Here is a 110,463-nt window from a genome sequence, read left to right on the forward strand (position 1 = left end):
GAGGATAACCTGCAGCCTCTCCTTGCTCCGGCGAAGGAGTTCTTCGGCGCGTTGGTGGGCTTCCTGAGCACGTCTGCTTTCAATGCTGAACCCGAGCTGGCGAGCGATTGTAAGTGATAGGATTGCCTCGTCCTGGGTGAAAACATGCGGCTGTTCGCGATAGGTCATGAATTTTCCAATGACGCGGCCATTGGCGGTCAACGGAATGAAGGCCAGTGCGTGAATACCTTCGGCCTTTATCGTTTGCTTGAGAGCTTCCGATTCATCCGAGGCTTCAATCTCGCCAATGAAAATCGGGACGGCTTCACAGTCGCCTGGCTTCCAGGGCGAATGTCCGTCGACAGCCTCGCGATACGCTTCTGAAAGGCCGCGCCAGGCGACAAAGCGCATCACACCCGTCTGATCGAAGAGCAGAATCGAGGCGCGCTCGCAGCGCAAGGCCGCGCCGATGGCGTCGAACGTCGCGTTATACACGTCCGCCAATGAATTTGCCCTGTAGAGGGCGTCGGTGAACTGAAAAAGGGCCCCCAGTTCGTCGGCCTTCCTGCTCCTCAGCCGAGAGTCACGGAGATATTCCGTCATGCCCACCTCCGCTGCGTCAGAACGTCCGACGCCACCCGATACTCAACTACGCGTCGGGTTTCATCGGCCGGGTCGCGGCATGATATTGTCGGCGCGCCGTCAGACGCAGTCACTCCTGCTTCCAGGCAACGGCTGGGATCATCGTACTTGATTGAGTTGCGCACGTCTCGCAAAACTTCCCCCGCTGCCGCAACCCCTTTATGGGAGCCTGTTTTCGCCACTGGCTGCGCCGCAACAACCTGGCGCTGCTTACATTCCGCTGGGGAGGAAGCATTTGCGGCTTACTCGACAATGCCCGCCGCAGTGCAACGCAGGCATACTGGAACCAAAGTCACTGGCTCGCATTCATCATTCGCCCATCAACATGGCGGCAGCTTGCGGAACCACCATGCGAATGACCGAACACGACCCGATTGCCGGTGAAATCGTCCTGTGTATTCCTGCGAAACTCATTCTGTTCCCGCGCGCGGCTGGCGAAGCGAGAGTCGCCTGGTTTTAGTGCGGATTGCTGTGACTTGGCCACGGCTGCTCCGGCCAACCAGGAATGGCACATCCGCGGTCATGAGGATGCCATCAGCCGCCTTCGGAGGATGAAATGACAACACCTTCAACCTACTGCAGCCTCTTTGCGGGTCGCCGAATTTTGGTGGTTGAAGACGAATATCTACTTGCCGACGAGTGCCGGAAGAAACTCGAGAAATACGGTGCCACCGTCGTCGGCCCGACCGGGAGCGTACAACAAGCGCTGAGATTGATTGCCGACCAGGCCATCGATGCGGCAATACTGGACGTGCATCTCGGCGGCGAGTTGGTGTTTCCCGTCGCCGACCAGTTGATTGAGCGCGGCATCGCCTTTGTCTTCGCAACCGGATATGATCCCTCGATCGTTCCCGATCGTTTTCCCGGATTTGTGCTTTGCGACAAACCGCTGGCCCTGGAGAAAATCGCCAAGGCGCTTTTCGGTCCACCCCAGCGGAGCGGCCATTGACGAGTGCCTACAAGCGGGCCTTAGCCCGGTTTGCAGCATCCTCTATGATGCCCAATACCTCGCCATTTGTGCAGCTTTGCATTGCGAACGCCTCACCGGGGTCGATGCCGGGATCCTCTTCGTAATTTGCCAGGAACTTGTTTTCCTCGAGCATCGCTTTCAAGGCGCTATGGTGCTTTTTGTCACCGGATAACATGGCGAGCATCATGACCAGCAGGCGGCGATGCGCATTTAGTCTGGCTTCCAGGGTTGAGCGCGGTTCGGACATGGCACCCTCCGTGTTCACGCAAAGAGAACGATTTCGCTCGGTGTGCGTTCCCATCGCAGCACTCATGGATTTGGGGCTCGCCACCATGACAATCGGCCATGGAAAGTTGGGTCCGGCGTTGGAACAGGAGGGGGCGCGGGCGGCGACATTACCGAACCTCCGCGAACAGGTCTCCGGCTGCCATCGTTGCGACCTCTACAAAGCGGCAACGCAACTGGTGTTCGGGGAAGGCACACAGGGCGCGCCGGTTGTCCTCGTTGGTGAACAGCCGGGAGATCGTGAAGATATCGCCGGCAGGCCGTTTGTCGGCCCCGCTGGATTGCTGCTGAACGAGTGCCTTCACGAGGCAGGCGTCGACCGATCTCGTTGCTATGTTACCAATGCGGTCAAGCATTTCAAGTTTCAGCAACGCGGCAAGCGCAGGCTGCACGCCAAACCGAATGCGGGCGAGATCCAGCGCTGCGCCTGGTGGCTGGCGGCCGAGTTGGACCTCATCCATCCCCGGCTCGTCGTTGCATTGGGAGGCACGGCCCTCTACACGCTCTTTGGTCGCAGCGTCAGTGTTACGAAAGCGCGCGGACAGATCCTTCAAGTCCCAACCGGTCCACCGGTTCTGGTGACGGTTCATCCATCCTACTTGCTGAGAATCCAGAAGCGGCCGGATGCCAAGATGGTACGCCACCAATTCGTCGCTGATCTGCATCAGATCGTGCAGTTCTGCACCGAGGCCTGACGGCCTGACCGCAGCGACCCTGCCCGTCGGTTCCCTGAAAGCATCTGACCGGGACTCTTCTGCTTCTGCCCACTAACATATCCGGATCATGCTTTTCTTTGTCGCGAATCGGCAGAGCGCCAGGGTGGGCCGGCGCTAAGATGTCAGTCCGCGAGCCTGCACGGATACCGCGACAGTCGCTCAGTCGTCCACAGCCACCATAACGTCGGAGGCCTTTACAACCGCGTACGCATCCTTGCCTACAGCCAATCCCAACTCCTTCACGGCGTCGTTTGTAATCGAAGCTGTAATAATGGAGCCGCCAATGTCTATCCGGACATGGGCCGTGGTGGCCCCAAGGGTGACATCCACGACTTTTCCCTTCAGCCGATTGCGCGCACTGATTTTCATAACTGAACTCCTCAGTCCATCGCCAAAGATAGGTCTGCGTCATATAGGGCTGCAGGCGCGGGGGAGATCCATAGCAAAGAGAACCAGCAATGATCGTCCGCCCTTCTCCGACCTTTCTGCAACTTTTCTACATCATGCGGGGCTCGGTGGTTCCGAAGATTTTCCCGCAACTCGGCCTAACAGCCGCGTTTGCCACGATTGTCGTGCTCCTACACGGGCGCTACCCAGCATTCGTACCTTCAATCGCGGGTGTACCGTTTGCTCTTCTCGGTATCGCGCTCTCGGTCTTCCTAGGGTTCAGAAACAACGCTTGCTACGACCGATGGTGGGAAGCCCGGAAACAGTGGGGCGAGATGATTGCGGTGTGCCGGAACTTCGGCCGCCAGACGCTCGTCTTGGACGGAGCTGCGAAAGAGACAAAGGTGGTCCGACACGAACTTTTGGTTTCGGTTATCCAGTTCGTTTACGCGCTTGCCACCCATTTGCGACCAGATCGCCCTTCGGCTCCGTCCAGGCCCGAACTAGATCCTTGCCTGCGTGGAGACCTTTCCGATGCAGTCAACCGACCAGACGCGATCTTGAGGCACATATCGACAAGACTAGCCTCGCTTAATCGCGAGGGGGCGGTGAGCGATATCATGTTCCAGACGCTCGATCGTTCAGTCTCGCAACTCGGCGGCATCCAGGCCGCATGCGAGCGTATCCGAGGCACACCGCTCCCGTTCGCATACTCCCTGCTCCTGCACCGAACAGCCCACCTTTTCTGCTTTCTCTTCCCACTTGGCTTCGCAGACACGCTTGGTTGGCTTACGCCATTTTGCTCCGTACTCGTCGCCTATACCTTCTTCGGCCTGGATGCCTTGGGTGAGGAGCTTGAGAGCCCCTTCGGAAGCACCCAGCATGCAGTGCCCCTGAGCGCCATGGCAAGAACCATCGAAATTGGGCTCCTCGAAGCGATGGATGAGAAGAACGTTCCGCCGTCTCTCCAGCCGATTGAGTTTGTTCTCATGTAGACGGAACGCGGCGCGCCAGTAGAAGGCGTTGCGCCGCCCAGCGCCGCATCGATCGGAGGCCCGGAGGGCTACTGGAAACCTTTTAGCGGCAATGCCGCGTTGCTGGGATTGAGCGCCGCGATTTTGGGGGGACGCATGGTAGCGGAGGAGGGATTCGAACCCCCGACACAAGGATTATGATTCCTCTGCTCTAACCTACTGAGCTACTCCGCCGCCGGGCGAAACGGTCAACGATGGCTTCGTTTTCCGTTCGGGACGGGCGGCTTATAAGGTGCCCTTCCCCAGGGTGTCAAGCGCCGTTTCCGGCAAAAATGCGCGTTCGCGCAAAGGCTTGTGAATTCGTCCCGTCAGGCCGCCGCCGGCACAGCGAGAATGCGCTTCAGCGCCGCCTCCGCAGCAGCCTCACGCTCGGAGCGGGCGATGAAGCCGCCGCCATAGACGCGCGCGTCCTCGCCCTCGCCCGAGTAGAGGGCGCAGGCCTGACCGGGCGCCACACCCGCCTCTCCTTCGGAAAGCTCCACATAGAGACCGTTCTCGTCGGCGTGCAGCATCGCCGGGCGCGGCGGGCGCGTCGAACGCACCTTGGCAAAGCAGGAAAAACCCTTGGCTGCCGTCTCGTGGATATCGCCGTCGCCGAGCCAGTTAACGTCGCGCAGGTAGAGCCGGCGTGTCTCCAGCGCCTCCTTCGGCCCGACAATGACCCGGCGCGAGCGCGCGTCGAGATAGACGACGTAGAGCGGCTCGCCGGTGGCAACGCCGATGCCGCGCCGCTGGCCGATCGTGTAGTGGAGGATGCCCTCGTGCTGGCCCAGCACGCGACCGTCGATATGGACGATGTCTCCGGCCAGCGCCGCATTCGGCTTCAGCTTGGCCACGATGTCGGAATACTTGCCCTGCGGCACGAAGCAGATGTCCTGGCTGTCGGCCTTCTTGGCAACGACAAGCCCCATCTCCTCGGCCAGCGCCCGGGTCTCGGCCTTCGACAGGTGGCCGAGCGGAAAGCGCAGGTAGTCGATCTGCTCCTGGGTGGTGGCAAACAGGAAGTAGCTCTGGTCTCGCTCGGCGTCGACCGGTCGATACAACGCGCGCCGGCCGGGATCCGACGGCGTCGGGTTCGGTCGCGAGCGGATGTAGTGGCCGGTCGCAAGCGCATCGGCACCCAGCTCCTTTGCGGTCGCCAGCAGATCGGCAAACTTGACGGTCTGGTTGCAGGCAACGCACGGGATCGGCGTCTCACCGGCGATGTAGCTCTCGGCGAACGGATTGATCACCGTTTCGCGGAACCGCTTCTCGTAGTCGAGCACGTAGTGCGGAATGCCGAGTGTCTCGCAGACGCGGCGCGCATCGTCGATGTCCTGCCCGGCGCAGCAGGAACCGGCCCGGTGGACGGCGGCGCCATGGTCGTAAAGCTGCAACGTGATGCCGAGAACGTCGTAGCCTTCGCGTTTCAGCAACCCCGCGACCACCGACGAATCCACGCCGCCGGACATGGCGACGACAACGCGCGTATCTTCCGGCTTCCTGTCGAAATCAAGACTGTTCACGGCATCCATCCGTTGGTTTTTCCGGGGGGCCGGTCAGGCCCCGCTGCGTCACGGGCAGCGCGACGCGCATCATGCATCTGCTTGTCTGCATCTCGTCGCCGCCAAACCTGTGCACTCTATCGGGCACATGCATCGGCCAACGGCAATTCGCCCGTATCCAGTACGTCGCGGCGCTGCTGGCCCGACATATAGAAACTTGTGCCAGCCGGAGCAAGAGAAGAGGCGTTCTCCGTCATTCCTGTGGGGCGCCGCTGGGAGCCTAGATCAGTTTCAGCCGCATCGCCGAGGCAATGGCCTGCATCCGGTTCACCGCCCCCAGTTTCTTCGTCGCCGTCTTGAAGTAGCTGCTGACGGTATAAGCCGAAATGCCGAGGATGATGGCGATCTCGTCGCTGCTCTTGCCGGCCGCGGCCCAACGCAGACACTCGACCTCGCGGCTCGACAAGGTCCCGCGCGAAACGGGGCCGGGCGCGAAGATCGGCTCCAGGCACTCGAACAACTGCACCGCCGCGAAGTACAGTCCTGCCGTCTCGTCGATATCCAGCAGCCCGCGTTGGCCGGAAAACAGCATCATGAAGGGCTCGCCCGAGGTCGAATGCAACAGGAACGCGGTCGATCTCATGAGGCCATGACGTGCGGCAAGCTCCGCCGCCGCTTCTTCCGCTGTCCGCGCCGTGTCCTTCGGCGCGAGTAGCCGTTGATCGCCGTGCACCGGCCGCTTCGTCGCCGCCACCTCCGCGACGAGCCGGCTGATGTGAAATATGCCCAACGCATCATAGCTCCGCACGAGCTCGGACGACCAGTTGCTCATCAGGAGCCGCTCGGCGAAGCGGTGCCTTTCGGCGTCCGGAAAGCGCGCCACAAGGAAATGGTCAAGGTCGAAATGACGGGCGCAGCGCCGCATCAACTGCAGCACTTCGTACTCCGTCTGAACATCCTCCAGCGCCGCGCCGGTCAGGAATTCCGGCAACGGACCATTTTGCGCCGTCGCCTTATCGGGATCTCTCATCTTGCGTATCCAATGGGTCGGTCCTGGTCGTAACCATTCCACGCTGCCACAGCAAAAGCGAAACCAGCCGGTCCACAACGCCTCAGCCAACCGTCCGGAGGGAACATTTGAGAGGATTGCGGCCTATCCGACACACCGCCTTTGATCTGGCGCGGTCCTAACAGAAGCGAGCCGCCTGTGAAAATATTTAGATGTCATGGCTTCCATGCAACCTTAACCGACCGTGAAGAGGAACTACACAATCGCGGCGCCCACCGTTGGATGCAAAGATCTAATCTGCGGAAACTGCTCAATTTCTTAGCGAATTGTTACAGTCGGCTTAGCCAAATTTTAAATGTGGCAAACTACAGTGGGGCCACATGGTCTTGTGTGTAGTAGAGAGTCCTATGACCGAATTGATACGACCCCGCGTAAAATATGTCATCGGCCCCGATGGCAGCCCCTTGACGATCGCCGATCTGCCGCCAGCCAACACGCGGCGCTGGGTGATCCGCCGGAAGGCTGAAGTCGTGGCCGCGGTCCGCGGCGGCCTGTTGAGCCTGGAGGAAGCCTGCGAACGCTATACGCTGACGGTCGAGGAATTCCTGTCGTGGCAGTCCTCCATCAACGATCACGGCCTGGCCGGCCTGCGCACCACGCGCATCCAGCAATACAGGCACTGACACGCGACAGGCGTTCCGTCAGAAAGACCCGCGGCCGCCTCAGCGCGGCCGCAGTTGCATCTGCAGCAGGCTGGTCAGCACCGCCGACGCCGCGTAGAACCACAGGCCCGGCTGCGTGAAGGCACTTGCGATGCCGGTGGTCTTGGCTGCCACGATCACCAGCGCCACAAGCATCACATCCATCATCGACCAACGGGCAAGAAGCGGAAGCAGGCCGGCAAGCAGCCGATCGTGCTTTCCATCGCCCCGACTGGTCGCCTCGAAGGCAACGCCGATGAGCTTGATCACCGGGAAGACGATCGAAAGCAGACCGACGACCACGGCGAGCAGCTGGTTCTCCTGTGCCCATAACGAGGCAACGATACCGAGCAGCGACGGCGTCTCGGTGAAAAAGTAGAGCTTCTCGAACAGGACCAGCGGAAGCACCATGCCGAAGGCGAGCGACAGTGCCGAAAGAACAAGCAGGGCAGGAACGATCAGGGCCATTGCGCGCCTCATGGTGAATCGGGGCCGCATCCATAGCACTTTCGCCCAAGGAACGCCGATCCGCCCTGCCGCTGGATGACATCGGCGCCTGAACTGCTAGAACCGGCTATCGGCCCGAAGGAGAATTTGGAATGGATATTCACAGCACAGAAAACGGCTCGCACGGCCGTTATTCGGTCACCGTCGACGGACATGAGGCGGAAATGACCTATTCGCGGACGTCGGCGAAACTGATCATCATCGACCACACCGGCGTTCCCGACGCGCTTCGCGGCCGCGGCGTCGGCCAGGCGCTCGCCCTCCATGCCGTCGAGCAGGCACGCGCCGGGGGATGGAAGATCATGCCGCTCTGCCCGTTCTTCCGCGCGCAAGCGATGCGCCACCCTGAATGGAGCGACGTCGTCAATCGCTGACAGGCCGGCAGCGCCCGGGCAAGGCGGCTCGCGGGCGCCGTCCTGGGTTTCAAATCCGGAAAACGGGAAGGGCCCTCATGAGCGCGGTTTCACCGCTCATGAAGGTTCCCTTTACTGAGCGCTGCACAGCCGCAGCGACGAAGTGCGACGTTGTCAGGCGCGCAGGCGCACTGCGTTGTCGCGCTCTTCCAGCGCCGTTGCCTTGGCATATTCGGCTTCCACCTCCTCCAACGCGAGTTCGGCGGCATCCTGCTGCACTTTCAACTCACGAATGGAGACGAGCAGGTTGTCCGCGCGCTGGCGGGCAGCCTTTGCGAAGGTGGGGTAGGCAAAGTGGCTCGGATCAGAAATACCGGATTTCTTCTCCTCGATGGCAATCTGGCTCTCCAGTTCCTTAGACATCCGTTCGAACTCGGACATCATCATTTGCAACTGGCTCAACTGCCGCCTTTTTTCTTTCACCTGAAACTCCTTCAGGCGAACTAGGCTCTCACGTGGCTTCATACGCAATACTCCCGTGGATAGCGAGACCCCGGCACCTGGTGGGCGGCAAACGCCGCCAACCTTACACGCTTAAGGCCTGCCCCGCCTGTTGCACAGATCGAAGCAGGCCGACATTTTTGCCCGTGCGTCGGCTGAACAAGCCGACGTTCACAAAAAATTTCCGCGACATTAACGAAACCCTACCGCTGGTAACCTTTCGTTTACGGGCATCGTTAATCATAGGTGGCATGATTTAAGGGTCGGTAAATGCAACAGTCAAAATGCCGGGCACCCGATAATCATGAGTCGAAAGAGTCGGATAGCGTATTTTCCTCACAAAACAGGTGAGAAGCGCGACGCCAAATTTTGACGTAAATTCAGGGAGCTGCCGAAATTATTTAACAACTTCATACCATCTTGCCAGAGTGAATCAGAATTTGTTAACCATTCGGTGGCAGCCTCCAAATCAGGCAACAACTGGATCCGTATCGCGTAGAGGGGCCAGGACACCTTGAGCGGCGGAAAAGGGGACGGAAATGCGGGTACTACTTATTGAAGACGACAGCGCGACAGCGCAGAGCATCGAGTTGATGCTCAAATCCGAAAGTTTCAATGTCTACACGACGGATCTGGGCGAAGAGGGTGTCGATCTCGGCAAGCTCTACGACTACGACATCATCCTGCTGGACCTGAACCTGCCGGACATGTCGGGCTACGAAGTGCTGCGCACGCTGCGCCTGGCCAAGGTCAAGACGCCGATCCTGATCCTCTCCGGCATGGCCGGCATCGAGGACAAGGTGCGCGGCCTCGGCTTCGGCGCCGACGACTACATGACCAAACCCTTCCACAAGGACGAACTGGTTGCCCGCATCCACGCCATTGTTCGCCGCTCGAAGGGCCATGCACAGTCGGTGATCTCGACCGGTGAGTTGATCGTCAACCTCGACGCCAAGACCGTCGAAGTCGGCGGCCAGCGGGTCCATCTGACCGGCAAGGAATACCAGATGCTCGAGCTGCTCTCGCTGCGCAAGGGCACGACGCTGACGAAGGAAATGTTCCTCAATCACCTCTATGGTGGCATGGACGAGCCGGAACTGAAGATCATCGACGTCTTTATCTGCAAGCTGCGCAAGAAGCTCGCCAATGCCGCCGGCGGCGCGAATTACATCGAGACGGTCTGGGGCCGCGGCTACGTGCTGCGCGAGCCGGATGGGGACTATCTCGAGACCGCCTGATCCGGATCGGGCAAGACCTTCTTAAAAACCCGCCGTATGGCGGGTTTTTTGTTGTCAGCCGGAGCTCCAAAATCCAGCCCTTGCCCAGACCAGACCGGAAACAACAACGCGGCCGCCCCTTGCGAGGCGACCGCGTCTTCAAAGTCCGGGATTGCCGTCAGGCGGCGATAGAGAGATTGGCAAAGACCGTCGTGAGGATCTTTCGATCGAACGGCTTCAGCAGGAAGTCGTCCGCCCCGGCGCGCTTGCCCATCATCATCTTCTTCAGGTCGGCCTCGACCACGCAGTAGAAGATGCGCACCGTATCGCCCTTCGGCAGCATACGGAGGTTGGCGATCAGTTCGAGGGCGCCATCCATCGTCGAGTCGACGATAATGACGTTCGGCAAATCCGCCTCACAGCGGACAAGCGCCTCCAGCGAGTTGGACGCTTCGAGTACGAGGTAGTCGAGGCCCGATAGAATGCGTTTTCCAACCTTGCGAACGACATCGGAACCGTCGGCAATCATGATGCGCCGCATAGCCTACTCCAATTTCCCGCTCACACGAGCAGCCAATTATGAAGCAAGTGTAGCCATCGCTGGCAAACAAATGGTTACCGGCGGCGCGCTCCGCCGCCTCGACGTCAGGCTGCCGCAGGCACCTTGGCGACGAAAGTGATCTCTTCGGCTGACGGAACGATCTCCAGCTCCATGCCCGCTTCCTCGGCGAGGAGAACCGTGTAGTAGGGCTGGATCGTATGGGCATCCACCGCCTCTTCGAGTTGGCCGGACAGCATCTCGACAAACTTCGGCGGCACCCGCAGCATGCGCCCTTTCGCGGTCAGGCGAAACTCGGCGTCCAGCTCGGGACGCTCAAGCGTAATGTCGATCGAACCACCGCGCGGGATCGCGCCATAGGCGACGAGAAACAGGTTCAGCAGCAGCTTGACGCGGTTCTTGGCGACGATTGCCCGCGGTCCGCTCCAGGTGATTTCGGTCTTCTTTTCCGCCGTGGCAAAGTCGCGGGCGGCCTTTTCCGCCTCGCCCGTGTCGATCGAGGCGCCGACGGATCCCGAGGCACCGAAGGCGAGTCGGGCGAACTTCAGGCGCACCGAGGCGTTCATCGCGCTGGTGCGGATAAGGTCCATCGCGTCTTCGTCCGCCCCGCCCTCGTCGAGCAGTTCCAGTCCGTTATTGATGGCACCGACCGGGGAAATGACGTCGTGGCACACACGGCTGCACAGCAGCGCCGCGAGGTCGGGACCGCTCAGGGTGAGGTTCGGATTCTTCGCCATCATATTCTCCAGCAGGCCCTGACCGACAGTGGCGATCTGCAACCGTCGGGCGGGTAGATTTCATCAATTGACACCTAGCACGCGTAAATTGTGCCGAGCAGGCTCAATTAGAGGTCAGCCATAAAGACACCACATTTGGTAAACCGATTGTTAACACGATCCGGTCAAATTGCCATTCACGACAACGCCTGAACCAGCACGGGGGTAGTGACATGTGTGCGTCACATTTGACCAGGAGATCCGTCCTCCTCGCCGCAATCGGGGCGATGGCCGCGCCGGCAGCGGCGCACGCGCAGAGCACCGGCGGATCCCAATACACCGTCCAGGAGATCGTTGACGCAGGGCACGGCTTCTTCGGCTCCACCACCGGCGGTCTCGCCAAAGTGGTCGAACGGGCTTTCCAATCTTACGGCCTGCCGAACGGCTACATCCTCGGCCAGGAAGGATCGGGCGCCTTCGTTGCCGGTCTCACCTACGGCGAAGGCGAGATGAACACGAAGAACGTCGGCAGCCACCCCGTTTTCTGGCAGGGCCCGTCCCTTGGTCTCGACTGGGGCGGACAGGGCAGCCGCACGATGATGCTCGTTTACAACCTCCCGGACGTAAACGCGCTCTACACCCGCTTTGCCGGCGTCTCCGGCTCGGCCTATGTCGTTGCCGGCGTCAGCATGACGGTTCTGACCGAGCAGAACATGGTCATCGTCCCGATCCGCACCGGCATCGGTGCCCGCCTCGGCATCAATGCCGGCTATCTGAAGCTGACGCGGAACCCCACCTGGAACCCATTCTAGGTCGCCGTCCTGGTGCACGCGCAAGGTTACCGGCGTAACTGAAATTGTTCGCGAACCCCTGTGCAACAGGACTCCGTTCGCTATAGTGCGACAGGTCGACAGGGAAACAGGACAGACGTCGTCGTGATCGAATACGCCCTGCTATTTGCCTTGGGGTTCCTGGCGGCAACGCTGACGGGTCTGCTGGTCGCACCGGCCATCCAGCGTCGCATCGTCGCCTATACGGAGAACCGCATGAAGGCGACCATGCCACTCAGCCCCCAGGAGGTTAGAGCGCAGACGGACATGGCGCGTGCTGCCTTTGCCGCCGAGAACGCACGCGTTTCCCAACAGCTCGTACGCGAGCGTGAGAAGAGCACGCAGCTCTCGATCCGAATGGAGACGGTGAAGCGCGACATCAGCCGGCTCGCGGCCGACAATGCAGACCTGAAAGCGCAGATCGAGGAAATGAACGTCGAAGCCGGTGACCTGCGCTCGGCGCTGCGGCACGAGGACCAGCGATACGGACAGTTGAAGGCCCAACTGGAATCGGCAGAGCGCGAAATCCTGCACAAGAAGCGCGATATCGAAATCCTGAACGCCAACCGTGATCTCGTCCAGACCGACCTGAACGACAGCATGATCGTCGGTGCCGCGCGTGAGACCGAGTTGGAAAACCTCAACAGTCGGATAACGACCCTGCGGCACGAACGCGAGAAACTGCTTGAGGGTCTCCGCGCCGCCCAGGCTCAGTTGAAGGACGCCGGCGTGAAACTGTCGCGAGAAGAAGGACGGTCGCGCCAGTTCGAGGCAAAGCTGACGCGCGACAACGCAGAGATCGGACGCCTGCGCGAGAAGTTGAAGAACGTGGCGGTCTTCCCCAAAACGTCGACGAGACCCGCACGCACACAGGAGACGAAGGCTTTGCTCCCCCCCGTATCGCCATCCAGCGAATTCACCAACGGAACTACGGCAGCCAACGGCGCAAATGGCATCGACATCCCTTCGCTCGAGGCCGATGTCCGCGATCGCAGCGCCGCCATCACGCAGCACCTGGCCCAGCCGCCCTCACCCGAAGGGGATGCGGCACTGCGCGAGGAGATTGCTGATGTCGCGGCACGGATGATCGTTCTGACGGACGCGCGCGAAGGCGCCGCCTCGCCGATCCGCAGCCTGCTGAACCAGCCCGGCCCAGCCGCCGATCTCGGCCGCACCAGCCTGGCGGACCGCGCCAAGGACATGCTGCCGCCGCGCGAGTAGCACCCCCCCTTCGATTTTGTGCTATCGGACGCGACCGCCGAGGAGCGCCATCTGGTAGAGCGCGATGCCGCTTGCGGTGGCAACGTTCAGGCTATCGAGGCCAGGCCGTTGTGGAATGCGCGCGGTTTGGAAGCGGGACAGGATGCCTGGCGGAAGTCCCTCGCCTTCCGTGCCGGCAACCAGTGCCAGCCGGGGCGTCGCCTCGATGTGAGCGATGGATGTCTCACCGCGTGGTGACAGCGCCCAGATGCCGAAGCCGGCATCGGCAAGGTGGCCGAGGAGGGTGTTCGCATCCCCTCCCCTGGCGAAGGGAACGCTGAGGACGGCCCCAACCGATACGCGGATGGCCTTGCGATACAAGGGATCGCAGCAGGTTTCGTCCAGCAGCACCGCATCCGCGCCGAACGCAGCCGCATTGCGGAAAAGCGCCCCCATGTTGTCGTGGTTCGAGATGCCGCAGGCGGCGAGCACGAGACTGTCCGCCGGAAGCGTTTCAATCAGCGTGGCCGAATCCGCAGCCTGTTCGCGCCGGCCGATCGCCAGCACGCCGCGATGCATGTCGAAGCCGGCGATCGCATTGAAGACCCCCCGGTCGGCCACGTAGACGGGCACCTCGGTCGGGAAGCACGCCAGTATCTCCGCAAGCCCGCCGAGCCGGTTCTCGAGGATCAGGATCGCCTCGGCGCGAAAGCCGGAGGCTCCCGCATGGGCGGCCGCCAGCATGCGCAGCACCACCGTTCCTTCGGCAACGAACCGCCCCTCCCGTCCGACGAGGTCGCGTTCGCGGATCGAGCGGAAGACCGCGATCCGCGGATCGTCGCTGTCGCTGATCCGGATCGGCTCCGCGGCCATCGGCAGCGTCCTATCGGCCGGTGACGTCGATGTCAGCGACGATCCGGCCGGCAGCGATGTCGAACAGGATCGCCTTGCGCGCGCCGCTGGAAAGCGTTCCGAAGAACAGGATCTGGCCATTCGACTGGGAGACCGACGAGACGGTGAAGCCGTCCGGCAGCGCCACAGCGCCGGTGAGCGGCCCGTCGCTCGGCACCGAAAGCCCGGCAGAGATACGGCTTTCGGGCTTGCCATCCGTCCGCGTCACCTTATAGACAATGGCCGCGAGCACCGCCATGAACATGACGAGCATGATACCGCCCGAGACGAGCTGCAGCCGCACCATCTTGCGACGGACATTTTCCATGGCCGGATCGAGCGGCTTTTCTTCTTGTTCATCGATCTCGATATTCGACATGAGCGGTAGCGTCTCCGACAGGCAGGACAATCTTTGAATGAGCGACCCCTTTAAACAAGCCGACGACACAAGGAAAGTCCTGACCGCTGGTGAGGATGCCGCAGGCCGCCTCGATGCGTGGCTGGCCGATGCGCTCGGCGGCGAATATTCCCGCAGCCGCCTCAAGGCGCTGATCGAGCAAAGCGCCGTCCTCGTCAACGGCACGGCCGTCACCGAACCGAAGCGCAAGGTGCATCCCGGCGACGCGATCGAGATCACGCTTCCCGAGCCCGAAGACCCCGAGCCCAAAGGTGAGGATATTCCGCTGGAGGTCCTCTACGAAGACGACGATCTGATCGTCGTCGTCAAGCCCGCCGGACTCGTCGTCCATCCGGCGGCCGGCAACTGGACCGGGACGCTCGTCAACGCCCTGATACACCATTGCGGCACGAGCCTCTCAGGCATTGGCGGTGTCCGTCGCCCCGGCATCGTTCACCGGCTGGACAAGGAGACAAGCGGCGTCATGGTCGCCGCCAAGAACGACGCGGCCCACCGGCATCTCTCCGCGCAATTCGCCGACCACGGCCGCAGCGGCCCGCTGGAGCGCGCCTACCAGGCAGTCGTCTGGGGGCGCCCGAAACAGTTACGCGGCACGATCGACGCCGCCCTCGGCCGCGCCGGCGATCGCACCAAGCGCGCCGTGAAGCGCGAGGAAAGCGAAGACGCGCGCGAGGCGATCACCCATTACGAGGTGGTCGAGCGCTACGGCGAGAAGCCGGATGCGACCTGCCTCGCCTCATTGGTCGAGTGCGAACTGGAAACCGGCCGCACGCACCAGATCCGCGTGCACATGGCCCATATCGGCCACCCACTGATCGGCGATCCCGAATATGGCGCCGCCTTCAAGACGAAGGCGAACCTTCTTCCAGAACAGGCGCGGGCCGTCGTAAACGGCTTCCACCGCCAGGCGCTGCATGCCTTCATGCTGCAGTTCGAGCATCCGGCAACAGGCGAGGTGATGCGCTTCGAGGCGCACGCCCCGGACGATCTGGAGACGTTGCTGGAGGCGTTGCGGGCGATGAACTGATCCGCGTCGGACGGGCGCTACCCTTGAAAATCGGGCCCGACAGCACGAAATATTGTCTTGACCGCACAAGCCGCACAATCATTCCGGTTTTCACCGCATCGTGAAACGACCGGCGCTTGAACCATTGTTTCGCCACACCTATCTTACAGTCTGTCGGGGTCGCCAAGTCCCGTCCCGGAGCATGATCACAAACGGGAAACCGATCCGGATCAAGCTCCGCTGAAGGCTTGCCTACAGAGGAAGCCGTACCAAGGAAGGGGGGTGCTTTATGGCCCGCAATACATTGCCATCCATTACGGCCGGTGAAGGCGGTCTCAACCGCTATCTCGACGAAATCCGCAAGTTTCCCATGCTTGAGCCGCAGCAGGAATACATGCTCGCCAAGCGCTACCAGGAACATGACGACCGCAACGCCGCCCATCAGCTGGTGACAAGCCATCTGCGCCTCGTGGCGAAGATTGCAATGGGCTATCGCGGCTACGGCCTGCCGATCGGCGAAGTCATTTCCGAGGGCAATGTCGGCCTGATGCAGGCCGTGAAGAAGTTCGATCCCGAGCGCGGCTTCCGCCTGGCCACCTATGCGATGTGGTGGATCAAGGCGTCGATCCAGGAATACATCCTGCGCTCCTGGTCGCTGGTAAAGATGGGCACCACCGCCAACCAGAAGCGGCTGTTCTTCAACCTGCGCCGGATGAAGAGCAAGATCCAGGCGATCGACGACGGTGACCTGAGGCCCGACCAGGTGGCGGAAATCGCCAAGAAGCTGCAGGTTTCCGAAGAGGAAGTCGTGTCGATGAACCGTCGCCTGTCCGGCGATGCCTCGCTGAACGCGCCGATCAAGGCCAGCGAAGGCGATTCCGGCCAGTGGCAGGACTGGCTCGTCGACGACCGCGACAGCCAGGAAGAGACGCTGATCGAGCAGGACGAGCTGGAAACCCGCCGCGCCATGCTGGCGCGTGCCATGGCCGTGTTGAACGAACGCGAACGCCGGATCTTCGAAGCAAGGCGCCTTTCCGAGGATCCGGTGACGCTGGAACAGCTCTCGTCCGAGTTCGACATCAGCCGCGAGCGTGTTCGCCAGATCGAGGTCCGCGCCTTCGAGAAGGTGCAGGAAGCCGTCCAGAAGTTTGCCACCGAACAGGCCAAGTCCCTCCGCGTCATCGAGGATGCGTAGGCGGCGATAACCCGGCGGCACAACAGCAATGAACGAAGAGCCCGGCGTCACCGCCGGGCTCTTCGTATTTGGCATATGTCGTAAGTTATTGGCTGTTCGCCGTCGGCCCCAGCGCCGACCAGGCGTTCATCACCGAAGTGAACACTTCCGCCCCGGTCGTGCCCTTTTCCAGCGTGATCAGGGCGCGCCGGCCGTTGCGATAGGTGATCGGGATATCGATCCAGTCGCGGCTCTTGAGCAACTCGGTGTTGCGTGTGATCGCGTCCGGGAAGTCGTTGAGCGCGATCATATGGAAGTCCTCGGTGATCTTGGCGGGGACCGCGATCAGCGGGTCGCCGCGATCCTGCTCCGTCTGCTTCATCGCCACGCGCTGCACGCTGTCGATGCTGCCGCCGTCGAACTCCGCCGGCAGCGCGAAGACGATCTCGACGAGGTGGCTCGCCGGAAGCGACTTGTCGGCGTTGCGCCGAAGCGTCAGTTGTGCGGTCAGGCCGTTCGATGGGACATTGACCTGTGCATGGATTACCGGCTCCGGCTTGGCATCGCCACCCGGCGACTCCTCGCCCTTGGACCAGACCACGGTGCCGTCGATCGCCGTCGGCGCAGATTGGCCGAGACGTTCCTCATAGAGGAACATTTTCTGCGAAACCCCGACTGGCGGCTGTTGGGCCGTAGCGCCCGCAGTCGTTGCGTTCTGCGCCGTTGCAGGAGCAGTCGCTGGCGGAGTACTGGCTGCGCCCTGCCCGGCCGTGTCGGTCGCCGGCGCGGCACCGGCAGACGTGCCGGCATCCGGCGCACCGTCGGTCGCCGTGGCTGCTCCGTTGGTGCCGCCGGCCGAAGCGGCCGCTCCGGCAGATGCAACCTCGGTGGATTGCTCGGCTACTGACTTGCCTTCTTCCGTGGTGATCTCGCCCGCGACGACGGCCGGTCCCTCGTCGATCTCCGTGCCGTCCGCAAGCAGGCGCTGCGTGAACTTCGACTTGCCGGTCTCAACGGAGGCGACCTGCGTGCCCGCCGTCTCGCTCTGGCTCTGGTCGCCCGTAGCCGCACCGGATCCGCCATCGGCAACGCCCGTTTCACCCGACGGGGTCGCGGCCGGCACGACCAGATCGCCGATCATCTGGTCGACGGTGTCACGGTTGAGCCAATAGGCCGCTCCTGCGCCGCCGATCACCGCAATCGCCGCCACCGCGGCACCCATCACGGCGAAATTGATCTTGCGCTTGCGCGGTTCGGCCCGAAATGGCCGCTGTCCGTTGCGCACCGCCTCGGTGATGCCCGCAGGCCCCGGCGCATCAGGCTCGGTCGCGGCGCTGGCGCCCGCATTCTTGCCCGGCTGATAGCCGATCAGATCCTCAAGGTCGCCCCAGGCATTGTCCTTGGCGTTCGTCTGCTCGGGCTTCAAATCGCCGGTCGTCGCCTCGTCCGGCCAACTCCATTCCGTCGGCGGCTCGACTGGGACTTCCGTGGACGCAAAGTCCTGAGCGTGCTCCTCACGGGCGATCACCTCGTGGGCGGTCACTTCGTCCGGCTCGGCATCCGCCGGTTCGTCGTTCCATTCCCACGGCATTGGCGCCGCTGTACCGCCAGACGCCTCGGGCGCAGCCGAACCAACAGCATCGGGAGCGGCAGGCTCGTCGTGGACAAAGGTGGCAGGCGCGTCGTGGACAGACACGTCGGGGTGGGACGCAGCGGCCTGTTCGGCAAAGGCGGTATGATCATTGGCCGGATCTTCGACGGGCTGCAGGCCAATGAACGAGGGCCCCTGGTCCTCGGCCTCGACGGCCGCGTCGGGATGCGCCGTTTCGTCCCGCGCGGGAACGTCTTCCTGCGGCAGGCTTGCGGTCTCCTCCGCCCAGTGCTGGGCTGCCGGTTCGGGCTCGGCTGGCCGGAACGCAGGAGCCGGCTCGATGACCGGCGGTTCCGGCTCCTCGACCGGCTCTTGCGAGACGGTCGGCGGCTCTGCCATCACGGGCTGTTCTTGTGGAACAGCCTCGGTGATCGGCTCCGGTGGCGGCTCGGCAGTCTCGGGCGGCTCCGGCACCTCGGCCGTCTCGATCGCAGCCGGAGCGCTCTCTTCGATGGGCGCCTCTTCTGCCGGAAGAGCCTCGGCGTGCTCGCTCTCGACCTCCGTGATCGCCGTTTCGAGCTTGTCGAGCTGACGCTGGACGAGTTCGTCCGATGGGCGCGGGTTCATCGCCTCGAGTTGCCGGCGCACCGCACCCCGAGCCTTGTCGTAGACCTTGCCCCGCATGTCCGGAGAATTGTCCGTGAGGCCATCAACGGCCCTACGAATGACTGCTACAAAATCCGCCATAAGAACTTTCTCGTGATCTCCGGCCTTTCGTTACTGCGAATCCAGTCCGGAACGGGTGTCAAATCAAATCCTAGTCCTCGAAGGGATCGGTCACAAGTATGGTGTCGTCCCGCTCGGGGCTGGTCGAAAGCAGCGCCACCGGCGCTCCGATCAGTTCCTCGACCTGGCGGACATACTTGATCGCCTGCGCCGGCAGATCGGCCCACTTGCGCGCGCCGACTGTCGACTCTTTCCAACCTTCCAGCGTGATGTACTTCGGCACGACGCGTGCCTGTTGGCCCTGGCTCGCCGGCAGGTGGTCGATCTCCTCCCCGTCAAGCGTATAACCGACGCAGATCTTCAGTTCATCCAGGCCATCGAGAACGTCGAGCTTGGTCAGCGCGATGCCGGTGATGCCGTTGGTGGCAACCGACTGGCGCACGAGCGCGGCGTCGAACCAGCCGCAGCGGCGCTTGCGGCCGGTGACGGTGCCAAACTCACGGCCGCGCTCGCCGAGGAACTGGCCGATTTCGTCGGTCAGTTCGGTCGGGAACGGCCCCTCGCCGACGCGGGTCGTGTAGGCCTTGGTGATGCCGAGGATGTAACCGAGCGCGCCCGGGCCCATGCCGGAGCCGGCGGCGGCCTGTCCGGCGACGGTGTTGGAGGAGGTGACGAAGGGATAGGTGCCGTGGTCGATGTCGAGCAGCGACCCCTGCGCGCCTTCGAACAGGATGCGCGAGCCGGCCCGGCGCTCCTTGTCCAGCATCAGCCAGACCGTGTCGCGGAAAGGCAGCACGCGGTCGGCGACGGAGGTCAGTTCCTGCATGATCGCGTCATGGCTGATTTCCTGTTCGCCGAGGCCGCGGCGGAGGGCGTTGTGGTGCGTCAGCAGCCGTTCGACCTTGGCCGACAGCGTCTCGAGATCGGCGAGATCCATGACGCGGATGGCGCGGCGGCCGACCTTGTCTTCATAGGCCGGTCCGATGCCGCGGCGCGTGGTGCCGATCTTGACACCGCCGTTGCTGTTGGCCGCCGCATCCTCGCGGATGCCGTCGAGTTCACGGTGCAGCGAAAGGATCAGCGTCGCGTTGTCGGCGATGCGCAGATTGTCGGGGGTGATCGTGACGCCCTGACCCGCAAGCTTCTCGATCTCCGCGCAGAGCGCGTGCGGGTCGATGACGACACCGTTGCCGATCACCGCCATCTTGCCGGGGCGGACGACGCCCGAGGGCAGCAGCGAAAGCTTGTAGCTCGTGCCGTCGATGACCAGCGTGTGGCCGGCATTGTGGCCGCCCTGAAAGCGCACGACGATATCGGCGCGCTCCGAGAGCCAGTCGACAATCTTGCCCTTGCCTTCATCGCCCCACTGGGACCCGATCACCACGACATTGGTCATTTCGTCTTTCCTGCTTCTTGCGCGCTTGCTCGCGCACTCTTTACAAACCCGCGCATCTATACTGTGTAGTTTTTCCGAAAGCGACCCTGTTATAGGGATGCAACCCGCTTTTTGCGTGGCGGATTCGGCAAATACGACCTAACGCAGTGCCCGCTCCCTCGTTCGCAAACGCCCCGCCGATCGGAATATTGCCTTGAACAGCAAAGCCTATCTCTATCTCTGCGTCACTACCCTCTTCTGGGGCGGCAACTCCGTTGCCGGCAAACTGGCGGTCGGCCATGTCAGCCCGATGATGCTGACGACACTGCGCTGGTTAATCGCTCTTTGCGTCATTCTTGCGTTCATGCGGCCGCAGATCAAGCGCGACTGGCGGAAAATCAAGGCACACTTCCTGCAGCTTTTCCTCTACGGCGCATTCGGCTTCATGCTGTTCAACGCGCTTCTCTATTCCGCGTTGAAGCATACGAGCGCCATCAATGCGGTGATCGAGCAGGCGGGCATTCCCATGCTCATCTTCGTCTTCAATTTCCTCCTTTTTCGCATTCCCGCCTCTCCCGCCCAGATCGTCGGCTTCTCCGTGACCTTGATCGGCGTACTGACGACCGCGGCCCATGGGGACTTAAGCTCGCTGGTGGACTTGAGATTCAACTTCGGCGACATACTGATGCTGTTCGCCTGCATCGTCTACGCAGCCTATACGGTCTCGCTGCGCTGGAAACCGGCGATGCACTGGCAAAGCTTCATCGCCGTCCCCGTGTTTGGTGCACTGGTCAGCTCGCTGCCGCTTCTTTGGTGGGAGGCGGCACACGGCGGAATGATCGTGCCGGACACGACCGGCTGGATCGTCGTTCTCTACGCCGCGATCTTTCCCTCGCTGATGTCCCAGGTTCTCTGGGTGCGCGGAGTGGAAATGATCGGTCCTAACCGTGCCGGCCTTTTCATCAATGCCATTCCGGTTTTCGGCATGCTCCTGTCCGTCCTGCTCATCGGCGAGAGCCTGCAGGTCTTTCATATGTTCGCGATGTGCCTCGTGCTGGGCGGCATTGCCGTTGCCGAATGGGGCCGTCCGAAGCAGGACTGATCCAAGTCGCGGCTTCAGCGCCGGTGCCAGAGAACCGTCCCCCGATGCGCACGGCGGCGCCAGAACTGCATTTGCCGATCCTCAAATTAGGGAGGCGGCATTTAACATTGGTTAGGCTTTTGCTGGTCAGTTCAGAGCGTTCCTTGGAGTGCTATGCGTCGATGTAGACGTGCGAAGGCAGCTCTAAAATCCTGAAACTGCGCGGAATGCCTCCTCTCGAAAGCCAGTCGGCCTGCGGGAATGCATGCCTGCATCCCCCCGGAGGGCTGACACTTGAAAAATCTCAAAATATCGACACGCATCTACCTTCTGACCGCCTTGGCGCTTCTCTTCATGGCGGCGGCAATGACCTACAAGACGATCGACGCCAACGAGGAAATCGCGGCCGAGCGCCGCGCCATGCTCCAGAACGTCACCGCGACGGCGATCTCCGTCATCGCCGGCTACGAAGAACAGGAAAGAAAGGGCGAACTCTCCCGAGAGGAGGCCCAGAAATACGCACTCGAAAACGTCATGGCGATGCACTTCGGCGCCGACGGTTACTTCTTCGTCAATAGCTTCGACGGCAAGATGATCGGTCATCCGGTGAACAAGGAGCTGGTCGGAAAGGACGTGACGGGGCAGAAAGACATCAACGGCAAACTGTTCCAGGCCGAGCTCATCCGCCTTGCCCAGAACCCGGGCAGCGGCTACGTCAACTACCACTGGACTAAGCCTGGCCAGTCTGGAACCGTCGAGAAGTATGCCTATGTCGCCGGCTTCAAGCCTTGGGGCTGGGGCATCGGCACCGGCGTCTACGCCGACGATCTGGCCGCCCAGGCACAGACGACCCTGATCGTCACCGTCATCATCACCGGGCTTGCCGGACTGGCAACGCTCGCGGCTGCGCTTTCCATCGGCCGCTCGATCAGCCTGCCGATCGAGCGGCTCAAGGACGTGATGCTCGAGGTCTCCAAAAACGACACCCGGTCCGAAGTGCCAGACACCGGACGCAAGGACGAGATCGGCCACATGGCCGATGCGCTGGTGCTGCTGCGCGATTCAGTCATCGAACGCAACCAGCTCGAGATCAGCCAACGCCAGCAACAGCAGGTGATCGACAACGAACGCAATGCCTCTGCCGAGCATCAGGCGGCCGTATCCCGGAGCCAGGCCCATGTCGTCGACCAGATTGGCGCGGCGCTCGAAAAGCTCGCCAGCGGTGATCTGACCTTCCAGGTCGGCGACCTTGGGGCCGACTACGAAAAGCTCCGTCGCGACTTCAACGGTGCGGTTGCCGCATTGCGGTCCACCATCACCGCGATCGCCGACTCCACCAGTGTCGTCAACAGCAGCGCCGCCGAAATCAGCAAGGCCAGCAACGATCTTTCACAGCGCACCGAGCAACAGGCCGCTTCGCTTGAGGAAACCGCCGCGGCTCTCGACGAAATCACCTCGGCCGTGCAGAACTCGACGGTCCGCGCGGAAGAAGCCAAGCGCATGGTTGCCGAAGCCCGCAATGGCGCATCCGCCTCGAGCGAGGTCGTCCGCAATGCGATCGATGCGATGGGACGGATCGAGAGTTCATCCTCCAAGATCGGCGAGATCATCGGTGTGATCGACGACATCGCTTTCCAGACGAACCTGCTGGCGCTCAATGCAGGCGTAGAGGCGGCGCGCGCCGGCGAGGCCGGCAAGGGGTTCGCCGTTGTTGCCCAGGAAGTGCGCGAACTTGCCCAGCGCTCGGCCAATGCCGCCAAGGAGATCAAGGCGCTGATCAACAGCTCCACCACCGAAGTCTCCGCCGGCGTCGACCTCGTCGAAGCCACCGGAACTTCGCTGTCCGACATCGAGCGACGTGTCAACGAGATCAACGACCGCATCGTCGCGATCGCAACCGCAGCCCAGGAGCAATCCGTCGGCCTGCGTGAGATCAACACCGCGATCAACCAGATGGACCAGATGACGCAACAGAACGCGGCAATGGTTGAGGAAACCTCGGCCGCCAGCCAGACGCTTGCCGGCGAGAGCGCCCAGCTTGCAAGCCGCATTGCGCAGTTCCAGTTGCAACCCGGACAGCAGCAGCAGAGCTACGCGGTTCGCCGCGCGGCGTAAGCAGCACCGAATATACTGCCGACAAAGAGCCCGCCCCCACACACGGTGGCGGGCTCTTTCATTCCGGGCATCCGCCGGTCCATGCCATTGTCTCGTTACGCCAGGTGTGCGAACTTCTTTGAAGACGATGAAGGATGAAAACTGGGGCCCGCGCCAATTGATAGCCTGGACCGTTAGCGAACCGAAAATCGGAACCTTGTCGCAATGTGTCGCCGTTGCCCGCCACTTCGATCCCAGCCCGACGGAGAAAACATTCATCGCCGGGCGAGGTTTTCGCAGGATATTTGATCCACCGCTGTTTCGGCGCTCGGAACGCGCACCGGACCTCATCATCTCGTGTGGCTTTCGCGCCGAGAAGCGGGCAATGAGGATCAAGGCCGCCTATGGGGGCACCCCGTTGACGGTTCATCTTCAGCCGCCAAAGATCGACGGCTACGACATGGTTTTCGTGTCGCGCCATGGATGGAGGCCCGAATTCGAAGGCCGGCCTGGCTATTTCCAGATGCTCGGCGTGCCGCATCGTTTCTCCGCCCAGTTCTGGCAGGAGCGGCGTGCGGCTGCGCGGGAGATATACGCGCCCGAGGACGAGAAAGTGGCTGCAGTCTTTGTCGGCGGCCCGAACGACGCCTATGACTATGACGCGCCAGCGCATGAAGCCATTGCGTCAGCGGTGAACGGGCTGGTCGGACAGAACTGGAAGGTCCTGATATCAGTATCGCGTCGGTCCACCGACCAGACCTTGCAGGCGCTCCTCAAGCTTCGTTCGAAACAGGTGGTCGTGTGGGACCGGTCAAGTCAAAATCCCTACATCGAGTTCGTCGCCGCTGCTGATGCATTCCTGATCGCCAAGGACTCCATCACGATGCCATGCGAGGCGCTGTCCACGGGACGTCCGGTCTACGTGCTTGAGCTCACCCAGGTTCCCGGGGAACGGCTGGAGAAGTTCGAGTGGTATCATCGCGACCTGCAGGAAACCCTCAGGTTGACGCGGTCCTTCAACGGCGAGTTGGCACCGTACGACTACCTGCCCCCTCGCGAAACCGACAGGATTGCGGGTATCATCAAGGAGCGGCTGGCGGACGACGGGTAGAAAAGCCCTGTCGGTCAGGCAATCGGCGGCTGGCGATCGGCACCCCAAGACCCGAGTCAAAAGGCCCACCCGGTTTCCCGGGCGGGCCTCTCTTCTCGTCATGCTTGGGAGGAGACGATATCAGTCGACGTTGAAGACGAGCGGCTTGGCCTGGCGGATCGCCGGATGAGCCGTCAGCGTGTCGAGCACCTCCTGCTTCACCGGCTCATCGACATAGAGCAGTGCGATCGCATCACCGCCCTGCTTGTCGCGGCCGAGCTGGAAGTTGGCGATGTTTACGCCGCCTTCGCCCAGCGTCGTGCCGATGAAGCCGATCATGCCCGGCACGTCGGTGTTGGCGATGTAGATCATGTTGGCGCCGACGTCGGCATCCATGTTGATACCCTTGATCTGGATGAAGCGCGGCTTGCCGTCGGAGAAGACGGTGCCGGCGACCGAGCGCGTCTGGTTGGCGGTCTTGACGGTCAGCTTGATGTAGCCGTCGTAGACACCGGTCTTGTCGCGCTTAACCTCGGAGAGGATGATGCCCTTCTCCTTGATCATGATCGGCGCCGAAACCATGTTGACGTCGGCGACCTGCGGGCGGATCAGGCCGGCAAGCACCGCGCTCGTCAGCGCCTTGGTGTTCATCGTCGCCGTCTGGCCGTCGTAGAGGATCTCGATCTCCTTGATGGCGCTTTCGGTGACCTGGCCGACGAAGGCGCCGAGCACGTCGGCGAGCTTGATGAACGGCTTCAGGATCGGCGCTTCCTCGGCGGTGATCGAGGGCATGTTGATGGCGTTGGAGACGGCCCCCTTGACGAGGTAGTCCGACATCTGCTCGGCCACCTGGAGAGCGACGTTTTCCTGCGCTTCCGTCGTCGAGGCGCCGAGGTGCGGCGTGCAGACGACGTTCGGCAAGCCGAACAGCGGGCTCTCGGTGGCAGGCTCGACGGCGAACACGTCGAAGCCGGCGCCGGCGACATGACCGGACTTTATGGCTTCGGCGAGTGCTGCCTCGTCGACAAGGCCGCCGCGGGCGCAGTTGATGATGCGCACGCCCTTCTTGGTCTTCGCCAGGTTTTCCTTGCCGAGGATGCCGCGGGTCTTGTCGGTCATCGGCACGTGCAGCGTGATGAAGTCCGTCTTGGCGAGCAGTTCATCGAGCTCAACCTTGGTGACGCCCATTTCCTGGGCGCGCTCGGCCGACAGGAAGGGGTCATAGGCCAGCACGTGCATGCCGATGCCGATCGCCTTCTTGCAGACGATGCCGCCGATATTGCCGGCACCGATGACGCCGAGCGTCTTGCCGGTGATCTCGACGCCCATGAACTTCGACTTTTCCCATTTTCCCGCCTGGGTCGACAGGTCGGCGGCCGGCAGCTGGCGGGCGACGGCGAACATCAGCGCGATGGCGTGCTCGGCGGTGGTGATCGAGTTGCCGAACGGCGTGTTCATGACGATGATGCCGCGACGCGATGCAGCCGGAATGTCGACGTTGTCGACGCCGATGCCGGCGCGGCCGATGACCTTGAGGTTGGCCGCCGCCGCGATCAGCTTTTCCGTCGCCTTGGTGGCAGAACGGATGGCGAGGCCGTCATAATTGCCGATGATCTCGGCAAGCTTGTCCTTGTCCTTGCCGAGCTGCGGCTGGAAATCGACTTCGACGCCGCGGTCGCGAAAAATCTGGACGGCGGTTTCCGACAGTTCGTCGGATACGAGTACGCGAGGTGCCATGAAGGCCTCCTTCATTCGTGCGATAGGAATTTGAGATCGGGGTGGCCTCGCCCGAAGGCGGGGCCGGTCGCGCAATCAGGCCGCAGCCTTGGAAAGCGATGCCTTCTGGGTCTGATAAGCCCAGGTCAGCCAGGGCAGCAGCGCCTGGATGTCGGCGGTGTCGATCGTCGCACCCGCCCAGATGCGAAGGCCGGACGGCGCGTCGCGGTAGGCGCCAATGTCATAGGCAACGCCTTCCTTCTCGAGGAGGGCGACGATACCCTTGGCGAAGGTGGCCTGCGCGTCGGCTTCGAGCGCCAGCACGTCCTTGTCGGCAATCGTCAGGCAGACGGAGGTATTGGAACGGGTTTCCGGAACCTTGGCGAGGTTGGCGATCCAGTCGTTGTTCTCGACGAAGTCGAAGATCGCCTGGGCGTTGGCGTCGGCCCGCCCCCTCAGCGCCTTGAGGCCGCCGATCTGTTTGGCCCAAAGCAGCGCGTCGATATAGTCCTCGACGCAGAGCATCGACGGCGTGTTGATCGTCTCGCCCTGGAAGATGCCCTCGATCAGCTTGCCGCCCTTGGTCATGCGGAAGATCTTCGGCAGCGGCCAGGCCGGCGTGTAGCTTTCCAGCCGTTCGACGGCGCGCGGCGACAGGATGATGACGCCATGGGCGCCCTCGCCGCCGAGAACCTTCTGCCAGGAGAAAGTCACGACGTCGAGCTTGGCGAAGTCGAGGTTCTGCGCAAACGCGGCCGAAGTCGCGTCGCAGATCGTCAGGCCCTGGCGGTCGGCCGGGATGAAGGAGGCGTCTGCAACGCGCACGCCGGAGGTCGTGCCGTTCCAGGTGAAGACCACGTCGCGATCGAAATCGACGGCGGAAAGGTCGGGAAGCTCGCCATAGGCGGCTTCGAATTTGCGGACGTCGGCGAGCTTGAGCTGCTTGACCACGTCGGTGACCCAGCCGGCGCCGAAGCTTTCCCAGGCGAGCATGTCAACGCCGCGGGCGCCGAGCAGCGACCACAGCGCCATTTCGACGGCGCCGGTGTCGGAAGCGGGCACGATGCCGATGCGGTAGTCGGCCGGCACTTCCAGGACTTCGCGGGTGAGATCGATGGCCTGCTTGAGCTTGGTCTTGCCGATCTTGGCGCGGTGCGAGCGACCGAGCGGAGCATCAGCGAGGGCTTCGAGCGACCAGTTGGGGCGCTTCGAGCAGGGGCCAGAAGAGAAATGGGTATTGTTCGGACGCACGTCCGGCGGGGTGACGGTCTTCGTCATGATGGCTATCCTTCCAGATAGAAAGCCCTTCGTTGGGGAAGGGTGTCCCGCCGCCGCAAATATGGGAGCGGTCTCTCTGAGTCAAGCCGATTATGTCGCGAGGAGAAAAATTCCTGCCGCAAATGGAAGCAGCGCGGGAACCAGCCCGCGCCGCGCAATCATCGGTTTAGAACACTTTACCAGGTCGTGACGCGGATACCGGCGCGAATCTCGTGCCGCTGGAACCCGTCATCGCTGGCCTTCGTGCCGGATGCGCCCAATGACTTTTCAAGGCTGTTGTAGCCGAACATCTTGCCGCCATCGATGTCCGAATAGCGGTAGCCGACGTCGAGCTTGACGCGGTTCGTCAGATCATAGGAGGCGCCCGCCATGAGCGCATAGGTGAAGCGCCAGCTTTCCTCGCCGGGATTGGTCATCTTGCCCTGAGCGGTGCTGCTGCAGGCGCCGGCGCCATCGACGCAGGTCGCACGGGTCGTGAGGTCGTCCCACTGGATGTTGGTGGCACCGATACCGGCACCGAGATAGGGCGTAAAGCCGGCATAGGTCCCGAGATCGACATAGCCGTTCGCCATGACGCTGATCGCGTCGAACCCCGAATCGTGGCTGAAGTCGCAGCCCGTGCCCGCATTCTCGTCCGGGCACGGTTGATTGATCCCCGACTCGGCATCGAAGCTGGAGTTGAAGAAGTCTGTCGTCAGGTCGGCGCGCAGGAAATTGTTGAACTGGTAGCCCATGCCGAAACCATAGGAGAACGGCTTCGAGAATCGGCTGTCGTCGAAGCTTTCCCCGCTTGTGCTGCCGGTAAACGGATCGACATAGGTATAGGATGGATTGCCGCCACTTATCGATACGGAGTAGCCGAGGTCGCCGCGGATGTACCAGCCCTGTGCGGCGGCGATCGTTCCCATGTCGACTTCCGGCGCCTGGACCACCGGATAGAGCTCGCCGCCAGCTTGGGCGCCGGTTGCCGAGAGGCCGGCGATCAAAGCGGCACCGAGAATTGTCTTTCGAACGATCATGTTTCGCCCCCACGCGACGGCCATAGGTCGGGCCGGTTAAGTGAAGCGAGTATTTCAGGGAAGGGTTAAGGGTCGGTTAAGTATGTTTGTTAACCACGACCGGCGTTGCACCCTGCAACTGCGCAACGGAGTGCCCCTGCGATTGGCCGGCTTCGCCGAAAGACAGAACGCCTTGACCGCGCCGCAGGTGCTCGGCCAGTCGCAGCGCGAGAGCGACGATCATGAAGGTCGGGTTGGCATGACTGCTCGTTGGAAACACCGAGGACCCCGCCACGAACAGGTTTCCTATGCCGTGCACCCTGCAATTCTCGTCGACGACACCGGCCGCTGGTTCCTTCGACATTCTCGTGGTGCCGACATGATGGGCCATGCTGTCAAACATGCGAAGGCGCGCACGCACCTGCTGTTCCAGTGCCGTCTCGTCATAGACGAGTTCTCCGGTACCGCTGCGCCTGAACTGTTCCCTGACCAGCGCATGGGTGGCGATGATGGTCCGCACGTCGAGATCGGTGAAGGCGATCCTTGCCTCCGCACGGGGGACACCGAATGCGTCTCGCTCCGAGTGCAGAACGATGCGGCTGTCGGGATTTGGCAGATGCTCGGTCTGATAGACCAGACCGAAGCGGTTGTTCAGATCCTCCTTTCGTGGCAGGAGGATGGGCAGCCGGCGCTTGGCGAAAAATCGTTGCCTCGCCGCCTCGACGAGTTGCGGCACAAGTGCCGGGGCATCCTTCGCCATCCTCCCGATGTGCCTCAACAGCACCTTCCTGTTTCGCATGATTTCGGCAAGGTCGCGCTTTCGAGCGAGCGCGATCGAGAACTTGGCGACGAACACCGCCGACGAAAGCGCACCCTCCTGCATCGCGTCCTCGCCATAGGGCGTCAGAAAACTGGCAACGGCATTGCCAATGCGCCATCGACGTTGCGCCGTCGGCGTTATCCAGAACCTGCGGCGAACGTAAGTATCCCCGTGCCGCTCGAAGCCGAAGATGAAACTGTCCCCGGGATCCGTCAGGCGGCTCCAGGCATGCATGCCACTCGGATGGGACATATAGAACCTGCCCACCTTGTCGAAAGCATTGCCAAGACCCGCCGAAGCAACATCGTTCGAGGCAAGCAGCAGGCGAGCATTTTCGATGGCGCCGCAAGCCAGCACGATCCTGCGCGCCCGGACAATGAAGCGATGCTCGGGGCCTGACGCCACCTCAGCATACTCAACGCAGCCCGCTTCCGGATCGAACTTCAAGCCGACGACGGTGGCGTTGAGGACGGTCGTCAGATTGGCGTGCTTGTCGAGCAGTGGTCCATACCGCTTTGCGAAGTTCGTAGGCGGTCCCCAGCGTTCGAGCGGCGAGGAAACCACACCGCCACCGTCGAAGCCAGCGATCATCTCGGCCTGACGGTCGGCGAAGGCCGCGCTTGCATCGAACACCGGCTCGCCCACCTCGCAAAGAAAGGCGGCGCGGGCGAAATACGACTGCACGTCACGCCACTCGAGCGGCCATCCACTGTACGGGATCCAGGACCGGGGCTCGAAATCGATCGGATCGAACGGGATGCAGCGACCACCCCAGGCCGTCGAGGTGCCTCCAAAAGTCCGACGGCGATTGGTCTCCAGCGGCTCGTGGCTGCCCGCAGGATGAACGGCCCCCCGCAGCAGGTCGCGCGATTGCGCCGTTTCGCGCTGCCCGCCGCTCTCGAGCAAGATCGTGCGCAGCGACGATCCCGCCAGTTCCATGGCGATGGTGATTCCGGCCGGCCCGCTGCCTACGATCAGTACGTCGCACTCCAGGATGGTGCCTGCGGGCACAGTATTCAGCCGGGGCATCTCTCGGCCAACTCTTTGAAAGGAATGTTCCGCGTCGATTCCACGCTCGCAATATTCTCCCTCAGATGCCCGAGGTCGGTCGTCCCGGTGAGAATGGAGCTGACGAAAGGCTGTTGGGCGACATATCCCAGGATGGCCTGTCGGGGAGTGATGGCATGACGTCGGGCGAACTCGTCAAGGCGTTGTTCCTCGCCATGCGCAAAGACCCGATGCACCACAACCCCCTTGCCCGCCGCCGGCAGTGCAGACCGCGAGGCCGCCGGGCGCCATGGATGCACCTCGGTCTGGGCAACCCGGAGAAGCGGATCGCGCCGCACCCGCTCCACGGATTCGTCGTGGGCAGCCGCGATACCGAAGTGCCGCACCTTGCCGGCGCGCCGGATCTGCTCCATTGCCGCTCGCAATTCATCCGACAGGTCGAACAGCGCGGGTGGCTCGTGCAGGTAGAGAATGTCCAGATAGTCGGTGCGCAGTCGGCGCAGGCTGGCGTCAATGGCGGTGACGAGGTAGCCTGGAGAGAAATCCTGTGCAATGGCGTTGGTTGTCTCGGCGTTCGTCCGAACGGTGGCCACCCAGGTCCGTGCGTGTCTGAACGGGCGCAACACGCGCTTCAAGAACGGCTTTGCCATCTTGAGCATGCCGCCGGTCCTACCGAACCGGTAGCCGGCCTTCGTCGCCACGATGAAGTGGTCCCGACGGCCGCGAATGGCCTCACCGATCACGACTTCGCTGTCGCCCTGACCATAGATATCCGCTGTATCGATAAAGTTGATCCCGAGATCCGCAGCCGCCGAAACAAGGTCAAGCGCGGTCCGGCGGGAAAGCCCGGACGAAACGGAGGTCAGCCGTGACGTCCCCAGCCCGAGGAGCGATGGTCGAAGGTCCGTATCTCCAAGGGTCCGGTGCTCCAACCTGCATTCCCCTCCGCACCAGCGGTTCGATATCAGCCGAGAAGATCATGGCCGTGCAGCATTGTCCATTTGCCTATTGGGCAGTGACGCGTCAGGCGTTGGGCGTGGGATCACGTCGGCAGGGATCGGCCGGATGAGGTAAAACCGCCGCACCTTTCGTCCCGTCGCTTTCCGGAAACGACGAAAGCCGCCCGACGGTGCGGGCGGCTTTTGCTGGCATGCGTTGCGCGATCGTTATTTGTAGACGATAGGCTCCGCCGGCGGGACGTAAGGCACCTCGCAGCTGTTGAAAGTATAGCGCAGGCCGAGGCGAGCCTCGTGGATGTAGAAGCCGTCGTCATCGCCCGGGCCGCCGTTCATGGCATAGCCGAACATGTCGCCGCCGGCGACCTGGCGGAAGCGGTAACCGGCGTCGGCGGCCCAGTTGCAGGTCAGGTCGACGGATGCGCCCGCCATCAGCGCATAGGTGAAGCGCCAGCTGTCTTCGCCGCTGTGCTTGACCGAGCCGTCGCAGTTGCTGGGATCGTTTACGTCGCAGGACGTGTTGCGCAGGCTGCCCCAGTTGACCCGCGTCGCGCCGATACCGGCACCGACGTAAGGGGTCACACCGCCGAAGCCACCGGCAACGCCGCCATAGGTGCCGAGGTCGACATAGGCATTGACGAGCAGGCTTAGCGCGGACATCGAGGCGCGATCGGTGGACACGCAGTTGCCAGCGACGCCGCAGCTACCGCTCGTCGAGCCCTCGAAATCGGTGTCGAACATGTAGTCGAGCGTCACGTCGGTGCGGAAGTAATCGTTCCACTGGTAACCGACACCGCCGCCGATCACCCAGCTGTCATCGATATCGACGTCATCGAAGTCCGCATTGTAACCGCCGGGGCCGCCCTGCCAATAACTGGCTCCGCGCAGGTGATTCCAAGCGTAACCGACATCGCCGCGCAGATACCAGCCGCTGGTTGATACGACCGGTTCGATTGGTGCGATCGGGGCAGGCGTCGCCTGGTAGAGGTCAGCCGCAAACGCCGAAGAGCTCACAATCAGAGCTGCAAGGGCGGTACTCATTAACATTCTCATGGCCCAACTCCGTAACAAGATTGTCGGGCGCTGCGGACGGACGCAGGACCCAATTCATCGATCGTCATGGATAATGGCGGGGAAAAGTTAAGTTGCAATTAACTACAGGCATTTACCCTAGGTGTTAACCCTCGGGTAAGAAATGCGAGACCGACAGTGGTGGGCGACGAACCGCGACGACTGCTTCCGGCAAAACAAAAAGGCCGAGGTGAAGACCTCGGCCTTTGAATAATTCTTCCTGCCAGGCAGACCAGCCTCAGGCGGCGCTGCGCACCGAACCAATGACGCCGACGAGTTCGTCGACGATGCGCTCGACCTTCGACCGGTCGTCGCCTTCGGCCATCACGCGGATCAGCGGTTCGGTTCCGGACGGGCGGATCAGCAGGCGACCGCTCTTGGAAAGAGCGTTTTCGGCCTCCGCAATCGCCGCAAGCACGCCCGCGTCCTCGAGCGGCTTGCCGCCGGCGATGCGCACGTTTTTCAGGACTTGCGGCACCGGCTCGAAGCGATTGCAGACCTCGCTGACCGGCTTGCCGCTGCGCTTGACGCAGGCCAGCACCTGCAGCGCCGCCACAAGCCCGTCTCCGGTCGTGCCGAAGTCGGAAAGGACGATGTGGCCCGACTGCTCACCGCCCACATTGAAATCGTGCTGACGCATGTGCTCGACGACGTAGCGGTCGCCAACCTGCGTGCGGTGCAGTCCGATCTTTTTGCTCTTGAGGTAGCGCTCGAGCCCAAGGTTGGACATGACGGTCGCCACCAGGCCGCCGCCCTTCAACAAGCCGTCAGCCGCCCAGGTTTCGGCGATCACCGCCATCAGCTGGTCGCCGTCGATCAGCCTGCCGTTCTCGTCGACGATCTGCACACGGTCCGCATCGCCGTCCAGCGCGATGCCGATGTCGGCGCGGACCTCGTCCACCTTGCGCCGCAGCGTCTCGGGGTGCGTCGAGCCACAATCGAGATTGATGTTCGTGCCGTTCGGATCGGCGCCGATCGTGACCACGTCGGCGCCCAGTTCCCAGAGGGCTGCCGGCGCCACCCGATAGGCCGCGCCGTTCGCGCAGTCGATCACGACCCGAAGCCCATGCAAAGTCACATCGCGCGGCAGGGTGCGCTTGGCATATTCGATATAGCGGTCCTGAACACCGTCGATGCGCTTCGCCCGGCCGATCTCGCCGGCCTTGACGAGTTGCGGCACGGCATCGTTTTCCAGCAGCGCCTCGATCTGCATTTCCAACTCGTCGGAAAGCTTGTAGCCGTCGGGGCCGAAAAGCTTGATGCCGTTGTCCTCGAAGGGATTGTGCGAGGCGGAGATCATCACGCCGATATCGGCGCGGAGCGACCGCGTCAGCATCGCAACGGCCGGCGTCGGGATCGGTCCGAGGACGAAGGCATCGACGCCCGCCGCCGTAAAGCCCGCCACCATCGCGTTCTCGAGCATATAGCCGGACAGGCGCGTGTCCTTGCCGATGACGACGCGGTTGCGATGGGTGCCACGGCGAAAAATCGTACCGACGGCGATGCCAACCCGCATTGCGAGGTCTGGCGTCATTGGGAAAACGTTGGACTGGCCCCTGATGCCGTCCGTTCCAAAATAGCGACGCTTCATCTATGCTCCTGAATGTCGTGCCGAGCCGCCGACGGCTGCCCAAACGCTGGGCGCTGTTGATCGCGGCTCTTTTCGCCTCTTTGCCACAGATCGAAACCGAGAGCACTTGAAATTCCGTTACAGGCCGTTACCGGCCGATACGGTCGAGCAACAGTCCATTGCGACGCAGCATGGGCCTACCTAGAATGCGGCGCCAATAGCTGCAACCGGACAGCCGCCGACGGGCATGCGATGACCTGGATCGATACAGCCAAGACCTGGGCCTACGCGATCAAGCGCGACGTGATCGTCCTCTGGCTCGCCGCCCGCGACCGGCGCGTTGCCTGGCCCGCCAAGGCCGTTGCGGCAATGGTTGCCGCCTACGCGCTCTCGCCGGTCGACCTGATCCCCGACTTCATCCCCGTGCTTGGCTACCTCGACGACCTGATCATCGTCCCGCTCGGGACGCTTGCCGCCCTGAAGCTGATCCCGCCGGACATCCGCGCTGAACTGCGGGCACGGGCCGCCGAGCGGATCGCCCTGCCCGCCTCCCGCATCGGCATGGCGGTGATCGTGTTTGTCTGGATCGTGGTCGCGCTCGCGCTTCTGGAACGCATCCTGCCGATGCTGAAAGGCGCCGCGTGATCTTTCACGCGACGCCCTGAAACGTCAGTACTTGTCGTTGACCCGCCCAAACGGTGTCACTGCGGCTGCGGCTCCAGCCCGCCTTCCGCCTCGCCGCCCTTCTTCTGGCCGGCCTTCGGCACAGCCGAGCCGCGATGCGGCGGGCTGTCGTCTCCGAGGTCGCGGGCCGGCTTCTCGCCGCGGATCAGCGCCTTGATCTCATCGCCGGTCAGCGTCTCGTATTCGAGCAGGCCCTCGGCCAGCGCCACGAACTCGTGGTGCTTCTCGGTGATGATGCGCTTGGCTTCCGAATAGGCCTCGTCGATCAGGCGGCGGATCTCGTTGTCGATCTTCTGGGCGGTGGATTCGGACACGTTCTTCGACTGTGCCACCGAATGGCCGAGGAAGACCTCCTGCTGGTTCTCGCCATAGGCCACCTGGCCGAGCTGGTCGGAGAAGCCCCACTGCGTCACCATTGCGCGGGCCAGCTTCGTCGCCTGCTCGATGTCGGAGGAAGCACCAGAGGTGATGTTCTCCTTGCCGAATGTGATCTCCTCGGCGACGCGGCCGCCCATCATGATCGCCAGACGCGACACCATCCACTTGTAGCTCATCGAATAGCGATCGCCCTCGGGGAGCTGCATCACCATGCCGAGCGCTCGGCCGCGCGGGATAATCGTCGCCTTGTGCAGCGGATCGGCCATCGGCACGTTCAGCGCCAGGATCGCATGCCCCGCCTCGTGGTAGGCGGTCAGCTTCTTCTCGGCCTCGGTCATGGCGGACGAGCGGCGCTCCGCACCCATCATGATCTTGTCCTTGGCGTCCTCGAATTCCTGCATGGTGACGAGACGCTTGTTGCGCCGCGCCGCCATCAGCGCCGACTCGTTGACGAGGTTCATCAGATCCGCGCCGGAGAAGCCTGGCGTGCCGCGCGCCAGCACCTTGAGGTCGACGTTGGGGGCTAGAGGCACGTTGCGCACGTGAACCTTGAGGATACGCTCGCGGCCGACGATGTCCGGGTTCGGCACGACGACCTGGCGGTCGAAGCGGCCGGGACGCAGGAGCGCCGGGTCGAGCACGTCGGGGCGGTTAGTGGCGGCGATCAGGATGATGCCCTCGTTCGCCTCGAAGCCGTCCATCTCGACGAGCAGCTGGTTCAGCGTCTGTTCGCGCTCGTCGTTGCCGCCGCCCAGGCCCGCGCCGCGGTGACGGCCGACGGCGTCGATCTCGTCGATGAAGATGATGCAGGGCGCGTTCTTCTTCGCCTGCTCGAACATGTCGCGGACACGGCTTGCGCCGACGCCGACGAACATCTCGACGAAGTCGGAGCCGGAAATGGTGAAGAACGGCACATTGGCTTCGCCCGCGACCGAGCGCGCCAAGAGCGTCTTACCGGTACCCGGAGGACCGACCAGCAGCACGCCGCGCGGAATGCGTCCACCGAGGCGCTGGAATTTTTGCGGGTCGCGGAGGAACTCGACGATCTCCTCCAGGTCCTGCTTGGCCTCATCGACGCCGGCGACGTCGGCAAAGGTGACGCGGCCATGCGCTTCGGTCAGAAGCTTCGCCTTGGATTTGCCGAAACCCATCGCGCCGCGCGAGCCGCCCTGCATCTGGCGCATGAAGAAGAGCCAGACGCCGAGGATCAGAAGCATCGGCAGCAGCGTGCCGATATAGCTCAGGAAGCTGTTGGAGCCATCGCTCTCGGGACGGGCATTGACCACCACGTTCTTCGCTTCCAGCCGCTCCAGCAGCGCGTCATCGATGGCCGGCGCATAGGTCTGGAAGGTGGTGCCGGTCTCCACATAGCTGCCGACGACCTTGTTGCCCGTAATCACGACCTCCTTGACCCGGCTCGCATCGATCTCCTTGAGGAACTGCGAGTAGGGAACATCCCGCGAACCGGTCTGCGCCGGGCTCGTCTGGAACATGCTGAAGAGAGCGATCAGCAGGAGCGCTATGATGGCCCAGAGGGCGACATTGCGGAAATTTGGATTCATCGGGCTTTCCGGGCGTTTTCTCGGCTACAGGTGTTGTGCCGTCTCATTTGCACCTAACATAGGGTCGCAGTACCGCCTTGCCAAGGCAAACCGAACGGCCCTCGGCCATTTCCGGAATTATCGTTGACGGCTATGGCGGATTTGCGGTTTCGGCGAAATTTCGCGGCAACTATGCAGCCCTATGCACCATCCGGGCGAATTTCACCACGACGCGAGTCGTCGCACCCGATCCGAATTGGCGGGGCGGGATACGGTGCGCGCGCAAACAGTGCAGCAATCGCTTGCGCCAGCGGCAGTTCGAAGACCGGGAGATAGCGGTCGTAAGGTGAAAATATCGGCTCGATAGCGAAGCGGTCGGGCCCTGCCCGTTCATCGCCCACCAGTACGAGCGGACGGCTGCGCGCCACCCGCCTGACGACGCCCGATGGTACGTCGTCTGCGGCAATGCTGTGTTCGAGCACATCCGCCGCGGCCCGGACAGTCAACTCCCCGCTCGACCGATTGTGCACCCGCCAACGACTGTCCCAGATCGATCGATCGTGCGGCGCAACGGTGACAGGCGCAATCTCCCGATGCTCGCGGTAGAGAAACAGACCCTCGCGGCGGCGGTCGAACACCACCCTACCCGCGGTCATCCGCGACAACCTTGCGCTTCCGAGAAACACCCTGAGACGTTCGGATGCATCTGTTTCCAGTTGGTGCTCGCGGCCGCCGAGGACTGCGACCAGCGCCAGCAGAGCGCGCCATTCCGGCTGGCCACCCAGGAGCGCCGGCACCGCCGAAGCCGGCAGCCGTGCGAATGCGGCATCGAACACCCGGACCTGACCGGACAGGAACGCGGCACCCTGGTGTGAAGTCTGCATGCGTAGTTCCGACGCGCGCGCCGGGTCGCCTGCCTCCAACGCATCGGTGGACATGGCCGCTCCAGCACCACCGTCCATCCCGTCCAACCGGACACGAACGCGTTCGAAGGTGCGATTGAGGTTGCTCGGATCCTCGATCCAGTCCTGGCCGATCGCTTGCAGGTAGGCGCGAATATCGGCCCGCGGCACGTCGAGGAACGGTCGCAGCACCCATGTACTGCCGAACACAAGCGTCGCCGATGCAATGCCGGCAAGGCCGGCGCCCTCGCTCCGGCGCGCCTTGCGCATGGCGATCGTCTCGAGCTGGTCATCGCGACTGTGCGCTGTCAGGATCGCGTCGGCGTCATTGTCGCGCGCGACTTCCGACAGCAACGCGTGGCGCGCGTCCCGTGCCGCGGCCTGGATGCCGGCTGCAGGTTTGGGCCCGTCCCAGCGGCGCGACACGTGCGAAATACCCCGGCGCGCACAGAGCGCTGCCACCCAACGAGCTTCGTCGGCGGAATTGGCGCGCAGCGCATGGTCGATGGTGCAGGCAAGAAGGGAAAATCCGCCAAAGCGGCCTGTTTTCAGCCCATCATCGAGCGCGAGCAGCAAGCCGACGGAATCGCCGCCACCGGAAACGGCAACTAGCAACCGTGCGGGTTTGTGGAAACTTTTGAGAAATTGGGCGATCGTTTCGTCGATGCCCGGGCTCTTGCGACCGTTCACGACGTCGCTCCGTCGTATCAGCAGGCGAGCCGGCTCTGCTCGCTGGCGACCTTGGTCTTCACGGCCTTGGAGGCATTCGGATAGCGCTTGCCGACTTCGCGCAGCGTCGCACAGGCGGTTTCGCGGTTGTCGAGCGCGGCAAGCGACATGCCGAGCTTCAGGAGCATCTCGGGCGCCTTCTTGGACTTGTTGTAGGTCTGGTGCGCGTTCAGGAACGTCTTGGCGGACTCGTTGAAATTGCCCTGCGAATACTGTGCTTCGCCCAGCCAGAAGCTGGCATCCGCGGCCTTGTCGCCCTCGGGAAAGATGTCGAGATAGTCGCGGAACTCCTTCTCGGCCAGCGCGTAGTCGCCCGAGAGCACGTGGCCATAACCCGCCTTGTAAATCTCATCCGGATTGTCGAGCGAACCGCTTGCCTGTCCGCCGGCCGTCGGCAGACCGCTATCGATGTCCGGAAGCGACCCGCTGCCGACCGAAGCGCTCTCGTTCTTTTCGGCACCGATCTGGTTACCCTGCTCGTCGAAGCGGATCGTGCCGAGGTTCTGCTCCTGCGGCGCCAGACCGCCGGCGGAGGCCGTGTCGGTCGTGCCCGCGGCGGAAGGATCCGCCGGGAGCTCCGTTGCTGCCGTCTGGCTGGTGTCAGAACTCTGGCCGAGCGGCTTGTCCAGCGCGCCGCTCTTGCCACCGCCCTTGCCGCTCTCCAGGTCCTGGAAGCGGTATTCGTTGTCTTCCTGCGTCTTGCGCAATTGCTCCTGCATCTGCAGCAGCTGGAAGCTCATCTCCTCGATCCGGCCGTTGAGCGAGCGGATCTGCTCTTCGAGCTGGCCGATGCGCATCGCATCGTTGGCCTGGGCCAGCACGACCCCGTTGTCCGCCTTGCCGGTAGCCGGCATCAAGCGGTTCGCCAGCGCCGAGAGCGGAGACGCGTGCAGCGCGTCCACTGGCCCGGCGAGAGCTGCCAAGCCGATCAGGCTTGCCGCGACGATTTTCTTCATATCTTTGTCCCGTTCGTCCGATTTGCGCATTGTCGCGCGCGCCGCAGGTTTTTCCAAATGCTCCCAAAAAGCAACGGAGTTCGGCCAAAGTGTGATAAAAAACTGCGCGCGCCGGAGCAACCTTCGTTTTGGCCGTACCCCTTCAATGCAAAAGGCCCGCCATCGCTGGCAGGCCTCGTCGGTAGCTGTCTTCAGCCGACCGGCGCTGCTTACATTCCGGCGCCGCCGAGAACGGTAACGGCGCGGCGGTTCTGCGACCAGCAGGAGATGTCGTCGCAGACGGCGACCGGCTTTTCCTTGCCGTAGGAGATCGTCCGAATGCGGTTGGCTGGAACGCCGCGGCTGACGAGGTATTGCTTGGTGGACGTCGCACGGCGGGCGCCGAGCGCGAGGTTGTATTCACGCGTGCCGCGCTCGTCGGCATGGCCTTCGACCGTGATCGCGTAGTTCGAATACTTCTGCAGCCACTGAGCCTGCTTGTCGAGGGTCGCAGCCGCATCGGCGCGGATCGAGGTCGAGTCGGTGTCGAAGAAGATGCGGTCGCCGACGTTGACGGTGAAGTCCTGCGTCGAGCCCGGGGTGGCATTGTTCAGGCCGAGTTCGCCGGCGCTGTTGGGCATGTTCTTCTTGTTGGCGCAGCCGGCAAGTGCGAGCCCCATGAACAGGGCGATCATGGCGGGGTTGCGAGCGAGATTCTGCATGCGGCCAGCGGCCGGGATTTCAATGCGGCTCATCAGCCGGTCTCCTTGCATCAGTTCGATGGGGCTTGGGTTTCAATCAGGGTTGCCAGACTGTAACCGCACGCGGTTAACCGGCTTTCAACGACTATGGTTAACAAACGCTTTCGCAATGATCCCCATTCCCCGGCATAAACGACAGACGCCGCCGAATCCCTCGCCGTTCGATGCCTGGTTTACAGGACTTTGAGGCGAGAAAGCGGCGGCGCCGTCACAATTTGCGGGACAACTACTCCAGAAGCGGCGACCAGGCGGGATCGGAAGCAAAGCCATTCGTTGGGATCTGCTGCTCGTTGTAGCCGGTCAAGTCGATCGAAAAGAGCTGCGGACCGCCCGCACCGGCGTTCTGACGGAAGAACATCAGCACGCGGCCGTTCGGTGCCCAGGTCGGGCCCTCATTGTGGAAACCCGACGTCAGGATCCGCTCGCCCGAACCGTCGGCTTTCATCACGCCGATCGAGAACTTGCCACCCGACTGCTTCGTAAACGCGATCAGGTCGCCGCGCGGCGACCAGACCGGCGTCGAATACGAGCCGTCACCGAACGAGATCCGGTTCTGTGCAGAACCGTCGGCGCTCATCACATAGAGTTGCTGGCGCCCACCACGGTCGCTTTCGAAGACGATTTGCGTGCCGTCCGGAGAGTAGGAGGGACCGGTGTCAATGGCCGCTGTCGAGGTCAGGCGCGTCGTCGTGCGCGAGCGCAGGTCCATCGTGTAGATGTTGGCGTTGCCTTCCTGCTGTAGGCTCATGATCACCCGCTGACCGTCCGGCGAGAAGCGCGGCGCGAAGGTCATGCCGGGGAAGTTGCCGACCACCTCGCGCTGCCCGGTCTCGAGCTGCAGCAGGTAGACCCGCGGCTGCTGGCCCTCGAAGGACATGTAGGTGATTTCCTGCCGGCTCGGCGAGAAGCGCGGGGTCAGCACCAGCTCGTTGGAGTTCGTCAGCGCGCGCGCATTGGCGCCGTCCTGGTCCATGATGGCAAGCTGCCGCTTGCGGGCAGTCTTCGGGCCGCTCTCGGCGACATAGACGACGCGGGTGTCGAAGTAGCCCTTCTCGCCGGTGATGCGCTCATAGATCGCATCGGCGATGATGTGGGCGACGCGGCGCCAGTTCTCCGGCTGGGTGTAGAACTGCTGGCCGGTCATCTGCTGGCCGGCAAACGTGTCCCACAGGCGGAACTCGGCGCGAAGGCGGCCGCCGTCCTGCACCACCCGGCCCGTCACCAGCGCCTGCGCGTTGATGACCTTCCAGTCTTCGAAGCGCGGCGGCTGGTCCGGATTGGAGATCTTCTCGATGAAGGCCTGCTTGTTGACCGGGGCGAACAGTCCGGAGCGCTTCAGGTCGGCCGCGATCACATCGGTGATCTTCTGGCCGAGGTCGCCGCCGGCGATGAAATCCGTCACCGCGATCGGCAGTGGTTCGACATTGCCCTTGTTGATGTTGATCTCGACCAGCGCCATGGCCGGCGACACGGTCGCCGCAAGGCCGGTCAACCCGGCGGCAGAATGGAGAAAAGTGCGTCTCAACATGCGTTCTAGGCCTTCCTAGGGTTCATGCCACTTGGCATCACATCATTTCGCTCGGATCGAAGTTCACCACGACTTCGCTCCAGGCATCGTATTTGTCTTTCGGCAGCTTATCGAAGGGCGCCGATTTCAGGATCGCGCGGCGTGCACCGCCGGCCAGCGCCCGGCGCGCCGCTTCCGAGCCACCGGTCGCCACGACTTCCGGTTCGCCGACAATGTTGCCGTCCGGATCGAGCTGCATCGACACCTTGATGCGCACGTCGCTCGCATCCGCCATGCCGGGGATGATCGACCAGTTGTTCTGGATCAGGCCGCGCAGCGCATCCATCTCGCTCATCGACAGCTTGGAGCCGCCGGTCGTCTTCTTGCCGCCGAGCGAGGCCGTCTCCGTCGAGCGCTTGGCGCCGCCACCTTTGCTCTCGGTCTTGTTCAGGAGCGCCGTCACCTCGTCGGCGTTGAAGTCGCTTTCCTTGGCGGAAGCCGACTTCTTCTGCTCCTTCTTCTTGTCCTCGTTCTTGCGGTCCTCGGTCTTGGCGGTCTGCGCCTGCGCCGGCTTCGGCTTCACCTCGGGAACGGGTCCTGTTTCCGGAAGCGCTTCGGCTTCGGCGACCTCGGCCGGAGCTTCTTCGGTCGGCTTCTCTTCCGGCTTGGCGTCGGGTTTGACGTCCTGCTTCGGCTCGGTTTCCTTCGCCACCTCGGTGGCCGGCGTCGTCGCAGGCTCGGTCTTCTGCACCTCTTCGACCGGCTCCTTTGCCGGCTCGGGCGTGGGGATGGCCTTTTCAGATTTTGGGGGTGCGGCAGCCGTCTCAGTGCTCTGCGGCTTCTTGTCCGGTGTCGGCGGCGTCTTCATGTCGATGTCGTTGTCGCCGGCATTCTCGGCATTCTCGACGACATCCTGGCGCTTGGTCGGCACGGGCGCGGATTTTTCCGCCATCGGCGCCTTCTTGTCACCCTGCTGGATCTGCGTCAGTTCCTCGATCGGCACGATGTCGACCGGCATCGCCTCGACATCGGCGACATCGAAGCTTTCCGGACTGCCGATCGACACCAGTGCCATGGTGAGCACCAGGATATGCAATGCGGCGGATGTGGCGAGGCTGCCCTTCATCGCGGTCTGATCAATTGTCCGGTTTCTGCTCGGTGACGAGGCCGATATTGGTGAAGCCCGCCTGCTGGATGCGCGACATGACGTCGGCGATCACGCCGTAGGGGGCTGCGCCGTCACCGCGCACGAAGATCCGCTCGGTGTAGCCGGTGGTGGCGACGGCCTCGAGCTTGGCCGCGATCTCCTCGACCGGGATCGCCGTTTCCTGCAGGAACACGGCACCGTCGGCCTTCACCGAAACGGTGATCGGCTGGGTCTCGGCGTTGAGCGCCTTCGCAGAGGTCTTCGGCAGATCGAGCGGCACGCCGACGGTCATCATCGGAGCGGCGACCATGAAGATGATCAGCAGCACGAGCATGACGTCGACGAACGGCGTCACGTTGATTTCGCTCATGACGGCCTTTCGACCGCCGCGCCTGCGGCGACCGCCGCCGCCCTTGGCTCCCCCGACTGACATGCCCATGGCTTCGTCTCCTGCTTAACGTCGGCCGGTCACTGCGCCGCCTGGCGCGGCTGCAGCTTCTCGTCGATCTGGCGCGAAAGGATGGCGGAGAACTCGTCGGCGAAACCTTCCATGCGCGCCGTCAGCTTGCCGGCGTCGGCGGTGAACTTGTTGTAGGCGATAACGGCCGGGATAGCGGCCAGCAGGCCGATGGCGGTGGCAAGCAGCGCCTCGGCGATACCGGGCGCCACGACGGCGAGGTTGGTCGACTTCGAGCCGGCGATTGCCTGGAACGACGTCATGATGCCGACGACGGTGCCGAACAAGCCGATGAACGGAGCAGCCGAACCGATCGTCGCCAGCGAGCCGAGGCGAGCTTCGAGGGTTTCGGATTCACGCGCGAGCGTCACGTCCATTGCGCGGTCGATGCGCATCTGCAGGCCGATCGGCGAGCGGGCGCCACGCTCAAAGCTCTTCTTCCATTCGCGCATGGCGGAGACGAACATGGCGCTCATGCCGGACGTCTGCCGGTCCGACAGCGTGCGGTAGAGCTCCTCCAGCGACTGCCCGGACCAGAACACCTGCTCGAAGCTGTCGAGGGCACGACGCGCCTTGCCGTAGGCGAGCGTCTTGTCGACGACGATCGCCCAGGTCCAAACCGACGCCGCGATCAGCCCGAGCATGACCAGCTTGACGACCAAGCCGGCCTGCATGAAGAGCGACCAGAGGCTCACATCGGTCGTTGCTGCCAAACCTACCTGTTCCATAGACTTCTGTCCCCGAATCCAAACACCCGGCACGGACCATGGCCATCGCACCGGGTCTTCATCCTTGCCGGACCGACATCCGATGGGAGTTTCGGATTTGCCGAGCCGGCTTTTCGCAAACCTCTGGAGCTGGCGGTTCGAATGTGTCCGCAACCGCTCCGCGTTTCCGTCAAGAATGTCCGGTTGATGTCGCCGGCTGCCACGCCGATCTAACGCTTTCAACTGCCTTCTTGCCGTCAATTTTGGTTAAAGGATGACGTGCAGCGCACATAATCCAGTGGTTCGAGTAAGACATCATTATGGTTAAGGGAGTATTACCGGGCGGGGTCGAATATCATCTCGCGGCGATTTCCGCCCGACGGAACCAATTCGCCGGTCGCACATTTGCCAAGCGCTGCCAGCAGTCCATCCCTCTGCCCACCGCTTGAGGAAATGCATAACGGTCCTATACTTTGTCTGGAATGCCTGGCTGCAAGCAGCAGGAGGTTGCGCCCAATTTGAGCGACCTCCCCATTGGGAGACGATGACAATGGTGTCTCGGGCAATGTGGAAAGGACAACTTCGATTGTCGCTCGTCTCGATCCCCGTCGAGCTCTTCAGCGCAACGAAATCTGGTGGTCGCACCTCCTTCCGGCAGATCCACAAACCGACCGGCAAGCCGATCCACTACGAGAAGATCGTCGAGGGCGTCGGCGCGGTGAAGGAGGACGACATCGTCAAGGGCTACGAACTTGACGATGGCAAGTATGTGCTGCTGCAGCCGAAGGAGATCGACGCGGTCAAGCGCGAGACCAAGAAGACTCTTGAACTGGTCCAGTTCGTCGGCGCCGACGAAATCTCCCCCGGAGAACGTCGTGCCGCCACCGGCGGCAACGTCGTGGACCTGATGGCGGCGCTGAAGAAGAGCCTCGAGGGCAGCGGTGGCCCGGCAAAGAGATCCAAGCCGGCCGCCAGCCGCCGGCCGAAATCGGCGTGAGGTCACAATGGCGACGCCTCAGCAGAACCTCAAGGAATACAACCGCAAGCGCGATTTTTCGAAGACGAGCGAACCGAAGGGCGAGGTTGCACGCAGGTCGAAGAGCGGCCTCACCTATCTGATCCAAAAACACGCCGCCGCCCGCCTGCACTACGACTTCCGCCTCGAATGGGACGGTGTGCTGAAAAGCTGGGCCGTGACGCGCGGGCCGAGCCTCGATCCGGACGACAAGCGCCTCGCCGTGCACACCGAGGATCATCCGATGGCCTATGGTGACTTCGAGGGAACGATCCCGAAGGGTGAGTATGGTGGCGGCACGGTGATGCTCTGGGATGTCGGCCATTGGGAGCCGTTGGAAGACCCGGAGGAGGGCTTGAAGGAGGGCAAGCTGAAATTCCGCCTCTATGGCCGCCGCCTCACCGGCAGCTGGGCGCTCGTGCGCATGAAGCCCCGCCCAGGCGAGAAGCACGAGAACTGGCTGCTCATCAAGGAGCGCGATGCGGAGGCGTCCGATGACGGCGAGAGCGTCTTGAGGGAAAACGACACAAGCGTCGTCACCGGGCGCACGATGGCGGAAATCGCCACAGGCAAGGGCGAGACCAAGCCCCATGTCTGGCATTCGGACGAACCCGTCTCGGAGAACCTTCGCAAGGGAGCGCTCGCGCCCCTGCCCGGCCGCGTAAAAAAAAAGCCAACACCAAAGCGGCCGGCCAGCCCGCCTTTCGCGCCCCGCAACTCGCCACCCTCAGCACCTCCGCACCGGAAGGCGACGACTGGTTGAACGAAGTGAAGTTCGATGGTTACCGGCTGCTGGCCGCGATCGGCGATGGACGGGTCACCTGCTATACCCGCACCGGTCTCGACTGGACGGAAAAGTTTCCCGACATCGCCACGGCCCTGTCGGAACTCGATTGCGAAAGCGCGCTTATCGATGGGGAGGCCGTTGCCGTCGGTGGCGAGGGCTCGCAGTTCTCGGCGCTGCAAAAGGCATTGAAGCATGGTGGACAGACCGTGCTCTATGCCTTCGACCTCCTGCATCTTGACGGCAAGGACATCCTGAGGACGCCACTGTTGGAGCGCAAAGCGTTGCTGAAATCGCTGCTGGCGGGTTCCGATGGCCGGATCCTGAAATTCAGCGAGCACGTGCGTGGTCATGCGGACGAGGTCTATCGCAGCATGTGCCGAGCGGGGCAGGAAGGCATCGTCGCCAAGCGCGCCGACGATGCCTACCGGTCAGGCCGGGTCGGCAGCTGGCTCAAGGTCAAGTGCACGCGGCGGCAGGAGTTCGTCATCGGTGGCTATACACCGTCCGACAAGCGCAGCCGCCCCTTCGCCTCGATCCTGCTCGGCACCTTCGAAAAAGACAGCCTCATCTACCGGGGTCGGGTCGGCACCGGCTTCAACGATGAAACATTGGCGGAGCTTGCCGCGTTGTTCGCCAAGCGCGTCCGCGAGGCATCACCGTTTGCATCGGTCCCGAAGGAGTATGCCCGCGGCACCGTCTGGCTTGAACCCGATCTCGTCGCCGAAGTCGATTTCGCCGAGTTCACCGACGACGGACACGTCCGGCACGGATCATTCCAAGGATTGCGCAAGGACAAGGAGGCCCGGACCGTGGTGTTGGAACAGCCAAAGAAAGACGCCGCCAAAGCTGCTCCGCGAGGCAAGTCATCGCCCGCCTCCGCTCGAGCGGGGGCGAATGCCGCGGCCCCGTCGAAGCCTTCGCCCAAGGGCAATGTCGTCGTGGGCGTCTCCATCAGCCATCCCGAACGCGTTCTCTTCAAGGAAGGCAACATCACGAAACTGGACCTGGCGCGATATTACGAGGCAGCCGCCCCGCGAATGCTTCAACACGCTGCCCAGCATCCGGTTTCGCTCGTGCGTTGCCCGAGCGGCAATATCGCCCACTGCTTCTTCCAGAAGCACGCAGGCGACGGCTTTCCCGAGGAGATCAAGCAGGTACCGATCCGGGAATCGTCCGGCGAAACCGAAAACTACATGGCGATCACGGATGAAAAGAGCCTCGTCGCCGCCGTGCAGATGGGCACGCTGGAATTCCACATCTGGGGCGCGACCGCCGACAAGCTCGAGCAGCCTGACCGGATCATCTTCGACCTCGATCCGGATGAAAGCATCGGCTTCGAGGAGGTCAAGCAGGCCTCCGTCGAGTTGCGTGACGTGCTCGCTGCAGTCGGCCTGCAAACGATACCCATGGTGACGGGCGGCAAGGGAGTGCATGTGATCGTGCCGCTCGTCCCGAAGGCGGGCTGGGACGACGTGAAGACCTTTGCCAAGGCGTTGTCGCAGCGGCTCGCCGATGCCAGGCCAGACCGCTATGTCACCACCATGTCGAAGGCCAAGCGCAAGGGCAAAATCTTCATCGATTGGCTGCGCAACGAGCGCGGCGCCACCGCTGTGGCCCCCTATTCGACCCGCGCCCGGAAGGGCGGACCGGTTGCGACCCCGGTGTCCTGGACGGAGCTGGCCGCTCTAGACGCAGCCAATGCCTTCACAATTCCCGTCGTCCTGCAGCGCCTGGAAGAGACCGATCCGTGGGCGGAAACGCGCAAATGGAAGCAGTCGCTGACCGATCGCATCGTCAGCGCCGTAACGAACCACTGACATTATCCCGCTTGGCCAGCTGTAGCCGAGAGAAACTGCGCCGCAAGCTCCTCCGGCAGCCGCCGCGGTCGGCCCTTGGCGTTGATCACGGCGATCACCACCTTGGCGGCGATCAGGAGTTGCTCGCCGCGGCGGATTTGCTGCTGCAGCACCATCTTCGCCCCGCCCGCCTTCTCGGTGTGCGTCAGCACGGTAAGGATGTCGTCCATCTTGGCCGGCGCCTTGAAGTCGATCTCCATGCGGTGGACGACGAACATCAGCCCTTCCGTGTCGCCCTCGATCGACAGCGCCCCCTGCTCGACGCCGAGGCAGCGCAGGTAGTCGGTGCGCGCGCGCTCCATGAAATGCAGATAGCGCGCGTGGTAGACGAAACCCGAAAAATCCGTGTCCTCGTAGTAGACGCGCTGCACCAGCCGGTGGCCTTCAGCGGTCAGTTCTCCAGCAAGGGCGTGATCGAAATTCGTCATGGTCCAATCCGAGATGGGAGATTTTCACCGCCTTGTGGAGGAAGGGCGGGGCAAAAGCAAGGATTGCACTCCTGTCATATTCGGTCACTATGACCGGAGCGGTCTCAACGCATGGGGGTATTCCATGGTATCGGCGATGAAGATTGCGGTTCTCGGCGGCGACGGTTTCGTGGGCTGGCCCACCTCGCTGCACCTCTCCAACGCCGGTCACGAGATCCATATCCTCGACAATCTCTCCCGCCGCTGGATCGATACCGAGCTCGGCGTGCAGTCGCTGACCCCGATGGACTCGATCCAGGAGCGCACCCGCGTCTGGCATGCCGAGACCGGCCGCCGCATCCATTTCCACCTGATCGACCTCGCTCGCGACTACGAGCGCCTGAAGAACTGGCTGCGCGAGGAGCGGCCCGATGCGGTGATCCACTTCGCCGAGCAGCGCGCCGCCCCTTATTCGATGAAGAGCGACCGCCACAAGAACTACACGGTCAACAACAACGTCTCGGCCACGCACAACCTCCTCAATGCGCTGGTCGAGACCGGCCTCGACGCCCATCTCGTCCACCTCGGCACCATGGGCGTCTACGGCTATTCGACGGTCGGTGCGGCGATCCCCGAGGGCTACCTGCCGGTCGGCATCGAGACGACGGACGGCCGCACCGCCCGCCAGGAGATCCTCTACCCCGCCAATCCCGGCTCGATCTACCACATGACCAAGTGCCTGGATCAGCTGCTCTTCCAGTTCTATGCGAAGAACGACGGCCTGCGCATCACCGACCTGCACCAGGGCATCGTCTGGGGCACCCACACCAGCGAGACGCGCCGGCACCCGCAACTCGTCAACCGCTTCGACTATGACGGCGACTACGGCACGGTTTTGAACCGCTTCCTGATCCAGGCGGCGATCGGCTATCCGCTGACCGTGCACGGCACCGGCGACCAGACCCGCGCCTTCATCCACATCCAGGATTCGGTGCGCTGCATCGAACTGGCGCTGGCAAACCCGCCCGCCCGCGGCGGCCGGGTCGAGATCTTCAACCAGATGACCGAGACCCACCGCATCCGTGACCTCGCCCAGCTCGTCGTCGGCCTCACCGGCAGCGAGATCGCCTGGCTGCCGAACCCGCGCAAGGAAGCGGCCGAAAACGACCTCGTCGTAGAGAATGACAAGTTCCGTGCGCTTGGCCTCGATCCCACCACGCTGGAGAGCGGCCTTCTCTCTGAGATCGTCGACGTGGCCAAAAAATTCGCATACCGCGTCGACCGCTCGCGCGTGCCGGCCGTTTCCGCCTGGACGCGCGACATCGCCGCCACCATCAACCCCGACCCCGAAGGCCGGAGGCTCAAATCGGTATCATGACGGCCAACGCCTCCGAAGCCAGCATCAGGCGTGGCGGACCGCCAAGGGCGCGGCAGGCCTATGTGACGCTCGTCACCAATGCGGACTATGCCAAGGGCGCGACCGCCCTCGTCCGCTCGCTGCTCAGGACCGGCACGCAGGCCGATATCGTCATGCTGCACACGGCGGCACTGGCGGAAGAACAGCGCAGCTCCCTCGCCGCCCTCGGCTGCCGTCTCGTCGAGGCCGATCTGCTGCCGCTCTCCGACGCCTTCAACGCCCGCCATGCCCGCACGGCGCTGCATGGCGCGGCCCCCTTTACCAAGGGGCGCAAGCCGGCGTTCCACACCCCGCTCGACAATTTCGTCAAGCTGCGGCTCTGGCAGTTGGTCGAGTACGAGGCCTGCATTTTCGTCGATGCCGACGCGATCGTGCTGAAGAACATCGACCGGCTCTTTTCCTATCCCGAGTTTTCCGCCGCCCCCAACGTCTACGAGAGCCTCGCCGACTTCCACCGGCTGAACTCCGGCGTCTTCGTCGCCCGCCCCTCGACCGCCACCTTCGCGGCCATGCTGGAACGGCTCGACGCACCGGACGCCTTCTGGCCACGCACCGACCAGACTTTTCTGCAGGCCTTCTTCCCGCAGTGGCACGGCCTGCCGGTCTTCATGAACATGCTGCAATATGTCTGGTTCAACCTGCCGCAACTCTGGGACTGGAGAAGCATTCACGTGCTGCACTACCAGTATGAAAAACCCTGGGAGGCGAACCACCCGAAGGCGGAGCGGCTGGCGCCGCTGATCGCGCTCTGGCAGGCGTTCCACGACGGGGCACCGATCCCCGACATCGACAGCCTGCCCAACCCTGCCCCGATAGCGACCGCCGCGCAGGCCGGCCGCGCCGGCGCATGAGCCGCGTCCTCGTCTCCGGCGGCACCGGCTATGTCGGCCGCTTCATCGTCGAGCATCTGCTCGCGCACGGCCACGAAGTCACGGTCGGCGGCCGATCGCCGCCGTCAGCCGGCTTATTCTCCAAAGACGTGCGTTTCGTTCCGCTCGTCCTCGACCCCAACCTCAACCAGGTCGACGCCTTCAAAGACATCGACCATTTCGTCCATGCGGCCTTCTCGCACCTGCCCGGAAAATATCGCAGCGGCGAAGGCGACGACCCGGCCGGCTTCCGCCGCGCCAATCTCGATGGCTCGGTGCGCCTGTTTGAAACGGCCAGACGGGCCGGCGTACGCCGCTGCATCTTCCTCTCCAGCCGCGCCGTCTACGGCCCGCAGCCCGGCGGCGTGCCCCTCACGGAAAAAACGCCGCCGCAGCCGGAAACGCTCTACGGACAGGTCAAGCTCGCCGACGAGCGCCGCCTGCAAGCGCTCGGCGGCGACGCCTTCACCACCGCCAGCCTGCGCATCACCGGCGTCTACGGAGCCGTCGGCCCCGGCCGGCCGCACAAGTGGCAATCGCTGTTCGACGACTACCGCGCCGGCCGCCCAGTTCCCGTCCGCGCCGGCACCGAAGTCCACGGCGACGACGTTGCTGCCGCCGTCCGGCTAATGCTCGAGGCCGATCCGGCGCACATCGGTGGCGAGGTCTTCAACGTCTCCGATGTCCTCGTCGACACCCGTGCCATCCTTTCCATCGTCCGGGACTCGACCGGCTGCCCGCACCCGCTGCCGGACGCCGCCGACCTTGCGGCCTTCAACCCCATGGCGACCGAAAACATCCGGTCGCTCGGCTGGAAGCCCGGCGGCGCCGGACGGCTCCGTGCGGCTGTGACCGGCCTCGTCGCGTCACTCTGATCGAGCGGCCGAATACGGCACGTTCCTGCCGAGTTTTGGGGCTGCGACGTGCGGTCGCGGCCGGTTGCCCCGCACCACGGTTCCAATTGCCCACCCATTGTTTTAAAATTTCGGTCATACAGGGATGCGCCAAGTGCGCCTGTCCGGCCCTCCTGGCCGGTGACCGGATACGCGGCATCCCAACGGTGACCGGCCTTCAGTCGATGAAGGAGTGACTACCATGGTACGTCGTTCACTGATACCGTTTTCCGCCACCTCCATGAGCACCGATCCCTTCCTCTCCCTGCAAACGGGCATGAACCGGCTGTTCGACGAAGTGTTCCACGGCACGAGACTGCCGATGGCGGAGCGCGAGGAAGGCCTGCTGATGCCGCGCATCAACGTCTCCGAAACCGAGAACCAGATCCGCATCACCGCGGAACTGCCGGGCGTGGCCGAAGAGGATGTCGATATCACCCTCGATGACGATCTCCTGACCATCCGCGGCGAAAAGCGCACGGAAACGAAGGAGGAGAAGGAGAACTATCACTTCACCGAGCGTTCCTTCGGCCAGTTCCAGCGCTCGATCCGCGTGCCGCACGCGATCAATCCCGATGACGTCCACGCCGACATGACGAACGGCGTTCTCACCATCACGCTGCCGAAGAACACAGCGCAGGAACAGACGCGCCACATCAAGGTCGGCTCCGGCACCACCATCAGCCACTGATGGCGGCCGTGCGTCCTTGGACGAGGGAAGCACCCCGACGTCGCTTCCGCAGCCAGGCCGATCGTCCAGTGGTTCGCACTGCGGAAGGTCGTCATTCGGGCGGCGCTTCCTGCTGCACGTCACCCGAAAGCGTGCAGCGGCAGCGGGCGAGATGCATCGGAACAGATACCTGAATCAGATCGCGTGGATCATTCACACACGCGACACTGAACGCGCACACGGCCTTCGTCCCTCACCGTCCCCTCTCCCCGCAATGCGGCGAGAGGGGACGAGGCCGTTTGAATCGAGCGAGCAGAATGAGCCGTGCGGCTTGCTTTCCTCTCCCCGCGAAAAAAGGTGCCGCAAGGCCGTTGAGGCGCCGCATTCGGCCCGTGCCGTGGACCGGACAAACCGATTTCACACCAGCTACCCTCAGACACCTTCGAGCGCGATTATCCGGGTCTTCGCGCAACGCTCCCGAACGGCCTTCAGTCGCGTATATCCCGGTGAGTTGTACCACCCGAGCAAGGAAGACATGCCCGGGAACTCCAGCACGACCAGGCGATGCGGCTCCCAGTCCCCCTCCAGCACCCGGGTTGCACCACCGCGGCCGAGATAACGTCCGCCGAAGCGCTCCTCGGTTGCCGGAACGTCCCGCCTGTACTCCTCAAAAACGGTTGCGTCGAACACGTCGACGTCGGCGATCAGATAGGCGGCCATGATGGACCTCGATTCTGTCCGGAGGCTGCGAGGATACGCCCTTCTGATCAAGCTGTGTATCAATGCCCGCCGCGACTCAGGCGACGAGCATCAGCCTTGTGGCGGGACGGGCCGGCAGCACGCGGCTTCGCCACGAGGCGGCCGTACGGCGCATTCCAACGGCTCAGCCGAGTTCGATGACCGTGATTTCCGGCGGCGAGCCGAAGCGGATCGGCGCAATCGAGCAGCCTAGCCCTCCGGAGACGATCATGTCGTGCCCCTGCTCAACCACCTGCCCGTAGGCATAGCGGTTGCCGTAGGCCGACGGCACGACGGGTGCATAGCCGAGAAACCGGACCTGGCCGCCATGGGTATGGCCGGACAGCGTCAAGCAGACGCGCAACGGCACGCGCGGAAAGATGTCCGGCTCGTGCGCGAGCAGGATCACCGGGGCATCGTCCGTCACCTGCGCCAGCGTGCCGTCGAGGTCGTCGAGCCCGATGAAAGATGTGCGGTTCCATCGCTTGCCGGGTCGCAGGGCGAGCTGGTCCTCGAGCCCGGCCAGCCAGAAGGCGTGGCCATCCTTTCCCAACTGCTTCGCCGTGTTGGCATATACATCGACGCCGATATCCCTCAGCGCGCGATGGCCAAATGTGTCGCCGCCTCCGGCTTCCTGTGCGGTCAGGTCCTCCCACCAGTCATGGTTGCCCATGATCGCATGGACACCGAGTGGGGCCCGCAGGATGGACATTGCCTTCGACCAGTCCTTGGAGTGAACATTGCCGGTCACCAGGTTCATGCCGGCGGCATAGTCGCCGAGAAGCACGATCAGATCGCCTTCGAGCGCGTTGGCCGCCTCGCAGATCCGTCCGATGCGCTCGGCACTCATCCATGGCTCGCAGGCGTGGATGTCGGCGAGCGCGACGATGCGCAGCTTCAGCCCCTCCGGCCAGTTTGCCGGGCGCAGCCGGTATTCGGCGGTGCGAAGCCTGAGCATCGGCTCGATGCCGAAGGCGTAGCTGCTGGTAGCGAAGCCGGTGAAGGCGACGCCGCCCAGGGCCCTCAGCAGACCGCGCCGGGTGATCACCTCAGTCCTCCTCGGAAAACAGCCGGAACTGCGACGCCTCCAGGTCCTTCGGCGGCTGCAGCCCGAGGTGCTTCCAGGCGTTGGCCGTCAGGACGCGGCCACGCGGCGTCCGTTGGATAAAGCCCTGCTGGATCATGTAGGGCTCGATGATGTCTTCGATCGCGTCGCGCGGCTCCGACAAACCCGCGGCGATCGTCTCGATGCCGACCGGCCCGCCGCCGAAATTGTGCGCGATCATCGACAGGTAGCGCCGGTCGAGTTGGTCGAGGCCCATGTTGTCGACCAGCAGCCGTGTCAGTGCCTCGTCGGCGATCGTCTTCGTCACCGCCTCCGCCTTCGCCACCTCCGCAAAGTCGCGCACCCGCCGCAGCAGCCGGCCGGCGATGCGCGGCGTGCCGCGGGCGCGGCGGGCGATCTCGCGCGCGCCCTCGTCCGTCATGCCGAGCCCCATCAGCCGCGCGCCGCGCCGCACGATCGATTCCAGCTCCTCGACCGTGTAGAAATTGAGCCGCACCGGAATGCCGAAGCGGTCGCGCAGCGGCGTCGTCAAAAGTCCGAGCCGCGTTGTCGCAGCCACCAGCGTGAACTTCGACAGGTCGATCTTCACCGAGCGCGCCGCCGGTCCCTCGCCGATGATCAGGTCGAGCTGGAAATCCTCCATCGCCGGATAGAGGATTTCCTCGACGGCCGGATTGAGCCGGTGGATCTCGTCGATGAAGAGCACGTCGCGCTCCTCGAGATTGGTCAGCAGCGCGGCGAGGTCGCCGGCCTTGGCGATCACCGGCCCCGAGGTGGAGCGGAAGTTGACACCGAGCTCCTTCGCCATGATCTGCGCCAGCGTCGTCTTGCCGAGCCCGGGCGGGCCGACGAACAGCACGTGGTCGAGCGCCTCGCCGCGGTTCTTCGCCGCCTCGATGAAGATCTTCAGGTTGGCGCGGGCCTCCGCCTGGCCGGTGAAGTCGTCGAGCGTCTGCGGGCGCAGCGCGGCATCGACATCCTCGCCGCGCCGTTCGGAGGAGATGAGCCGTGCGGCTTCGGTCATGTCAGAAGTTCCATTCCATCGACGGAGCGTGCTGCGACCCGGTCAAACGTCATCGTCGTGCGGCAGCCCGCCTTCAAGCCCGACCACGCGACGAGGTAATCGGCAATGTCCGGCTCCGGTTCATCGCCCCCGTTGAGGAGGGCATCGAGTTCCTCGGTATGTTCAATGATCAGGCTGTCGCTTGCCAGAAGGTCCCTGAGAATTGCGACGATTTGCGGCATCGGGAAACCGAACCGCCGTCGGAGCACCCAGACCGTTTCCGCCAGTGCCACCGCACTGAGGAAGGCCGGATCGTCCGTCGTTCGTTCCGACAGGAACTGTCTAGCGCCGGCGTTCTGGTCCGGGTCGTCGTTGACCAGAAACCGGATCAGCACATTCGTATCGACACCGATCATTTCTTCGACCCGGACGATTCACGCGTGATCCGCGCATCGTCCGCCGCCGCCGCGTCCATGACCGCTTCCTTCATTTCCTCGATGCTGAGGCGAACACCGTTCGGCGGATCGCCGAGAACGCCCGCGAGGTCGGCGAGCTTCTTGTTCTTCGGGATCGCGACAACCTGCCCATTGCGGACACTTACATAGAAGCGTGTGCCGGGCTTCAGGTTCAAAGCCTCCCTCACGTCCTTCGGGATCGTCAGTTGCCCTTTCGTCGTGAGCGTCGTGAAAGCGCCCATGTCTTACAAATTCTCCAAATTCCTACCGACAGCAGGATAGTAAGAAATGCCGTGCCGGACAATCACCGCGCCAACTCCTTCAGCCCCAGCCGGATCAACTTGGCGCTGTCGGCGCCCTCGCCGCCGTTCTTCAGCGCCGCGGCGACGGCGTTCGCCGCCTGGTCGCGCGAATAGCCAAGATTGGTGAGCGCCGAGACGGCGTCGGCGACCGGGGCCGGCGCCACGCCCTCGCCGATCTCCTGCTTCAGGCCGATGGCCTGCCCGGCGTCACCGGCGAAGGCCGGCGCCTTGTTCTTCAATTCGGTGATGATGCGCACGGCCACCTTCGGCCCGACGCCCGGCGCCCGCGACACCTGCACCTTGTCCTGCAGCGCGATCGCGTTGGCAAGCTCGCCCGGCGTCAGCGTCGACAGCACCGCCAGCGCCACCTTCGAGCCGACCCCCTGCACGCTCTGCAGGAGCCGGAACCACTCCCGCTCCAGCGCCGACAGAAAGCCGAACAGTTTTAACTGGTCCTCGCGCACATAGGTCTCGATGAACAGCACCGCCGCCTCGCCGGCCGAACCGAGCTTGCCAAGCGTCCGCGCCGAGCAGAAGGCGACGTAGCCAACCCCATGGACGTCGAGGACCACATGGTCGTCGCCGATCTCGTCGATAGTGCCTTTGAGTTTGCCGATCATGAAAGGTCCGTCAGGGATGGGTTTCGGGTGTGATCAAACGGATCATCGGAAAATAGGTTTTATAGCGCGCGGGATCGCGGGTCAGCAGATTATGCCCGCGCACCATGGCGTGCGCACCGATATAGAAATCCGGCAGGGGTGAACGCTTGTCGCCACCGCCCCGCTTATATTGCAGGAAAGCATGCCCCGCGGCGTGCGCCGCCTCCCACGGCAGGTCCTCGCGAAGAAACGACACCGGCGAGAGAGCCGCATCGAGCGCGCCGACGGTGGCGAAACCGGCAGCCATCTCGGCATAGATCAACGGGTTGATCAGTAGATCACCCTGCCGCCTTGCCTCTGTGACCGCGTGAAGAGACCACTCCTCAAAGACGCTGCCGGAATGGAAGAGATCGATCAGGACATTGGTGTCGACAAGCGTGGCCATCAATCGCGCAACAGCTTGTAGAAGGCATCGCCGTCGAGGTCGCCAAGTGCCATCGAGCCCTTGTGACGGTGAAGATGCTCGGCCAGTGCCTGAACGTCCCGCTCGCGTTCGTCGGCAGACGGCTCGACAAGGCGCAGCACGGCACTGTCGCCCTGAAGCACGAACTCCACCTCCGATCCCGGCACGATGCCAAGATTGTTTCGCACATTCCGCGGGATCGTCACTTGGCCTTTTTCCGTTACACGCATTGTAATACCTCTTCGGTATTACTTATCGTCACAACCAGAACAAGTCAAGAACAAATCAGCCGGCGAGCTTGGCGATCCGACTGGCCAGGTTGCCGCGGTTGTGCGCGTGGCAGATGGCGATGGCGAGCGCGTCGGCGGCGTCGGGGCCCTTGAACTCCGCCTTCGGCATCAGCACCTTCAGCATCATCTGGATCTGCTGCTTGTCGCCGTGGCCGACGCCGATCACCGCCTTCTTCACCGCGTTCGGCGCATATTCGGCGACCCGCAGGCCGGCGCGCGCCGGCACCAGCATGGCGATGCCGCGCGCCTGTCCCAGCTTCAGCGTCGCCGTCGCGTCCTTGTTGACGAAGGTCTGCTCGACCGCCGCCTCGTCCGGCTGGTGGGCATGGATGATCTCCGCCAGCCCGTCATGCAACTGGCAGAGCCGCGAGGCCAAATCCATGTCGCCGTCGGAGGTCACCGTGCCGGAGGCGACAAAACGCAACGAGTTGCCGAGCGCCTCGATAATGCCCCAGCCGGTGCGGCGAAGCCCCGGATCGATGCCGATGATGCGAATCGTGCCCTGCATGGTCGAACCCTAGTGAAGACAGCGCGACCCTGCCAGCGAAATGTGAACAAAACAAAAACATCCACAAGGCCGGCCGGAAACGGCGTCGGACCGTTTGGATTTCACTGAATTGAACCTACATGGGAGTTCATTCAAAACTCTTCATGATGAGGCCCGCCCCATGATCCCGTTCTCAATCCTCGATCTCTCCCCGGTCGTCGAAGGCGGCACCGTCGCCCAATCCCTCGCCAATTCGCAGCGGCTGGCGCAAGAGGCGGAGGCACAGGGCTACAAGCGGGTCTGGCTGGCCGAGCATCACGGCATGCGCGGCATCGCCAGCGCCGCCACGTCGCTGGTGATCCAGCATATCGCCGCCGGAACAAACAGCATCCGCGTCGGCGCTGGCGGCATCATGCTGCCGAACCATTCGCCGCTGGTCATCGCCGAGCAGTTCGGCACGCTGGAAGCGCTGTTTCCCGGCCGCATCGATCTCGGTCTCGGCCGCGCACCCGGCACCGACATGCTGACGGCCCGGGCGCTACGGCGAAACATGGAAGCCTCGGCCGAGAATTTTCCGCAGGACGTGGTCGACCTGATGGCGCTGCTCGGCCCGGTCCAGCCGAACCAGAAGATCGTCGCCGTGCCCGGTGCGGACAGCAACGTCCCGGTCTGGCTGCTGGGCTCCAGCCACTATTCCGCCCATCTCGCCGGCATGCTCGGCCTGCCCTTCGCCTTCGCCTCGCATTTCGCGCCCGACATGCTGCTGTCGGCGCTGGAGATCTACCGCGAGCGCTTCCAGCCATCGCAATACCTCGACAAGCCCCAGGTCATGGTGGGCGTCATGGGCGTCGCGGCCGACACGGACGAAGAAGCAAGGTTTCACTTCACCTCGATGCAGCAGTCCTTCGTTGCGCTGCGCCGCGGCGCGCCGACCGCCTTCCCGCCGCCGGTCGAAAGCATGGAGGGACATTGGAGCGAGCAGGAAAAGATCATGGTCGAACACACGCTGCAATATGCCGTGGTCGGCGGGCCTAAAACCGCTCGCGACCAGATCGCCCGTTTCCTCGATCTGACCAAGGCCGATGAACTGATCATTTCCATGCCGGTCTTCGACATGGAATCCCGGCTGAAATCCGTGCGCTTGTTTGCCAAGGCGCGGGCAGCGCTCGCCGCCTGACCTCAGCCGCGGGTCCCGGCGAGCGTGGCCGATATATCCTCGACCTTGGCGAAGAACAGGTCCGGTCCGAGGCTCCTGAGAAAGCCCGGATCGGCGTAACCCCAACCGACCGAGCCGGCGGCGATGCCGCAATCGCGGGCCGCCTCGATGTCGCGAGCTTCGTCGCCGATTGACAGCGCCCGCCCGGGTGCCACCGACGTCGCCTTCAACAGCCGGCGAAAATGCCGCGCCTTTCCGAACAGCGAAGCGCCGCAACCGAAGTGATCGATGTGCCTGGCGTTGTCGCCGAGTGCTGTGCGAACGACCGTCTCACGATTGGAGCTGACGATGGCGATGCGCGCGCCCGCCGCCTTCAGCGATGCCAGCATCGGCTCGACGCCGGCAAACAGGCGGATCTCGGAAGCATGCGCCTCGGCCTGCCGGCGCATGAATGCCGCGATCGCCGGCAGCTTCCAGAACGGCACGCCCATGTGGGCGATGATCTCGCGGTTGCCCTTGGAGCGCAGTTCGTCGAATTCCGGACGCGACATCCGGCGAAAGCCGAAACGATCCGCCGCCTGGTTGGTTGCGGTCATGAACCAGTCGCCGGTGTCGGCAAGGGTTCCGTCGAAATCGAAGATGACAAGGTCGTAGGTCATGCAGGATAGGTCATGAAAAAAGCCCGCGCCTCGAAAGGCACGGGCGGGATATTGATCGGTACGTCTGCCCGTCAGGCGGAAAGCTTGGCCAGCACCTCGTCGGAAACCTCGAAGTTCGAGTAGACGTTCTGCACGTCGTCGTCGTCCTCGAGCGTATCGATGAGCTTCATCAGCGACTGCGCCTTTTCCTCGTCGACCGGCACGGTGTTCTGCGCCTTCCAGATCGCCTTGACGGTCTCGGCCTCGCCGAGCGTCGCTTCGAGCGCCTTGGACACCTCGCCGATGCTCTCGAAGGCGCAATAGATCGTGTGCTCTTCCTCGTCGGTCTCGACGTCGTCGGCACCCGCCTCGATCGCCGCTTCCATCACCTTGTCGGCGTCGCCGGCCGAAAGCTTGTAGGTGATCTCGCCGACGTGGTCGAAGGAGAAGGACACCGAACCGGTTTCGCCGAGCGCGCCGCCGGCCTTGGTGAAGGTCGAGCGGACCGAGGAGGCGGTGCGGTTGCGGTTGTCGGTCAGCGCCTCGACGATGACGGCGACGCCGCCCGGTCCGTAGCCCTCGTAGCGGACTTCCTCGTAGTTCTCCGCATCGCCGCCGGAGGCCTTCTTGATGGCGCGCTCGATGTTGTCCTTCGGCATCGACTGCGCCTTGGCGTTCTGGATCGCCAGCCGCAGCCGCGGGTTCATGGCCGGATCGGGCATGCCCGTCTTGGCGGCAACGGTGATTTCGCGTGCGAGCTTGGAGAACATTTTCGAGCGCACGGAATCCTGGCGACCCTTGCGATGCATGATGTTCTTGAACTGTGAATGGCCTGCCATGACACCCCTTGATCTGTCTGGCGCGACGGCGACGATCCGCTCCGGGAGCGACGGCCGGCGCTGTTTCGGTTCGGGAGCGCACCCATCCGCGTCCAGTCCGGCCCGGCGGCTCCGATTTTGGAAAATGGCGCCTTATAGTTTCATTGAGGCCATCCGTCCAGAAGGGCCTATAAAAACGTCGTCGGCACCGGGCGTGGGCTGTCTCGCTCAGACGCCCTTGAGGACCAGGATCGTCGGTCGCCGCGGCAGGGAACGGGTGGAGACCGCGACACTCGCCGTGTCGGCGATGGAAACGTCGAAATCCTCGTCGAACATGGACAGGAACTGCGCAATCGGCGGGCCGCGCCGGTGCATCGGCAGGATCAGCGCCGAGCGCAGCCGCTCGACCACGCGGCTCATGCTCTCTGCCCCCATCGTCAGGCCGCCGTCGACCGGCACCATCAGCACGTCGAGCCGGCCGATCTCGGCATATTGCTTGCCGGTCAGTTCGTGATGCAGGTGGCCGAGATGGCCGATGCAGAGCCCCGCGACCTCGAAGATGAAGATGGAATTGCCGTTTTCCTGCATCGCTCCGCCCCAGCCGCGGATGTCCGTCGGCACGTTGCGGATATAGACGTCGCCGACGACGAGATCATGGTCGGCCGGCCCGCCGTCGTCGCGCCAGCCGTGCAGCACATGAGCGATGCCGGGATCGGGCGCCAGCGTGTAGTGGCTTGAGTGCGCCCTGTTCATCGTCACCACGGTCGGCAGCAATGGTAGTCTGAACCACCCGTTGTAGTCGGTCGCGATCTTAACCCCGCCCGCCGTCTCGATGAAGAAGGTGGAATGCCCGATGTAGGTGATCTCGACCGTGCCGTCGTTTTGGACGTCGCCGGCGGACCGGACGCTTGCGAAGACCGCCGCCGGCAGCGCCTGCGCGATCATCTGGCACTGGCTGGCTGGCTTTTCCGCCTCCTGAGCCTGCGCCGGCGCGACCAGGGCAAGGACGCAAAACAGGGGCAGCAGCAAAATGAATCGGACGTGCAACATCGGCGGCTCCGATCGTCGACAGCGGGCACTATGCCTCTCGCGCGCCACCGGGTCGAGCCGCCGGCCGGCCGGCCCGGTTCACAATCCCGTCACCGGTCGGCCCGGAACAATCGCGATGTCCGACACGTTGCGCCGGCAGTTGGAACAGCAAAGGAGCAATCTCATGACGAGCCTGGCCCGCGCCCGCGAAAACCCCCGCGAACAGCTCTTCGACGAGATCGACCGGATCGATGCCGGCATGCTCGGGCTCGAGCGGGTTCGCTTGCACCCGCAACCGATGGCCCCGCATCTCGATCGGCAGACGAACACGATCTGGTTCTTCACCAAGACCGACACCGATCTTGCCGAGGCGATCGCCGATGGCGACGGCGAACGCGGCATTTTCTGCCTCGTTGGCAAGGATCATGACTATCACGCCTCGCTCGCCGGCCGCATCACCGTCGAGAAGAACCTGGCGAAGATCGACGAATATTGGAACTCGGTCGTCGAGGCTTGGTACGATCACGGCAAGGACGACCCGAAGCTGACCATGCTGGCCCTGCGGATGGACGACGCCGCGATCTGGGCCTCCACTGGCAGCACGCTGAAGTTCGGCTGGGAGATCGCCAAGGCGAATTTCAACGCCGACGAGGAACCAGAGGTCGGCGTACGCGCGCATGTCGTCTTCGGCGAAGTGCCGGCGGAACCGCGCCAGTGGCTGAGTTGAGCCTGTTTCGCGGCGCCCCGCGGCCAGCGGCACCCTGCGCCGCTGACCCACGATCCACCTGTCTCCGGATGTCGGCTCAGATTTTGGCGCGCTTCAGCACCTGGTTGATGCGCGCCTGCCATCCCTTGCCCGTCGCCTTGAACTTCTCTCGATCACCCTCGAGGTCGAGCCGCAGCGAGATCTGTTGCTTCGGCCGTCCAAGCACAATTTGGAGGCTTAGACCCAGAAGTCCGGGATCGTCTCCGTGAGCCGCGGCCCCAGCCGCAGCGGTGCGATCTTCTCGGCAAGTCCGGTCCGGTCGGAGATCTCGATGCCGACGCCGCAGATGGTGGCCGGCCCGCTTGCCGCCTCGAAGCGGCCCTTCGGCATCTTCGAGATGAAGCGGTTGAGCGGCTCCTCCTTGTCCATGCCGAGCGATGAGTCGTAGTCGCCGCACATACCGGCGTCCGACATGTAGCCGGTGCCGCCGTTGAGGATCTGGCAGTCGGCCGTCGGCACATGCGTATGCGTGCCGATCACCGCGCTCGCCCGGCCGTCGACGAAATGGCCAAAACATTGCTTCTCGCTGGTTGCCTCGGCGTGGAAGTCGAAGATGATCGCATCGGCCTGCTCGCCGAGCGGGCACGACGACAGGATCGCCTCGCCTGCCGTGAAGGGGTCGTCCAGTTCCGGGTGCATGAAGACCCGGCCCATGACGTTGGCAACCAGCACGCGGGCGCCGTTCCGGGCAAAGAACAGGTTGGAGCCGCGGCCGGGGGTGCCGGCCGGATAGTTGGCCGGGCGCAGGAACTGGTCGTGGCGGCCGGCAAACGTCACGGCCTCCTTCTGGTCCCAGACATGGTTGCCGGTGGTCACCACGTCGGCGCCGGCGTTGATCGTCTCCTGGAAGATCTCCTCGGTGATGCCGAAGCCGCCGGCGGCGTTCTCACCGTTGACGACGACGAAATCGAGCTTGAGGTCCGAGATCAGGCCCGGCAGCCGGTTCCACACCGCGGTCCTGCCCGTCTTGCCCACCATGTCGCCTAAAAACAGAAAGCGCATCAGCCCTCTCCACCCTGTCCGTTGAATATCCGAAAACCACTCTCCGTCAGGACGGCATCGAGCGGCACGTCATGCGCTTCGGCCGGCACCGAGGGCACTTCCTGGCAGTCGAAGGCGATGCCGATCAGGCGGGGTGAGCGCCCTTTCGCGCGCAGCCGGTCGATGGCCCGGTCGTAGTGGCCCGCACCGTATCCGATCCGATGCCCGCTCGTATCAAAGGCCGAAAGCGGAACCAGCAGGATTTCCGGATCGAGGAGTGCGGCCTCGGGACCCGGCCCCGTCGTGCCGAAACCGGTGTGGATCAATGGTGCGCCACGCACCAGTTCGCGGAAGACGATGGTTTCCCGGTCGAGCACGACGGGAAGCGACAGCCGGGCGCCGCGCTCGGCCAAGCGCGCCATCAGCGGGCGAATGTCGGCCTCGGAGCGAATCGGCCAGAAACCCGAGATCACCGCGCCGGGATCGATGGCGATCACGTCGCCGGCGTGGTCCGCCATGGCGAGACTGCCCTCGATGCGGGCCTCCACCGGCATTTTGTCCCGAAGCGCCAGCTTCTCGTTGCGAAGCGCGGCTTTCAGTTCTTTCGGCGTCACGCGGCTCTTCCCGTTGCTGATCGTTTTGCTTCCCATAGCGCCGGACAGCGCCACCCGCAACCGCCGGACGCGACGGACGTCGCCAAGCCCCGAAACCTTTGGATACAGGCAAGGGTGCCGGACGGTGTCGACACGTGCCGTTTCGCGACAACCTGGATAAGAAAGCGATTTACGGCTCAACCTTCCGCAAACTCCGCGAAAGTTGCCGGAAAGCCGCAAAGCAGGATAAACGTTTGATAAAGCATCTCGTCAGCTTCGGCTGGAACGACCGCGGAAACCCGCTCTATCACCGCGTCATGTCCACCGTCGATTCGCACTCATCACCCCGGCCGCGTCAGGCCAGGCCGGAGCTTTCGGCCATCGAACTGCGTTGCCTGGCGTTGTGCGCCGAAGGCAAGCCACCGGAGCAGATCGTGATCGAGACCGACTTGCCCCTTTCGCGCGTCGTCGAGGCGCTGACGACGGCCGTGGTGAAGCTGGATGCCCGGAACATTACCTGCGCGATTTCGCGCGCGGCGCTTCTCAACCTCATCTGATACCGACCTGCGCGATCGGGCAGGTTGGCGTCACCGCCCTTACGCCGCCTGCGCCTCCGCCAGCTCCAGCATTGCCAGCGCCGCCCCCTCGTCGGTGATCAGCGTGTTGCAGCTGATCCGCCGGATCGTCGCACGGATCGCCGACGCGCGGTGCGCGCCGCCGGAGACGAGCACGATGTGGTTTGCCTTTTTCACCGTGTCGAGGTCGATCGACATGACCCGGTCGCGGATCGGATGATCGATGGTGCGCCCTTCCGCGTCCAAAAAATTACACATCGTGTCGCAGACGCAGCCGGCCGCCACGAGTTCGTCCAGCACCTGGCGGGGCAGGAAGCCGCGCGACAGCGAGCTGGAGTCTGGCCCGATGTCGCCGCAGCTGACGACGGCGATGTCCATTGTCTCGGCCAGCTCGAACAGCGGCTTCAGCCCGCACTTTTCGATGAGACTGCGCTTCGTCTCGCGGCTGTCGACGAGAAGCGGAGCGAGGAACAGGTAACACTCGGCGCCGAGCTGGCTTGCGATCCGCCAGCTGTATTCGATCGGGTTGATGTGATGCGCCTCGACGACGCCGCCGAGCAGCGAGACGACCTTGACCCGCTCCCGCCGGGCCGGGCGGAAACTTGCGAGCGAGGCGGTCAGCGTGCGGCCCCAGCCGACGCCGATCGTGCAGTCGTCTGGGATCGCCTCGGTGAGGAACTGACCGAGCGCCAGCCCGACGCTCTTGGCCGTGCCCTCGGCGCTGTCGGCCGCCGGCACCACCACCGCCTCGTCCAGGCCGTAGGCCCGCTCCAGCCGCGTCGCCAGCTCCACGCAGTCGCCGACGCCCTCGTCGATCCAGATCTGCACCTCGCCGCGCTTCAGCGCCTCGTCGAGCATGCGGATCACCGTGGACCGGCTGACGCCGAGCTTTTCGGCGACGTCCTTCTGGGTCATGCGCTGGTTGTAGTAGAGCCACGCCGCGCGAAGACGCAGCGACACGCTTTCGGATATGGCCGTGTGCGTTTCGCGCCTCAGTTTCACCAACTGCTCCTCCATCCTTCGCGCCCCGTCCCTGTCGATGGGCTGCCCGCTCATAGCATGGAACCGAAACGGCGCGACATATGTTTAACCGGATGAGCAAAAGTGCTTGACATCGGCGCGAACCGACGACGATAGTCGCCCGTGCCGCAGCGTCACCGACGCCGGGCGCATCTGCATGCGCGGACGCTAGAAGCGGCGCCTTCCCTACCCCGCCGGCGGTGCGTTGTAGGCGACGGCGATCGTTTCGAGCCGACGGTCGGCGCTCACAGGACATCACGAAACGGGATCTCGAACATGACCTCCAAGCTTGAACAACTGCGTAAGATGACGACCGTCGTCGCGGACACCGGCGACATCGAGGCCGTCGCCCGCCTGAAGCCCGTCGACTGCACGACCAACCCGACCATCGTGCTGAAGGCGCTGCACACGCCGATGTTTGCTGACGCCGTCGCCGAGGCGCTGCGCTGGGGTCAGTCGCAGGGCGGCAGCCGCGAGGGCGTCGTCGCCGCCGTCGCCGACCGGCTGGCGATCTCCGTCGGTTCGGCCTTGGCAGAACTCGTGCCCGGCCGCGTCTCCACCGAAGTCGACGCCGACCTCTCCTTCGACACGCAGGCCTCGATCGAAAAGGCGCGCGCCATCATCGCCGCCTATCAGGCGCGCGGCATCGGCCGCGAGCGCATCCTGATCAAGCTCGCCTCGACCTGGGAGGGCATTCGCGCCGCGGAAGTCCTGCAGAAGGAGGGCATCGACTGCAACCTGACGCTGCTCTTCAACAAGGCCCAGGCGATCGCCTGCGCCGATGCCGGCGCCTTCCTGATCTCGCCCTTCGTCGGCCGCATCCTCGACTGGCACGCCAAGGCGACCGGCAAGACCTTCACCGCCGAGGACGATCCCGGCGTGCTGTCGGTGCGCGCGATCTACGACTACTACAAGTCCAACGGCATCAAGACGATCGTCATGGGCGCGTCGTTCCGCAACACCGGCGAGATCGAGGCGCTGGCCGGCTGCGATCGGCTGACGATCAGCCCGCAGCTGCTGGAGGAACTCGACGCGGCGCAGGGCAAGCTCGAGCGCCGGCTCTCGCCCGAAACCGTCAGCCACGTCGCCCCGATCAAGATCGACGAGAAGACCTTCCGCTGGATGCTCAACGAGGACGCCATGGCGACCGAAAAGCTCGCCGAAGGCATCCGCGCCTTCGCCAAGGACCTCGGCGCGCTGCGCGCCCTGGTCGACAAGGAGATAAAGGCTGCGGCCTGATCTCAATACGATCTGCCAAGTTTGCAACGGCCGCCTTTTGGGCGGCCGTTGTGTGTTTCAGGAGAGTGGGGCCGCCTTTCCATGCTGGTTCGGCGCGCGCAGAAAAATGCGGAATCGACCAACTGGCGTGGTTTCCGTGTAGGCCTCCATCAAGCGGTTGAAGGCGTCGTAGCGCCGGAAAAAGCGGAGGTAGTCGAACTGGAGCGCGGCGGGAAGCCCAAGCTTGTCGTTGGCGGCATCAAACGCGATGACCGCCGGTGGGTCGCGTTCAAGTCTGGCCAGGAGGCCGTTGTTATAGGTCTCCGACAGGGCAACGACGCGGGCGGATTGATCGTCTTGCGCTGCGCGGGCAAGCGCCTGAACGTGAGCTGGCAGGTAGATCAACGCGCCAAAGGCATCCCGCCATCGCGCCCCCGATTGAAGCACTGCCGGGTGAATGTCCCGCGGCGAGGTGATGAAAGCAAAGACCGGGGCATGGTCCGGCGAAGAGAACAACCGTGACAGCGCGTCGACGCGCGCGGTTGTACCTTGCCGGGCAAGGCCGTCAGCGAGAAATGGCACGACCGGCTGTAGGCAGGCGATGGCGAACAGCACGAACAATGCCTTTGGGCGCTTGTTCATCGCCGCAAAAAGCAAGCCTGCCGCTGCAGTCCAGTAGAGCGCCGCCGGCATGATGTGGTACTGCCATCCCTTTCGTTGCATCAGGCCTGCAATAAGGAAGCCGACGCCGGCGACGATGAGAACCTGCACCGCTGCGGGTAGGCGCTCCGGCCACCATAGTCGAACGGCGAGGACAAGTGCGCACGCGCTGGCGGCAAGGTAAGTGCCTGCTTGCAAGACGAATTCCAGGCCGCCGACTTCGAAGCCCTTGTAGGCAAGCAAGGCGTTGGGCACGACCGCTTCGAGATAGACGGGGGCGTAGATGATGACAGCAAGAACATAGAGTGCGCCCGCCACCGCCATTGCCGCCAGTTCCGGCCGCAGAAGGTTGAGCGAACGACGCCGCCAGTAAAGCCAGAGCTCGAGGCTGGCTGGAACCGCGAGGAAGTATGGCTTGATCCCGATGCCGGTTGCAGCAACGAGGCCGATCGCAAGCGCAACCGGAAGCCGGACGGGCTGCTGTTCGGCACGCAGTGCCACCAACAGGGCATAGAGCAGTGTCAGGGCAACGGCGATGTGCTCGCGTTGGGCGAAATGATAACCCGGCATGAGAAGCAGAACCGCGGCAAGCGCGGTGGTCGCGGTGGTCAGGGCACCCTTCGTCCAGGACAGCTTGCGCAACATGACCAGCGCGCAAAGCAGGGTGGTCAACTGCAGCAGGAAGATGAAACCACGAAGTACGGCGGCGGGCGAAAGGCCGGAGATTCGCACGACAAGGGCGGGCAGGCCCAGCAACCACATGGACATTGGCGGGTTCACGTCGGCGATGTCGATCCCGATGCGGTCGCCGTCAAGCACCCGGAGGGCTGTGTAGAAATGCCAAGCGGCATCATGGTTGAGAGCGAAAGGAAACTGAATGACAGCCGCAAACGTCGCGAGCAGCGTGATGACAGCCCAAGGGGCCGAAGGAGTTTGCCAGAAGGATCGCATGCCGTCGCCCCGAGTCCCCGACCGCGCGCTCTAGGTGCGCCGGTTCCGATGTCGCGGAGCATACCAACCAATGATTGTATCAACATTAACGCCTCGCTTGCGACGAAACTCGTGACAGCAGCAAAGCCTGGAGTGCGGGATACGAACGGCGTTTCTAAGCGAGGGAGAGAGCGCGATCCACGACGACCGATGGTTTTTTTACGATCCCGGGTGCCTACAAAGTAGGTGGGCGCCGTATAGCCGGACCCACGGGCCCGGTCAGGGACAGCTCCCTTGAGATCGTGTATGGCCCCGGGGATTGTGGTTACCTGTCGGGAAGCGCAGACCGCCTAGTAGATATAGGATGAATCGGCCCCGTCCGCCAGTGTGTTTCGATCGATGTCGGACTGGTCGTTGCTGCAAGCTATAGCCTGGCTATTGTCCGGTCACTCAGCGGGTGCGGACAACAGTTTGACGAGGCCGCAAACACTGGATGCATCTAGTTGGCGGCTGGTCGGCCCGTCAGCTTCGCCGTCATCCCCTGAATCTGGCTCGTCAGTTCGCTGAGCGCCTGGGCGATCGTTTCCTCTTCACGCGAGAGGTCGCCAAGCGCATTCTCCCGCTCGCGCCGCAATCCGGCGACTTCCGCCTCCAGGGCTTGCAGCCGACGCGTGACTTCGCTCAGCTCATCCATCACCATGATGCCGGCCATCACGGTCAGGCGCAGATCGCCAATCTCGCCGAACTGCCCCTTCAGATGACCGACGTAGCGATCGAAACCGGAGGCAAGATCGGTCAGATGCTGCTCCTGCCCTTCCTCGCAGGCCATGCGATAGGCCTTGCCGTCGATCAACACCGTTACCTGCGCCATCGGATGTTCCCGTGCTTCCTAGCGGATCGCCGTATGCGTCCCATCAGCGGTCGAGCACCGCCCTGATCGTCTCCATCGCGGTCACCAGCCTTCGGGACACCTCGCGATTGACCTCTTCGAGGCGGTTCGCCCGAAATTCCGACTCGTCAAGCTCCTGGGCCAGGCGGGAGCGATCCGTGTTGACGCGCCGAACCTCGCTCTCGATCTCGCCGTGATTCCGCTCACGGTCGAAGCGCATCTCCAGTGCGTTGTCGAGGCCTGCCAAAGCCTTGCGCAACTGTTCGATCGCCGTCCGGACTGTCTCTCCTGCCGCCATAACGCCTTCACCGGCACATCAAGTGTAGCTGTCGAATCGAGCTGGCTGTCGCCTGCTCCAAGGACTTGACACTATTCAACACCGAGCGCCAGCGTCAACCGCGCGGCGAAGCGGCGATGTGTTCGACTGTGGATGAGGGGTTTATTGCGGTGCAACAGATCGTCCCGAGCGGCCTTTCCGGCTTTGCCTTTTCCGCCGGCAAATTGCCGCAAAAGGCGGCGAAAGCGGCTCAATTCGTTGACTCCCGCAGCGCACCTGCTATGTGTCAGCCGCTCTCTGCCCGGTGCCCCAGCAGGCATCGGCCCCGACACCCCGATTGATTTGGAACAGTCATGATCTCTCGCGAAAAACACGACCGGATGGCGAATGCTATTCGCTTCCTTTCCATGGACGCCGTGGAGAAGGCAAACTCCGGCCACCCCGGCCTGCCGATGGGCGCTGCGGACATCGCAACGGTGCTTTTCACCCGCTTCATGACCTTCGATCCAAAGGCGCCGTCCTGGCCGAACCGCGACCGTTTCGTGCTGTCGGCCGGCCACGGCTCGATGCTGCTCTATTCGCTCCTCTACCTCACCGGCTATGAGGACATCACGATCGACGAGATCAAGAATTTCCGCCAGCTCGGCGCCAAGACCGCCGGTCACCCGGAATACGGCCACGCCGCCGGCATCGAGACGACCACCGGTCCGCTCGGCCAGGGCATTGCCAATGCCGTCGGCATGGCGATCGCCGAGCGCAAGCTGCGCGACGAGTTCGGCTCCGAGCTGATGGAGCACTATACCTACGTGCTTTCCGGCGACGGCTGCCTGATGGAAGGCATCAGCCAGGAGGCGATCTCGCTCGCCGGTCACCTGAAGCTCAACAAGCTGATCGTGTTCTGGGACGACAACAACATTTCGATCGACGGCCCGATCTCGATCGCCGACAGCACCGACCAGCACGCCCGCTTCCGCGCCTCCGGCTGGAACACGATCGCCGTCGACGGCCATGATCCGGACGCCATCGCCGCTGCCATCGAGCAGGCGCAGAAGTCCGACAAGCCGACCATGATCGCCTGCAAGACGACGATCGGCTTCGGTGCCCCGAACAAGGCCGGCACCCACAAGGTCCACGGCTCGCCGCTTGGCGCCGACGAGATCGCCGCCACCCGCAAGGCACTCAACTGGGAATCCGAAGCTTTCGTCGTTCCCTCCGACGTGCTCGACGCCTGGCGCCTCGCCGGCCTGCGCTCGACCAAGGCGCACAAGGAATGGCAGGAGCGCCTGGAGAAAGCCGATGCCGAGAAGCGCGTGCAGTTTGTCCGCCGCTTTGCCGGCGAACTGGAAAGCGGCCTGGGTTCGGCCATCCTCGAGTACAAGAAGAAGCTTGCCGAGACGAAGCCCTCGCCCGCGACCCGCAAGGCGTCTGAGGACGCCCTCGAAGTCATCAACGGCGTGCTGAAGGAAACGATCGGCGGCTCGGCCGACCTGACCGGCTCCAACAACACCAAGACCAGCCAGACCGCGTCGATCACGCCGGACGACTTCTCCGGCCGCTATATCCACTGGGGCGTGCGCGAGCACGGCATGGCGGCGGCAATGAACGGCATGGCGCTGCACGGAGGCCTGATCCCCTATTCCGGCGGCTTCCTGATCTTCTCGGACTACTGCCGTCCGTCGATCCGTCTTGCCGCGCTGATGGGCATCCGCGTCATCCACGTCCTGACCCACGACTCGATCGGTCTCGGCGAGGACGGCCCGACGCACCAGCCGGTCGAGCACATGGCCGCCCTGCGCGCCATTCCGAACCTCTTGATGTTCCGCCCGGCCGACGCCACCGAGACGGCCGAGTGCTGGCAGCTGGCGCTGGAAAACAAGCACCGCCCCTCCGGCCTGGCTTTGACCCGCCAGAACCTGATGGCGGTCCGCACCGAGTTCGAGGAGCAGAACCTCTGCGCCAAGGGCGCCTACGACCTGATCTCCGCTGCCGACGCCAAGGTGACGATCTTCGCCACCGGCTCCGAGGTCGAGATCGCAGTCAAGGCCTGCGAGGCGTTGACGGCCAAGGGCGTTGCCACCCGCGTCGTCTCCGTCCCCTGCTTCGAGCTGTTCTACGAGCAGCCGGAAGAGTACCAGAAGGCGATCATCGGCAATTCGCCGGTCAAGATCGCCGTCGAGGCCGGCATCCGCCAAGGCTGGGATCACATCATCGGTTCCGACGGCACCTTCGTCGGCATGAGCACCTTCGGCGCGTCCGGCCCCTACAAGGAACTCTACCAGCATTTCGGCATCACGCCTGAAGCGGTGGTCGCCGCTGCGGAAGCCAAGCTGGCCTGATCTTCGGCCGGCGCGCCTGACCGGCGCGCCGGCCTTTTTGCATATCAACGTTTGACAGGGAGAGTCCTGAAATGACCGTAAAAGTTGCCATCAACGGCTTCGGCCGCATCGGCCGCAACGTGCTCCGCGCCATCATCGAATCCGGCCGTACCGACATCGAAGTCGTCGCCTTGAACGACCTCGGCCCGGTCGAGACCAACGCTCACCTGCTGCGTTACGATTCGGTTCACGGCCGGTTCCCGCACACCGTCACCGTCGATGGCGACACCATCAACGTCGGCCGCGGTCCGATCCGCGTCACCGCCATCCGCGACCCGAAGGAACTGCCCTGGGGCGACGTCGACATCGCGCTGGAGTGCACCGGCCTGTTCACGACGAAGGAAAAGGCAGCCGCTCATCTCGCCAACGGTTCCAAGCGCGTCATCGTCTCGGCCCCGTGCGACAACGCCGACAAGACCATCGTCTACGGCGTCAACCACAACACGCTGACCAAGGACGACCTCGTCATCTCGAACGCCTCCTGCACGACGAACTGCCTGGCGCCGGTCGCCTACGTTCTCGACAAGGCCTTCGGCATCGAGAAGGGCTACATGACGACGGTTCACGCCTATACGGGTGACCAGCCGACCCTCGACACCATGCACAAGGACCTCTACCGCGCCCGCGCCGCGGCGCTGTCGATGATCCCGACCTCCACCGGTGCCGCCAAGGCCGTCGGCCTCGTGCTGCCGCAACTGAAGGGCAAGCTCGACGGTTCCTCGATCCGCGTACCGACCCCGAACGTCTCGGTCGTCGACTTGAAGTTCGTGCCGAAGCGCAACGTGACCGCCGAGGAAGTCAATGCCGCCATCAAGGCCGCCGCCGAAGGCGAACTGAAGGGCATTCTCGACTACGTCACCGACCCGCTGGTTTCGATCGACTTCAACCACGACAGCCATTCGTCGAGCTTCGCCGCCGACCAGACGAAGGTCCTCGAGGGTAACCTCGTCCGCGTCCTCTCCTGGTACGACAACGAGTGGGGCTTCTCGAACCGCATGTCCGACACCGCAGTCGCGCTCGGCAAGCTGATCTAAGGCAAGTCAGACGACACCCGGGCAGATGTCCAGGTGTCGTCCGTGACACGGCGCTTGGTGTTGAGGCGCCATCTACCCTCCGTCACCCCGGACCTGATCCGGGGTCCAGTTGCGTCGCGTCTGCGGCGCGGAAGTTTATCTTGCGCTCAAGACTTGAGCGCGCTGGATGCCGGATCAAGTCCGGCATGACGGCGAAGATGCGGCCGTTGCTCCATGAGCCCCCATGGCAAAGCTGGTTCACTATCAGCTTGTCCAGATACATCCCGCCGACTGGATTGAAGGTGGGACACTCCGAAACGTATATTGCAGCGATTTTGCGCGTTCGGCGCGCGGTGCTTTCGGCCCAGAATTCGAGGAGCGGTGCCATGACCTTCAAGACCCTAGACAACCTCAACGACATCGCCGGAAAGCGCGTGCTCGTCCGCGTCGACCTCAACGTCCCCGTCAAGGACGGCAAGGTCACCGACGCAACGCGCATCGAGCGGGTCGCCCCCACGATTCTCGAACTGTCGAAGAAGGGCGCCAAGGTTATCCTGCTCGCCCATTTCGGCCGCCCGAAGGGTCAGCCGGTCGCCGACCAGTCGCTGTCGCAGATCGTTTCGGCCGTCAACGACGTGCTCGGCAAGCCGGTCGCCGTCGCCCAGGACTGCATCGGCGACCACGCCAAGGCCGCCGTTGACGCAATGAAGGACGGCGACATCCTGCTACTGGAGAACACCCGCTTCCACGCGGGTGAGGAAAAGAACGACGCCGAGTTCACCAAGGCGCTTGCCGCCAACGGCGACATCTATGTCAACGACGCCTTCTCCGCCGCCCACCGCGCCCATGCCTCAACCGAAGGCCTCGCCCGCCTGCTTCCCGCCCATGCCGGCCGCACCATGCAGGCCGAGCTCGAAGCGCTGGAAAAGGGCCTCGGCAATCCGAAGCGCCCGGTCGTGGCCATCGTCGGCGGCGCCAAGGTCTCCACCAAGATCGACCTCTTGATGAACCTTGTGAAGAAGGTCGACGCGCTTGTCATCGGCGGCGGCATGGCAAACACCTTCCTCGCCGCCCGTGGCACCAATGTCGGCAAGTCGCTTTGCGAGCATGACCTCGCCGACACTGCCAAGCAGATCATGATCGAGGCTGCGACCGCCGGCTGCGCCATCATCCTGCCGGAAGACGGTGTCGTCGCCCGCGAATTCAAGGCGGGCGCGGACAACGAGACCGTCGCGATCGACGCGATCCCTGCCGACGCCATGGTGCTCGACGTCGGTCCGAAGTCGATCGAGACGGTCAAGGCCTGGATCTCGCGCGCGCAGACGCTCGTCTGGAACGGCCCGCTCGGCGCCTTCGAGATTGCCCCCTTCGACGCGGCCACGGTTGCAGCGGCCAAACACGCTGCCGCCCGCACGAAGGAAGGAGCGCTGATCTCGGTCGCCGGCGGCGGCGACACGGTCGCAGCGCTCAACCATGCTGGCGTTGCCGACGACTTCACCTACGTCTCCACCGCCGGTGGCGCCTTCCTGGAATGGATGGAAGGCAAGCCGCTGCCGGGCGTCGACGTGCTGCAGCAGAAGTAGACCACGGCCGGCTCCCAACCGCTCCGTCATCCCGGCCTTGAGCCGGGATCCAACCGCCCCGCGTCTGCGGCACGCGAGACTCCTTCCGCGCCCAAGGACTTGAGCGCGCTGGATGCCGGATCAGGTCCGGCCTGACGAAGGAGCAAGAGCCGCAACCAGCCTCCAACGCTCAGCTACATCACTGGTCGATAGACATGGCCCCCTCCACCCAAGGGAGGGGGCCATTTTCGTTGACGCCCCACCTGCGCTGGCCGAAGATGGCGAAAGGTGCGGCCGCAAATGGCTGCCGATGCAGAAGGACAGGAGAGGAAACAAGATCAATGCCGTGAGGCAAGGGAGAAAAGCATGAGCGAGAGACTGGAAGACATTGCTGCCGCCATAGTCGCGACCGGCAAAGGCCTGCTTGCCGCCGACGAATCCACCGCCACCATCAAGAAACGCCTCGACAGCATCGGCGTCGAATCCACCGAGGCCTCCCGGCGCGACTACCGCCAGATGTTGTTTTCCGCCGAAGAGGCGATGCGCTCTTTCATTTCCGGCGTCATCCTCTACGAGGAGACCCTGTTCCAAAAGGCGTCCGACGGCCGGCCGCTGACCGAGATCATCCGCGCCGCCGGTGCGATCCCCGGCATCAAGGTCGACACCGGCGCCAAACCGATGGCAAACTTCCCCGGCGAGAAGATCACGGAGGGGCTCGACGGCCTTGCCGACCGGTTGGCTAAATACCGCGAGGCCGGCGCGCGCTTCGCCAAGTGGCGCGGCGTCATCGCCGTCTCCGAGGTGCTTCCGAGCTACGGCGCGATCAAGGCCAATGCCCATGCCCTCGCCCGCTACGCCGCCCTCTGCCAACAGGCCGGCATCGTGCCGATCGTCGAGCCCGAAGTCTTGATGGACGGCGAGCCGGGTGACCATTCCATCCTGCGCTCACAGGACGTGACCGAGGAAACGCTGCGCATCACCTTCGAGGAACTGGCCGACCAGCGCGTCCGCCTCGAGGGCATGATCCTCAAGCCCTCCATGGTCATCGACGGCAAGAAGGCGCGAGGGGCGTCCATCGAGGAGGTTGCCGAGCGCACCATGCGCGTGCTGAAACGCACCGTGCCGGCAGCGGTACCCGGCATTGCCTTCCTTTCCGGCGGGCAGTCTACCGAAGAGGCGACCGCCCACCTATCGGCCATCAATGCCTTGGGTCATCATCCCTGGAAACTGACATTTTCCTATGGCCGCGCCTTGCAGGCCGAGGCGCTTGCCGCCTGGGGCGGCAGGCCGGAGAATGTCGCCGCCGGCCAGCGCGCCTTCGTCCACCGGGCAAAAATGTGCAGCCTTGCCGCCAAGGGCGAATGGAAGAAGGAGATGGAAAGCGCAGCCTGACTGCAGCGAACGGCTGCAAAATGCGCAAGCGGCCTTGCGTTTACCCGCCGTCGACCTACATGTCGGGTAACGTCAACGAACAGAAAGGAAGGTGATCCAATGTCTAATGAGATTTCGGACCTCGTGACGGCACTGGGATTTGTGGTGGCAGCAGCGAGGCAGCCCTCGTTCTGAGTCCCACCTTCCTCGGACCCATCGGTCCGGGCCTGTCACACAGGGCCAAACCTCATGGAGGGCCGCCGAAGGGCGGCCCTCTTTGATTCGCAGGTGCGGCAGGGGCAGATGCTGCCCGGCCAGCAGCGCATCAGCAACAGAACAAGATCAGCCCGGCAAGTTGCTCCTCGAAAATAGCGGAACCACCAGCAGCCGCGCACGGTTTGCGGGCGGACTCGGATTTACGGGCGGATCAACACCGTCAGCATCATCAGCGCGATCGCGCCGACGGCAATCTTCCAGAAGTCTCGCCGCCGCCGCAGGCCGGGCAGCCCAAGCGGGCGCAACAGATGCAGCGCCATGGCGATCAGGAGTAGAAGCGGCAGAACTTTCGACATGACATGTTCCCTTTTATCGCTTCCTGTCACAAGGCGGACACTTTTCCAAGCCGTGGGTTGCCATCGCGACGGCGCAACCAGGCCGACTTGATTCTCGTCAAGATTCGGCTTTGGAAATCATGTGCTTGTCTGCATAGTCGTTCCGGTCGCAGGCTTCAGGGATACTCGATGCGAAAAAATCTCCTTTCCGTCTTCGCGCTTTTGCTCGGCACCCTGTTCCTCTTCCTCGGCAACGGCCTTCATGGCCTGCTGCTGCCGATGCGCGGCGCCCATGAGGGCTATGCGACCACGCTTCTCGGCCTGCTCGGCACGTCCTGGGCGAGCGGCTTCGTGCTCGGCTGCCTGCTGGCGCCCAAGATCGTCAAGCGCATCGGCCACGTGCGGGCCTTTTCCGGCTTTGCCTCGCTGATCGCCATCATCGCGCTTTTGACCGGCATCCTCGTCGATCCGATCTGGTGGGTGGCGCTGCGTGCCGTCACGGGCTTCTCCATCGCCGGCACCTCGATGATCATCGAGAGCTGGCTGAACGAGCGGGCGACGAACGAAAGCCGTGGCGCGATCTTTTCGCTTTACGTCGCCATCACCCTCTTCGGCGTGGTCGGCGGCCAGATGATGGTGCCGCTCGGCGATATCGGCACGCCGATCCTCTTCATGGTCGCGGGCATCCTCTATTGCCTGGCGATGCTGCCGACGACGCTATCGACTGCCGCCTCCCCCCAGCCGCTGAAGCAGGTCCGGCTGGACATACCGGCGTTGTTCCGTACCTCGCCAGTGGCCTGCGTCGGCATCGTGCTGATCGGTATCGCCAACGGCGCCTTCGGCACGCTCGGCGCCGTCTTCGGTGCCGAGGCCGGGCTGACGGCGAGCTCGATCGCACTGATGATGAGCGTCACGATTTTCGCGGGCGCCGTCATGCAACTGCCGGCCGGCCGCGTTTCCGACCGGGTCGACCGCCGCTACGTGCTGGCCGCACTCTCGGCCGTCGCTGCCGCGTCGGGACTTTTCATGTTCGTTCTGCAGCCCGCCTCCGTCACCCCTCTGTTGATCGTCATCGCGCTCTATGGCGCGGCGGCGAATGCGCTCTACCCGATCGCCGTCAGCCATGCGAACGACTTCGCCAGCCCGGAGGATTTCGTAAAGGTGTCCGGCGGCCTGCTGCTGCTCTACGGCATCGGTACGATCATCGGCCCGACCCTCGGCGGCCCGGTGATGTCGACGGTCGGTCCCTATGCGTTGTTCCTCGTCACCTTCGCCGCACACCTCTTGATCTCGGCCTACGCGATCTTCCGCAGCCGCCGCCGGGCTGCCCTTCCCGCGGTCGCCCGTGAGGCCTTTACAAATCCAGGCACGCTGACGACACCGGAAAGCCTGCGTCTCTCGCCGCGCGCAAGTCAGGAGACGGGTTCGCACCCGACAACGGAGGATGGAAAATGAGCATGTCTGATGACGACAGGCCGGTCAAAAAGCTGGCACACGAGATCGGCAGCGATCTGTCGCTGCTTTCGGTCGACGAGTTGGCAAACCGCATCGCGCTGCTCAAAGAGGAGATCGCACGCCTCGAGGAAGAGAAGATCCGGAAAGGGGCGAGCCGCTCGGCGGCTGAAAAACTGTTTCGTTAACAATTCTGCTCTGGTCGAAACGATCAACACGAGTCAGGCGATACGGTTAACTGGCCATTAAGCATCATGCGCTATTAATCGTGTATCCGGACTTTTCCGGATTCAGACATTTTCGCCGCTTGGGGAATGGGTCTGATTTTCTCCCTGTTTTACCTTGAGAGCCGCTTCCCGCGGCTCTTTTTTTGCGTGCTTTCCCGCTGTCTCGCAATGCTGTAAAGAATTGTGGAGATTAACCCTTTCTTAAGATCGTGCTTGCGGGAAATCGGCTATGAGAACATTCTGCCCGCATGAAAACGACCCAGCGGAACACTTCTCCGAGCGTCGTGGCATCTTAATCGTGATCGCGTTAAACAGGATAATGGGGCCATGTCTGATAGAGGACTGAATACCGTCAGCTTCGCCGGTCACGTCGCGACGTCGTCGCAGTTCAAGAACCTGTACGCCGAAGGCATGGGGCTGGTGGAGGAGACGGCGAGCTACCTCGACGGCCCGGGCCGTCAGGCTGCCAAGGTGCTGCCGCGCATGGCATCCGTTCTCTACGCCGCCGAATCTATGCGGCTGACGACCCGGCTGATGCAGATGGCCTCCTGGCTGCTGCTGCAGCGTGCCGTGAACAATGGCGAGATGACGCGCGACCAGGTGCTCTCGGAAAAGAGCAAGGTGCGTCTGGACGGCTTCAACGTCGATCGTGCGGCGCCGGGCTGGAACGAGCTGCCGGAGTCATTCCGAGACCTCATCGAGCGCTCGCTGCGCCTTCAGAACCGCGTCGCCCTGCTCGACCGCGAAATGTATCGCCCGCAGGACGTCCAGACCTTCGTGCCGGACAACCAGAACAGCGTCCAGGCACAGATCAACCTGCTGCACACGGCTTTTGGCAACAACTAACCGCTCTCGGCGCACCGAAGGCAACCGCAACCCGGCCATCAGCCGGGTTTTTTGTTGTCCGGACGCGGTCGCAGGTGTAAGCGGGCAACAAAAAAGCCCGGGCAAACCCGGGCTTCGAAAATCGCTAGAGCGGATCGACTTAGAGGCCGAGGCCTTCGAAGCGCTTCTTGAACTTGGAAACGCGGCCGGCGCGGTCCATAAGCTGCTGGTTGCCGCCGGTCCAGGCCGGGTGCGACTTCGGGTCGATTTCAAGGTTCATGACCGCGCCTTCGGTGCCCCAGGTCGAACGGGTTTCGTACTCGGTACCGTCGGTCATGACGACCTTGATGGTGTGGTAGTCGGGATGGATATCAGCCTTCATGACAATCTTCCTGCAGGTTCCGGAGACCATTTGTCGCAATCGGTTGCGGCAGCCGGGCCAAAGACGTAAATGAAGCCGCGACCGACAGGCCAGCGGCTTCCCAATTCGATGGCGAGCCTATACATGAAGGCCGGCGGGATAACAAGAGCCGAAAGATAATTCGTGCCGCAACGTACCGGAAATGAGGTAAACGTGAGCAAAGAACCCGAGGCCGGCGCGGAGCGCAAGACCGAACGCAAATCGCTCCGACCGCTCGCAGCGATTGGCCCCTATCTCACCCGCTACCGCGGCCTCGTCTCCGGCGCCCTCGTCGCCCTGGTTGCCGCCGCCGTCACCACGCTGGCGCTGCCGATGGCCGTGCGGCGGATGATCGACCACGGCTTCTCCGGATCTGATGCCGGTTTCATCGACACCTACTTCATGATGCTGGCGGCGCTGGCGATCCTCTTGGCGCTCGCAAGCGCCTTTCGCTACTATTTCGTCATCACGCTCGGCGAGCGCATCGTCTCGGACCTGCGCCGCGACGTGTTCGATCATGTGACGCGTCTGTCGCCCGCCTTCTTCGACCAGAATCAGTCCGGCGAGATCGTCTCGCGCCTGACCGCCGACGCGACCCAGATCAAGTCCGCCGTGGGGGCGACGGCGTCGGTGGCGCTGCGCAACCTGATCCTGTGCCTCGGCGCGATTGCCATGATGATCTACACGAGCCCCAAGCTTTCGAGCTTGGTGCTGGCAGCAATCCCGATCATCGTCTTCCCGCTGGTCGCCTTCGGCCGCTCGGTGCGCCGCCGCTCGCGCCAGGCGCAGGACACGCTTGCCTCCGCCTCGGCCTACGCCGGCGAGGCGATCGGCGCGGCGCGCACGGTACAGGCGTTCAACGCGGAGCAGTCCGCGCGCAACCGCTTCGGTGATGCTGTTGAAACCGCATTCGGCGCGGCCCGCGCGGCCATCCTCGCCCGCTCGCTCCTGACCGGCTTTGCCATCGCCATGGTGTTCGGCAGCGTCGTGGCTGTCCTCTGGTTCGGCGCCCAGGACGTCCTCTCCGGCAACATCTCCGCCGGCACGCTCGGCCAGTTCCTGCTCTACTCGGTTTTTGCCGCCGGCAGTCTCGGCTCGCTCTCGGAGGTTTGGGGCGAACTGTCCCAGGCCGCCGGCGCTGCGGAGCGCCTGAGCGAACTTCTCGACGAGAAGCCGGCGATCACCGCGCCCGCGCATCCGACCGCCCTTCCCGTCCCCCCGCGCGGCGCGCTCGACTTTTCCGACGTTCATTTCGCCTATCCCTCGCGCCCCGGCTATCGCAGCCTCAATGGCCTGACGTTCTCGATCAGGCCCGGCGAGACGGTGGCGGTCGTCGGCCCCTCTGGCGCCGGCAAGAGCACGATCCTGTCGCTGATCCTGCGCTTCTACGATCCCACCAGCGGCACGGTGACACTCGACGGCGTCGACCTGCGCTCCGCCGAGCCCGAAGAGGTCCGCAGCCGCATCGCCGTCGTGCCGCAGGACGTGACGATCTTCGCCTCCACGATCGCCGACAACATCGCCTTCGGCCTGCCGGGCGCTTCACCGGAACAGGTCCGCGCCGCCGCCGAGGCCGCACAGGCGGAAGAATTCATCAACCGGCTTGACCACGGCTTCGACACGATGGTCGGCGAGCGCGGCATCACGCTCTCGGGCGGCCAGCGGCAGCGCATCGCGATTGCGCGCGCAATCCTGAAGGATGCCCCGCTGCTTCTCCTCGACGAAGCGACCTCCGCGCTCGACGCCGAGAGCGAGAAGCTGGTGCAGAAGGCGCTGGACGGATTGATGGGCCATCGCACGACGATCGTCATCGCCCACCGGCTTGCGACCGTGCTGAAGGCCGACCGGATCCTCGTCATGGATCATGGCCGTATCGTCGAGGAAGGCACGCATCAATCCCTCGTCCGCCATGGCGGGCTCTATGCCAAGCTGGCGCGCCTGCAATTCGACGACGGCGCCGAGGAGCAGTCGACGGCGGCGCAGTAACCCCTTCCGCCGCAGCCGACCGGCGGGGATAGCAACGACGCGATCTGTGGCCAAGCCGGCAATCGACGTTCTGCTCGGTGGAAGCGGTACGGCGGCTCGGGCAACGATCTGCTTGGCGGTGGCGCGGGCCAGGATGCGCCGAAAGCAGTCACGGCGTCGGCTAAGCGCCCCCATTGCAGTCATTAATAGATTGCCGGGCCTAAGCTCAATGCCGAAGTGCATTGAGTGCTTGCGGAGTTGTAGATTTCTGGAATAGCTGGCAAGCGATGTAGCTATTCATAGAGCGATCAGTACCAGACATGTTGGTCGAACGGATCACATTCAAACACGGTCCTATGCCCGAGGCGCGGCCACTGTGGATGTACCTGTATCGACATCGCGTTTACAAGGGGATGACTAATGATCGATGAGTCGGACGACGATCTGCGCAAGCTGGGCTCGAACCTATCTCGCACAATAGGTTCCGACAATCTGATCGACACGGTCACCCTTTTGGGAGATGCCGGCCTCAGTGTGGCGACCGATACAATCGCCGGACTTCCCATATTTAGCGGTTTGGTGAGCGGCGCACGTGCGCTCGTTAGCCTTCGACAGGAATTGGACTTTAAGAAGCTCTGCAAGTTCCTGGACGGCGTCGACGAGGCATCCCCTGCAAAGCGCAAGCAGTTCACGGACAATCTGCAGGACGAAGGAAGGCTTGGGGAGTTTGGTCAACAGATACTGCTCATCATGACCAGGCTGGACGACCTGAGCAAACCCGGCATGGTGGGACGAGTTCTCGCCGCACATATTGACGGGCATATCGAGTATCGCAAAGCAATGCGGCTCGCGGCTATCATCGATCGCAGCTATGCCGAGGACTTGGATTATCTGAAGACCTTTACACCCGGCGTGCAGCGGGAAGGCTCCGACATTGCGGCCATGCTCCATGCCGTCGGCCTCCTCGCAACGGGTGGTCTCGATGGAGGAACGATCGGCGACGCCCTTAGTGGCGGCGTCATATACGAACTTAACGAGTATGGTGAGCTGCTGCTGAAATACGCTTTCGAAAAAGACAAGAGGTGACGATGGCCTTCCGATCCGACTGTTTCGAGGATGATTTAATGTCTGCGGCGCAGGAAGCCGCGAAAGAAGAACTCCATGCGATGCTCGCGTCCATACGGGGATCTCGGTGCTTGCCCGCTGGGCCATTCGGGGCGTCGGCACCTCTTGATCGTTTGTCTGAGTTAGACTTGCGCTGCCCAGCAGCGGACGTTCTGTAATCGGCCCCAAGCCAGTCGAAGATGTGCTATGGCCTGAATGTCTGTTTCGGAAGCGCAAAGCGCTCATCGTGCCAAGATCGCCAAATGGCAGGTTTGGGCCAGAAGCGGGCGTTAGTGGCATTGGCTACCTAATTCCTAGCAAGAGCTACCGGTGCAAGGCGTGCCCCCTTCCCCGACGGGAGGGAAAAGCTGGCCCCCGCTATTTTTCCGTCAGTTTCAGCTCGATCCGCCGGTTGGTCGCGCGGGCCTGCTCGCTTTCGCCGGGTGCCAGGGGCTGGAATTCGCCGAAGCCGGCGGCGACAAGGCGATCGGCGGGGACGCCCCTGGAAATCAGGAACTTGACGACGGAAGTCGCGCGCGCCGAGGAGAGCTCCCAGTTGTCTGCGTATCTCCCGAATCCGGACAATGGCACGTTGTCGGTATGACCGTCGACACGCAGCACCCAGTTGATTTCCGGCGGGATTTCCTTGGCGAGATCGAGGAGTGCTGCGGCGAGCTTGCCCATTTCCGTCTGGCCGTCGGGGTTCAGTTCGCTGCTTCCGGACGGAAACAGCACCTCGGACTGGAACACGAAGCGATCGCCGACGATGCGGATGTTTTCGCGGTCGGACAGGATTTCCCGCAGGCGCCCGAAGAAATCGGACCTATAGCGATTGAGCTCCTGAACCCGCTGTGCGAGCGCGACGTTGAGACGACGGCCGAGATCGGCGATCTTCGCCTGCGAGGCCTGATCCTTGGCCTCCGAGGCCTGCAGCGCACCTTCGACCGCCGCGATCTGGCTCCGAAGTGCCGCGATCTGCTGGTTGAGCAGTTCGATCTGGCTCATCGCGCGTGCGCTCACCTGCTTTTCGGCGTCGAGCGATTCATTGAGGCCCGCGACCCGGGCGTTGGCGGCGTCCGATGCGCCGGCACCCTGGTTCAGCATCTGTTGCAGCCGCGAACGCTCGCCTTCGGACTCCGCCAGCGAGGCCTGCAGATTGACCAGCGTGTCCTCGAGATCCTGCTTGCCGCTTTTTTCCAGCGCCAGCAGTTGGGTCAGTTCGTTGACCTGGCTCGTCAGTCGGTTGAGAACCTCATCCTTGCCGGTGATCTCGCGGCTCAGGAAGAACTGGGCGAGCACGAACACGCACAGCAGGAACATGATGGCGAGCAGCAGCGTCGACAGGGCATCGACGAAGCCCGGCCAGTAGTCGACGGCCCGTTGCGAGCGGCGGTTGCGGGCGAGCGCCATGGGTCATTCGCCTCCGGCCTGGTCGCGCAGCCGCTCGTTGTCACGGCCCCGATCGGAGGAACGTTCGCCATTGGTCCGCGCCGCCAACCGGTCAAGCGTTCGGCGCAGGGCCTTGGCCTCGTCCTGCTGCCCCTCGATCCAGTCGCGCAGCATCTGCTGCTCGCTGCGCATGTTCTTGACGAGACCCTGGATACCTTCGGCAAGGCTCGCCATGGCCGCAGTCGAGCGGCTATGTCCGCCGTCCTGGGAGAGCTTCAGGATCTGCTCGGCGAGCGCCTTGATATCCGCCGCATCGCCGCTATCGGCAGCCAGGCTGGGCGACAGTTCCGAGGAAACGTCGGTGACCGACGACAGCCAGTTTTCCAGCTCCATGTAGAAGCGGTTTTGCGCGCGCCCCGCCTGCAGGTCCAGAAAGCCGAGAATCAACGAGCCGGAGAGGCCGAACAGCGAGGTCGAAAACGCCGTGCCCATGCCGGAAAGCGGCGCTGACAACCCCTCCTTCAAGACTGTCAGCACGTCGTTTGCCGTCCCGGCGCCGGCGTCCAGCGACTGGATGACGGTGTTGATCGAGCCGATCGTGCCGAGTAGACCCCAGAAAGTGCCGAGCAGGCCGAGAAAGACCAGCAAGCCGATGAGATAGCGCGACGTGTCGCGCGATTCGTCCAGGCGGGTGGCGATCGAATCGAGGATCGAGCGCAACGCAGTCGTGGAGATCGCGATCGCATGATGCTTGCCGATAAGCGCCCGCATCGGCGCGAGCAGGACCGGATCGCGGCCAACCTTCTCGGCACTGCCGGCGGCGCGGAACGAATTGAACCAGCGCACCTCCGGCCGGAGCGAAAGCACATGGCTGAAAACGAGCAGGATGCCGATCAAAAGCACGCCGAGAATCAGGCCATTGAGGCCGGGATTACTGACGAAGGCGGCGTGGGCCTGGCGAAACAGGATCGCCGCGACGAAGCCGACGATGATCAGGAAGATCACCATCGTCCAGAAGAACGGCATCGGACTCGACAGTTTGTGGGGGTAGACGTCCCCGGTCTCGGCCGCCCCCTCCCAATCCGACAGCGCCAGCTTTGCCATAGTCCCCGCATCTCCTGCTTCAGTGCGATGAAAGCCTAGAGGAAGATTGCGCCGAATTGAAGAGCTTGCTCATAACCTTACGTTGGACAGTGCACAGCCTTGGCGGCCCTTTGGCCCCGGCTCGCGCTTGCCGGGCGGCGCGACGGCAGCGGTCGCGGCTTCCGCACGAACGGAACCGCGAGCCAATGTGGACGCCGGTCGAGATATCGCCCCTATCGCGTCGGCACCGGACGATGCAGCACCTCGGAAAGCGCCTTGTGGATATGTTCGTTGCCGGCCACGATCGTGCCGGTTTCGAGCATGGCATTGCCACCGTTCAGATCGCTGACAAAACCGCCGGCCTCGCGGATCAGCAAAATGCCGGCCGCGACGTCCCATGCCGAAAGGTCGCGCTCCCAGAAACCGTCGAAACGGCCGGCGGCGACAAAGGCGAGATCGAGGGCGGCCGCCCCCATCCGGCGGATACCGGCCACTTCACCCATGGCATGGCGCAGCTCGATCAGGAACTTGCCGTGATTGCCGCGGCCAAGGTGTGGCACGCCGCAGCCGATGACGCAGTCCGACAGTTCCTTGCGCGCAGCGACCCGCAGACGGCGATCGTTCAGGAAGGCGCCGCCGCCCTTTTCGGCGGTGTAGAGCTCGTCCGTTGCCGGGTTGAGCACGACGGCTGCGACGATCTCACCGTTGCGTTCCAGCGCGATCGAGGATGCGAAGGTGGGAATGCCATGCAGGAAGTTGGTCGTGCCGTCGAGCGGGTCCACGATCCAGCGGTGCGCGCCGTCCGTTCCCTTGATCTCCTCGCTCTCCTCGCCCAGGAAGCCATAGGTCGGCCGGGCCTTGAGGAGTTCATCGCGGATCAGCTTTTCGGCCTTGCGGTCCGCCTGGGAAACGTAGTCGCCCGGCCCCTTCAGCGACACCTGGAGGTTCTGCACCTCGCCGAAATCGCGTGCGAGCGACTTGCCGGCCTTGAATGCGGCCTGAACCATGACGTTGAGAAGAGCTGAGCGAGCCATCGGGGCTTGTCCTTGTTATTAGTCCGGCGGGCATTGACTGTCGCCGCCGGCGGATATCGGTGTCAATCGGCGCGGCGGAGATAGGTGATCTCGTTGGTGTCGACGAGAATGCGTTCCCCGGCCTCGACGAAGGGCGGAACAAGAACCCGTACGCCGTTTTCCAGGATCGCCGGCTTGTAGGACGACGCCGCCGTCTGCCCCTTCACCACCGGGTCGGCCTCGGCCACCGCCAGAACGACCTGGTCGGGCAGCGAGATGCCGATCGGCTTGTCGTTGTAGAGCTGGACCGTGACCATCATCCCGTCCTTCAGGAAGGCGGCGCGGTCGCCGACGAATTCCTTCTGCAATTCGAGCTGGTCATAGGTGTCGACATCCATGAAGACGAGGCCCTCGCCCTGCTCGAACAGGAACTGGAAGTCCTTCTTCTCGAGTTCGACGCGCTCGACCGTCTCCGACGAGCGGAACCGCTCGTTGAGCTTGGTGCCATCGATCAGGTTCTTCAACTCGACCTGGTTGAACGCCCCGCCCTTGCCAGGCTTGACGGTGGTGCTTTTAACCGCTGCCCAAAGACCACCATTGTGCTCGATGACATAGCCCGGCTTGATTTCGCTGCCGTTGATTTTCATGAGAGTTCCGTAGAGAAAATCGCCGGCTCCGCGCAATTGACGGGATCGCGAACCGGCTATGCGGCCTCAAGACCATAAATCCCTTAAAAGTTCAAGCCTCGCGCGCGGAACGCAGCCATTCGCCGGCCGCAATGCTCCGTCCTTCAGCGCGGCCGAAACTTGTTTGCCGCGGCGATCGCCGCCTTCTGCTGTTCGTCGGTCAGGCCGAGATAGAAATCCTCCAGCCCATCGTCGTTCAAACCGGCGCGGCGCGACAGCACGAACCATTTGCCGGCCTCGATCGGATCCGGCCGCGTTCCGAGCGCGTTGATATAGAGATAGGCCAGCCGGTTCTGCGCCACGACGTTGCCGCCGTTCGCCGCCTTCTTCAACCAGTTGAAGCCCGCCTCATAGTCCTTCTCGCCCGCCACCCCGTTGACGAGCCAGATGCCAAGGTCGAGCTGGGCGGTGTCATATCCGGCGCGTGCGGCGCGCAACAGCCATTCACGGGCACGCTTGGTCTTCTCCGGCGGCAGATTCGCGAGATTGGTGTAGATCTGCGCCAAGGCGTATTGCGCATCGGCAATGCCCTGCTCAGCGGACTTTTCATAATAGGGCATCGCCGCGCGGAGCCCCTTTTCGCCGGGGCTGTCGGCAACGAGAATCTGGGCATAGTTGAACTGTGCCGAAGGATTGCCCGCCTCGGCCGATTTCTTCATCAGTTCGTCCGCCTTCTTGCGATCGCGCGGAACGATCCGGCCTTCGATCAGAAGCAGCGCATATTTGAACATTCCGGCCGGGTCGCCGCCTTCGGCGGCCTGCTTGTACCAGAAGGCCGCCTCATTGCGGTCGCGCTTGACGCCGAGGCCTTGATCGAAGAGCTCGGCCACCAGCGTTTGGGCGGCCGCGTCGCCTCCCTGGGCGCGTGGGAGGGCTAGATCCATCGCGGTCAGGTAAAAGCCGCGCTGATAGGCGCCATAGGCCTCGTCCAGCTTGCCGGTATAGGCCTTTTCCGCTGGCAGGTCCGGAAGCGGTGCTCCCATGCGGTCGAGGACGCTCAACCCCTCCGAGGGCCCCTGCAGTTGCTTTTCCTTGTCCGCATCATTCGCACCCTTCGCCGAGATGCGCCCCGCGGGGTCGCCGCCGGCAGGATCGAGAAGTCGCGATGTGCGCTGATCGGGCGCTGGTCCGTCCAGCGCCTCGGTCTCGGTGTCAGTGGCTTCCGGGGCTTTCGAAGGTGCGGCAGTTGCCGTGCCGCTTCCATCGGTGACACCGGGCGGCGTGGCCGGAGCAGCCTGAACGCTTTCGCCAGCCACCGCAGGCACCGAAGCGCCCGTTTCGCCCGATGTTCCCGGAGCAGGCTCCTGCGCCACGGTCGGCTTCGGCGGCTCTTCGGCATATGTGACCGGCGCGCCGGCGCCCAGCGCACAGCACAAAAACGTCGTCAACCGCAATGACCAAAGATCGGAAGCCCTCTTCATGCGCTCGCCTTTAATCCTCGAACCGTGGCGCTTTTTCGTCGAGAAGCGCATTGACCGAGGCAACGACCTGAGCAGCATTCCGGGGCTCGGCGAACACGGCCTGGCAAAGCGCGACGAACTCGGCTCCGGTTTCCGCCACCGCGAGCGCCGATTGTGGATCAGTTCCCCCCATGACGACGCATGGAACCTCGACCATGGAGGCCCACCACTCGCCCAGCGCAAGATTCTTGGAATGCGGCTCCGGTTTGATGTCGCCGCCGATCTTGCCGAAGAAGATATAGTCCGGTGCGAGGTCGCCAATTTCCAGCGCGATGTGCCGGTCCTTGGCATTGCCGCCACCGACGATCAGTTTCGGCGAATGTTTCTCGATCGCCTCCGCCAATGCCTCGATCCCGCCGGCAATATGAATGCCGTCGGCCTTGGCGCGTCCGGCGACGCGCGTGTCCCCTGCGATCAGGGCTGCGGCACCCGCTTGCTGGATCACCGGCACCAGCGCCTCGGCATGCTTCTGGAAGACGCCGTCTTCCAATCCATACTGGGGCAGCACCACCGAGGCGACGTCACCCCCGCGCAGTGCATCCTCCAGCATGACCCGGCGCGCGTCGATATCCTCTCCTTCAGGCAGGATCAGCATGAGGCGGCAGCGGTTTTCGGTTCCAGTCATCGAACATCCATTTCGTCAGAATTCTCTTCGGAGAGTACAGCCCCTCTCGCAATGCCCAGCCAAAGCCGATAGACCGGTTGCACCATTGGATCAATCGCCCGCATGTCCATCGACCCCAGCATCTATCTCGCCGCCGTCCCCGCCGTGATCCTCGTCGGGCTTGCCAAAGGCGGGATGGGCGAGGCACTGGCGCTGATGGGCGTGCCCATCCTTGCCATGGTGGTTCCGCCGGTGCAAGCGGCTGCGGTCTTCCTGCCGCTCCTCGTCATCAGCGACATCGTCTCGCTGTGGATGTGGCGCCGGCACAACGACCGCCGCACGCTCCAGTTCCTGCTGCCGGGCGGCATCGTCGGGGTCGCACTCGGCTGGGCGACGTCCGCCTATGTTCCGCGCGATGCGCTGCGCCTGATCATCGGCGCGATCACCATCTTTTTTGCGCTGCGCTACTTCCACAGCCAATGGCGGCTGCGGCACGGCATCGTCATTCCGCCGAAGCCGCAGCGGGTCGGTCCGGCCGCCTTTTTCGGCACGCTCGCCGGTTATGGCAGCTTCGTTGCGCATGCCGGTGGCGCGCCTTTTCAGGTCTACGCCCTGCCGCTGAAGCTTCCGCCGCGCGAATACACGGGCGCGATCGTGCGCTATTTCGCCATCCTGAACGCGGTGAAGCTCATCCCCTATTTCGCGCTCGGACAGCTCGACAAGGCCAACCTGACAATCTCCGCAACCCTTGCGCCCCTCGCCATGGCTGCGACCGCCGCCGGCGGCTACCTGGTCAAGCGCATGAAGACCGAGGTGTTCTATCCTTTCATGTATACGATGGCCCTGATGGCGGGCCTCAAGCTCGCCTATGACGGAATTGCTTCACTGATCTGAAGTCGTCGGCCACAAATAAAATATCCCGGCCGCCGTTGGGCAACCGGGACATCGAAATCGGCCTATCAAGGCCCTATTGATCCGCCTTTGTCATGGTTCGCGATGACGGGGCGCGGCCACCCCCAGTTCAACTCCTTTTTGGAAAACTCTGTCCAATCAATTCGTTGACGAGCGAAGTCTCTCCATCTCGTCCTTGATGCGCAGCTTCCGCCGCTTGATGTCAGCGATAATCTCGTCTTCGGAAGACGGGCGGTTCATCGCTTCGTGAAGCTCTTCTTCAAGAGCGAAGTGCTTCTTTTCAAGCGTGGCAAGGTGAGCCTCAATCGACATGTGACAGTTCCTTCCATTTTTGTTCGCACCCGGACGCTTGCGCGTCTGGTGTCCAGGTTGCAACAGGCGGAGTTTGCCATGCCAATTTTCATTTGTCGAAGGTGAAAAGGTCGCGGAGTATAACTTCCCGTAGACCCTCGTTTCGTGATAGGAGCAGCGATCTTGCTGAATGCGAATGGCGCACAAGTCGTCATCGTGAAGGGATGGGGAATGAGAGCATGGCAGACCAGGAACAGGCGGAACTGCGATTGGCAATAGCCCGGCTGCGCCAGGAACACGAGGATTACGACGCCGCCATCAATGCCATGATCCAGGTTGGCTGCGACGCCTTGAGAGTGCAGCGCATGAAGAAGAAGAAGCTCGTGATCAAGGACCGGATCTCCAAGATCGAGGACCAGATTATTCCCGATATCATCGCCTGAAACGGAAAGCGCAGTGAAGACACCGCAAACGCCCCCCGTCGCCATTGTCATGGGTAGCCAATCCGACTGGGAGACGATGAAGAACGCTGCCGACACGCTGGATGCACTGGAAGTGGACTACGAGGCACGTATCGTCTCCGCCCACCGCACCCCGGACCGGCTGTACCAATTTGCCAAGAATGCGCGCCCGGAGGGCTTCAAGGTCATCATCGCCGGCGCCGGCGGCGCCGCGCACCTGCCCGGCATGATCGCCGCGATGACCTCGCTACCGGTCTTCGGCGTTCCCGTCCAGTCCAAGGCGCTGTCCGGCCAGGACAGCCTGCTTTCCATCGTGCAGATGCCAGCCGGCATTCCGGTCGGCACGCTTGCAATCGGCAAGGCTGGCGCCGTGAATGCGGCCCTGCTTGCATCCGCCGTCCTCGCCCTGTCGGATCCGGAGCTCGCACTTCGACTCGACGAGTGGCGTGAGAACCAGAGCGCCTCAGTGGCGGACTACCCGGTGGATGGCCCACTATGAGCGTCGGCACGATCGGAATCATCGGCGGCGGGCAACTCGGCCGCATGCTTGCCATGGCGGCCGCGCGGCTGAGCCTCCGCACCATCATTCTTGAACCACAGGTCGACTGCCCGGCCGCGCAAGTCGCCAATGCCCAGATCGTCGCAGCCTATGACGATCCGGCGGCGCTCGATGAAATTGCGAGCCGCAGCGACGTCGTCACCTACGAGTTCGAGAACGTGCCGGTTACGGCCGCCGAGCGGCTGGTTCGCTCAGTGCCCGTGTTTCCACCGCCGAAGGCGCTGGAAGTCTCGCAGGACCGTCTGGTGGAGAAGCGCTTCATCAATGAGTGCGGCATCGCAACCGCCCCCTTCGCGGCTGTCGACAGCCAGGCGGATCTGGACGCGGCGCTTGATTCCTTCGGCGGCATCGGCGTGCTGAAGACCCGGCGCCTGGGTTATGACGGCAAGGGACAAAGGATGTTCCGCTCGCCGGCAGAGGACAGGCAGGGCGCCTTTGCAGCGCTCGGTTCCGTGCCTCTCATCCTTGAAGGCCTGATAGCCTTCGAGCGGGAGATCTCGATCATTGCCGCCCGCGCGCAGGACGGGACGATCGTCTGCTACGACCCGGCCGAGAATGTCCATCGCGACGGTATTCTGCACACATCCACGGTGCCGGCCGCCATCCACGAGGCGACGGCCGATCAGGCACGGCGGGCCGCACGCGCGATCCTCGATCGACTGGCTTATGTCGGCGTCGTCGGCGTCGAGTTCTTCGTGCTTGGAGACGGCCAGCTCGTGGCGAACGAGATGGCCCCACGCGTGCACAATTCCGGCCACTGGACGGAGGCGGCATGCGTAATCTCGCAGTTCGAACAGCACATCCGCGCCGTCGCGGGTCTGCCGCTCGGCGACGGCCGCCGCCATTCCGACTGCGTGATGCAGAACCTGATCGGCGACGACATCCAGACCGTCCCCGCCTGGCTGAAGACGCCCGACGTCCTCGTGCACCTCTACGGCAAGAGCGAGTCGCGCCCGGGCCGCAAGATGGGCCACGTCACGGAACTGCGCTGAAAAACAGCTTCGCGCGCCGTGGAAATCGCGGTGCGCGAACGCCAAAACTCCCGCCAAACGGTTGACAGCAATCGGATGAGCGGTTACACGAACGCCAACCTGAGAGCGCGCCCGACATGGCGCGTTTTTAATTGACAAGTTTTCGGGCGGATTTGTTTCCTCCCCAGCATCGCGGATCAGAAACATGAAGATCAAGAATTCGCTCAAGTCGCTCAAGACCCGCCATCGCGAAAACCGCCTGGTTCGTCGCAAGGGTCGCGTCTACATCATCAACAAGTCGAACCCGCGCTTCAAGGCCCGTCAGGGCTGAGCGCAGGCGTCCTGGCCTGTCGAAAGATAGCAGTTTGCTTTCAAGCGCATGCGGTTTAGCATAACCGCATGCGCTTTTACGTTGTTTATGCCGCCCTGTCGTTGCTTACCCCGTTGCCCGGGACCGCCTTCGCGCAGGATAGTCAGGCGGCCGCCATCCCCCAGAACGAACCGGCGCTCACAACGCCCGCCGAACGGCTGAACGCCCTGTTTGCCGAACTGAAGCACGAGCGGGATCCGGACAAGGCGAAAGTGATCTCCGACAGCATCCGGGTGGAATGGCGCGATTCCGGCAGCGCAACCGTCAATTTCCTGATGCAGCAGGTCGACAAGGCCATGGCCGAGGACAACGACGGGGCAGCGCTCGACTACCTGGACGAGGTCATCCAGCTTCAACCCGGCTACGTCGAGGGCTGGAATCAGCGCGCGACAGTGAACTACAAGCTCGGCAACTATCGGAAGTCGATGTCGGACATCAATCGTGTTCTGACGATCGAGCCACGCCATTTCGGCGCCATCGCCGGCATGGCGATGATCCTGACGAGTTACGGTCGCGACGAGTTGGCATTGGAGGCGTGGCAGCGCTTCCTCGACATCTACCCATCCGAGCGCCGCGCCCAGAAAGCGCTCGGCGACATCGCCGAAAAGCTGGCGGGAAAACGGACCTGAGACGCGATCGCGGCTTTTCAGCGGTCTGAGGCGGGCCGAGGCCCACCCTTCGACAGGTTATACGCCGCTGGCGCCATCCGAGCCGATATAGGCGATGCGGAGCATGTTCGTGGCGCCCGGTGTTCCGAGCGGCACGCCGGCGGAGATGATGATGCGGTCGCCCGGCTTGCCGACGCCCTCGCTGACCGTGATGCGGCAGGCGCGATTGACCATGTCGTCGAGGCTCTCGGCATCGCCGGTGACCACGCAATGCAGCCCCCAGACCACCGACAGGCGCCGTGCCGTCTCGATGATGGGCGAAAGGGCCAGGACCGGCACCTCCGGCCGCTCGCGAGCGGCGCGCAGCCCGGTGGTGCCCGACGAGGTGTAGCAGACGATCGCCGTCAGGTTCAGCGTCTCGGCGATCTGGCGGGCGGCAAGCGAGATGGCATCCGCGCCGGTGGCCTCGGGCGGGGTGCGCTGGGCATTGATGATGCCCGGATAGTTCGGGTCGCGCTCGACCTTGCTGGCGATCGCGGCCATCGTAGAGACAGCCTCGACCGGGTATTCGCCGGACGCCGATTCCGCTGACAGCATGATCGCGTCGGCACCCTCGAAGACGGCGGTGGCGACGTCGGAGACCTCGGCGCGGGTCGGAACCGGCGCGGAGATCATCGATTCGAGCATCTGCGTCGCGACTACGACCGGCTTGCCGGCGCGGCGGCAGGCGCGCGTCAGTTGCTTCTGCAGGCCTGGCACGGCCTCGAGCGGCATCTCGACGCCAAGGTCGCCGCGGGCGACCATCAGCGCGTCGGAGAGTTCGATGATCTCGTCGATCCGCTCGATGGCCTGCGGCTTTTCGATCTTCGACATCAACCCGACGCGACCGCGCGCCACCTTGCGCACCTCAGCGAGATCCTCGGGACGCTGAATGAACGACAGCGCCACCCAGTCGACGCTGCCGGTCGACAGCACCGCATCGAGATCGGCGCGGTCCTTCTCCGTCAGCGCGCCGACCGGCAAGAGCGTGTCGGGCAGGCTGACACCCTTGCGGTCGGAAATCTTCGTGCCAGCGATCACCTTGCAGACGATCTTCTTGCCGTCGGCCTGCTCGGCGCGCAGATGCAGCTTGCCGTCGTCGATCAAAAGGCGATGGCCCGGCTTGACGGCCTGGAGGATTTCCGGATGCGGCAGGAAGACACGCTTGCTGTCGCCAGGCTCCTCGTTGCCGTCGAGCGTGAACGTCTGGCCTGCGACGAGATCGGCCTTGCCGTCAATGAATTTGCCGACGCGCAGCTTCGGGCCCTGCAGATCGGCGAGGATGCCGATCGGACGGCCGCAGCGCGCTTCCACGGAACGGATGCGGCTGATCAGCGTGCGCATCAGGTCGTGGCTGGCGTGGCTCATGTTGATGCGGAAAAGATCGGCCCCCGCTTCGTGCAGCTTCTGGATCATCTCTTCCTCGGCAGAAGCCGGTCCGAGCGTCGCGAGGATCTTTACTTTTCTATTCCGCTTCATCAATTCTGGCTTTCTTGCGTCCCTGGCGTATCGGAGAGCTGGACCATCCAGCTGCCCTGGCGGCCGGTGTCGTACTCCTTGAATCCCATCCGCTGGAAGCCGCGGGCGAAGCAGTCGTCAACGCCGGTGATCTTGAACTCGTTCTCCGCGACGCACATGTTGACGTCGCCGGTCCAGCGGCCGCCGCGTGCCGCGTCTTCCGCATAGAGATAATAGTAGCGCGACTGCAATTCGCCTTCGATCAGCGTGGCGCAGGTCGTTGCCGGAACCTGCCACCACCCCTCGGTGATCCAGCCCTCCGATGCGCGGTAGCCGATCGCAACGCCGACGAGGTTTTGAGTGCCGTTGCAGACGCGGAAATCAGCCCGCGCCGAGCCGGGCGCAGCGATCGAAAAAAAGGCAACGGCGGCGAAAAGGCCTATGAAGGAAAGGCCGGATCCCAGGCGGAGGGGGTGGGGGCGAGTTTGAACTGACACGGCTTCCAGTGGAACTCCGTTGATTTGGTCACGCGCTTTCTTGCGACGGCGGAGAGCGAATGTCAACGCAACTCTAATCGATTACACCGGCCAGCCCGCGACCCTGTTGCCCGAAGCGTTGCGGCAGGCGGCCGCCTTGCGATCGCCTGCCCGGCGTGTCATCAAGCCAATGAACATTCCACCCCACGAGTTTGCAGGCCGATCAGTTGAACGACAGTCCCTTTGAAATCATCGATGGCGATTCGAACATTGGCCTCGTTCTCCTCGCCGACCATGCGACGAACCACTTGCCTGCCGAATACGGCCGGCTGGGCCTGCCCGAAAGCGCATTTGCCCGCCACATCGCCTACGACATCGGCATCGAGGGCCTGACCCGCAAACTCGCCGCCCGGCTTGGGGTACCTGCGGTGCTCAGCCGTTTTTCCCGTCTCCTGATCGATCCCAATCGCGGCGAGGACGATCCGACGCTTATCATGCGCATCTCAGACGGGGCGATCATTCCCGGCAACCATCCGATTTCACAAAAGGAGTGGCGCCATCGGCTGGAGACCTATCACCGGCCCTACCACGGCGCCGTCTCACAGGTGATCAGCAGTGTTGCCGCTGCGACCGGTAAAGCCCCGCTCGTCATCTCGCTGCATTCGTTTACGCCGACGTGGAAGGGAACGCCCCGTCCCTGGCACATCACCGTGCTCTGGGACAGCGACCACCGCGCGGTCCATCCGCTGCTCTCCGCCCTCGGCGCTATCCCCGGCGTGATCACCGCCGACAACGAGCCCTATGATGGGGCGTTGCGTGGCGACACCATGTTTCGGCATTGCATGACCGCCGGCATCCCGCATGCGCTGATCGAGCTGCGGCAGGACGAGCTTGGAGACGAGGCCGGCATCGACCTTTGGGCTGATCGGCTTGCGCCCATCCTATCCGACTTGAACGCCACCGCGGACCTGCACACCTATCAGACATTCCCTTCCCGCACCGGGCCTTACTGACCGGATCGAAGGTAAACAGGCTATCCGCTTCAGCGACGTGCGGCCCCCGGCCAAAAGGAGACGAGACGATGGAACTGAGCGATGAACAACGTACGAGTTTCGAGGCAGCCGCGTTCCGGCGGTTGATCGCCCATCTGCGCGAACGCAGCGACGTGCAGAACATCGACCTGATGAACCTTGCCGGCTTCTGCCGCAACTGCCTGTCCAACTGGTACCGCGATGCGGCGAACGAGGCTGGCGTTGCGATGGACAAGGAGCAGTCGCGGGAGATCATCTACGGAATGCCCTACGACGCCTGGCGCATGCTGCACCAGAAGGAAGCAAGCACCGAACAGTTGACCGCCTTCGAAAGAAGCCGACCCAAGGAATAGTGGGGGAAACTGGTATAAGCGGCAAAAATCGCCATCTCGCGCCCAGCGGGTCTTGATCTCGCCCGAACTTCGCGGCAGATCACGGCATCAGATTTCATCCATTCCCCCAACGAGGAGAAGACCATGTCCGATGCTCACGGCGTCGCCCGCGACCAGCTTCGTGCCTTCATCGAGCGGATCGAGCGCCTGGAAGAAGAAAAGAAAACCATCGCCGACGACATCAAGGATGTCTATGGCGAGGCCAAGGGCACTGGTTTCGACACCAAGATCCTGCGCAAGGTCATCCAGATCCGCAAGCAGGACAAGGATGAGCGCATGGAGCAGGAAGCGATCCTCGACACCTATCTGCAGGCGCTCGGCATGATCGAACTTCCGCCGGACGCCGAATGACGCCGACACCGGTAGGAAACGAAGAAACCCGCGGGGACGGTCCAGCGGGTTTTCTTTTGGATACCGCGAGGCGGTAGCTGGCCGTCGGCGGGATTCGGCTATTGCGAGCCAGCATCGCAATCCGGGGTCGAGCGGGGTATCGTGTTCGGAATATTCAGAATTCGCAGGCAGACCACGCCATACGAACCAGTCGAGGGCGTTGAAGTTGACCATGCCGACGCCTCAAGGCTGAACGGTCGGCTTCGCGTCAAGAGAGGCACTGGCAACCTCGTTTCTCTCGGCCGGAATGCAAAATTCAGCGGCAACATAACCTTTCAGGGAAACGACAATCGCATTGTCATCGGTGAGAACGTGGACTTCAAGGGCCAGGTACTGGTCAAGGGCGACGGCCAACTCGTCGAGATCGGCGACCACACCACCGCCGTCGACGTCTTCATCCTGTGCCAGGAGCAGTGCGACGTGCGGATAGGCAGGCACTGCATGCTGTCGCGCGAGATCGAGATCCGGACGACCGATGCGCACTCCGTTGTCAACCGGTCGACCGGTGAGCGTCTGAACATGGCGGCCTCGGTCGACATATGCGACCACGTCTGGATCAGCCTCGGGGCCGTCGTGAACAAGGGAACCTTCATCGCCGAAGACAACATCGTCGGTGCGATGGCCTTCGTCTCGGGAAATTTCGAGGAAAGCGGCACGATCATCGCCGGGGTTCCGGCGAAGGTGGTCAAGCATGACGTCACCTGGGACCGCCGGCGGCGAAAGAGCTTCAAGCTGGAAGAGCTGAGCCATTGGCGCAGGTAGCGAAGCGAGGCCGACGGCCACTTTCTCAGGCCGCCGACAGTACGATCGACGCGGCGCCGCCGCAACCGCGCTACTATGATCGGAGCGGGCCGACGCCTAGTTCGTATCGGTGAACTTGCGCACTTCCATGAAATTGACGGCGCTGCCGCTGAACCGACCCGGATCGACCGCGGCCGTTTCGTGCTGGAACCCGGCCATGTAGACGGTGGTCGGGGCCGTTCGCAGCTTTTGGCTGACGAACCGCGGCGCCTTGACCGGCTTGGACAGGGTGGCGACGCGCCCTTGCGTCAACGCCCACTGGGAGATGATCTTGTCGTTCAGCTTCGGTTCCGTGCGGATTGCGCCGCGTGCTGCGGCATCGGCATCCCTCTTCTTCGGGCGGCCGCCCTTGGTCGGAACGTCGCTCGGAGCAACATCGAAAGCAGTCGAGGCATCCTGCGCGGGCACGAGGGCCGCAAGCTCGATCGGACCGGCTTCGTCGATGCCGCCATTGCTCGGCGCGGCAAGTGCGACGCGGGTCGCGGCCTCTGCCGTCAAGCCGTCCGCATGTTCGGCCTCGGCCACGGCAGCGACGTTGCTCGCGCCAACCTGGCTTGGCACACCGACATCGGCCTCGGCGATGGCCATCAGTGCGGCATCGTCGCCCGGCCGCATACCCGGAACCGGAACGATCCCGAAATCCTCGTCATCCATTTCCCCGGCTGCAGCCGTCATCAAGCCTTCCAGCGCATCGCCGGGCATGGTCCGTTTGCCGAGCAGTTCCGGCACGGGGATCTTGTAGCCGCCGAGGTCGGCGTATTCGCCGGCCTGGTCCTGGCCCACTAGCGTCGCAGCATTGAGCGCTGCCGCTGCATTGTTCGTTGTTGGTGACACGAGCGCCAGTTCTGTGGCAGCCGCGGAGTTATCCCTGAATGCCGGACGCACGAGTGGGACCGGAGCGTTCAACTCGGCAATCTCCGTTTCGGTCACGACTGGCCTTGTTTCAGGCGTCACGCCGCTCGGCTGGCCAGAGGCGATGCCGGGCAGTTCGCTTCCTGCACCTGCAGCGGGACGCGCTGCCGGGGCGGCCTCTTCCAGCGGCTCGGCGCTGGCGATAGCCGTGGGCTCTTCGTCCTCGTCCCCGCCGCCACCGAAGAGCGCCGCGAGGAGGTTTCGCTTCTTGCCGGAGCCCACCTTGTCCGGGGATCCGCCGCCGGCGACCTGCACCGCATCGGCACCGACGCGGCGCTTGTAGTCGGCAACCGCCTGCTGGTAGCCCGGCAGCGGCTTGCCGTCCGACGGCAAGTGCATGGTCTTGCCGTCGGGGAAGAGCGAAACAAGCTCCTGGCGGCTCATGCGCGGCCAGGCGCGAACGCTACCGACATCCATGTGAATGAAGGGCGAGCCTGAGGTTGGATAGAAGCCCACGCCACCGACCTCGAATTTCATGCCGATCTCGCGGATCGTCTTCAGCTTCACGTCGGGGATGTAGAAGTCCATCGCCTTGCCGAGCATGTGCTGGCTCTTCTTGGCCACACCCTTGGAGCGCGAACGCAGCATCGAGTTCGTCGCCGGCGAGCGATAGGCGGAGACGACGTGGATGTAACCGCGCGAGCCGCTCTTCTGGTAAACCTCCCAGACGAGATCGAAGAGGCGCGGATCCATCTTTGTCGGTTCGTTGCGGCGCCAGTCACGGAGGAAACGGTTGAGCTGCTGGAGACCCTTCTGGTCGTAGCGCCCGTTGCGCTTGAAGGTGATCTCCGCTTTTTCATTCGTGTGGACGAAATAAAGCTTCAGCGAGCGCGTACCGGAGGCGGCATCGGTTGCCGACGGAACCATAGCCGGAACGACGAGCGAAGCGGCCATGGCGGCGATGGTCAAAATCCTGGGGGCCTTTGCGAGCGCCGCTTTGCACATGGCAAGAGCGCTGGCTCCCCGGAGCGTCATCGATCCAATCATGTCTGCCAACTCTATCCCCGTCCTGCGGACAATAGGTGCGTCCCTGAAAAGCCAGATGACCACCAATTGCGGTAACAGCATGGCAAATTCGCCACAGTCTCCAATACTCCCCAAATATAGTGAACGATCCACTAATAAGGGGTGAACGGCAACGGGAAAAACATGAGAAGGCTGAGAAATCAACCGAAATCAGGCGGCTTCCTTCAGCGGATTTTCGGGATCGATACCATAATCCTTCAGCTTTCGATAAAGCGTCGACCTGCCGATGCCCAGCTTCCGGGCGACCTGGCTCATCTGACCCCGATAGAACTTCAAGGCAAAGCGGATCAACTCTTCCTCGACATCAGCGAGCTTTCTCACCTGCCCACCGCGGTCGACGCTGGAGATCGTGTTTTCGTCAGCGGCGGGCGACTGTGATTCGGACGCCTCGCGCGGCCGGAAGTCGGGGTAGACCGAAGGCATGTCGACTTCCGCGGCCTTGCGGGAGAGCGGGACGGCTGCAGCCTCCCAGGAGACGGTTCCCGCTTCGGTCAGCTTGTAGCCGGGAACCTGCGTCGCGACCTGCGGAAAATCGGACGCCTGGAGCTCGGGCCCCTGAGCCAGGACGACCGCCCGGTAAATTGCGTTCTCCAATTGGCGGATGTTGCCCGGCCAGTCGAAGGCGGTCAGCAGCGCCATGGCGGCAGGAGAAAGCGTCAGCGGCGTGGCAAGCTTCTGCTCACCGGCGAAGCGCTCGACGAAGGAGCGGACGAGAACCGGAATGTCCTCCTTGCGCTTGCGCAGCGCCGGGATCGTGATCGGAAAGACATTCAGGCGGTAGTAGAGATCCTCGCGGAAGCGGCCCTCCTTCACCTCGGTGATCAGGTCCTTGTTCGTCGCGGAAATCAGCCGGACATTGACCTTCTGGGGCGAACGGGCGCCGACGGTCTCGATCTCGCCTTGCTGCACCGCGCGCAGCAGCTTGACCTGGACCTCGAGCGGGAGGTCGCCGATTTCGTCGAGAAAGATGGTTCCGCCGTCGGCCTCGGCAAACTTGCCGATATGCCGCTCTATTGCACCGGTGAACGCGCCCTTCTCATGGCCGAACAGAATGCTCTCGACAAGGTTGTGCGGGATCGCGCCGCAGTTGACGGTGACGAAGGGCTTGTGGGCCCGGTCGCTTCCCGCCTGGATGGCGCGCGCGACCATTTCCTTGCCGACGCCGGACTCGCCTTCGATGACGACGGGAATGTTCGACTGGGCCGCCCGGCGGGCGAGATCGATGACGCGCAGCATTTCCGGGCTGGCCGACACGATGTCGTCGAACTGCACGGCCTCGCTGCGATGACGGCGGCTCGGGCGGCCGTGCGGGTCGCGCTGCTCCAGCTTCAGGGCGTTTTCGACCGCAACACCGAGCCTTTCCGGCGAAACCGGCTTGACGACGAAGTCGAACGCACCGGCGCGCATGGCGATCACGACGGTTTCCAGCCCGCCCTGCCCCGTCTGCACGATCACCGGGATCGCGCTCTCGCGCTCGGCGAGTGCGCCCAGAAAGGCCGTGCCGTTCATTTCCGGCATCATCAGGTCGAGCAGGATCACACTGATCAGGCCGCCCTTTCGGTCGAGGACTTCCAGGCCGGCACGGCCATTCTCGGCCACGTGCGCCACATGGCCATTGCGCTCGATCATGTTCTTCAGAAGCCTGCGCTGGACAGGATCATCATCGATGACAAGAATGTGGGCAGCCATTGGAACCTCCTCGCCACGCGTCATGCGCAGTGTTGGCACAACAATACGTTGGACCTTGGCACGAAGGGTTGAATATGCCGTTTTGAGAAAGGCTTGCATTTTAACCAACGAGGACGCAAGCAAGAGCGCCGCAATTACCGACGAGGCTTCCGATGTCCGCTTTGAACGTTTCGCCCGAAATTCATCATGCCACAGCCACGGCCGGCGCGATCGCCGGCGACCTGGGCGACCTGCCCAACTGGAACCTCGCAGACCTCTATGCCTCCCCGACCGCGCCGGAGTTCCGGGCCGATCTCGAAAGCGGGATGGCGAAGTCATTGGCTTTTGAGACCCGGTGGAAAGGCAAGCTCGATGACGCCGCGGGCAAGTCGGGCGCGGAGGGGATCGGCGCGGCCGTCAAGGAGTACGAGGCGCTGGAGGATTTGCTCGGCCGCGTCGCCTCCTACGCCGGCCTGACCTACTTCTCCGACACGACCGACCCGGCGAACGGCAAGCTGTATGGCGACGTGCAGGCGAAGATCACCGACATTTCCGCGCACCTTCTGTTTTTTCCCTTGGAAATGAACAGGATAGACGACAAGCGCCTCGCCAGAAGCCTGGAGCACGACGTCCTTGCCGCCCACTACCGCCCCTGGATCGAGGACCTGCGCAAGGACAAGCCGCACCAGCTCGACGACCGCACCGAACAGCTCTTCCTGGAAAAATCCATGACCGGAGTTGCGGCCTGGAATCGGCTGTTCGACGAGACGATGGCTTCGCTACGCTACACGATCGACGGCGAAGAGGTGCCGTTGGAGGTGGCGCTGAACCTCTTGCAGGATGCGGACGGCGAAACCCGCAAGAAGGCGGCGATGGCGCTGGCGAAGACCTTCAAGGAGAACATCCGCACCTTCACGCTGATCACCAACACGCTCGCCAAGGACAAGGAGATCTCCGACCGCTGGCGCAGCTTCGAGGATATCGCCGACAGCCGGCATCTGGCCAACCGCGTCGAGCGGGAGGTCGTCGACGCGCTGGCCGCGGCCGTGCACGAAGCCTACCCGCGGCTGTCGCACCGCTACTATTCCATGAAGGCGAAGTGGCTCGGAATGGAACAGATGGAGTTCTGGGACCGCAACGCGCCGCTGCCGGAAACGCCGAACGCGCTGATCCCCTGGAGCGATGCGAAGAACACCGTGCTGTCAGCCTATCGCGCCTTCGCCCCGGAGATGGCGGCGATCGCCGGACGCTTCTTCGACGAGAGCTGGATCGACGCACCGGTGCGACCGGGCAAGGCGCCCGGCGCTTTCGCGCATCCGACGGTGCCCTCGGCGCATCCCTACGTGCTCGTCAACTACATGGGCAAGCCGCGCGACGTGATGACGCTGGCGCACGAACTCGGCCATGGCGTGCACCAGGTGCTGGCCGGCGGCCAGGGCGCGCTGATGGCGTCGACGCCGCTGACATTGGCTGAAACGGCGTCCGTCTTCGGCGAGATGCTGACCTTCCGCAGCCTGCTCGACCAGACCAAGGACAAGCGCGAGCGCAAGGCGATGCTGGCGCAGAAGGTCGAGGACATGATCAACACGGTCGTGCGCCAGATCGCGTTCTACGAGTTCGAGCGCAAGGTCCACACCGCCCGCAAGGAGGGCGAACTGACGGCCGACCAGATCGGCGAATTGTGGCTGTCGGTACAGACGGAAAGCCTCGGTCCGGCGATCCGTATCTCCGAGGGCTACGAGACCTACTGGGCCTACATCCCCCACTTCATCCATTCGCCCTTCTACGTTTACGCCTATGCGTTCGGCGACTGCCTTGTGAACTCGCTCTATGCGGTCTACCAGCAGGCCGAAAGCGGCTTCCAGGAAAAGTATTTCGAGATGCTGAAGGCTGGCGGCACCAAGCACCATTCCGAACTGCTGAAGCCATTCGGGCTGAATGCCGCCGATCCGTCGTTCTGGAGCAAGGGCCTGTCGATGATCGAAGGGCTCATCGACGAACTCGAGGCGCTTGATAAGGCTGCGTGAATCACCTGCCGAGAACCGATGAGATGACGGATCGAGAACGCTATGTGCTCCTGCGGGACGACCGCGAGGACCGGACCACGGTCTTCGCCGCCCCCTCCCGCGTGGTCACGGTTCGCAAGCGCGCGGATTTTGAGCGGGCGTTCAAGACGCTTCAGGCAGCGCATGACGAAGGACAATGGATCGCCGGCTTCATGAGCTACGAGGCGGGCCATCTGTTCGAGGAGAAGCTCGCGCCCTTTGCGATCGATGATCGCGAGACGCCGCTGATGAGCTTCGGCATCTTCGACGCGCCGGCCGACGATCATCCCTTGGCGACGGCGAAGCAGCGCGTCGAGAACGAGCCCTTCGTCACCGAGCCGAAGGCTGAGTGGGACCTGGAGGCCTATCGCAGCCGCTTCGACCGCCTGCATCGGCACCTGCGCGAGGGCGACTGCTACCAGGCCAACCTGACGATGCCCATCCGCGCCCGCTGGAACGGCGACCCGGTGGCGGCCTTCTGGTCGCTGATCGAGCGCCAGCCGGTCAAATACGGCGCCCTCGTCTCGCTCGACGGTCCGATCCTGCTGTCGCGCTCCCCGGAACTGTTCTTCCGGGTCGACAAGGACGGCTGGATCGAGACGCATCCGATGAAGGGAACGGCGCCGCGCGGAGCCAATGCCGCCGAGGACGAGGCGATCGTGGCGGCGATGCTCGCCGACCCGAAGAGCCAGGCGGAAAACCGCATGATCGTCGATCTGTTGCGCAACGACATCTCGCGCGTCACCGAGGTTGGCACGCTGGAGGTGCCGAAGCTCTTCGCGATCGAGACCTACCCGACCGTGCACCAGATGGTCAGCCATGTGCGCGCGAAGCTGGTGCCGGGCACGACAATCCGCGACCTCTTTGCCGCCCTCTTTCCCTGCGGCTCGGTCACCGGCGCGCCGAAGATGCGCGCCATGGAGATCCTGCACGACCTTGAGGCTGGCCCGCGTGACGCCTATTGCGGCGCAATCGGCCTGATCGCCCCGGACGGGACGATGCAGTTCAACGTGGCGATCCGCACGCTTTCGCTGTTCGACGGCGGCGAGGCTGTCTTCAACGTCGGTGGAGGCATCGTCTTCGATTCCACGGCGGAGGCCGAGTACGAGGAGTGTCTGCTTAAGGCGCGGTTCGCGGTAGGAGACCAATGGATATCTCGCTGATCGAGACGCTGCGCTGGGAGCCGGGAGCCGGCTTCGTCCGGCTGGAGCGGCATCTGGCACGCTTGCAGCGATCGGCGGAAGCGTTAGAGATTCTCGGCGCGGCAGAAGCGAGAGCGGCATTGATGGACGCCGCGTCGGCGACGCCCGGTTCAGGAGGTGAAACCAGCCACGGCTTCCCCGCAGGGGCAACTGGCGTGGCCGCCACGACATCGCCGCTGCGCGTCCGCCTCGAACTCTTCGCCGACGGCCGGATCGAGGTGAAGACAGCGCCGTTCGTGCCGCTCGCCGCGGGTGCTCGCTGGACCGCGAAGATGGCGACAACGCGGCTCGACTCCGCCAATCCGCTGCTCCGCCACAAGACCTCGCGCCGTAGCATCTATGAGGCGGCGCGCGCCGAGTTCGCACCGGCCGAGGCGGATGAGGTCCTCCTCCTCAACGAGCGCGGTGAGATGTGCGAGGGAACGATTACCTCGGTCTTTCTCGACGACGGCACCGGCGTTCTGAAGACGCCGCCGCTCGCCTGCGGCCTGCTGGCCGGCGTACTGCGCGAGGAACTGCTCGAGACCGGCCGCGCAACGGAACAGCGCCTGCATGTCGAAGACCTGTACCGCCATGCCGTCTTCGTCGGCAATTCGCTGCGCGGCCTGATCCCTGCGCAACTGGCCTGAACCTCAGCCTGTACCCCAATCGCGGTTCCGCCCCACCCTTCACTATCGCTCTCGGCCATTCCATCCGGACCGCCGGATCGAACCGGGCGAAGGCCCCGGTTGACAATTCAAACGCGAGGCTTCGTGCCCACTTTATTGTGACGGGATTCTGTGCTCTAGGCATTTTCATGCCGAAAACAGGGCCGTTGGGTCCTCTTTTTGCGACATCTGGCGCGCACTCCCGAAGGAGATCGAAGGAAAATGGCAGACACGACCTACCCGATTCATGGCGAAATTACAGGCCCGATCGTCATGATCGGCTTCGGCTCCATCGGCCGCGGCACGCTGCCGCTGATCGAACGGCATTTCAAGTACGACAAGAACCGCCTGATCGTCATCGAACCGCGCAAGGACGCTGCCGACGACGAGCTCTACGCCCGCCACGGTGTTCGCCACGTCGCGGAATTCGTGACGAAGGACAACTACAAGGACCTGCTGAAGCCGTTGATTTCCGAAGGCGGCGGCCAGGCGTTCGTCGTCAACCTCTCGGTCGATACCGGCTCGGTCGACCTGATGAAGTTCTGCCGCAAGCACGACACACTCTACATCGATACGGTCATCGAGCCGTGGCTCGGCTTCTATTTCGACAAGAACATGAAGAACGCGGACCGCACCAACTACGCGCTTCGCGAGACGTTGCGCAAGGAGAAGGCGAAGAACCCGGGCGGCACGACGGCCGTTTCCACCTGCGGCGCCAATCCCGGCATGGTCTCCTGGTTCGTCAAGGAAGCGCTGGTCAACCTCGCCAATGATCTCGGCATCAAGCATGACGTGCCTGCGCAGGACGATCGCGAGGGCTGGGCGAAGCTGATGAAGAAGGTCGGCGTCAAGGGCATCCATATCGCCGAGCGCGATACCCAGCGCGCCAAGCGGCCGAAGCCGCTCGACACCTTCTGGAACACCTGGTCGGTGGAAGGCTTCATCTCCGAGGGCCTGCAGCCGGCCGAGCTCGGTTGGGGCACCCATGAAAACTGGATGCCGAAGAACGCCAAGAAGCAAAAGAAGGGCTGCAAGGCGGCGATCTATCTGGAGCAGCCCGGCGCCAACACGCGCGTGCGCACCTGGTGCCCGACGCCGGGTCCGCAATACGGTTTCCTCGTCACCCACAACGAGTCGATCTCGATTGCCGACTTCTTCACCGTCCGCGACAAGGACGGCGATGTCACCTATCGCCCGACCTGCCACTACGCCTATCATCCGTCGAACGACGCCGTGCTGTCGCTGCACGAGATGTTCGGCAACGGCGGCAATGCCCAGCCGGTCCACCACGTCCTGGATGAAGACGAGCTTGTCGACGGCGTCGACGAACTCGGCGTCCTGCTCTACGGCCACGACAAAAACGCCTATTGGTACGGCTCGCGCCTGTCGCTGGAGGAAACCCGCCGCATCGCCCCCTACCAGAACGCCACCGGCATGCAGGTCACCTCGGCTGTTCTCGCCGGCATGGCCTGGGCGCTTGAGAACCCCAAGGCCGGCATCGTCGAGACCGACGAGATGGACTACCGTCGCTGCCTCGAGGTCCAGCGTCCCTATCTCGGTCCGATCGAGGGCCACTACACCGACTGGACCCCGCTGGACGGCCGCCCGGGCCTGTTCCCGGAGGACCTCGACACGAAGGATCCGTGGCAGTTCCGGAACGTCCTGTTCCGCTGATCGTCCGCGTCAGAAACCGCGATTATGAACGCCCGCGGCGAGCCGCGGGCGTTTCGTTTTGGCACGGATAACCTGTCGCCATGGCCGCCTTTCTCTTGCATTCACCAACTGTTCACGGCATGGTCTGGCAATATTTTCAACGCCATATCGTTGGGCAAGGCTATGGAGAACCCCATGAAACCCTTGATCTTTGCTTCCCTGCTTGCGGCTGGCGCGACACTCGCCTCGTGCCAGTCGTACGACCGCGCGCCGGTGCGACAGGTCGCGCAGGCGCCGCAGGGCGTGGAAGGGTCATGGGTCGATGCGAACGGTCTGATCTCGACCTTCTCCGCGGGCCAGTTCGCGACGAGGACGACGGACACCAACACGACAATGGCGACCGGCACCTATGTCACCCAGCCAAACGGGCTGATCGAGATCAGCCTCTACTCCAACATTTCCAAGTCCGCCTCGAAGGCGAACTGCTCGCTCGTCACGCCGCGCCAGTTGAACTGCACGTCAGGTTCGGGCGCGCAATTTACGCTGAACCGCCAGGGCTGAAGCGCTTCGGCGGTTCACAGTTCGGCCCTAGGGCACCGCGACGTCACCCGCTGCCGATGCACGGATGACGTCGTACTCGTCGCGCAGCAGAGCAAGAATCGCCGTATCCCACCGCTCTTCGCCAACCTTGACCGATGACCGCCGCACGCCCTCCTCGACAAAGCCAAGCCGGCGATATGTCGCGATTGCAGCAGTGTTGAAGGTGTAGACGTTCAGTTCCAGCCGCACGAACGCTTCCTGCGCGAACACGCGGTCGATGACCTGCCGCAGAAACGGCTGCGCAAGCCGTTTGCCGCGATAGGCGGGGCTCACGGCCACGCGGGCAAGCCGCGCGACACAATGCTGCCAGTCGAGCACCACCTGCGCATGGGCAGCCACCGTTCCCGCGACCAGACCCGAGCACATCCATCGGCCGGGAGCGGCGCCTTCCGTCTCCTGCTGCATCTGTGCGAATTGTGCGGGATCGAGCGGGAAACGCATGTCCTGACCAGCCCACTGAACGACCGATGCCTTGTCGGGAAACCAGTTGCGCAGTGCCTCGAAGTCAGAGGTGAGATAGGGCCGGAGCAGAACGGTCATTGGTCCCCCTAAAAGGTCAGCTGGGTTTCGTCCCCATTCGCGCTTGCAACGCCCAGATCTCCGCTTCCGTCAGATACCGCGCGCTGCCTTTTGGCAGGTCACCCAGGATCAGGTCGCCGATCGCCACCCGGATCAGCCGCAGGACCTCCAGGCCGATGACTTCCAGAATCCGGCGGATCTGCCGGTTCTTGCCCTCGTCCAGTTCGACTTCCAGCCAGCAGTTTTTCTCGCCGGCCCGCAGCACTCGGACAGCGGAGGCCTGCAACGTCTCTCCATCGTGGACGACGCCGGACAGCATGCGTCGCAAGTCCTCGTCGGACGGAATTCCGCTGACCTGGACATGGTAGAGCTTGCCGACATGCGTCTCAGGGTCGAGCAGGCGCTGGGCGAACGCCGTATCGTTGGTGAAGAGCAGCAACCCCTCGCTTGCCTTGTCGAGGCGGCCGACGGGCGAGACGAAGGGCAGGTCCAGGTCCTTCAGGCACTCGAAAACTGTCGGGCGGCCTTGGGGGTCGGATCGCGTCGTGACCAGCCCGCGCGGCTTGTTCAACGCCAGATAGACCTTGTCATTGAGCTCGAGTGCCTGGCCATCCAGCTCGATCCTGTCGCGCGCCAGATCGACCCAGGTGTTCGGATCGTTCACCTTGCGCCCGTTGACGCGAGCACGGCCTGCCGCAATGAAGGCCTCCGCCTGCGTGCGCGAGCAGATACCGAGCTTCGAGAAAGCGCGCTGCAAGGTGACTTTTCCGGTGTTGCGGGGGCACTTGCCGCGCAATTCAATCGCTCCAGCTATGACGTTCGGGCGCTGTCGGCAGCGCCACGGACGAGAGTGCGATGCCCCCCCGCCAGACCGTCGGACTAACAGATTGGGTCATGCCCGTCCATCTCGGCTGGCCGCGTGGCGTTGGCCACCCGCCTTAACCGTCTTCCCAAACCTTTCATCGCTTGCGGCTTTCCCTCTTGAAGTTCTTTGGATGTAATGGAAGCATCCGTTCGCGCGGAAGACGTGACCGCCCACCCATAAGGGGCCAGGAAGCGGCCATTCCGCCTGACCAGGAGAGCACGTCCATGAACTCAGTCCGCATCAGCCTGCTGGCCGCTTCCCTGATTGCCTTTTCGGGGGGAACTGCCTTTGCCGACTATGAACTCGACATCCTCCATATCAACGACCTGCATTCCCGCATCGAGCCGATCAACAAGTTCGACTCCACCTGCTCGGCGGAGGAGGAAGGCAAGAACGAGTGCTTCGGCGGCGTGGCGCGGCTGAGGACCGCGATCGACACGCAGCGCCAGGCGCTGGCCGGCAAGAACGTGCTGCTGCTGAACGCCGGCGACAATTTCCAGGGCTCGCTCTTCTACACGACCTACAAGGGCGCAGCCGAAGCCGAGTTCCTGAACCTGATGAAGTTCGACGCAATGACCGTCGGCAACCACGAATTCGACGACAGCGAGGACGGGTTGGCTGCCTTCCTCGACAAGGTGCAGTTTCCCGTCGTGACCGCGAACGTCGCCGCCGGCGCCAGCTCGAAGCTCGGCGACCGGATCAAGCCGTACATCGTGCTCGAGGTCGGCGGCCAGAAGATCGGCATTGTCGGGGCCGTTGCGAACGACACCGACGAGATTTCCTCACCCGGCCCGAACGTTTTGATCGGCAACGACGTCGCCGACATCACCGCAGCGGTCGCGGAGGTCAAGAAGCAGGGCGTCGACAAGATCATCGCCCTGACCCATGTCGGCTATCCGCGCGATCTCGCCGCGATCGCCAAGATCCCCGACGTGGACGTGGTCGTCGGCGGCCATTCGCACAGCCTGCTTTCCAACACCGACGAGAAGGCCGAAGGCCCCTACCCGACCATGGTCGACAACCCGGGCGGCTACAAGGTTCCGGTCGTGCAGGCGGGCGCCTACACGAAGTACCTCGGCAATCTGAAGGTGGTGTTCGACGATCATGGTGTGGTCAAGGAGGCCAAGGGCGATCCAATCCTGCTCGACGCCAGCTTCAAACCGGATGAAGCGGTCGTCGCCCGCGTCAAGGAACTGGCCGGGCCGATCGAGGAGATGAAGGCGAAGATCGTCGCCGAGACCGCCGCGCCGATCGACGGGTCGCGGGAGAGCTGCCGGGCCGGCGAATGCCAGATGGGCAACCTCGTTGCCGACGCGCTGATCGACCGCACCAAGGGCCAGGGCGTAACCGCCGCAATCACCAATGGCGGCGGGCTGCGCGCCTCGATCGACGGCGGACCGGTCACGATGGGCGAAGTGGTGACGGTGCTGCCGTTCCAGAACACCCTCTCCACCTTCCAGTTGAAGGGCGCGGACCTGGTGACGGCGCTGGAGAACGGCCTGAGCCAGATCGAGGAGGGCGCCGGTCGCTTCCCGCAGGTCGCCGGCATGAAAATCTCCTTCGACAAGTCGAGGCCAGCCGGCAGCCGCGTCGTCTCCGTCGAGATGAAGCAAGGCGACGCCTTCGTGCCGCTCGACCCGGCCAAGGTCTACACACTCGCCTCGAACAACTACATGCGCGCCGGCGGCGACGGCTACAAGGTCTTCGCCACCGGGGCGACGAACGCCTACGACTACGGCCCGACGCTCGATCAGGTGGTGGCGGACTATCTGGCCGCAAACCGGCCCTACAAGCCCTATACTGACGGGCGCATCATCCCCATCGTGGCCGCGACGGCCGGAACGACGACGGATGCTGCAGCCGGCACAACGGCGCCCGGCGCCGAAACGCCGGCGACGCAGGCAGCTTCCGGTCCAACGAGGCATGTCATCGTCCACGGCGACACGCTCTGGGACATCGCCAAGTCGGCCTATGGCGAAGGCCACCTTTGGAGGAAGATCTCCGAGGCGAACGGCAATCCGAGACCACGTGCCCTCAAGATTGGATCCGAGCTGCAGGTCCCGGCGAAATAAAGGGACAAATTGTCTCCACCATTTCAGCCGGTCCGGGCTTTCCCGGGCCGGCATTTCTTTTTAGAACACTCCCAGATTTGATGGCCGACAATTTTGGCCGCCTGGATAATGAGCCCGAACAGGACCGAACATGCAAACCGCCGCTCCAAAGCCCGCCGATCACCCATCCGTCAAGCACGGAAAGGTCGGCATCCTGCTCGTCAATCTCGGAACGCCGGACGGAACCGACTACCGTTCCATGCGGCGCTATCTGAAGGAATTCCTGACCGATACGCGCGTGATTGAGTGGCCGAAGCTCGTCTGGTATCCGATCCTGTTCGGCATCGTCCTGAACAAGCGCCCCCAGAAGGTTGGCAAGGCCTACGAGCTGATCTGGAACAAGGAGAGGAACGAGAGCTATCTCCGCACCTACACGCGCAATCAGGCGGAACTGATGGCGCAGTCCTTTGCCGACCATCCGCAGATCGTTGTCGATTGGGCCATGCGCTACGGCCAGCCGTCGATCGCCTCGCGTATGGAATATCTGCAGAAGGAAGGCTGCGAGCGCATCCTCGTCTTCCCGCTCTATCCGCAGTATGCCGCCGCCACCACCGCCACCGTCAACGACAAGGCATTCGAAGCGCTTCTGAAGATGCGTTGGCAACCGGCGGTTCGCACCGTGCCGCCCTATCACGACGATCCGGCCTATATCGATGCGCTCGCAACCTCGATAAATACCCATCTCGCCGGTCTCGACTGGGAGCCTGAGGTGGTCCTTGCCTCCTTCCACGGCATTCCCAAGAGCTACTTCGACAAGGGCGACCCCTACTACTGCCAGTGCCAGAAGACTGCGCGGCTCTTGCGCGAC

Annotated in this window: 114 protein-coding genes, 1 tRNA gene, 1 other RNA gene and 1 pseudogene (1 of these 117 only partly in view); 50 read left to right on the top strand and 67 right to left on the bottom strand. The window is 63.4% G+C overall.

The genetic code is table 11. From position 1 onward, the window contains the following. On the bottom strand, nt 1–582 hold a 582-nt coding region (locus AC1DDS_RS11465; protein ID WP_477479024.1), incomplete at its 3' end, for a GAF domain-containing protein. 595 nt (nt 583–1,177) lie between these two features. On the opposite strand from AC1DDS_RS11465, the gene AC1DDS_RS11470 reads away from it, so the two are divergent. After that, the gene (locus AC1DDS_RS11470; protein ID WP_477479025.1) at nt 1,178–1,570 is read left to right on the top strand and encodes a response regulator; all 393 of its coding nucleotides are present in this window, start codon (nt 1,178–1,180) and stop codon (nt 1,568–1,570) included. 7 nt (nt 1,571–1,577) lie between these two features. Here AC1DDS_RS11470 and AC1DDS_RS11475 read toward each other — a convergent pair whose 3' ends face one another. Beyond that, entirely contained in the window at nt 1,578–1,838 is a 261-nt protein-coding gene (locus AC1DDS_RS11475) for a hypothetical protein (protein WP_477479026.1), read from the bottom strand. 85 nt (nt 1,839–1,923) lie between these two features. Here AC1DDS_RS11475 and AC1DDS_RS11480 point away from each other — a divergent pair, with 85 nt between their 5' ends. Beyond that, entirely contained in the window at nt 1,924–2,571 is a 648-nt protein-coding gene (locus tag AC1DDS_RS11480) for a UdgX family uracil-DNA binding protein (protein ID WP_477479335.1), read from the top strand. Between the two features lie 180 nt (nt 2,572–2,751). On the opposite strand, the gene AC1DDS_RS11485 is transcribed toward AC1DDS_RS11480, so the two are convergent. Then, nucleotides 2,752–2,961 carry a TOBE domain-containing protein gene (locus tag AC1DDS_RS11485; RefSeq protein ID WP_477479027.1) on the bottom strand — a complete coding sequence of 70 codons (210 nt, stop codon included), beginning with the start codon at nt 2,959–2,961 and terminating at the stop codon, nt 2,752–2,754. A gap of 89 nt (nt 2,962–3,050) precedes the next feature. On the opposite strand from AC1DDS_RS11485, the gene AC1DDS_RS11490 reads away from it, so the two are divergent. Further along, a complete protein-coding gene (locus tag AC1DDS_RS11490; RefSeq protein ID WP_477479028.1) occupies nt 3,051–3,974 on the top strand; it encodes a bestrophin family protein in 924 nt (307 codons plus the stop codon). Nucleotides 3,975–4,110: 136 nt separating this feature from the next. On the opposite strand, the gene AC1DDS_RS11495 is transcribed toward AC1DDS_RS11490, so the two are convergent. The 3 genes from AC1DDS_RS11495 to AC1DDS_RS11505 form a co-directional block, all read right to left on the bottom strand. Continuing rightward, nucleotides 4,111–4,187: transfer RNA gene (locus tag AC1DDS_RS11495), tRNA-Met, on the bottom strand. Between the two features lie 134 nt (nt 4,188–4,321). Next, nucleotides 4,322–5,527, bottom strand: coding sequence for a tRNA 2-thiouridine(34) synthase MnmA (gene mnmA / locus AC1DDS_RS11500; RefSeq protein ID WP_477479029.1), 1,206 nt, complete (start codon nt 5,525–5,527; stop codon nt 4,322–4,324). Nucleotides 5,528–5,777: 250 nt separating this feature from the next. After that, nucleotides 5,778–6,527: a helix-turn-helix transcriptional regulator gene (locus AC1DDS_RS11505; protein WP_477479030.1), complete on the bottom strand. Its 750-nt coding sequence runs from the start codon at nt 6,525–6,527 to the stop codon at nt 5,778–5,780. A gap of 386 nt (nt 6,528–6,913) precedes the next feature. On the opposite strand from AC1DDS_RS11505, the gene sciP reads away from it, so the two are divergent. Then, the gene (gene sciP, locus AC1DDS_RS11510) at nt 6,914–7,189 is read left to right on the top strand and encodes a CtrA inhibitor SciP (RefSeq protein WP_007769470.1); all 276 of its coding nucleotides are present in this window, start codon (nt 6,914–6,916) and stop codon (nt 7,187–7,189) included. 39 nt (nt 7,190–7,228) lie between these two features. Here the strand turns inward: sciP and AC1DDS_RS11515 are convergent, their stop codons facing one another. Beyond that, nucleotides 7,229–7,675 (bottom strand): paraquat-inducible protein A, encoded by a 447-nt coding sequence (locus AC1DDS_RS11515; protein WP_477479031.1) that lies wholly within the window; start codon nt 7,673–7,675, stop codon nt 7,229–7,231. Nucleotides 7,676–7,806: 131 nt separating this feature from the next. On the opposite strand from AC1DDS_RS11515, the gene AC1DDS_RS11520 reads away from it, so the two are divergent. Continuing rightward, entirely contained in the window at nt 7,807–8,088 is a 282-nt protein-coding gene (locus AC1DDS_RS11520; RefSeq protein WP_477479032.1) for a GNAT family N-acetyltransferase, read from the top strand. A gap of 153 nt (nt 8,089–8,241) precedes the next feature. Here the strand turns inward: AC1DDS_RS11520 and AC1DDS_RS11525 are convergent, their stop codons facing one another. After that, nucleotides 8,242–8,592: a flagellar export protein FliJ gene (locus tag AC1DDS_RS11525; RefSeq protein WP_310421939.1), complete on the bottom strand. Its 351-nt coding sequence runs from the start codon at nt 8,590–8,592 to the stop codon at nt 8,242–8,244. Nucleotides 8,593–9,107: 515 nt separating this feature from the next. On the opposite strand from AC1DDS_RS11525, the gene ctrA reads away from it, so the two are divergent. Next, nucleotides 9,108–9,806, top strand: coding sequence for a response regulator transcription factor CtrA (gene ctrA / locus AC1DDS_RS11530; RefSeq protein ID WP_310421936.1), 699 nt, complete (start codon nt 9,108–9,110; stop codon nt 9,804–9,806). A 157-nt stretch (nt 9,807–9,963) separates the two neighbouring features. Here ctrA and AC1DDS_RS11535 read toward each other — a convergent pair whose 3' ends face one another. Together AC1DDS_RS11535 and chpT are read right to left on the bottom strand one after the other, a co-directional pair. Further along, the gene (locus AC1DDS_RS11535; RefSeq protein WP_310421932.1) at nt 9,964–10,326 is read right to left on the bottom strand and encodes a response regulator; all 363 of its coding nucleotides are present in this window, start codon (nt 10,324–10,326) and stop codon (nt 9,964–9,966) included. A 104-nt stretch (nt 10,327–10,430) separates the two neighbouring features. Continuing rightward, the gene (gene chpT, locus AC1DDS_RS11540; RefSeq protein ID WP_310421930.1) at nt 10,431–11,081 is read right to left on the bottom strand and encodes a histidine phosphotransferase ChpT; all 651 of its coding nucleotides are present in this window, start codon (nt 11,079–11,081) and stop codon (nt 10,431–10,433) included. Nucleotides 11,082–11,347: 266 nt separating this feature from the next. Between chpT and AC1DDS_RS11545 the strand changes: the two genes are divergently transcribed. Together AC1DDS_RS11545 and AC1DDS_RS11550 are read left to right on the top strand one after the other, a co-directional pair. Further along, entirely contained in the window at nt 11,348–11,872 is a 525-nt protein-coding gene (locus tag AC1DDS_RS11545; RefSeq protein ID WP_310421995.1) for a DUF1134 domain-containing protein, read from the top strand. A 123-nt stretch (nt 11,873–11,995) separates the two neighbouring features. Next, entirely contained in the window at nt 11,996–13,111 is a 1,116-nt protein-coding gene (locus AC1DDS_RS11550) for a hypothetical protein (RefSeq protein ID WP_477479033.1), read from the top strand. A 21-nt stretch (nt 13,112–13,132) separates the two neighbouring features. Here the strand turns inward: AC1DDS_RS11550 and AC1DDS_RS11555 are convergent, their stop codons facing one another. Next, the gene (locus AC1DDS_RS11555; protein ID WP_477479034.1) at nt 13,133–13,963 is read right to left on the bottom strand and encodes a TrmH family RNA methyltransferase; all 831 of its coding nucleotides are present in this window, start codon (nt 13,961–13,963) and stop codon (nt 13,133–13,135) included. 10 nt (nt 13,964–13,973) lie between these two features. Further along, entirely contained in the window at nt 13,974–14,360 is a 387-nt protein-coding gene (locus AC1DDS_RS11560) for a hypothetical protein (protein ID WP_477479035.1), read from the bottom strand. A 37-nt stretch (nt 14,361–14,397) separates the two neighbouring features. Here AC1DDS_RS11560 and AC1DDS_RS11565 point away from each other — a divergent pair, with 37 nt between their 5' ends. Together AC1DDS_RS11565 and rpoH are read left to right on the top strand one after the other, a co-directional pair. After that, a complete protein-coding gene (locus AC1DDS_RS11565; RefSeq protein ID WP_477479036.1) occupies nt 14,398–15,426 on the top strand; it encodes an RluA family pseudouridine synthase in 1,029 nt (342 codons plus the stop codon). A 268-nt stretch (nt 15,427–15,694) separates the two neighbouring features. Further along, the gene (rpoH, locus tag AC1DDS_RS11570) at nt 15,695–16,600 is read left to right on the top strand and encodes an RNA polymerase sigma factor RpoH (protein ID WP_477479037.1); all 906 of its coding nucleotides are present in this window, start codon (nt 15,695–15,697) and stop codon (nt 16,598–16,600) included. An 85-nt stretch (nt 16,601–16,685) separates the two neighbouring features. Here rpoH and AC1DDS_RS11575 read toward each other — a convergent pair whose 3' ends face one another. Beyond that, on the bottom strand, nt 16,686–18,917 hold the full coding sequence (locus AC1DDS_RS11575) for a hypothetical protein (RefSeq protein WP_477479038.1): 2,232 nt from the start codon (nt 18,915–18,917) through the stop codon (nt 16,686–16,688). 70 nt (nt 18,918–18,987) lie between these two features. After that, nucleotides 18,988–20,292 carry an adenylosuccinate synthase gene (locus AC1DDS_RS11580; protein WP_310421911.1) on the bottom strand — a complete coding sequence of 435 codons (1,305 nt, stop codon included), beginning with the start codon at nt 20,290–20,292 and terminating at the stop codon, nt 18,988–18,990. Between the two features lie 193 nt (nt 20,293–20,485). Here AC1DDS_RS11580 and AC1DDS_RS11585 point away from each other — a divergent pair, with 193 nt between their 5' ends. The 3 genes from AC1DDS_RS11585 (at nt 20,486) to AC1DDS_RS11595 (ending at nt 24,557) form a co-directional block, all read left to right on the top strand. Then, the gene (locus AC1DDS_RS11585) at nt 20,486–21,373 is read left to right on the top strand and encodes a DMT family transporter (protein WP_477479039.1); all 888 of its coding nucleotides are present in this window, start codon (nt 20,486–20,488) and stop codon (nt 21,371–21,373) included. Between the two features lie 273 nt (nt 21,374–21,646). Next, nucleotides 21,647–23,467, top strand: a complete 1,821-nt coding sequence (locus AC1DDS_RS11590) for a methyl-accepting chemotaxis protein (protein WP_477479040.1) — start codon at nt 21,647–21,649, stop codon at nt 23,465–23,467. A 127-nt stretch (nt 23,468–23,594) separates the two neighbouring features. Continuing rightward, nucleotides 23,595–24,557: a mitochondrial fission ELM1 family protein gene (locus tag AC1DDS_RS11595; protein ID WP_477479041.1), complete on the top strand. Its 963-nt coding sequence runs from the start codon at nt 23,595–23,597 to the stop codon at nt 24,555–24,557. A 120-nt stretch (nt 24,558–24,677) separates the two neighbouring features. Here AC1DDS_RS11595 and serA read toward each other — a convergent pair whose 3' ends face one another. The 7 genes from serA to glmM form a co-directional block, all read right to left on the bottom strand. Further along, nucleotides 24,678–26,273: a phosphoglycerate dehydrogenase gene (serA, locus tag AC1DDS_RS11600; RefSeq protein WP_477479042.1), complete on the bottom strand. Its 1,596-nt coding sequence runs from the start codon at nt 26,271–26,273 to the stop codon at nt 24,678–24,680. 75 nt (nt 26,274–26,348) lie between these two features. After that, nucleotides 26,349–27,530 (bottom strand): phosphoserine transaminase, encoded by a 1,182-nt coding sequence (locus AC1DDS_RS11605; protein WP_477479043.1) that lies wholly within the window; start codon nt 27,528–27,530, stop codon nt 26,349–26,351. Nucleotides 27,531–27,706: 176 nt separating this feature from the next. Continuing rightward, nucleotides 27,707–28,549, bottom strand: a complete 843-nt coding sequence (locus AC1DDS_RS11610) for an outer membrane protein (RefSeq protein WP_477479044.1) — start codon at nt 28,547–28,549, stop codon at nt 27,707–27,709. A gap of 76 nt (nt 28,550–28,625) precedes the next feature. Continuing rightward, on the bottom strand, nt 28,626–30,377 hold the full coding sequence (locus AC1DDS_RS11615; RefSeq protein WP_477479045.1) for an FAD-dependent oxidoreductase: 1,752 nt from the start codon (nt 30,375–30,377) through the stop codon (nt 28,626–28,628). Further along, the gene (locus AC1DDS_RS11620) at nt 30,365–31,288 is read right to left on the bottom strand and encodes an aldo/keto reductase (protein WP_477479046.1); all 924 of its coding nucleotides are present in this window, start codon (nt 31,286–31,288) and stop codon (nt 30,365–30,367) included. Before AC1DDS_RS11620 ends, AC1DDS_RS11615 begins: the two co-directional genes overlap by 13 nt. A 234-nt stretch (nt 31,289–31,522) precedes the next feature. Further along, nucleotides 31,523–32,365 (bottom strand): outer membrane protein, encoded by an 843-nt coding sequence (locus AC1DDS_RS11625; protein ID WP_477479047.1) that lies wholly within the window; start codon nt 32,363–32,365, stop codon nt 31,523–31,525. Nucleotides 32,366–32,621: 256 nt separating this feature from the next. Beyond that, nucleotides 32,622–33,974, bottom strand: a complete 1,353-nt coding sequence (gene glmM / locus AC1DDS_RS11630; RefSeq protein ID WP_477479048.1) for a phosphoglucosamine mutase — start codon at nt 33,972–33,974, stop codon at nt 32,622–32,624. A gap of 231 nt (nt 33,975–34,205) precedes the next feature. On the opposite strand from glmM, the gene AC1DDS_RS11635 reads away from it, so the two are divergent. Then, the gene (locus tag AC1DDS_RS11635; RefSeq protein WP_477479049.1) at nt 34,206–34,598 is read left to right on the top strand and encodes a YkvA family protein; all 393 of its coding nucleotides are present in this window, start codon (nt 34,206–34,208) and stop codon (nt 34,596–34,598) included. Nucleotides 34,599–34,654: 56 nt separating this feature from the next. Here AC1DDS_RS11635 and ftsH read toward each other — a convergent pair whose 3' ends face one another. The 8 genes from ftsH to tolQ form a co-directional block, all read right to left on the bottom strand. Continuing rightward, nucleotides 34,655–36,577: an ATP-dependent zinc metalloprotease FtsH gene (gene ftsH / locus AC1DDS_RS11640; protein ID WP_477479050.1), complete on the bottom strand. Its 1,923-nt coding sequence runs from the start codon at nt 36,575–36,577 to the stop codon at nt 34,655–34,657. A gap of 179 nt (nt 36,578–36,756) precedes the next feature. Beyond that, nucleotides 36,757–38,148 (bottom strand): tRNA lysidine(34) synthetase TilS, encoded by a 1,392-nt coding sequence (gene tilS / locus AC1DDS_RS11645; RefSeq protein WP_477479051.1) that lies wholly within the window; start codon nt 38,146–38,148, stop codon nt 36,757–36,759. 17 nt (nt 38,149–38,165) lie between these two features. Continuing rightward, entirely contained in the window at nt 38,166–39,143 is a 978-nt protein-coding gene (gene ybgF, locus AC1DDS_RS11650) for a tol-pal system protein YbgF (protein ID WP_310421870.1), read from the bottom strand. A 209-nt stretch (nt 39,144–39,352) separates the two neighbouring features. Continuing rightward, nucleotides 39,353–39,877 carry a peptidoglycan-associated lipoprotein Pal gene (pal, locus tag AC1DDS_RS11655; protein ID WP_477479052.1) on the bottom strand — a complete coding sequence of 175 codons (525 nt, stop codon included), beginning with the start codon at nt 39,875–39,877 and terminating at the stop codon, nt 39,353–39,355. Nucleotides 39,878–40,109: 232 nt separating this feature from the next. Next, the gene (gene tolB / locus AC1DDS_RS11660; protein WP_310421864.1) at nt 40,110–41,411 is read right to left on the bottom strand and encodes a Tol-Pal system beta propeller repeat protein TolB; all 1,302 of its coding nucleotides are present in this window, start codon (nt 41,409–41,411) and stop codon (nt 40,110–40,112) included. A 37-nt stretch (nt 41,412–41,448) separates the two neighbouring features. Then, complete coding sequence (gene tolA / locus AC1DDS_RS11665; protein WP_477479053.1) at nt 41,449–42,516, bottom strand: cell envelope integrity protein TolA; 1,068 nt, start codon at nt 42,514–42,516, stop codon at nt 41,449–41,451. A 10-nt stretch (nt 42,517–42,526) separates the two neighbouring features. Then, on the bottom strand, nt 42,527–42,976 hold the full coding sequence (tolR, locus tag AC1DDS_RS11670) for a protein TolR (RefSeq protein WP_310421858.1): 450 nt from the start codon (nt 42,974–42,976) through the stop codon (nt 42,527–42,529). A gap of 29 nt (nt 42,977–43,005) precedes the next feature. Then, nucleotides 43,006–43,722 (bottom strand): protein TolQ, encoded by a 717-nt coding sequence (tolQ, locus tag AC1DDS_RS11675; protein ID WP_310421855.1) that lies wholly within the window; start codon nt 43,720–43,722, stop codon nt 43,006–43,008. A gap of 529 nt (nt 43,723–44,251) precedes the next feature. Between tolQ and AC1DDS_RS11680 the strand changes: the two genes are divergently transcribed. Then, a complete protein-coding gene (locus tag AC1DDS_RS11680; protein ID WP_477479054.1) occupies nt 44,252–44,698 on the top strand; it encodes a Ku protein in 447 nt (148 codons plus the stop codon). Nucleotides 44,699–44,705: 7 nt separating this feature from the next. Next, nucleotides 44,706–47,320: pseudogene (ligD, locus tag AC1DDS_RS11685) on the top strand (DNA ligase D). A 2-nt stretch (nt 47,321–47,322) separates the two neighbouring features. Here ligD and ybgC read toward each other — a convergent pair. Beyond that, nucleotides 47,323–47,787, bottom strand: coding sequence for a tol-pal system-associated acyl-CoA thioesterase (gene ybgC, locus AC1DDS_RS11690; RefSeq protein ID WP_477479055.1), 465 nt, complete (start codon nt 47,785–47,787; stop codon nt 47,323–47,325). 136 nt (nt 47,788–47,923) lie between these two features. On the opposite strand from ybgC, the gene AC1DDS_RS11695 reads away from it, so the two are divergent. The 4 genes from AC1DDS_RS11695 (at nt 47,924) to AC1DDS_RS11710 (ending at nt 51,636) form a co-directional block, all read left to right on the top strand. After that, nucleotides 47,924–49,144, top strand: coding sequence for an NAD-dependent epimerase/dehydratase family protein (locus tag AC1DDS_RS11695; RefSeq protein WP_477479336.1), 1,221 nt, complete (start codon nt 47,924–47,926; stop codon nt 49,142–49,144). Next, nucleotides 49,141–50,034 carry a glycosyltransferase gene (locus AC1DDS_RS11700; RefSeq protein ID WP_477479056.1) on the top strand — a complete coding sequence of 298 codons (894 nt, stop codon included), beginning with the start codon at nt 49,141–49,143 and terminating at the stop codon, nt 50,032–50,034. Before AC1DDS_RS11695 ends, AC1DDS_RS11700 begins: the two co-directional genes overlap by 4 nt. Then, nucleotides 50,031–50,927, top strand: coding sequence for an NAD-dependent epimerase/dehydratase family protein (locus tag AC1DDS_RS11705; protein ID WP_477479057.1), 897 nt, complete (start codon nt 50,031–50,033; stop codon nt 50,925–50,927). Before AC1DDS_RS11700 ends, AC1DDS_RS11705 begins: the two co-directional genes overlap by 4 nt. 220 nt (nt 50,928–51,147) lie before the next feature. Further along, nucleotides 51,148–51,636: an Hsp20/alpha crystallin family protein gene (locus AC1DDS_RS11710; protein WP_477479058.1), complete on the top strand. Its 489-nt coding sequence runs from the start codon at nt 51,148–51,150 to the stop codon at nt 51,634–51,636. Between the two features lie 411 nt (nt 51,637–52,047). Here the strand turns inward: AC1DDS_RS11710 and AC1DDS_RS11715 are convergent, their stop codons facing one another. The 9 genes from AC1DDS_RS11715 to ruvC all read right to left on the bottom strand — a co-directional run bounded on the left by AC1DDS_RS11715 (nt 52,048) and on the right by ruvC (nt 57,039). Further along, entirely contained in the window at nt 52,048–52,335 is a 288-nt protein-coding gene (locus tag AC1DDS_RS11715) for a DUF1330 domain-containing protein (RefSeq protein WP_477479059.1), read from the bottom strand. Nucleotides 52,336–52,498: 163 nt separating this feature from the next. Then, nucleotides 52,499–53,401 carry a metallophosphoesterase gene (locus AC1DDS_RS11720; RefSeq protein ID WP_477479060.1) on the bottom strand — a complete coding sequence of 301 codons (903 nt, stop codon included), beginning with the start codon at nt 53,399–53,401 and terminating at the stop codon, nt 52,499–52,501. Between the two features lies 1 nt (nt 53,402). After that, a complete protein-coding gene (gene ruvB / locus AC1DDS_RS11725; RefSeq protein ID WP_374837820.1) occupies nt 53,403–54,443 on the bottom strand; it encodes a Holliday junction branch migration DNA helicase RuvB in 1,041 nt (346 codons plus the stop codon). After that, nucleotides 54,440–54,838, bottom strand: a complete 399-nt coding sequence (locus AC1DDS_RS11730) for a PIN domain-containing protein (protein ID WP_477479061.1) — start codon at nt 54,836–54,838, stop codon at nt 54,440–54,442. The genes ruvB and AC1DDS_RS11730 overlap by 4 nt, the downstream gene beginning before the upstream one ends. After that, the gene (locus AC1DDS_RS11735) at nt 54,835–55,119 is read right to left on the bottom strand and encodes an AbrB/MazE/SpoVT family DNA-binding domain-containing protein (protein WP_477479062.1); all 285 of its coding nucleotides are present in this window, start codon (nt 55,117–55,119) and stop codon (nt 54,835–54,837) included. The genes AC1DDS_RS11730 and AC1DDS_RS11735 overlap by 4 nt, the downstream gene beginning before the upstream one ends. 62 nt (nt 55,120–55,181) lie before the next feature. After that, complete coding sequence (gene ruvA, locus AC1DDS_RS11740) at nt 55,182–55,799, bottom strand: Holliday junction branch migration protein RuvA (RefSeq protein WP_310421827.1); 618 nt, start codon at nt 55,797–55,799, stop codon at nt 55,182–55,184. Nucleotides 55,800–55,809: 10 nt separating this feature from the next. Continuing rightward, the gene (locus AC1DDS_RS11745; RefSeq protein ID WP_477479063.1) at nt 55,810–56,223 is read right to left on the bottom strand and encodes a type II toxin-antitoxin system VapC family toxin; all 414 of its coding nucleotides are present in this window, start codon (nt 56,221–56,223) and stop codon (nt 55,810–55,812) included. Further along, complete coding sequence (locus AC1DDS_RS11750) at nt 56,223–56,447, bottom strand: AbrB/MazE/SpoVT family DNA-binding domain-containing protein (RefSeq protein ID WP_477479064.1); 225 nt, start codon at nt 56,445–56,447, stop codon at nt 56,223–56,225. The genes AC1DDS_RS11745 and AC1DDS_RS11750 overlap by 1 nt, the downstream gene beginning before the upstream one ends. A gap of 79 nt (nt 56,448–56,526) precedes the next feature. Next, the gene (ruvC, locus tag AC1DDS_RS11755; protein WP_477479065.1) at nt 56,527–57,039 is read right to left on the bottom strand and encodes a crossover junction endodeoxyribonuclease RuvC; all 513 of its coding nucleotides are present in this window, start codon (nt 57,037–57,039) and stop codon (nt 56,527–56,529) included. A 160-nt stretch (nt 57,040–57,199) separates the two neighbouring features. Between ruvC and AC1DDS_RS11760 the strand changes: the two genes are divergently transcribed. Continuing rightward, nucleotides 57,200–58,195, top strand: a complete 996-nt coding sequence (locus tag AC1DDS_RS11760) for an LLM class flavin-dependent oxidoreductase (protein WP_477479066.1) — start codon at nt 57,200–57,202, stop codon at nt 58,193–58,195. Between the two features lie 2 nt (nt 58,196–58,197). On the opposite strand, the gene AC1DDS_RS11765 is transcribed toward AC1DDS_RS11760, so the two are convergent. The 3 genes from AC1DDS_RS11765 to AC1DDS_RS11775 form a co-directional block, all read right to left on the bottom strand. Beyond that, nucleotides 58,198–58,833, bottom strand: a complete 636-nt coding sequence (locus AC1DDS_RS11765) for an HAD hydrolase-like protein (protein WP_477479067.1) — start codon at nt 58,831–58,833, stop codon at nt 58,198–58,200. Nucleotides 58,834–58,904: 71 nt separating this feature from the next. Then, nucleotides 58,905–59,651 (bottom strand): YebC/PmpR family DNA-binding transcriptional regulator, encoded by a 747-nt coding sequence (locus AC1DDS_RS11770; RefSeq protein ID WP_477479068.1) that lies wholly within the window; start codon nt 59,649–59,651, stop codon nt 58,905–58,907. Between the two features lie 207 nt (nt 59,652–59,858). After that, nucleotides 59,859–60,680, bottom strand: a complete 822-nt coding sequence (locus AC1DDS_RS11775; protein WP_477479069.1) for an MBL fold metallo-hydrolase — start codon at nt 60,678–60,680, stop codon at nt 59,859–59,861. A gap of 163 nt (nt 60,681–60,843) precedes the next feature. Between AC1DDS_RS11775 and AC1DDS_RS11780 the strand changes: the two genes are divergently transcribed. Further along, nucleotides 60,844–61,386, top strand: a complete 543-nt coding sequence (locus AC1DDS_RS11780; RefSeq protein WP_477479070.1) for a pyridoxamine 5'-phosphate oxidase family protein — start codon at nt 60,844–60,846, stop codon at nt 61,384–61,386. Between the two features lie 76 nt (nt 61,387–61,462). Here AC1DDS_RS11780 and AC1DDS_RS11785 read toward each other — a convergent pair whose 3' ends face one another. From AC1DDS_RS11785 to AC1DDS_RS11795, 3 genes are read right to left on the bottom strand one after another with little or no spacing between them, the layout of a single operon-like run. Beyond that, the gene (locus tag AC1DDS_RS11785; RefSeq protein WP_477479071.1) at nt 61,463–61,591 is read right to left on the bottom strand and encodes a BrnA antitoxin family protein; all 129 of its coding nucleotides are present in this window, start codon (nt 61,589–61,591) and stop codon (nt 61,463–61,465) included. Between the two features lie 11 nt (nt 61,592–61,602). Continuing rightward, the gene (locus tag AC1DDS_RS11790; protein WP_477479072.1) at nt 61,603–62,427 is read right to left on the bottom strand and encodes a TIGR00282 family metallophosphoesterase; all 825 of its coding nucleotides are present in this window, start codon (nt 62,425–62,427) and stop codon (nt 61,603–61,605) included. Next, entirely contained in the window at nt 62,427–63,020 is a 594-nt protein-coding gene (locus AC1DDS_RS11795; RefSeq protein ID WP_477479073.1) for a 5-formyltetrahydrofolate cyclo-ligase, read from the bottom strand. The genes AC1DDS_RS11790 and AC1DDS_RS11795 overlap by 1 nt, the downstream gene beginning before the upstream one ends. A 134-nt stretch (nt 63,021–63,154) precedes the next feature. Between AC1DDS_RS11795 and AC1DDS_RS11800 the strand changes: the two genes are divergently transcribed. Then, nucleotides 63,155–63,556 carry a helix-turn-helix transcriptional regulator gene (locus AC1DDS_RS11800; protein ID WP_477479074.1) on the top strand — a complete coding sequence of 134 codons (402 nt, stop codon included), beginning with the start codon at nt 63,155–63,157 and terminating at the stop codon, nt 63,554–63,556. 39 nt (nt 63,557–63,595) lie between these two features. Here AC1DDS_RS11800 and AC1DDS_RS11805 read toward each other — a convergent pair whose 3' ends face one another. Then, nucleotides 63,596–64,579, bottom strand: a complete 984-nt coding sequence (locus tag AC1DDS_RS11805; protein WP_477479075.1) for a sugar-binding transcriptional regulator — start codon at nt 64,577–64,579, stop codon at nt 63,596–63,598. Nucleotides 64,580–64,870: 291 nt separating this feature from the next. Between AC1DDS_RS11805 and tal the strand changes: the two genes are divergently transcribed. Next, nucleotides 64,871–65,833, top strand: a complete 963-nt coding sequence (tal, locus tag AC1DDS_RS11810; RefSeq protein ID WP_477479076.1) for a transaldolase — start codon at nt 64,871–64,873, stop codon at nt 65,831–65,833. 57 nt (nt 65,834–65,890) lie between these two features. Here the strand turns inward: tal and AC1DDS_RS11815 are convergent, their stop codons facing one another. The 5 genes from AC1DDS_RS11815 to AC1DDS_RS11835 all read right to left on the bottom strand — a co-directional run bounded on the left by AC1DDS_RS11815 (nt 65,891) and on the right by AC1DDS_RS11835 (nt 68,822). Beyond that, the gene (locus AC1DDS_RS11815) at nt 65,891–67,423 is read right to left on the bottom strand and encodes a hypothetical protein (protein ID WP_477479077.1); all 1,533 of its coding nucleotides are present in this window, start codon (nt 67,421–67,423) and stop codon (nt 65,891–65,893) included. Nucleotides 67,424–67,593: 170 nt separating this feature from the next. Then, nucleotides 67,594–67,753, bottom strand: a non-coding RNA gene (gene ssrS, locus AC1DDS_RS11820) — 6S RNA. A gap of 148 nt (nt 67,754–67,901) precedes the next feature. After that, nucleotides 67,902–68,273, bottom strand: coding sequence for a cell division protein ZapA (locus tag AC1DDS_RS11825; protein WP_477479078.1), 372 nt, complete (start codon nt 68,271–68,273; stop codon nt 67,902–67,904). A gap of 43 nt (nt 68,274–68,316) precedes the next feature. Continuing rightward, the gene (locus tag AC1DDS_RS11830) at nt 68,317–68,589 is read right to left on the bottom strand and encodes a DUF4164 domain-containing protein (RefSeq protein WP_310421780.1); all 273 of its coding nucleotides are present in this window, start codon (nt 68,587–68,589) and stop codon (nt 68,317–68,319) included. Between the two features lie 71 nt (nt 68,590–68,660). Beyond that, nucleotides 68,661–68,822 carry a hypothetical protein gene (locus AC1DDS_RS11835; RefSeq protein ID WP_477479079.1) on the bottom strand — a complete coding sequence of 54 codons (162 nt, stop codon included), beginning with the start codon at nt 68,820–68,822 and terminating at the stop codon, nt 68,661–68,663. Nucleotides 68,823–68,921: 99 nt separating this feature from the next. Between AC1DDS_RS11835 and tkt the strand changes: the two genes are divergently transcribed. Both tkt and gap read left to right on the top strand, forming a co-directional pair. After that, nucleotides 68,922–70,904 carry a transketolase gene (gene tkt, locus AC1DDS_RS11840; protein ID WP_477479080.1) on the top strand — a complete coding sequence of 661 codons (1,983 nt, stop codon included), beginning with the start codon at nt 68,922–68,924 and terminating at the stop codon, nt 70,902–70,904. Nucleotides 70,905–70,975: 71 nt separating this feature from the next. Next, nucleotides 70,976–71,977 (top strand): type I glyceraldehyde-3-phosphate dehydrogenase, encoded by a 1,002-nt coding sequence (gene gap, locus AC1DDS_RS11845; RefSeq protein ID WP_477479081.1) that lies wholly within the window; start codon nt 70,976–70,978, stop codon nt 71,975–71,977. 82 nt (nt 71,978–72,059) lie between these two features. On the opposite strand, the gene AC1DDS_RS11850 is transcribed toward gap, so the two are convergent. Continuing rightward, nucleotides 72,060–72,344 (bottom strand): hypothetical protein, encoded by a 285-nt coding sequence (locus AC1DDS_RS11850; RefSeq protein ID WP_477479082.1) that lies wholly within the window; start codon nt 72,342–72,344, stop codon nt 72,060–72,062. Here AC1DDS_RS11850 and AC1DDS_RS11855 point away from each other — a divergent pair. Both AC1DDS_RS11855 and AC1DDS_RS11860 read left to right on the top strand, forming a co-directional pair. Next, nucleotides 72,343–73,539 (top strand): phosphoglycerate kinase, encoded by a 1,197-nt coding sequence (locus AC1DDS_RS11855; protein ID WP_477479083.1) that lies wholly within the window; start codon nt 72,343–72,345, stop codon nt 73,537–73,539. The genes AC1DDS_RS11850 and AC1DDS_RS11855 overlap by 2 nt on opposite strands. Nucleotides 73,540–73,884: 345 nt before the next feature. Next, complete coding sequence (locus AC1DDS_RS11860) at nt 73,885–74,910, top strand: class I fructose-bisphosphate aldolase (protein WP_477479084.1); 1,026 nt, start codon at nt 73,885–73,887, stop codon at nt 74,908–74,910. A gap of 395 nt (nt 74,911–75,305) precedes the next feature. Here AC1DDS_RS11860 and AC1DDS_RS11865 read toward each other — a convergent pair whose 3' ends face one another. Continuing rightward, nucleotides 75,306–75,461, bottom strand: coding sequence for a hypothetical protein (locus AC1DDS_RS11865; protein WP_477479085.1), 156 nt, complete (start codon nt 75,459–75,461; stop codon nt 75,306–75,308). 168 nt (nt 75,462–75,629) lie between these two features. Here AC1DDS_RS11865 and AC1DDS_RS11870 point away from each other — a divergent pair, with 168 nt between their 5' ends. From AC1DDS_RS11870 to rcdA, 3 genes are all read left to right on the top strand, one after another. Next, nucleotides 75,630–76,895, top strand: coding sequence for an MFS transporter (locus AC1DDS_RS11870; protein WP_477479086.1), 1,266 nt, complete (start codon nt 75,630–75,632; stop codon nt 76,893–76,895). Then, nucleotides 76,892–77,080: a DUF1192 domain-containing protein gene (locus AC1DDS_RS11875; protein ID WP_310421759.1), complete on the top strand. Its 189-nt coding sequence runs from the start codon at nt 76,892–76,894 to the stop codon at nt 77,078–77,080. The genes AC1DDS_RS11870 and AC1DDS_RS11875 overlap by 4 nt, the downstream gene beginning before the upstream one ends. Before the next feature lie 366 nt (nt 77,081–77,446). After that, a complete protein-coding gene (gene rcdA, locus AC1DDS_RS11880) occupies nt 77,447–77,965 on the top strand; it encodes a protease adaptor protein RcdA (protein WP_310421755.1) in 519 nt (172 codons plus the stop codon). A gap of 139 nt (nt 77,966–78,104) precedes the next feature. Here the strand turns inward: rcdA and rpmE are convergent, their stop codons facing one another. Further along, nucleotides 78,105–78,326 (bottom strand): 50S ribosomal protein L31, encoded by a 222-nt coding sequence (rpmE, locus tag AC1DDS_RS11885; protein ID WP_310421752.1) that lies wholly within the window; start codon nt 78,324–78,326, stop codon nt 78,105–78,107. A 192-nt stretch (nt 78,327–78,518) separates the two neighbouring features. Here rpmE and AC1DDS_RS11890 point away from each other — a divergent pair, with 192 nt between their 5' ends. Then, nucleotides 78,519–80,330, top strand: a complete 1,812-nt coding sequence (locus AC1DDS_RS11890) for an ABC transporter transmembrane domain-containing protein (protein ID WP_477479087.1) — start codon at nt 78,519–78,521, stop codon at nt 80,328–80,330. Between the two features lie 399 nt (nt 80,331–80,729). After that, on the top strand, nt 80,730–81,395 hold the full coding sequence (locus tag AC1DDS_RS11895) for a hypothetical protein (RefSeq protein ID WP_477479088.1): 666 nt from the start codon (nt 80,730–80,732) through the stop codon (nt 81,393–81,395). A gap of 396 nt (nt 81,396–81,791) precedes the next feature. Here the strand turns inward: AC1DDS_RS11895 and AC1DDS_RS11900 are convergent, their stop codons facing one another. The 6 genes from AC1DDS_RS11900 to AC1DDS_RS11925 form a co-directional block, all read right to left on the bottom strand. Beyond that, nucleotides 81,792–82,823 carry a peptidoglycan -binding protein gene (locus AC1DDS_RS11900; RefSeq protein WP_477479089.1) on the bottom strand — a complete coding sequence of 344 codons (1,032 nt, stop codon included), beginning with the start codon at nt 82,821–82,823 and terminating at the stop codon, nt 81,792–81,794. Nucleotides 82,824–82,826: 3 nt separating this feature from the next. After that, a complete protein-coding gene (locus tag AC1DDS_RS11905) occupies nt 82,827–83,906 on the bottom strand; it encodes a flagellar motor protein MotA (protein WP_477479090.1) in 1,080 nt (359 codons plus the stop codon). A gap of 212 nt (nt 83,907–84,118) precedes the next feature. Next, nucleotides 84,119–84,919, bottom strand: coding sequence for an inositol monophosphatase family protein (locus tag AC1DDS_RS11910; RefSeq protein WP_477479091.1), 801 nt, complete (start codon nt 84,917–84,919; stop codon nt 84,119–84,121). A 62-nt stretch (nt 84,920–84,981) separates the two neighbouring features. Then, entirely contained in the window at nt 84,982–85,545 is a 564-nt protein-coding gene (gene efp, locus AC1DDS_RS11915) for an elongation factor P (protein ID WP_477479092.1), read from the bottom strand. 143 nt (nt 85,546–85,688) lie between these two features. Continuing rightward, a complete protein-coding gene (locus tag AC1DDS_RS11920) occupies nt 85,689–87,005 on the bottom strand; it encodes a tetratricopeptide repeat protein (RefSeq protein ID WP_477479093.1) in 1,317 nt (438 codons plus the stop codon). Between the two features lie 10 nt (nt 87,006–87,015). Next, nucleotides 87,016–87,669 (bottom strand): thiamine phosphate synthase, encoded by a 654-nt coding sequence (locus tag AC1DDS_RS11925; protein WP_477479094.1) that lies wholly within the window; start codon nt 87,667–87,669, stop codon nt 87,016–87,018. A 102-nt stretch (nt 87,670–87,771) separates the two neighbouring features. Between AC1DDS_RS11925 and AC1DDS_RS11930 the strand changes: the two genes are divergently transcribed. Continuing rightward, nucleotides 87,772–88,542: a sulfite exporter TauE/SafE family protein gene (locus AC1DDS_RS11930; RefSeq protein ID WP_477479095.1), complete on the top strand. Its 771-nt coding sequence runs from the start codon at nt 87,772–87,774 to the stop codon at nt 88,540–88,542. A 156-nt stretch (nt 88,543–88,698) separates the two neighbouring features. On the opposite strand, the gene AC1DDS_RS11935 is transcribed toward AC1DDS_RS11930, so the two are convergent. Then, nucleotides 88,699–88,872, bottom strand: a complete 174-nt coding sequence (locus tag AC1DDS_RS11935) for a YdcH family protein (protein ID WP_310421720.1) — start codon at nt 88,870–88,872, stop codon at nt 88,699–88,701. A gap of 218 nt (nt 88,873–89,090) precedes the next feature. Here AC1DDS_RS11935 and AC1DDS_RS11940 point away from each other — a divergent pair, with 218 nt between their 5' ends. The 5 genes from AC1DDS_RS11940 to AC1DDS_RS11960 all read left to right on the top strand — a co-directional run bounded on the left by AC1DDS_RS11940 (nt 89,091) and on the right by AC1DDS_RS11960 (nt 91,841). Further along, on the top strand, nt 89,091–89,294 hold the full coding sequence (locus AC1DDS_RS11940) for a YdcH family protein (RefSeq protein WP_108003658.1): 204 nt from the start codon (nt 89,091–89,093) through the stop codon (nt 89,292–89,294). Between the two features lie 49 nt (nt 89,295–89,343). Further along, entirely contained in the window at nt 89,344–89,811 is a 468-nt protein-coding gene (gene purE, locus AC1DDS_RS11945) for a 5-(carboxyamino)imidazole ribonucleotide mutase (protein ID WP_310421983.1), read from the top strand. Continuing rightward, nucleotides 89,808–90,863, top strand: a complete 1,056-nt coding sequence (locus tag AC1DDS_RS11950; protein WP_477479096.1) for a 5-(carboxyamino)imidazole ribonucleotide synthase — start codon at nt 89,808–89,810, stop codon at nt 90,861–90,863. The genes purE and AC1DDS_RS11950 overlap by 4 nt, the downstream gene beginning before the upstream one ends. Nucleotides 90,864–91,047: 184 nt before the next feature. Continuing rightward, a complete protein-coding gene (ykgO, locus tag AC1DDS_RS11955) occupies nt 91,048–91,173 on the top strand; it encodes a type B 50S ribosomal protein L36 (RefSeq protein ID WP_012709334.1) in 126 nt (41 codons plus the stop codon). A 68-nt stretch (nt 91,174–91,241) separates the two neighbouring features. Then, on the top strand, nt 91,242–91,841 hold the full coding sequence (locus tag AC1DDS_RS11960; RefSeq protein WP_477479097.1) for a tetratricopeptide repeat protein: 600 nt from the start codon (nt 91,242–91,244) through the stop codon (nt 91,839–91,841). 57 nt (nt 91,842–91,898) lie between these two features. On the opposite strand, the gene pyk is transcribed toward AC1DDS_RS11960, so the two are convergent. Together pyk and AC1DDS_RS11970 are read right to left on the bottom strand one after the other, a co-directional pair. Beyond that, nucleotides 91,899–93,338: a pyruvate kinase gene (pyk, locus tag AC1DDS_RS11965; protein ID WP_477479098.1), complete on the bottom strand. Its 1,440-nt coding sequence runs from the start codon at nt 93,336–93,338 to the stop codon at nt 91,899–91,901. Continuing rightward, nucleotides 93,338–93,760 (bottom strand): DUF1036 domain-containing protein, encoded by a 423-nt coding sequence (locus AC1DDS_RS11970; RefSeq protein ID WP_405030270.1) that lies wholly within the window; start codon nt 93,758–93,760, stop codon nt 93,338–93,340. Before AC1DDS_RS11970 ends, pyk begins: the two co-directional genes overlap by 1 nt. Before the next feature lie 260 nt (nt 93,761–94,020). Here AC1DDS_RS11970 and AC1DDS_RS11975 point away from each other — a divergent pair, with 260 nt between their 5' ends. The 4 genes from AC1DDS_RS11975 (at nt 94,021) to AC1DDS_RS11990 (ending at nt 96,368) form a co-directional block, all read left to right on the top strand. Beyond that, nucleotides 94,021–94,806: an N-formylglutamate amidohydrolase gene (locus tag AC1DDS_RS11975; RefSeq protein ID WP_477479099.1), complete on the top strand. Its 786-nt coding sequence runs from the start codon at nt 94,021–94,023 to the stop codon at nt 94,804–94,806. A 68-nt stretch (nt 94,807–94,874) separates the two neighbouring features. Then, the gene (locus AC1DDS_RS11980; protein WP_477479100.1) at nt 94,875–95,177 is read left to right on the top strand and encodes a DUF1244 domain-containing protein; all 303 of its coding nucleotides are present in this window, start codon (nt 94,875–94,877) and stop codon (nt 95,175–95,177) included. Between the two features lie 123 nt (nt 95,178–95,300). Continuing rightward, complete coding sequence (locus tag AC1DDS_RS11985; protein ID WP_160785259.1) at nt 95,301–95,567, top strand: DUF2312 domain-containing protein; 267 nt, start codon at nt 95,301–95,303, stop codon at nt 95,565–95,567. Nucleotides 95,568–95,708: 141 nt separating this feature from the next. Continuing rightward, complete coding sequence (locus tag AC1DDS_RS11990) at nt 95,709–96,368, top strand: acyltransferase (RefSeq protein ID WP_477479101.1); 660 nt, start codon at nt 95,709–95,711, stop codon at nt 96,366–96,368. A 96-nt stretch (nt 96,369–96,464) separates the two neighbouring features. On the opposite strand, the gene AC1DDS_RS11995 is transcribed toward AC1DDS_RS11990, so the two are convergent. Together AC1DDS_RS11995 and AC1DDS_RS12000 are read right to left on the bottom strand one after the other, a co-directional pair. Then, on the bottom strand, nt 96,465–98,306 hold the full coding sequence (locus AC1DDS_RS11995; protein ID WP_477479337.1) for a peptidoglycan L,D-endopeptidase MepK: 1,842 nt from the start codon (nt 98,304–98,306) through the stop codon (nt 96,465–96,467). Nucleotides 98,307–98,495: 189 nt separating this feature from the next. Further along, entirely contained in the window at nt 98,496–100,034 is a 1,539-nt protein-coding gene (locus AC1DDS_RS12000) for a sigma-54-dependent transcriptional regulator (RefSeq protein ID WP_310421677.1), read from the bottom strand. Nucleotides 100,035–100,186: 152 nt separating this feature from the next. Between AC1DDS_RS12000 and AC1DDS_RS12005 the strand changes: the two genes are divergently transcribed. The 5 genes from AC1DDS_RS12005 to omp10 all read left to right on the top strand — a co-directional run bounded on the left by AC1DDS_RS12005 (nt 100,187) and on the right by omp10 (nt 106,121). Beyond that, nucleotides 100,187–102,040 (top strand): M3 family oligoendopeptidase, encoded by a 1,854-nt coding sequence (locus AC1DDS_RS12005; protein ID WP_477479102.1) that lies wholly within the window; start codon nt 100,187–100,189, stop codon nt 102,038–102,040. Between the two features lie 23 nt (nt 102,041–102,063). Beyond that, a complete protein-coding gene (locus tag AC1DDS_RS12010; RefSeq protein ID WP_477479103.1) occupies nt 102,064–103,221 on the top strand; it encodes an aminodeoxychorismate synthase component I in 1,158 nt (385 codons plus the stop codon). Continuing rightward, complete coding sequence (locus tag AC1DDS_RS12015) at nt 103,206–103,889, top strand: aminotransferase class IV family protein (RefSeq protein ID WP_477479104.1); 684 nt, start codon at nt 103,206–103,208, stop codon at nt 103,887–103,889. The genes AC1DDS_RS12010 and AC1DDS_RS12015 overlap by 16 nt, the downstream gene beginning before the upstream one ends. A gap of 240 nt (nt 103,890–104,129) precedes the next feature. Further along, nucleotides 104,130–105,581 (top strand): homospermidine synthase, encoded by a 1,452-nt coding sequence (locus tag AC1DDS_RS12020; protein WP_477479105.1) that lies wholly within the window; start codon nt 104,130–104,132, stop codon nt 105,579–105,581. A 174-nt stretch (nt 105,582–105,755) separates the two neighbouring features. After that, nucleotides 105,756–106,121: an outer membrane lipoprotein Omp10 gene (gene omp10, locus AC1DDS_RS12025; RefSeq protein ID WP_310421662.1), complete on the top strand. Its 366-nt coding sequence runs from the start codon at nt 105,756–105,758 to the stop codon at nt 106,119–106,121. Nucleotides 106,122–106,148: 27 nt separating this feature from the next. Here the strand turns inward: omp10 and AC1DDS_RS12030 are convergent, their stop codons facing one another. Continuing rightward, nucleotides 106,149–106,700 carry a GNAT family N-acetyltransferase gene (locus AC1DDS_RS12030; RefSeq protein WP_477479106.1) on the bottom strand — a complete coding sequence of 184 codons (552 nt, stop codon included), beginning with the start codon at nt 106,698–106,700 and terminating at the stop codon, nt 106,149–106,151. Between the two features lie 16 nt (nt 106,701–106,716). Next, nucleotides 106,717–107,493, bottom strand: coding sequence for a pseudouridine synthase (locus tag AC1DDS_RS12035; RefSeq protein ID WP_477479338.1), 777 nt, complete (start codon nt 107,491–107,493; stop codon nt 106,717–106,719). 275 nt (nt 107,494–107,768) lie between these two features. On the opposite strand from AC1DDS_RS12035, the gene AC1DDS_RS12040 reads away from it, so the two are divergent. Further along, nucleotides 107,769–109,616 carry a 5'-nucleotidase C-terminal domain-containing protein gene (locus AC1DDS_RS12040; protein ID WP_477479107.1) on the top strand — a complete coding sequence of 616 codons (1,848 nt, stop codon included), beginning with the start codon at nt 107,769–107,771 and terminating at the stop codon, nt 109,614–109,616. Between the two features lie 130 nt (nt 109,617–109,746). Next, nucleotides 109,747–110,463, top strand: partial view of a ferrochelatase gene (gene hemH / locus AC1DDS_RS12045; protein WP_477479108.1) — the 5' portion only. The gene runs 315 nt beyond the window's last position; the window shows 717 of its 1,032 coding nt (coding positions 1–717); it begins with the start codon at nt 109,747–109,749; its stop codon lies beyond the right edge, outside the window.

The organism is Mycoplana sp. 10N416 (assembly GCF_056394765.1).

Excerpts from the sequence above, each read along its gene's own strand:
- AC1DDS_RS11705 (WP_477479057.1), top strand. The coding sequence starts at position 50,031 with ATGAGCCGCGTCCTCGTCTCCGGCGGCACCGGCTATGTCGGCCGCTTC.
- AC1DDS_RS11490 (WP_477479028.1), top strand. The coding sequence starts at position 3,051 with ATGATCGTCCGCCCTTCTCCGACCTTTCTGCAACTTTTCTACATCATG.
- AC1DDS_RS11635 (WP_477479049.1), top strand. The coding sequence starts at position 34,206 with ATGACCTGGATCGATACAGCCAAGACCTGGGCCTACGCGATCAAGCGC.
- AC1DDS_RS12010 (WP_477479103.1), top strand. The coding sequence starts at position 102,064 with ATGACGGATCGAGAACGCTATGTGCTCCTGCGGGACGACCGCGAGGAC.
- AC1DDS_RS11595 (WP_477479041.1), top strand. The coding sequence starts at position 23,595 with ATGAAGGATGAAAACTGGGGCCCGCGCCAATTGATAGCCTGGACCGTT.
- AC1DDS_RS12005 (WP_477479102.1), top strand. The coding sequence starts at position 100,187 with ATGTCCGCTTTGAACGTTTCGCCCGAAATTCATCATGCCACAGCCACG.
- pal (WP_477479052.1), bottom strand. The coding sequence starts at position 39,877 with ATGAGCCGCATTGAAATCCCGGCCGCTGGCCGCATGCAGAATCTCGCT.
- AC1DDS_RS11700 (WP_477479056.1), top strand. The coding sequence starts at position 49,141 with ATGACGGCCAACGCCTCCGAAGCCAGCATCAGGCGTGGCGGACCGCCA.
- AC1DDS_RS11505 (WP_477479030.1), bottom strand. The coding sequence starts at position 6,527 with ATGAGAGATCCCGATAAGGCGACGGCGCAAAATGGTCCGTTGCCGGAA.
- AC1DDS_RS11475 (WP_477479026.1), bottom strand. The coding sequence starts at position 1,838 with ATGTCCGAACCGCGCTCAACCCTGGAAGCCAGACTAAATGCGCATCGC.
- AC1DDS_RS11480 (WP_477479335.1), top strand. The coding sequence starts at position 1,924 with ATGACAATCGGCCATGGAAAGTTGGGTCCGGCGTTGGAACAGGAGGGG.
- rcdA (WP_310421755.1), top strand. The coding sequence starts at position 77,447 with ATGTCTGATAGAGGACTGAATACCGTCAGCTTCGCCGGTCACGTCGCG.
- ybgC (WP_477479055.1), bottom strand. The coding sequence starts at position 47,787 with ATGACGAATTTCGATCACGCCCTTGCTGGAGAACTGACCGCTGAAGGC.
- mnmA (WP_477479029.1), bottom strand. The coding sequence starts at position 5,527 with ATGGATGCCGTGAACAGTCTTGATTTCGACAGGAAGCCGGAAGATACG.
- AC1DDS_RS11610 (WP_477479044.1), bottom strand. The coding sequence starts at position 28,549 with ATGATCGTTCGAAAGACAATTCTCGGTGCCGCTTTGATCGCCGGCCTC.
- AC1DDS_RS11680 (WP_477479054.1), top strand. The coding sequence starts at position 44,252 with ATGGTGTCTCGGGCAATGTGGAAAGGACAACTTCGATTGTCGCTCGTC.
- ruvB (WP_374837820.1), bottom strand. The coding sequence starts at position 54,443 with ATGACCGAAGCCGCACGGCTCATCTCCTCCGAACGGCGCGGCGAGGAT.
- AC1DDS_RS11575 (WP_477479038.1), bottom strand. The coding sequence starts at position 18,917 with ATGGCGGATTTTGTAGCAGTCATTCGTAGGGCCGTTGATGGCCTCACG.
- AC1DDS_RS11855 (WP_477479083.1), top strand. The coding sequence starts at position 72,343 with ATGACCTTCAAGACCCTAGACAACCTCAACGACATCGCCGGAAAGCGC.
- AC1DDS_RS11920 (WP_477479093.1), bottom strand. The coding sequence starts at position 87,005 with ATGAAGAGGGCTTCCGATCTTTGGTCATTGCGGTTGACGACGTTTTTG.
- ctrA (WP_310421936.1), top strand. The coding sequence starts at position 9,108 with ATGCGGGTACTACTTATTGAAGACGACAGCGCGACAGCGCAGAGCATC.
- AC1DDS_RS11735 (WP_477479062.1), bottom strand. The coding sequence starts at position 55,119 with ATGGGCGCTTTCACGACGCTCACGACGAAAGGGCAACTGACGATCCCG.
- AC1DDS_RS11515 (WP_477479031.1), bottom strand. The coding sequence starts at position 7,675 with ATGGCCCTGATCGTTCCTGCCCTGCTTGTTCTTTCGGCACTGTCGCTC.
- AC1DDS_RS11525 (WP_310421939.1), bottom strand. The coding sequence starts at position 8,592 with ATGAAGCCACGTGAGAGCCTAGTTCGCCTGAAGGAGTTTCAGGTGAAA.
- AC1DDS_RS11545 (WP_310421995.1), top strand. The coding sequence starts at position 11,348 with ATGGCCGCGCCGGCAGCGGCGCACGCGCAGAGCACCGGCGGATCCCAA.
- gap (WP_477479081.1), top strand. The coding sequence starts at position 70,976 with ATGACCGTAAAAGTTGCCATCAACGGCTTCGGCCGCATCGGCCGCAAC.
- AC1DDS_RS11520 (WP_477479032.1), top strand. The coding sequence starts at position 7,807 with ATGGATATTCACAGCACAGAAAACGGCTCGCACGGCCGTTATTCGGTC.
- AC1DDS_RS11900 (WP_477479089.1), bottom strand. The coding sequence starts at position 82,823 with ATGGCGCTCGCCCGCAACCGCCGCTCGCAACGGGCCGTCGACTACTGG.
- sciP (WP_007769470.1), top strand. The coding sequence starts at position 6,914 with ATGACCGAATTGATACGACCCCGCGTAAAATATGTCATCGGCCCCGAT.
- AC1DDS_RS11485 (WP_477479027.1), bottom strand. The coding sequence starts at position 2,961 with ATGAAAATCAGTGCGCGCAATCGGCTGAAGGGAAAAGTCGTGGATGTC.
- efp (WP_477479092.1), bottom strand. The coding sequence starts at position 85,545 with ATGAAAATCAACGGCAGCGAAATCAAGCCGGGCTATGTCATCGAGCAC.
- AC1DDS_RS11535 (WP_310421932.1), bottom strand. The coding sequence starts at position 10,326 with ATGCGGCGCATCATGATTGCCGACGGTTCCGATGTCGTTCGCAAGGTT.
- AC1DDS_RS11715 (WP_477479059.1), bottom strand. The coding sequence starts at position 52,335 with ATGGCCGCCTATCTGATCGCCGACGTCGACGTGTTCGACGCAACCGTT.
- AC1DDS_RS11875 (WP_310421759.1), top strand. The coding sequence starts at position 76,892 with ATGAGCATGTCTGATGACGACAGGCCGGTCAAAAAGCTGGCACACGAG.
- AC1DDS_RS11995 (WP_477479337.1), bottom strand. The coding sequence starts at position 98,306 with ATGATTGGATCGATGACGCTCCGGGGAGCCAGCGCTCTTGCCATGTGC.
- omp10 (WP_310421662.1), top strand. The coding sequence starts at position 105,756 with ATGAAACCCTTGATCTTTGCTTCCCTGCTTGCGGCTGGCGCGACACTC.
- AC1DDS_RS11770 (WP_477479068.1), bottom strand. The coding sequence starts at position 59,651 with ATGGCAGGCCATTCACAGTTCAAGAACATCATGCATCGCAAGGGTCGC.
- AC1DDS_RS11580 (WP_310421911.1), bottom strand. The coding sequence starts at position 20,292 with ATGACCAATGTCGTGGTGATCGGGTCCCAGTGGGGCGATGAAGGCAAG.
- AC1DDS_RS11960 (WP_477479097.1), top strand. The coding sequence starts at position 91,242 with ATGCGCTTTTACGTTGTTTATGCCGCCCTGTCGTTGCTTACCCCGTTG.
- AC1DDS_RS12000 (WP_310421677.1), bottom strand. The coding sequence starts at position 100,034 with ATGGCTGCCCACATTCTTGTCATCGATGATGATCCTGTCCAGCGCAGG.
- AC1DDS_RS11860 (WP_477479084.1), top strand. The coding sequence starts at position 73,885 with ATGAGCGAGAGACTGGAAGACATTGCTGCCGCCATAGTCGCGACCGGC.
- AC1DDS_RS11980 (WP_477479100.1), top strand. The coding sequence starts at position 94,875 with ATGGAACTGAGCGATGAACAACGTACGAGTTTCGAGGCAGCCGCGTTC.
- AC1DDS_RS11825 (WP_477479078.1), bottom strand. The coding sequence starts at position 68,273 with ATGGCGCAGGTAACGGTGTTGATCGACGGCAAGGCCTATCGCATGGCC.
- AC1DDS_RS11565 (WP_477479036.1), top strand. The coding sequence starts at position 14,398 with ATGAGCGACCCCTTTAAACAAGCCGACGACACAAGGAAAGTCCTGACC.
- AC1DDS_RS11870 (WP_477479086.1), top strand. The coding sequence starts at position 75,630 with ATGCGAAAAAATCTCCTTTCCGTCTTCGCGCTTTTGCTCGGCACCCTG.
- AC1DDS_RS11625 (WP_477479047.1), bottom strand. The coding sequence starts at position 32,365 with ATGAGAATGTTAATGAGTACCGCCCTTGCAGCTCTGATTGTGAGCTCT.
- rpmE (WP_310421752.1), bottom strand. The coding sequence starts at position 78,326 with ATGAAGGCTGATATCCATCCCGACTACCACACCATCAAGGTCGTCATG.
- tolQ (WP_310421855.1), bottom strand. The coding sequence starts at position 43,722 with ATGGAACAGGTAGGTTTGGCAGCAACGACCGATGTGAGCCTCTGGTCG.
- AC1DDS_RS11850 (WP_477479082.1), bottom strand. The coding sequence starts at position 72,344 with ATGGCACCGCTCCTCGAATTCTGGGCCGAAAGCACCGCGCGCCGAACG.
- AC1DDS_RS11730 (WP_477479061.1), bottom strand. The coding sequence starts at position 54,838 with ATGATCGGTGTCGATACGAATGTGCTGATCCGGTTTCTGGTCAACGAC.
- ruvC (WP_477479065.1), bottom strand. The coding sequence starts at position 57,039 with ATGCAGGGCACGATTCGCATCATCGGCATCGATCCGGGGCTTCGCCGC.
- AC1DDS_RS11815 (WP_477479077.1), bottom strand. The coding sequence starts at position 67,423 with ATGCGATCCTTCTGGCAAACTCCTTCGGCCCCTTGGGCTGTCATCACG.
- AC1DDS_RS11615 (WP_477479045.1), bottom strand. The coding sequence starts at position 30,377 with ATGCCCCGGCTGAATACTGTGCCCGCAGGCACCATCCTGGAGTGCGAC.
- AC1DDS_RS12020 (WP_477479105.1), top strand. The coding sequence starts at position 104,130 with ATGGCAGACACGACCTACCCGATTCATGGCGAAATTACAGGCCCGATC.
- AC1DDS_RS11745 (WP_477479063.1), bottom strand. The coding sequence starts at position 56,223 with ATGGCCACGCTTGTCGACACCAATGTCCTGATCGATCTCTTCCATTCC.
- tolA (WP_477479053.1), bottom strand. The coding sequence starts at position 42,516 with ATGAAGGGCAGCCTCGCCACATCCGCCGCATTGCATATCCTGGTGCTC.
- AC1DDS_RS11905 (WP_477479090.1), bottom strand. The coding sequence starts at position 83,906 with ATGGCAAAGCTGGCGCTGTCGGATTGGGAGGGGGCGGCCGAGACCGGG.
- AC1DDS_RS11765 (WP_477479067.1), bottom strand. The coding sequence starts at position 58,833 with ATGACCTACGACCTTGTCATCTTCGATTTCGACGGAACCCTTGCCGAC.
- AC1DDS_RS11895 (WP_477479088.1), top strand. The coding sequence starts at position 80,730 with ATGATCGATGAGTCGGACGACGATCTGCGCAAGCTGGGCTCGAACCTA.
- AC1DDS_RS11470 (WP_477479025.1), top strand. The coding sequence starts at position 1,178 with ATGACAACACCTTCAACCTACTGCAGCCTCTTTGCGGGTCGCCGAATT.
- chpT (WP_310421930.1), bottom strand. The coding sequence starts at position 11,081 with ATGGCGAAGAATCCGAACCTCACCCTGAGCGGTCCCGACCTCGCGGCG.
- AC1DDS_RS11605 (WP_477479043.1), bottom strand. The coding sequence starts at position 27,530 with ATGACGAAGACCGTCACCCCGCCGGACGTGCGTCCGAACAATACCCAT.
- AC1DDS_RS11940 (WP_108003658.1), top strand. The coding sequence starts at position 89,091 with ATGGCAGACCAGGAACAGGCGGAACTGCGATTGGCAATAGCCCGGCTG.
- AC1DDS_RS11985 (WP_160785259.1), top strand. The coding sequence starts at position 95,301 with ATGTCCGATGCTCACGGCGTCGCCCGCGACCAGCTTCGTGCCTTCATC.
- AC1DDS_RS11710 (WP_477479058.1), top strand. The coding sequence starts at position 51,148 with ATGGTACGTCGTTCACTGATACCGTTTTCCGCCACCTCCATGAGCACC.
- AC1DDS_RS11865 (WP_477479085.1), bottom strand. The coding sequence starts at position 75,461 with ATGTCGAAAGTTCTGCCGCTTCTACTCCTGATCGCCATGGCGCTGCAT.
- AC1DDS_RS11925 (WP_477479094.1), bottom strand. The coding sequence starts at position 87,669 with ATGACTGGAACCGAAAACCGCTGCCGCCTCATGCTGATCCTGCCTGAA.
- tolB (WP_310421864.1), bottom strand. The coding sequence starts at position 41,411 with ATGTTGAGACGCACTTTTCTCCATTCTGCCGCCGGGTTGACCGGCCTT.
- AC1DDS_RS11830 (WP_310421780.1), bottom strand. The coding sequence starts at position 68,589 with ATGGCGGCAGGAGAGACAGTCCGGACGGCGATCGAACAGTTGCGCAAG.
- pyk (WP_477479098.1), bottom strand. The coding sequence starts at position 93,338 with ATGAAGCGGAATAGAAAAGTAAAGATCCTCGCGACGCTCGGACCGGCT.
- ybgF (WP_310421870.1), bottom strand. The coding sequence starts at position 39,143 with ATGAAGAAAATCGTCGCGGCAAGCCTGATCGGCTTGGCAGCTCTCGCC.
- AC1DDS_RS12040 (WP_477479107.1), top strand. The coding sequence starts at position 107,769 with ATGAACTCAGTCCGCATCAGCCTGCTGGCCGCTTCCCTGATTGCCTTT.
- rpoH (WP_477479037.1), top strand. The coding sequence starts at position 15,695 with ATGGCCCGCAATACATTGCCATCCATTACGGCCGGTGAAGGCGGTCTC.
- AC1DDS_RS11775 (WP_477479069.1), bottom strand. The coding sequence starts at position 60,680 with ATGTTGCACGTCCGATTCATTTTGCTGCTGCCCCTGTTTTGCGTCCTT.
- AC1DDS_RS11695 (WP_477479336.1), top strand. The coding sequence starts at position 47,924 with ATGAAGATTGCGGTTCTCGGCGGCGACGGTTTCGTGGGCTGGCCCACC.
- ftsH (WP_477479050.1), bottom strand. The coding sequence starts at position 36,577 with ATGAATCCAAATTTCCGCAATGTCGCCCTCTGGGCCATCATAGCGCTC.
- AC1DDS_RS11910 (WP_477479091.1), bottom strand. The coding sequence starts at position 84,919 with ATGGCTCGCTCAGCTCTTCTCAACGTCATGGTTCAGGCCGCATTCAAG.
- tolR (WP_310421858.1), bottom strand. The coding sequence starts at position 42,976 with ATGGGCATGTCAGTCGGGGGAGCCAAGGGCGGCGGCGGTCGCCGCAGG.
- AC1DDS_RS11560 (WP_477479035.1), bottom strand. The coding sequence starts at position 14,360 with ATGTCGAATATCGAGATCGATGAACAAGAAGAAAAGCCGCTCGATCCG.
- AC1DDS_RS11780 (WP_477479070.1), top strand. The coding sequence starts at position 60,844 with ATGACGAGCCTGGCCCGCGCCCGCGAAAACCCCCGCGAACAGCTCTTC.
- serA (WP_477479042.1), bottom strand. The coding sequence starts at position 26,273 with ATGGCACCTCGCGTACTCGTATCCGACGAACTGTCGGAAACCGCCGTC.
- AC1DDS_RS11790 (WP_477479072.1), bottom strand. The coding sequence starts at position 62,427 with ATGCGCTTTCTGTTTTTAGGCGACATGGTGGGCAAGACGGGCAGGACC.
- ykgO (WP_012709334.1), top strand. The coding sequence starts at position 91,048 with ATGAAGATCAAGAATTCGCTCAAGTCGCTCAAGACCCGCCATCGCGAA.
- AC1DDS_RS11555 (WP_477479034.1), bottom strand. The coding sequence starts at position 13,963 with ATGGCCGCGGAGCCGATCCGGATCAGCGACAGCGACGATCCGCGGATC.
- AC1DDS_RS11760 (WP_477479066.1), top strand. The coding sequence starts at position 57,200 with ATGATCCCGTTCTCAATCCTCGATCTCTCCCCGGTCGTCGAAGGCGGC.
- AC1DDS_RS11930 (WP_477479095.1), top strand. The coding sequence starts at position 87,772 with ATGTCCATCGACCCCAGCATCTATCTCGCCGCCGTCCCCGCCGTGATC.
- AC1DDS_RS12030 (WP_477479106.1), bottom strand. The coding sequence starts at position 106,700 with ATGACCGTTCTGCTCCGGCCCTATCTCACCTCTGACTTCGAGGCACTG.
- purE (WP_310421983.1), top strand. The coding sequence starts at position 89,344 with ATGGGTAGCCAATCCGACTGGGAGACGATGAAGAACGCTGCCGACACG.
- tkt (WP_477479080.1), top strand. The coding sequence starts at position 68,922 with ATGATCTCTCGCGAAAAACACGACCGGATGGCGAATGCTATTCGCTTC.
- ruvA (WP_310421827.1), bottom strand. The coding sequence starts at position 55,799 with ATGATCGGCAAACTCAAAGGCACTATCGACGAGATCGGCGACGACCAT.
- glmM (WP_477479048.1), bottom strand. The coding sequence starts at position 33,974 with ATGAAGCGTCGCTATTTTGGAACGGACGGCATCAGGGGCCAGTCCAAC.
- AC1DDS_RS11950 (WP_477479096.1), top strand. The coding sequence starts at position 89,808 with ATGAGCGTCGGCACGATCGGAATCATCGGCGGCGGGCAACTCGGCCGC.
- AC1DDS_RS11935 (WP_310421720.1), bottom strand. The coding sequence starts at position 88,872 with ATGTCGATTGAGGCTCACCTTGCCACGCTTGAAAAGAAGCACTTCGCT.
- AC1DDS_RS12015 (WP_477479104.1), top strand. The coding sequence starts at position 103,206 with ATGGATATCTCGCTGATCGAGACGCTGCGCTGGGAGCCGGGAGCCGGC.
- tal (WP_477479076.1), top strand. The coding sequence starts at position 64,871 with ATGACCTCCAAGCTTGAACAACTGCGTAAGATGACGACCGTCGTCGCG.